92 protein-coding genes, 1 tRNA gene and 1 riboswitch are annotated in these 109,735 nt (G+C 60.4%); of the genes, 43 read left to right on the forward strand and 50 right to left on the reverse strand.

The window, feature by feature from the left end; translation table 11 throughout:
- Positions 1–434: 434 nt before the first annotated feature.
- A complete protein-coding gene (gene metH, locus A6A03_RS02250) occupies positions 435–4,022 on the reverse strand; it encodes a methionine synthase (protein ID WP_066783165.1) in 3,588 nt (1,195 codons plus the stop codon).
- 270 nt (positions 4,023–4,292) lie between these two features.
- Positions 4,293–4,952 (reverse strand): phosphate signaling complex protein PhoU, encoded by a 660-nt coding sequence (phoU, locus tag A6A03_RS02255; RefSeq protein ID WP_066783166.1) that lies wholly within the window; start codon positions 4,950–4,952, stop codon positions 4,293–4,295.
- Positions 4,953–5,340: 388 nt separating this feature from the next.
- On the opposite strand from phoU, the gene A6A03_RS02260 reads away from it, so the two are divergent.
- From A6A03_RS02260 to A6A03_RS02305, 10 genes are all read left to right on the forward strand, one after another.
- Positions 5,341–6,054: a cysteine hydrolase family protein gene (locus A6A03_RS02260; protein ID WP_066783167.1), complete on the forward strand. Its 714-nt coding sequence runs from the start codon at positions 5,341–5,343 to the stop codon at positions 6,052–6,054.
- Positions 6,055–6,131: 77 nt separating this feature from the next.
- Positions 6,132–7,631, forward strand: a complete 1,500-nt coding sequence (locus tag A6A03_RS02265; protein ID WP_066783168.1) for a GAF domain-containing protein — start codon at positions 6,132–6,134, stop codon at positions 7,629–7,631.
- A 34-nt stretch (positions 7,632–7,665) separates the two neighbouring features.
- The gene (locus A6A03_RS02270; RefSeq protein WP_066783170.1) at positions 7,666–8,937 is read left to right on the forward strand and encodes a M16 family metallopeptidase; all 1,272 of its coding nucleotides are present in this window, start codon (positions 7,666–7,668) and stop codon (positions 8,935–8,937) included.
- A gap of 9 nt (positions 8,938–8,946) precedes the next feature.
- Positions 8,947–9,978, forward strand: a complete 1,032-nt coding sequence (locus tag A6A03_RS02275; RefSeq protein WP_066783172.1) for an NAD(P)/FAD-dependent oxidoreductase — start codon at positions 8,947–8,949, stop codon at positions 9,976–9,978.
- Between the two features lie 523 nt (positions 9,979–10,501).
- Complete coding sequence (locus A6A03_RS02280; protein WP_066783174.1) at positions 10,502–11,569, forward strand: dipeptidase; 1,068 nt, start codon at positions 10,502–10,504, stop codon at positions 11,567–11,569.
- Positions 11,570–11,579: 10 nt separating this feature from the next.
- A complete protein-coding gene (locus tag A6A03_RS02285; protein WP_066783176.1) occupies positions 11,580–12,869 on the forward strand; it encodes an ArgE/DapE family deacylase in 1,290 nt (429 codons plus the stop codon).
- Positions 12,870–12,873: 4 nt separating this feature from the next.
- Positions 12,874–14,592 (forward strand): formate--tetrahydrofolate ligase, encoded by a 1,719-nt coding sequence (locus A6A03_RS02290; RefSeq protein ID WP_066783178.1) that lies wholly within the window; start codon positions 12,874–12,876, stop codon positions 14,590–14,592.
- 298 nt (positions 14,593–14,890) lie between these two features.
- Positions 14,891–15,400: a hypothetical protein gene (locus A6A03_RS02295; protein WP_066783180.1), complete on the forward strand. Its 510-nt coding sequence runs from the start codon at positions 14,891–14,893 to the stop codon at positions 15,398–15,400.
- A gap of 273 nt (positions 15,401–15,673) precedes the next feature.
- Positions 15,674–18,721, forward strand: a complete 3,048-nt coding sequence (locus tag A6A03_RS02300) for a S8 family serine peptidase (protein ID WP_066783182.1) — start codon at positions 15,674–15,676, stop codon at positions 18,719–18,721.
- Positions 18,722–18,795: 74 nt separating this feature from the next.
- Complete coding sequence (locus A6A03_RS02305; RefSeq protein WP_066783184.1) at positions 18,796–19,503, forward strand: hypothetical protein; 708 nt, start codon at positions 18,796–18,798, stop codon at positions 19,501–19,503.
- A gap of 250 nt (positions 19,504–19,753) precedes the next feature.
- Here A6A03_RS02305 and A6A03_RS02310 read toward each other — a convergent pair whose 3' ends face one another.
- From A6A03_RS02310 to dnaN, 3 genes are all read right to left on the reverse strand, one after another.
- Positions 19,754–21,790, reverse strand: coding sequence for a TolB family protein (locus A6A03_RS02310; protein ID WP_066783186.1), 2,037 nt, complete (start codon positions 21,788–21,790; stop codon positions 19,754–19,756).
- Positions 21,791–21,858: 68 nt separating this feature from the next.
- Positions 21,859–22,548, reverse strand: coding sequence for a LuxR C-terminal-related transcriptional regulator (locus A6A03_RS02315; protein ID WP_066783187.1), 690 nt, complete (start codon positions 22,546–22,548; stop codon positions 21,859–21,861).
- Positions 22,549–22,583: 35 nt separating this feature from the next.
- Complete coding sequence (gene dnaN, locus A6A03_RS02320; protein ID WP_066783188.1) at positions 22,584–23,720, reverse strand: DNA polymerase III subunit beta; 1,137 nt, start codon at positions 23,718–23,720, stop codon at positions 22,584–22,586.
- A gap of 256 nt (positions 23,721–23,976) precedes the next feature.
- Here dnaN and A6A03_RS02325 point away from each other — a divergent pair, with 256 nt between their 5' ends.
- The 3 genes from A6A03_RS02325 (at position 23,977) to A6A03_RS02335 (ending at position 26,867) form a co-directional block, all read left to right on the forward strand.
- Complete coding sequence (locus A6A03_RS02325) at positions 23,977–24,801, forward strand: 6-carboxytetrahydropterin synthase (protein WP_066783190.1); 825 nt, start codon at positions 23,977–23,979, stop codon at positions 24,799–24,801.
- Positions 24,802–24,875: 74 nt separating this feature from the next.
- A complete protein-coding gene (gene folE, locus A6A03_RS02330; RefSeq protein WP_066783192.1) occupies positions 24,876–25,559 on the forward strand; it encodes a GTP cyclohydrolase I FolE in 684 nt (227 codons plus the stop codon).
- 612 nt (positions 25,560–26,171) lie between these two features.
- Entirely contained in the window at positions 26,172–26,867 is a 696-nt protein-coding gene (locus A6A03_RS02335; RefSeq protein ID WP_066783194.1) for an SDR family NAD(P)-dependent oxidoreductase, read from the forward strand.
- A 90-nt stretch (positions 26,868–26,957) separates the two neighbouring features.
- Here the strand turns inward: A6A03_RS02335 and A6A03_RS02340 are convergent, their stop codons facing one another.
- From A6A03_RS02340 to A6A03_RS02420, 17 genes are all read right to left on the reverse strand, one after another.
- Positions 26,958–28,619, reverse strand: coding sequence for a CHAT domain-containing protein (locus A6A03_RS02340; RefSeq protein ID WP_066783196.1), 1,662 nt, complete (start codon positions 28,617–28,619; stop codon positions 26,958–26,960).
- Positions 28,620–28,642: 23 nt separating this feature from the next.
- Positions 28,643–29,002, reverse strand: a complete 360-nt coding sequence (locus A6A03_RS02345; RefSeq protein ID WP_066783198.1) for a hypothetical protein — start codon at positions 29,000–29,002, stop codon at positions 28,643–28,645.
- A complete protein-coding gene (locus A6A03_RS02350; RefSeq protein ID WP_066783199.1) occupies positions 28,999–29,310 on the reverse strand; it encodes an ArsR/SmtB family transcription factor in 312 nt (103 codons plus the stop codon). Before A6A03_RS02350 ends, A6A03_RS02345 begins: the two co-directional genes overlap by 4 nt.
- A gap of 272 nt (positions 29,311–29,582) precedes the next feature.
- Positions 29,583–30,599 carry a Gfo/Idh/MocA family protein gene (locus tag A6A03_RS02355; protein ID WP_066783200.1) on the reverse strand — a complete coding sequence of 339 codons (1,017 nt, stop codon included), beginning with the start codon at positions 30,597–30,599 and terminating at the stop codon, positions 29,583–29,585.
- Between the two features lie 363 nt (positions 30,600–30,962).
- Positions 30,963–32,114, reverse strand: a complete 1,152-nt coding sequence (moeB, locus tag A6A03_RS02360) for a molybdopterin-synthase adenylyltransferase MoeB (RefSeq protein ID WP_066783201.1) — start codon at positions 32,112–32,114, stop codon at positions 30,963–30,965.
- Complete coding sequence (locus A6A03_RS02365; RefSeq protein ID WP_066783202.1) at positions 32,111–32,395, reverse strand: MoaD/ThiS family protein; 285 nt, start codon at positions 32,393–32,395, stop codon at positions 32,111–32,113. The genes moeB and A6A03_RS02365 overlap by 4 nt, the downstream gene beginning before the upstream one ends.
- A 47-nt stretch (positions 32,396–32,442) precedes the next feature.
- Positions 32,443–32,919 carry a M67 family metallopeptidase gene (locus tag A6A03_RS02370; protein WP_066783203.1) on the reverse strand — a complete coding sequence of 159 codons (477 nt, stop codon included), beginning with the start codon at positions 32,917–32,919 and terminating at the stop codon, positions 32,443–32,445.
- A 466-nt stretch (positions 32,920–33,385) separates the two neighbouring features.
- Entirely contained in the window at positions 33,386–34,312 is a 927-nt protein-coding gene (locus A6A03_RS02375) for a PLP-dependent cysteine synthase family protein (RefSeq protein WP_066783204.1), read from the reverse strand.
- A gap of 136 nt (positions 34,313–34,448) precedes the next feature.
- The gene (locus tag A6A03_RS02380; RefSeq protein ID WP_245668773.1) at positions 34,449–34,835 is read right to left on the reverse strand and encodes an iron-sulfur cluster assembly scaffold protein; all 387 of its coding nucleotides are present in this window, start codon (positions 34,833–34,835) and stop codon (positions 34,449–34,451) included.
- A 117-nt stretch (positions 34,836–34,952) separates the two neighbouring features.
- Positions 34,953–35,804: a sulfurtransferase gene (locus tag A6A03_RS02385; RefSeq protein ID WP_066783208.1), complete on the reverse strand. Its 852-nt coding sequence runs from the start codon at positions 35,802–35,804 to the stop codon at positions 34,953–34,955.
- A 74-nt stretch (positions 35,805–35,878) separates the two neighbouring features.
- Complete coding sequence (locus A6A03_RS02390; RefSeq protein ID WP_066783210.1) at positions 35,879–36,193, reverse strand: non-heme iron oxygenase ferredoxin subunit; 315 nt, start codon at positions 36,191–36,193, stop codon at positions 35,879–35,881.
- A 268-nt stretch (positions 36,194–36,461) separates the two neighbouring features.
- Positions 36,462–37,877: a Fe-S cluster assembly protein SufB gene (gene sufB / locus A6A03_RS02395; RefSeq protein ID WP_066783211.1), complete on the reverse strand. Its 1,416-nt coding sequence runs from the start codon at positions 37,875–37,877 to the stop codon at positions 36,462–36,464.
- A 34-nt stretch (positions 37,878–37,911) separates the two neighbouring features.
- Positions 37,912–38,304, reverse strand: coding sequence for a Fe-S cluster assembly sulfur transfer protein SufU (gene sufU, locus A6A03_RS02400; RefSeq protein ID WP_066783212.1), 393 nt, complete (start codon positions 38,302–38,304; stop codon positions 37,912–37,914).
- A 19-nt stretch (positions 38,305–38,323) separates the two neighbouring features.
- A complete protein-coding gene (locus A6A03_RS02405; protein ID WP_066783214.1) occupies positions 38,324–39,562 on the reverse strand; it encodes a cysteine desulfurase in 1,239 nt (412 codons plus the stop codon).
- A gap of 212 nt (positions 39,563–39,774) precedes the next feature.
- On the reverse strand, positions 39,775–40,989 hold the full coding sequence (gene sufD / locus A6A03_RS02410; RefSeq protein ID WP_066783321.1) for a Fe-S cluster assembly protein SufD: 1,215 nt from the start codon (positions 40,987–40,989) through the stop codon (positions 39,775–39,777).
- An 11-nt stretch (positions 40,990–41,000) separates the two neighbouring features.
- Positions 41,001–41,780, reverse strand: coding sequence for a Fe-S cluster assembly ATPase SufC (gene sufC / locus A6A03_RS02415; RefSeq protein WP_066783216.1), 780 nt, complete (start codon positions 41,778–41,780; stop codon positions 41,001–41,003).
- A 30-nt stretch (positions 41,781–41,810) separates the two neighbouring features.
- Positions 41,811–42,488 carry a helix-turn-helix transcriptional regulator gene (locus A6A03_RS02420; RefSeq protein WP_066783218.1) on the reverse strand — a complete coding sequence of 226 codons (678 nt, stop codon included), beginning with the start codon at positions 42,486–42,488 and terminating at the stop codon, positions 41,811–41,813.
- Positions 42,489–42,747: 259 nt separating this feature from the next.
- On the opposite strand from A6A03_RS02420, the gene A6A03_RS02425 reads away from it, so the two are divergent.
- A complete protein-coding gene (locus tag A6A03_RS02425; protein WP_066783219.1) occupies positions 42,748–43,011 on the forward strand; it encodes a hypothetical protein in 264 nt (87 codons plus the stop codon).
- Positions 43,012–43,215: 204 nt separating this feature from the next.
- Here A6A03_RS02425 and A6A03_RS20790 read toward each other — a convergent pair whose 3' ends face one another.
- The 6 genes from A6A03_RS20790 to A6A03_RS02450 form a co-directional block, all read right to left on the reverse strand.
- Positions 43,216–43,476: a hypothetical protein gene (locus tag A6A03_RS20790; RefSeq protein WP_245668775.1), complete on the reverse strand. Its 261-nt coding sequence runs from the start codon at positions 43,474–43,476 to the stop codon at positions 43,216–43,218.
- Positions 43,473–44,426 (reverse strand): AAA family ATPase, encoded by a 954-nt coding sequence (locus A6A03_RS02430; RefSeq protein WP_245668777.1) that lies wholly within the window; start codon positions 44,424–44,426, stop codon positions 43,473–43,475. The genes A6A03_RS20790 and A6A03_RS02430 overlap by 4 nt, the downstream gene beginning before the upstream one ends.
- Before the next feature lie 197 nt (positions 44,427–44,623).
- A complete protein-coding gene (locus A6A03_RS02435; RefSeq protein WP_066783220.1) occupies positions 44,624–45,472 on the reverse strand; it encodes a B-box zinc finger protein in 849 nt (282 codons plus the stop codon).
- A complete protein-coding gene (locus A6A03_RS02440; protein ID WP_066783221.1) occupies positions 45,465–46,250 on the reverse strand; it encodes a class I SAM-dependent methyltransferase in 786 nt (261 codons plus the stop codon). The genes A6A03_RS02435 and A6A03_RS02440 overlap by 8 nt, the downstream gene beginning before the upstream one ends.
- 66 nt (positions 46,251–46,316) lie before the next feature.
- Positions 46,317–47,465 (reverse strand): glycosyltransferase family 4 protein, encoded by a 1,149-nt coding sequence (locus A6A03_RS02445; RefSeq protein WP_066783227.1) that lies wholly within the window; start codon positions 47,463–47,465, stop codon positions 46,317–46,319.
- Between the two features lie 58 nt (positions 47,466–47,523).
- Positions 47,524–47,598, reverse strand: a tRNA-Cys gene (locus A6A03_RS02450).
- Between the two features lie 781 nt (positions 47,599–48,379).
- Here A6A03_RS02450 and A6A03_RS02455 point away from each other — a divergent pair.
- Positions 48,380–49,168, forward strand: a complete 789-nt coding sequence (locus A6A03_RS02455; RefSeq protein WP_066783229.1) for an FkbM family methyltransferase — start codon at positions 48,380–48,382, stop codon at positions 49,166–49,168.
- Positions 49,169–49,244: 76 nt separating this feature from the next.
- On the opposite strand, the gene A6A03_RS02460 is transcribed toward A6A03_RS02455, so the two are convergent.
- The 4 genes from A6A03_RS02460 to A6A03_RS02475 form a co-directional block, all read right to left on the reverse strand.
- On the reverse strand, positions 49,245–49,733 hold the full coding sequence (locus A6A03_RS02460) for an aminoacyl-tRNA deacylase (RefSeq protein WP_066783230.1): 489 nt from the start codon (positions 49,731–49,733) through the stop codon (positions 49,245–49,247).
- 12 nt (positions 49,734–49,745) lie between these two features.
- On the reverse strand, positions 49,746–50,735 hold the full coding sequence (locus A6A03_RS02465) for a sensor histidine kinase (RefSeq protein WP_245668778.1): 990 nt from the start codon (positions 50,733–50,735) through the stop codon (positions 49,746–49,748).
- 195 nt (positions 50,736–50,930) lie between these two features.
- Complete coding sequence (metX, locus tag A6A03_RS02470; protein WP_066783232.1) at positions 50,931–52,067, reverse strand: homoserine O-acetyltransferase MetX; 1,137 nt, start codon at positions 52,065–52,067, stop codon at positions 50,931–50,933.
- An 81-nt stretch (positions 52,068–52,148) separates the two neighbouring features.
- Entirely contained in the window at positions 52,149–53,444 is a 1,296-nt protein-coding gene (locus A6A03_RS02475; RefSeq protein ID WP_066783233.1) for a homocysteine synthase, read from the reverse strand.
- 109 nt (positions 53,445–53,553) lie between these two features.
- Positions 53,554–53,665: riboswitch (SAM riboswitch) on the reverse strand.
- A 360-nt stretch (positions 53,666–54,025) separates the two neighbouring features.
- Here A6A03_RS02475 and A6A03_RS02480 point away from each other — a divergent pair.
- The 5 genes from A6A03_RS02480 (at position 54,026) to A6A03_RS20795 (ending at position 59,350) form a co-directional block, all read left to right on the forward strand.
- Positions 54,026–54,784, forward strand: coding sequence for an SRPBCC family protein (locus A6A03_RS02480; RefSeq protein WP_066783234.1), 759 nt, complete (start codon positions 54,026–54,028; stop codon positions 54,782–54,784).
- A 377-nt stretch (positions 54,785–55,161) separates the two neighbouring features.
- Positions 55,162–55,644 carry a (2Fe-2S)-binding protein gene (locus A6A03_RS02485; RefSeq protein WP_066783235.1) on the forward strand — a complete coding sequence of 161 codons (483 nt, stop codon included), beginning with the start codon at positions 55,162–55,164 and terminating at the stop codon, positions 55,642–55,644.
- A gap of 44 nt (positions 55,645–55,688) precedes the next feature.
- Entirely contained in the window at positions 55,689–58,052 is a 2,364-nt protein-coding gene (locus tag A6A03_RS02490) for a xanthine dehydrogenase family protein molybdopterin-binding subunit (RefSeq protein ID WP_066783237.1), read from the forward strand.
- Positions 58,053–58,117: 65 nt separating this feature from the next.
- Positions 58,118–58,978: an FAD binding domain-containing protein gene (locus A6A03_RS02495; protein ID WP_066783239.1), complete on the forward strand. Its 861-nt coding sequence runs from the start codon at positions 58,118–58,120 to the stop codon at positions 58,976–58,978.
- Positions 58,979–59,182: 204 nt separating this feature from the next.
- Entirely contained in the window at positions 59,183–59,350 is a 168-nt protein-coding gene (locus tag A6A03_RS20795) for a hypothetical protein (RefSeq protein WP_245668779.1), read from the forward strand.
- A gap of 213 nt (positions 59,351–59,563) precedes the next feature.
- Here the strand turns inward: A6A03_RS20795 and A6A03_RS02505 are convergent, their stop codons facing one another.
- From A6A03_RS02505 to A6A03_RS20800, 3 genes are all read right to left on the reverse strand, one after another.
- A complete protein-coding gene (locus A6A03_RS02505; RefSeq protein WP_066783241.1) occupies positions 59,564–60,589 on the reverse strand; it encodes a hypothetical protein in 1,026 nt (341 codons plus the stop codon).
- Positions 60,590–60,828: 239 nt separating this feature from the next.
- Positions 60,829–61,686, reverse strand: a complete 858-nt coding sequence (locus A6A03_RS02510; RefSeq protein WP_245668781.1) for a hypothetical protein — start codon at positions 61,684–61,686, stop codon at positions 60,829–60,831.
- A gap of 18 nt (positions 61,687–61,704) precedes the next feature.
- On the reverse strand, positions 61,705–61,857 hold the full coding sequence (locus A6A03_RS20800; RefSeq protein ID WP_245668783.1) for a hypothetical protein: 153 nt from the start codon (positions 61,855–61,857) through the stop codon (positions 61,705–61,707).
- Between the two features lie 431 nt (positions 61,858–62,288).
- On the opposite strand from A6A03_RS20800, the gene A6A03_RS02515 reads away from it, so the two are divergent.
- Entirely contained in the window at positions 62,289–62,876 is a 588-nt protein-coding gene (locus A6A03_RS02515) for a DoxX family membrane protein (protein ID WP_066783243.1), read from the forward strand.
- A 55-nt stretch (positions 62,877–62,931) separates the two neighbouring features.
- Here the strand turns inward: A6A03_RS02515 and metG are convergent, their stop codons facing one another.
- Complete coding sequence (gene metG, locus A6A03_RS02520; RefSeq protein WP_066783245.1) at positions 62,932–64,734, reverse strand: methionine--tRNA ligase; 1,803 nt, start codon at positions 64,732–64,734, stop codon at positions 62,932–62,934.
- A gap of 331 nt (positions 64,735–65,065) precedes the next feature.
- Here metG and A6A03_RS02525 point away from each other — a divergent pair, with 331 nt between their 5' ends.
- From A6A03_RS02525 to A6A03_RS02540, 4 genes are all read left to right on the forward strand, one after another.
- Positions 65,066–66,301: an SH3 domain-containing protein gene (locus A6A03_RS02525; protein ID WP_066783247.1), complete on the forward strand. Its 1,236-nt coding sequence runs from the start codon at positions 65,066–65,068 to the stop codon at positions 66,299–66,301.
- Entirely contained in the window at positions 66,298–67,152 is an 855-nt protein-coding gene (locus tag A6A03_RS02530; RefSeq protein WP_066783249.1) for a 3'-5' exonuclease, read from the forward strand. The genes A6A03_RS02525 and A6A03_RS02530 overlap by 4 nt, the downstream gene beginning before the upstream one ends.
- 331 nt (positions 67,153–67,483) lie before the next feature.
- Positions 67,484–68,629: an RNA polymerase sigma factor RpoD gene (gene rpoD / locus A6A03_RS02535; protein WP_066783251.1), complete on the forward strand. Its 1,146-nt coding sequence runs from the start codon at positions 67,484–67,486 to the stop codon at positions 68,627–68,629.
- A 90-nt stretch (positions 68,630–68,719) separates the two neighbouring features.
- Entirely contained in the window at positions 68,720–69,613 is an 894-nt protein-coding gene (locus A6A03_RS02540; RefSeq protein WP_066783256.1) for a DMT family transporter, read from the forward strand.
- A gap of 100 nt (positions 69,614–69,713) precedes the next feature.
- Here the strand turns inward: A6A03_RS02540 and A6A03_RS02545 are convergent, their stop codons facing one another.
- The 10 genes from A6A03_RS02545 to A6A03_RS02590 all read right to left on the reverse strand — a co-directional run bounded on the left by A6A03_RS02545 (position 69,714) and on the right by A6A03_RS02590 (position 82,116).
- Complete coding sequence (locus A6A03_RS02545) at positions 69,714–70,514, reverse strand: slipin family protein (protein WP_066783258.1); 801 nt, start codon at positions 70,512–70,514, stop codon at positions 69,714–69,716.
- Positions 70,515–70,582: 68 nt separating this feature from the next.
- Positions 70,583–71,977, reverse strand: coding sequence for an NfeD family protein (locus A6A03_RS02550; RefSeq protein ID WP_066783260.1), 1,395 nt, complete (start codon positions 71,975–71,977; stop codon positions 70,583–70,585).
- 100 nt (positions 71,978–72,077) lie between these two features.
- Positions 72,078–72,305, reverse strand: coding sequence for a DUF951 domain-containing protein (locus A6A03_RS02555; protein WP_245668785.1), 228 nt, complete (start codon positions 72,303–72,305; stop codon positions 72,078–72,080).
- Entirely contained in the window at positions 72,295–73,491 is a 1,197-nt protein-coding gene (mazG, locus tag A6A03_RS02560; RefSeq protein WP_066783263.1) for a nucleoside triphosphate pyrophosphohydrolase, read from the reverse strand. Before mazG ends, A6A03_RS02555 begins: the two co-directional genes overlap by 11 nt.
- The gene (locus A6A03_RS02565) at positions 73,488–74,396 is read right to left on the reverse strand and encodes a peptidylprolyl isomerase (protein ID WP_066783265.1); all 909 of its coding nucleotides are present in this window, start codon (positions 74,394–74,396) and stop codon (positions 73,488–73,490) included. Before A6A03_RS02565 ends, mazG begins: the two co-directional genes overlap by 4 nt.
- Positions 74,397–74,510: 114 nt before the next feature.
- Positions 74,511–76,334: a translation elongation factor 4 gene (gene lepA, locus A6A03_RS02570; protein ID WP_066783267.1), complete on the reverse strand. Its 1,824-nt coding sequence runs from the start codon at positions 76,332–76,334 to the stop codon at positions 74,511–74,513.
- 81 nt (positions 76,335–76,415) lie between these two features.
- On the reverse strand, positions 76,416–77,246 hold the full coding sequence (locus tag A6A03_RS02575) for an ABC transporter permease (RefSeq protein WP_066783269.1): 831 nt from the start codon (positions 77,244–77,246) through the stop codon (positions 76,416–76,418).
- On the reverse strand, positions 77,224–78,147 hold the full coding sequence (locus tag A6A03_RS02580; protein ID WP_066783271.1) for an ABC transporter ATP-binding protein: 924 nt from the start codon (positions 78,145–78,147) through the stop codon (positions 77,224–77,226). Before A6A03_RS02580 ends, A6A03_RS02575 begins: the two co-directional genes overlap by 23 nt.
- Positions 78,148–78,243: 96 nt before the next feature.
- On the reverse strand, positions 78,244–79,182 hold the full coding sequence (locus tag A6A03_RS02585) for a diguanylate cyclase (RefSeq protein WP_066783273.1): 939 nt from the start codon (positions 79,180–79,182) through the stop codon (positions 78,244–78,246).
- Positions 79,183–79,239: 57 nt separating this feature from the next.
- Complete coding sequence (locus tag A6A03_RS02590; RefSeq protein WP_066783275.1) at positions 79,240–82,116, reverse strand: PAS domain S-box protein; 2,877 nt, start codon at positions 82,114–82,116, stop codon at positions 79,240–79,242.
- 1,351 nt (positions 82,117–83,467) lie between these two features.
- Here A6A03_RS02590 and A6A03_RS02595 point away from each other — a divergent pair.
- Positions 83,468–87,196, forward strand: coding sequence for a right-handed parallel beta-helix repeat-containing protein (locus A6A03_RS02595; protein WP_066783277.1), 3,729 nt, complete (start codon positions 83,468–83,470; stop codon positions 87,194–87,196).
- A gap of 201 nt (positions 87,197–87,397) precedes the next feature.
- On the opposite strand, the gene A6A03_RS02600 is transcribed toward A6A03_RS02595, so the two are convergent.
- Positions 87,398–88,621, reverse strand: a complete 1,224-nt coding sequence (locus A6A03_RS02600; protein ID WP_066783279.1) for an MFS transporter — start codon at positions 88,619–88,621, stop codon at positions 87,398–87,400.
- Positions 88,622–88,826: 205 nt separating this feature from the next.
- On the opposite strand from A6A03_RS02600, the gene A6A03_RS02605 reads away from it, so the two are divergent.
- The 4 genes from A6A03_RS02605 (at position 88,827) to A6A03_RS02620 (ending at position 92,426) form a co-directional block, all read left to right on the forward strand.
- Complete coding sequence (locus A6A03_RS02605; RefSeq protein WP_066783281.1) at positions 88,827–90,410, forward strand: acyl-CoA carboxylase subunit beta; 1,584 nt, start codon at positions 88,827–88,829, stop codon at positions 90,408–90,410.
- A 20-nt stretch (positions 90,411–90,430) separates the two neighbouring features.
- Positions 90,431–90,787 carry an OadG family protein gene (locus tag A6A03_RS02610; RefSeq protein WP_066783283.1) on the forward strand — a complete coding sequence of 119 codons (357 nt, stop codon included), beginning with the start codon at positions 90,431–90,433 and terminating at the stop codon, positions 90,785–90,787.
- 65 nt (positions 90,788–90,852) lie between these two features.
- Positions 90,853–91,257 (forward strand): biotin/lipoyl-containing protein, encoded by a 405-nt coding sequence (locus tag A6A03_RS02615; protein WP_066783285.1) that lies wholly within the window; start codon positions 90,853–90,855, stop codon positions 91,255–91,257.
- Positions 91,257–92,426, forward strand: a complete 1,170-nt coding sequence (locus tag A6A03_RS02620) for a sodium ion-translocating decarboxylase subunit beta (protein WP_066783287.1) — start codon at positions 91,257–91,259, stop codon at positions 92,424–92,426. The genes A6A03_RS02615 and A6A03_RS02620 overlap by 1 nt, the downstream gene beginning before the upstream one ends.
- Here A6A03_RS02620 and A6A03_RS02625 read toward each other — a convergent pair.
- Positions 92,413–93,312 carry an oxidoreductase gene (locus tag A6A03_RS02625; protein WP_066783289.1) on the reverse strand — a complete coding sequence of 300 codons (900 nt, stop codon included), beginning with the start codon at positions 93,310–93,312 and terminating at the stop codon, positions 92,413–92,415. The two genes, A6A03_RS02620 and A6A03_RS02625, sit on opposite strands and share 14 nt — an antisense overlap.
- 155 nt (positions 93,313–93,467) lie before the next feature.
- On the opposite strand from A6A03_RS02625, the gene A6A03_RS02630 reads away from it, so the two are divergent.
- The 12 genes from A6A03_RS02630 (at position 93,468) to mreB (ending at position 105,578) form a co-directional block, all read left to right on the forward strand.
- Positions 93,468–94,598, forward strand: coding sequence for a L,D-transpeptidase (locus A6A03_RS02630; RefSeq protein ID WP_066783292.1), 1,131 nt, complete (start codon positions 93,468–93,470; stop codon positions 94,596–94,598).
- A gap of 204 nt (positions 94,599–94,802) precedes the next feature.
- Complete coding sequence (locus A6A03_RS02635; protein WP_066783294.1) at positions 94,803–95,936, forward strand: hypothetical protein; 1,134 nt, start codon at positions 94,803–94,805, stop codon at positions 95,934–95,936.
- 104 nt (positions 95,937–96,040) lie between these two features.
- Complete coding sequence (locus A6A03_RS02640) at positions 96,041–97,222, forward strand: response regulator (RefSeq protein WP_066783296.1); 1,182 nt, start codon at positions 96,041–96,043, stop codon at positions 97,220–97,222.
- 290 nt (positions 97,223–97,512) lie between these two features.
- Positions 97,513–98,442 (forward strand): F0F1 ATP synthase subunit A, encoded by a 930-nt coding sequence (gene atpB / locus A6A03_RS02645; protein ID WP_066783298.1) that lies wholly within the window; start codon positions 97,513–97,515, stop codon positions 98,440–98,442.
- 79 nt (positions 98,443–98,521) lie between these two features.
- The gene (gene atpE / locus A6A03_RS02650) at positions 98,522–98,752 is read left to right on the forward strand and encodes an ATP synthase F0 subunit C (RefSeq protein ID WP_012258898.1); all 231 of its coding nucleotides are present in this window, start codon (positions 98,522–98,524) and stop codon (positions 98,750–98,752) included.
- 30 nt (positions 98,753–98,782) lie between these two features.
- Positions 98,783–99,277: a F0F1 ATP synthase subunit B gene (locus A6A03_RS02655; RefSeq protein WP_066783300.1), complete on the forward strand. Its 495-nt coding sequence runs from the start codon at positions 98,783–98,785 to the stop codon at positions 99,275–99,277.
- 44 nt (positions 99,278–99,321) lie between these two features.
- A complete protein-coding gene (gene atpH / locus A6A03_RS02660; RefSeq protein WP_066783303.1) occupies positions 99,322–99,795 on the forward strand; it encodes an ATP synthase F1 subunit delta in 474 nt (157 codons plus the stop codon).
- A 57-nt stretch (positions 99,796–99,852) separates the two neighbouring features.
- On the forward strand, positions 99,853–101,421 hold the full coding sequence (gene atpA, locus A6A03_RS02665) for a F0F1 ATP synthase subunit alpha (protein WP_066783305.1): 1,569 nt from the start codon (positions 99,853–99,855) through the stop codon (positions 101,419–101,421).
- A gap of 63 nt (positions 101,422–101,484) precedes the next feature.
- The gene (locus tag A6A03_RS02670) at positions 101,485–102,357 is read left to right on the forward strand and encodes a F0F1 ATP synthase subunit gamma (RefSeq protein ID WP_066783307.1); all 873 of its coding nucleotides are present in this window, start codon (positions 101,485–101,487) and stop codon (positions 102,355–102,357) included.
- Between the two features lie 18 nt (positions 102,358–102,375).
- Positions 102,376–103,791 (forward strand): F0F1 ATP synthase subunit beta, encoded by a 1,416-nt coding sequence (atpD, locus tag A6A03_RS02675; protein WP_066783309.1) that lies wholly within the window; start codon positions 102,376–102,378, stop codon positions 103,789–103,791.
- A gap of 69 nt (positions 103,792–103,860) precedes the next feature.
- Positions 103,861–104,280: a F0F1 ATP synthase subunit epsilon gene (locus A6A03_RS02680; RefSeq protein ID WP_066783311.1), complete on the forward strand. Its 420-nt coding sequence runs from the start codon at positions 103,861–103,863 to the stop codon at positions 104,278–104,280.
- Positions 104,281–104,567: 287 nt separating this feature from the next.
- Positions 104,568–105,578, forward strand: coding sequence for a rod shape-determining protein (gene mreB, locus A6A03_RS02685; protein WP_066783313.1), 1,011 nt, complete (start codon positions 104,568–104,570; stop codon positions 105,576–105,578).
- A gap of 63 nt (positions 105,579–105,641) precedes the next feature.
- On the opposite strand, the gene A6A03_RS02690 is transcribed toward mreB, so the two are convergent.
- A complete protein-coding gene (locus tag A6A03_RS02690; protein WP_066783315.1) occupies positions 105,642–106,622 on the reverse strand; it encodes a DinB family protein in 981 nt (326 codons plus the stop codon).
- 55 nt (positions 106,623–106,677) lie between these two features.
- Positions 106,678–107,133 carry a VOC family protein gene (locus A6A03_RS02695; RefSeq protein WP_245668787.1) on the reverse strand — a complete coding sequence of 152 codons (456 nt, stop codon included), beginning with the start codon at positions 107,131–107,133 and terminating at the stop codon, positions 106,678–106,680.
- A gap of 69 nt (positions 107,134–107,202) precedes the next feature.
- Here A6A03_RS02695 and A6A03_RS02700 point away from each other — a divergent pair, with 69 nt between their 5' ends.
- Positions 107,203–109,395 carry an ATP-binding protein gene (locus A6A03_RS02700; protein WP_066783319.1) on the forward strand — a complete coding sequence of 731 codons (2,193 nt, stop codon included), beginning with the start codon at positions 107,203–107,205 and terminating at the stop codon, positions 109,393–109,395.
- Positions 109,396–109,735: the final 340 nt, after the last annotated feature.

The raw sequence follows: 109,735 nt of genomic DNA on the forward strand, positions 1-109,735 counted from the left end.
ACAATGGGGGAGCGGGGGCGCTTGCGGGATGTCATTGCGAGGGGGCGCAGCCCCCGCAGCAATCTCCTGCTCTAGCGTAGACCAATGGCTTACCAGCACCCCTCCCGTGCTCGTGTTGAGGGGCAGACAGAACATCGGTCGGGAACCCGGCCCTGAAGGGCCGGGCTAGGCTTACGAAGCCCGCTGCGCGGGCTGATGCCCCCACCCCTTGCCCCTCCCCCGCTGGGGGAGGGGTGATAGGGAGCGCAGCCCGGAGCTTTCCGGCATCGCACCGCGATCGACAGTTGTGATCAACTGCAGGTGCTGTCCGCCCCTCAACCCGTGCTCGCGGGGGAGGGTTGCGCCGCGCGTAGGCAGAGCACCGCTCTGCCCCTACGCGCGGCTCGCAATGACAATGGGGGAGCGGGGGCGCGTGGCCGTGCGCCCCGGCCGGCCTACGATTGGGCATCGGTTTCGGCGCGTTCGATGGCGCTGCCGATACTGAAATATTTCGCTTCGGGGTGATGCACCACGATCGCGGCGGTGCTCTGTTCGGGCACGAGTTGGAAGGCTTCGGTCAAAGTGACGCCGATCTCTTCGCCGGGCATGATGCGCCAGAGCTTGGCATGCTCGGCGAGATCGGGGCAGGCGGGGTAGCCCCACGAATACCGCTTGCCCCGCCGCTCATCGAGGCCCAACCCTTGCCGGATGAGGCGGTTGGTGTATTCGGCCAGCGCCTCGGCTAAGCTGACGCCGAGGCCGTGGATATAGTAGCTGCGGCTGTAGTCGCCGCGCCGCTGCAATTCATCAACCAGTTCGTCAACCGCATTGCCCATGGTGACGATCTGGAAGGCGGCGACATCGTATTCACCGCTCTCGACGCTGCGGAAGTAGTCGCTGATGCAGAGTCGCTCGCGGGCCGGCTGGCGCGGGAAGACAAAGCGGGTCAGTTCACGTGACCGGTTGGCCGGATCGTAGACGATCAACTCCAGACCATCGCTCTGCACCGGGAAGTAGCCGTAGATCACCTTCGGCTGCAACCAACCGTCGCGCTCAGCCTCGGCTAGCAATTCGCGCACCTTCTGATCGAACTCGGCCCGCAACTGCTCCCATTCGGCGCCTTTCGCATTCTTAGCCCCCCATTGCAGCCGGTAGAGGCTGTTGCGGTCGAGACACTCGACCACATCGCTCAGGCGGATGCGGCTGGTGGCCCGCCAGCCCCAGAAAGGCGGCACTGGCACCGGCACATCGGTGCGCACCGCCGAACGCACGCCGGCGGCGGTGGCCTGCGACGCCGCACCGAGTTCATCCAGCGCCACCCGCCCGGTTATGCGCCGGTGCAGCACATTCGCCGCCTCACGGATCGTCTGCTCGATGAACTGCTCGCGGATGGCCGGATCGCTCAGCCGATCCATCGTCTCTAGCCCCTCAAACGCATCTTTGCAGTAGAAGACGCCAGCAGGGTACGGTTCTTCCTCATCGACAAACGTGATGCGCTGGCCGTATTGGCGATTGATCGCCGCGCCGCCGACTAGCACCGGAATGTTGAGCCCGCGCCGGTGCAACTCTTGCACGCAGAGCGGCATCTGTTTGCTGGTGCTGACCAGCAGCGCCGAGAGACCGATCGCGTCGGCCTGCACTTCCAGCGCCTTTTCGATAATGGTGTTGATCGGCACCTGCTTGCCAAGGTCGTAGACGGTGTAGCCGTTGTTAGAGAGGATGGTATTGACCAGATTCTTGCCGATGTCATGCACATCGCCGTAAACTGTAGCCAGCACCACCTTCGCCTTGCTCGAACCTTCGATCCGGTCGAGGTAGTTTTCGAGCCGGGCAACCGCCTTCTTCATCGCTTCGGCGCTCTGCAACACGAAGGGCAAGATCAGTTGGCCGGCGCCAAACAGGTCGCCAACCTCTTTCATCGCCGGCAACAGCACGTTATTCAACACCTCAACCGCGGCCCGGCCCTGCGGCGACGCGCCCTGCTCATCGCGCACCGCCGCCGCTGGATCGCTAAGGCGTAAACCAAGCGCTTGCAGACGCTCATCAACCGCCTGATCGATATCGTCCTCGATCCCCTCTTTCTTGCGGTGCAGAATCTTCCAATGCAGCCGCTGATCGACCGTCATACCAGCAGTGGGATCTTCGCGCTCGTTGTCGCTACTGGCCGCGTGTTGCTCAAAGTAGGCGATAAAGCGGGCCAGCGCATCTTCGCGGCGGGCAAAGATCAGGTCTTCGCACAGCTCGCGCTGTTCGGGATCGATCTCGGCATACGGGGTCACATGGGCCGGGTTGATGATTGCGGTGTCGAGACCGGCAGCCACCGCGTGGTAGAGGAAGACCGAATTGAGCGCGGCGCGGGCATGGGGGGCTACGCCAAAGCTGAGATTGCTCACGCCAAGGGTGGTAAAGCAGCCGGGAATCCGTTGCTTGACAAGCCGGATGCCTTCGAGCGTCTCGATCGCCGACCGGCGCAACTCTTCTTGGCCGGTGGTGATTGGGAAGGTCAACACATCGAAGACGAGCGCTTCGGCGGGCAAGCCATACTCATCGCGCGCAATCTGGGCAATCCGCTCAGCGATGGCTGCCTTGCGCTCGGCGGTGTGCGCCATGCCCTCTTCGTCAATCGTCATGGCGATCACCGCCGCGCCGTAACGGGCCGCCAGCGGCAACACCTTGTCGATCTTCGCGCCGCGCCCGCCCTCAAGCGACACCGAATTAATCATCGCCCGGCCGGGATAGATCGCCAACGCCGCTTCGAGCACATCAACCTCGGTGGTGTCGATCACAAGCGGCAACTCGATATTGAGGGTCAGCTTCTTGATCAGGCGGGTCATTTGCTCTTTTTCATCGGTGCGCTCGGTCATCGCCACACAGACATCGAGCATATGCGCGCCGCTCTCGACCTGCTCGCGAGCCACCTCAAGCGCGCCGTCGTAATCGTCGCGCAGCAGCAGCCGCTTCACCTTCCGCGAACCGAGCGTATTCAACCGCTCGCCGATCATGGTGAGGGTAGCGTCTTGGCGCAGCGCCGCGGCGCGAATGCCCGAACTGACGCTGGGAATGTACTCCACCTGCCGCGGTTTAGGACGCGGTGAATCACCCAAGATCTGGCGCAAACGGGCAATATGAGAGGGGCGAGTGCCGCAACAGCCGCCAACAACCGCCACACCGTAATCGAGCACAAACTCACCCAGCGTCTCGGCAAACGGCTCCGGCTCCATTGGGTAAACAGTGCGGCCTTCCACCTCAAGCGGCAGACCGGCGTTGGGAATGCACGAAATCGGCTTCCGCGAATGGGCGGTCAGATACTCGATCGCCGCCCGCATATGTTCGGGGCCGGTGCCGCAATTGAGGCCGATCACATCCACCGGCATCGCTTCGAGCGTGGCGATCAGGGCCGGCACATCGGTGCCGAGCAACATCCTCCCGGAAAGATCGAGGAAGACCTGCGCCTGCACCGCAATATCAGGCCGGTTAAGATCGAGCTTAGCCCGCCGGATGCCATCGAGCGCAGCCTTGACTTCCAGAATATCAACGCTCGTCTCCACCAACAACAGGTCAACACCACCCTCAATCAAGCCAATCGCCTGCTCGCGAAAAATATCCGACAGCTCGGCAAAGGTGATGTTGCTCAGCTCAGGATCATCTGACGAGGGCAGCTTGCCGGTCGGCCCCATCGAACCAGCGACGTAGCGCGGACGGCCATCGCGCTCGGCGAAGCGATCGGCGACCCGGCGGGCCAGCGCGGCGGCGGCGCGGTTAATCTCAATTGTGCGATCACCCAATCCCCATTCGGCGAGGCGCGGACGAGTGCTCTGAAAGGTATTGGTCTCGATCACATCGCAACCGGCCTCAAGAAATGAGGTATGGATCGCTTCAATCACATCGGGACGGGTGATCACCAGATAATCGCGACAGCCGAAGGTCGCCTCGCCGCCGTAATCCTCGGCAGTCAGATCAAAGGTATCAATCGAGGTGCCCATCGCACCGTCGTAGATCAACACCCGTTCGGCTAGAGCTTGGAGATAAGTTGGTCGCGTCACATCCGCCTCGTCAGATCTTCCAGAAAGGGAACGCCGCAGCGCATTCCCGGCCAAAGCATCCCATAAACAAGCGCCGGCAGCTCTTGGCAACAGCGCCGGCGCTGAGTCGTTTCACAAGGTATACTATAGCATAATCGCCAAGCAGTGAGCGTGCCAAAATGCTCGCCAGCCGGAGAGATGGCGCGTACGGAATGGCGGCAGGAGCAGCATAAGGCTTATGCCGGTCAGGACACATGATGATGTGTCCTTGCCAGCCGCAGCGGATAGAGCCTAGTTCAGCGTCGTCTGGCTATTCGTCGCCAAATAGATCACCCGCTCGCCGATATTGGTGGCGCGATCGGCAGTGCGCTCAAGGGCATGCACCATATCTAGCAGATCGATCGCCGCTTCAAACCGGTCGGGGTCTTGGCGAGCATCGGCGATGATCAGCGCGCGCAGGGTATCTTCCAGCTCATCCACCCGTTCATCGTAAGCGGTCAACGAACGAGCCAACTCAGCATCTTGGCGCAAAAACGCTTCGAGGCTGGTATTGACCATCTGTAACGCTAGTTGGGCCATCTCGTGGATCTGAGGCGGCGGCGCGACAAACGCTGCGCGGCGCGACGCGCGCCGCACCCGCTTAGCAATGCTGTTGGCGTAATCTCCAATTCGCTCCAACTCGCCGGCAATCGCCGTCACCACGCTGGTCAAACGCAGATCAGACGCCACTACCGGCTGCTGGGTGGCCAATACGTGGATCACACTCTCTTCCAATGCCCGCCACGCCTCATCGATCTGCCGATCATCGTGAATGATCTGCGCCGCGGCAACAGTATCCCACGTTTCAAGGCAATGAATGGCGCGTAACAATTGCTGCTCGACCATGCTGAACATTCGCAGCAGATCTTCGCGCAAAGCGCTGATCTGGCGAATATACCGTTCGCGCACCATGGACTTATTCCTCCTCGCCTTAGCCGGATCGGCGTACCATCTTCGACTATACACCTGTACCGCGGCACTGGCAATAGACTTACGCTTAGGAAGCGACAATCTCATTATACTTGAAACCTCGATGGGATTGGTGAAGAATCTGCCGCGTTGCATCGTTATCACTCTATTATCAGACAACCCGTCAATCCAGCATCAGGATAGGGTATTCGATTTTTCTCACCCAAGCAACGCAACCATGGTACACACCATCCCGCAATCGCCAACCGGGCCGCGCTGATTGCTGCCACAACCTGCGATAACCCGCTCTGCCCAGCGGATGATCTCTTGACGGGCACACGCGGTTGTGATAAAATAGTGTCAGTTTTACACCAAAGAAAGGAGGCCGGTGATGCCCGCAATCCACGATTTGGCGACGCGCAGCGCGCCATTTCTGACCTATCTTGAGCAGTGGTACAACACGTTGCCAGAGGTTGATCTCGCGACGATCATTGGCGATGCGCCGGAACGGGTTGCGCTCTGTTCGATTGACATGATCAACGGCTTCTGCAAAGAGGGGCCGCTGGCCGGGCCGCGGGTCGGCGCACTGGTCGAGCCGGTGGTTACATTGTTCAACCGCGCCTATGAGCTAGGGGTGCGCGCCTTTGTATTGACCCAAGACACCCACGATCCGGCGACGCCGGAGTTTGCCGCCTACCCGCCGCACTGCATGGCCGGCACTGCCGAAAGCCAGACGATTCGCGAGCTGGCCGAGCTGCCATTTGCCGATCAGATTGTGGTGATCGAAAAGAATTCGCTCAGCTCGCACCTTGGCACCCGCTTTGGGGCATGGCTGGCCGAGCACCCGCAGATCGACACCTTTGTGCTGGTTGGCGATTGCACCGATCTGTGCGTCTACACCGCCGCGATGCACTTGCGGCTCGAAGCCAACGCCTTCAATCTCAAACGGCGGGTGATCGTCGCCGCCAATGCGGTTGACACCTTCGACACCCCGGTAACAGTAGCGCGCGAGCTGGGCATCTATGCCCACGACGGCGATTTGCACCACGTCTTGTTCTTGCACCACATGGCGCAAAACGGGGTGGAAGTGGCGAATATCCGCTGATCATTGTCCGGCGGCGTTTCCAGCTAGTATCGTGGTATACTAGACTCTTGATCGCCGCAATACTGCCGGGAATGACTATGCCGGACACCGAAGATCTTGCTGCTCTGACTGTTGCCGAACTGGTGGCGCATGTGCGCGAGTTGCGCAGCGCCAACGCTCAACTGCGCCGCCAGTTGCACCCTGCCGGCCCACCCTTAGCCGCCCACGCGCTGGCCGAGGAGCTGATCCGGCAAACATCGCTGTTGGCGCGGCTAGGGATCGAGTTTCGCGACGATCTCGAACCGCTGGCGCTGGCCCAGCAGGCGTTACAGTCGGTCACGATCAATCTGCCCGCCGACGAGGCGACGGTCGTACTGCTTGGCGCCGATCAGCAACCGGCCCATGCCCTGACGGCGGCGCTCGGCGCGCCACGGCTGTTGCCGCCTGACCGGGCCGCCGAACTGATCACGCAGGGCAGCGCCGGTTGGGCCTTGCGCCACGGCAGCAGTGTCGTCTTGCTCGATCTCGCCAACGATATCCGTCGCTTCCAGCTCCGCGAATTGCAGGCCGGCGGCAGTCTGATCGCCACGCCGATTCGGCAATCAACGGCCACGATCGGGGTGCTGATCATCTATCGGCTCGCTACCCATGCGTTTAGCAGCAGCGACCTGATCTTGATCGAGAGCGTGGCTGCCCAGCTCGGCGTCGCGATTGGCGCGGCCCGGCTCCATCAGCAACACCGCCTTCGCCAACAACATATTTTGGCCTTGCTCAACTTCGGCCAGACGTTTACAGCCAGCCACACCTTGGGCGACGTGGCGGCGCAGTGCCATACCATCGCGACCGAAACCTTTGCCGCCCGCTGGGGGTTGCTCTTTGTGCGCCCCTCGCCGCAAAGCCAACCGGCTTGGATCGCACCCGCCAACCTTGCCCTCGAAGCGCCGGTCGCCGCTGCTGGCGGCGCAGCCCAATTGACGGCTGATAGCCAGAGCGTGGTGACGATGGCCCTGACCGACGATCTGACCTGCATTGCTCTACCCCTCATCCACGACGGCGCGTCGATCGGCGGATTGGCGCTCGGTTATGCTGGCCCGCAAGCTACCCCATCCGGCCTTGATTGGAACCTGTTGGAATTGTTTGCCCGCCAGACCGCGACGGTCTGCGCCACGTTACAGCTCCTCGCCCGCTTGCGCGAACAGACGCAGCTCCTCGAAGAGCTGATCGCCGAACGCACAAATCAATTGCAACGCTCACGGGATTTGTTGCGGATCGTGTTTGATAGCCTCCCCGAAGGCGTTGCCTTGCTCGACGAGAGCGAACGGCTCGCCGCAGCTAACACCGTCTTCGCCAATCAGATTGTTGGCCGCCACCCCCGCGAATTAGTTGGCAAGACCTACGCCCATCTGCTGCGTATGATCGAACGGGCAGCTCCCACCTCGATCGAACTGCTGCCCGACCCGCGGGCCGGCCGGCAACGGCTGCGCATCCGGCAGATGTTGCCTGACGGCGCGCGCAGTTATGTGATTGAACGGATGGATATTCCAGCCTCGCACGGCCAGCCCGCCTCGCGGTTAGAGTTCTGGCGGCGCGAACCATAGTTGTTTTCGTTGTCTAGCACCTTAGAATCACACAATGCCATACTTGCACACAACCCGCAATGGAATTCGCATCCTGATCGAAGAGTTGCCGCATACCCATTCGGTGGCGATCGGTTGTTTCATTGATATTGGCGCTCGCTACGAGCCGGCGGAAGTGGCCGGCGCTGCCCATTTTATTGAGCACATGCTCTTTAAGGGCGCTGGCGCGTACCCAACGGCCCACGCCATTTCACTGGCAATTGAGGGAGTCGGCGGCTACCTCAACGCCTCAACCGGTTACGAGACCACCGCCTTTTACGCCAAAGTCGCCGCGATCCATTTTGATCGCGCCTTGCACGTGCTCAGCGAGATGGTGCAACGCCCGCTGTTTGACGCAACTGAACTGGAAAAAGAGCGGCGGGTGATTATCGAAGAGATCCGCGGGATTCAAGACAATCCCACCGAAGTCGTGCATGAGTTATTGCAGCAGACGATGTGGGGCGATCACCCGTTTGGGCGCGACATCGCCGGCAGCATTGCCACCGTGAGCGCCATATCGCGTACCGAGCTGCTGCGCTTTTTCCGCCAAGGCTACCATGCCGGCAATCTGGTGGTGTCGGTCGCTGGCAAGATCAACGCCGAGCAGGCGATCCCCGCAATCGAGCGCGCCTTTGCCGATCTGCCTGCCGGCCAGCGCCCCGCGGCGATTGCCGCGCCGGCGTTGCCGCACGAACAACGGCTGAGCCTCCTGCCGCGCGACATCGAGCAGGGCAATGTCTGTCTTGGCCTGCCCGGCGTCTCGTACCACGACCCCGACCGGCGAGCAGTGCAGGCGCTCGATGCCCTCCTCGGCGGCGGTATGTCGTCGCGCCTGTTCCAGACCATCCGCGAAGAGCACGGTCTCAGCTACAATATCGGCTCGTACCATAACGAGTTTGCCGATACCGGGATGTGGGTGATCTACGCTGGGGTGGAGCCGGAGGCCTTGCGCGACGCGGTGGCGATGACGCGCCAGATTGTGCGCGATTTGGCCGAATACGGCCCGACGGCGCAAGAGTTGGCGACGGTGAAAGAGCAACTGAAAGGCAGTCTGCTGCTCTCGTTGGAAGATACGTGGGCAGTAGCATCGCGCAACGCTGCTAGCTTGCTCCGCCACCAGACGGTGCAACCAGTTGAGCAGATCATCGCCGAGATCGATGCGCTCACCCTTGCCGATTTACAACGCGCTGCCCACCGCTTGTTGGGGGCGCAGCAACAGTGGCTGGCAGTGGTTGGCCCTTACAATGACGATGATCGGGCCGATTTGCAAGCCCTGCTCGAGGAATGAGGCCGGTTGATGAAAACAGTTGCCGTTGTTGGCGCTGGAATGGCTGGGTTGGCCGCCGCTTGCGCGCTGCAAGCCGCCGGTATCACGACGGTCGTGTTTGAGAAGAGCCGCGGGGTTGGCGGTCGCGCCGCAACACGTCGCATCGGCGACTGTTGTTTCGATCACGGCGCGCAGTATGTGAAAGCGCCTTCCACGGCTTTGCAAGACCTGATTGCCGCTACCGGCGACGCAGTGCAAATCCAGCGTCCGGTGTGGACGTTTACCGCCGCCAACCAGATCGGCCCCGGTGATCTGGCGTATGGAAATGAGCAGAAGTGGACGTGGCCCGCCGGCATCACGCGCTTGGCGAAGTATCTCGCCAACGGCCTCGATGTGCGGCTAGCGACCACCGTCGCGAGCGTGCATGCCGCCGGCGACCGCTACCGCCTCACTGCTGCTGACGAGAGCGATCTCGGTCACTTTGACGCTGTGCTGCTCACCGCCCCCGCCCCGCAGAGCGCCGCGATCCTCGCTGCCGGTGATCTGGCGCCGGCGAACACCGCTCTGATCGCGGCGCTCCATTCCGTCCAGTACCGCCGCTCGATCAGCATCACTGCCGCTTTTCCGCATCGCCCCGCCGTGCCGTGGTATGCGCTGGTCAATACCGATCGCCATCACCCGATCAGTTGGCTGGCGTGCGAACACGACAAGCCGGGCCGCGCCCCGGATGGGGTCGGTTTGTTGATTGCGCAGATGAGCAACGGTTGGGCCACCGCCCACTGGGAAGATTTGCAGAAAGGGACATTCGCGCCCGATGATCCGATACCGCCGCCGATCAATGAGGCGCTGGCAATGATTCGGGTGCTCGCTGGCGATCTTGGTGCGCCGCTGTGGGTCAATGTGCAACGCTGGCGCTACGCTTTGCCGGATACCGCCACGCCGTTGACAACAATGGATCGGATTGTTGTCGCAGGCGATATGGTAGCCGGGCAAGGGCGAGTGCATTTGGCAATCGAAGATGGCTGGCGCGCTGCGGATCAGATTCGAGGGTGGTTAGGGTAGCAGCCATCTGTCATTGCGAGGGGGCGAAGCCCCCGCAGCAATCTCCCGCTCAGGCGGGAACGAACGCTGCGCGGTTGCGCTTGCAAGGGCAGGAGACGCAGTGCTGCGGCGGGAACGCGCCTCATACAGCGGGTTTATCCCGTGCTCGCGGGGGATTGCTTCGCCGCCTCCCGGCGGCTCGCAATGACATCAGGAGAGCGGCAACAGCGCGCACGACCATCTGTCATTGCGAGGGAGCGGCGGCGTCCGGCCCCGCCGGAGCCGCCCGACCGAAGCAATCTCCCGCTCAAGCGGGAACGAACCCTGCGCGGTTGCGTTCGCAAGGACAGGAGATGGCGGTGCTGCCGGCAGCAGCGCGCTCCATACAGCGGGTTGGCCCCGTGCTCGCGGGAGATTGCTTCGCCGCGCGAGGGCAGCGCATCGCGCTGCCCCTCCCGGCGGCTCGCAATGACATGAGGAGCGTGTTGGACACCTGTTTCCACCCCCACAAACGGGGTGCAGAGGAACAATCAAGGAACACATTATGACAACCTCTACTTGGCCGCCAGTCTTCGACGGGCACAATGATGTGGTGCTCGACCTGTACCGGCCTGAACCGGGCAAGGAACGCGACTTCTTTACCGCCAGCCCGCACGGCCATCTCGATCTGCCTCGCGCTCGCGCCGGCGGGTTTGGCGGCGGGTTCTTTGCGATCTACGTACCGCCGCCGCCGGCTCCTAAACCGCTGGCCGAACCGCTGCCCGAACCGCCCTATCACCTGCCATTGCCGCCGGCGCTCGATCACGACTATGCTCTGCGCACAACCCTCGCCATGGCGGCGCGTTTGTTTCGCGTCGAAGCCGAATCGCAGGGCCAGTTGCGCGTCTGCCGCACCGCCGGCGAGATTGCCGATTGCCTAGCCAACAATGTCATTGCCGCCGTCTTCCACATTGAAGGCGCTGAGGCGATCGGCCCCGATCTCGCTGAGCTTGAGGTGCTCTACCAAGCTGGCCTGCGCTCGCTGGGCCCGGTCTGGAGCCGGCCCAACATCTTTGGCTACGGCGTCCCGTTCGCCTTTCCCGCTTCGCCCGATACTGGCCCCGGCCTGACCGAGGCCGGCAAGGCGTTGGTGAAAGCCTGCAACCGGTTGCGCATTCTGATCGATCTCTCGCACCTTAACGAAGCCGGTTTTTGGGATGTTGCCCGCCTGAGCGACGCGCCGCTGGTGGCAACCCACTCCAATGCCCATGCGATCTGTCCCAGCAGCCGCAATCTGACCGACCGGCAACTCGCGGCGATCCGTGAATCGGGTGGGATGGTCGGGCTGAACTTCGCTGTCACCTTCCTACGCCCCGACGGCAAGCGCGATGCCAATATGCCGCTGGCGGTGATGGTGCAGCATATCCAGTATTTGGTCGAACGATTAGGGATTGATCACGTCGGTTTCGGCTCTGACTTTGATGGCGCGCTGATGCCGGCGGCAATCGGCGATGTGCGCGGCCTGCCCCGGCTCTTACAGGCGCTGGCCGAGGCCGGATTTACACCAGCCGAACTGCGCAAGCTGGCCTACGAGAATTGGTTGCGCGTCTTGCGTTTGACGTGGGGAGGATAAACAAACGAGTATGCACGACCTCAATCCAACCGAGCAACGAGTGCTCGCTGCCATCGACGACGCTGGCTTGCTAGAGGCGCTGGCCGCGCTGGTCAGCATCCCTAGCCTTGACGGCACTGCCGCCGAAAATGAAGCACAGGAATACGTCGCTGTGCTGCTGGCTGAACAAGGGATGGCTGTCGATCGCTGGGAGATCGATCTGCCGCAGTTGTACGCACACCCCGCCTGTAGTTGGGAAGTGCCGCGCGAGCGGGCATTGGGGGTGGTGGGAACGCTTGGCGCTGACCGCGGCGGTCGCAGCCTGATCTTCAACGGGCACGTTGATGTGGTGCCAGCCGGTGACCGCCGCCACTGGCGCAGCGATCCGTGGCAAGCGACCATCCTTGATGGACGGGTGTATGGACGCGGCGCGCTGGATATGAAAGGCGGCTTGTGCTGCGCGATCTTTGCCGCGCGCGCGATCGCCGCTGCCGGGGTGCGCCTGCGCGGACGGTTGCTGATCCAGAGTGTGATTGGCGAAGAAGACGGCGGCTTGGGCACCTTGGCAGCTATTCTGCGCGGCCATACCGCCGATGCCGCGATCGTCGCCGAACCGACCGAACTCAAGGTCGCGCCGGCCCAAGCCGGCGCGCACAACTTCCGCCTGACCGTCTACGGCGCGGCGGCCCACGGCTGCGTGCGCGAAGAGGGCGTGAGCGCGATCGAGAAATTCGCTCCGCTCCACCAAGCCATCCTTGATCTCGAACACCGCCGCAACGAACGTCTACGCGCCGCTGACCCCAGCGGTCTGTTCACCCGCTACCGCACCCCCAACGCCATTTGCATCGGGATCGTGCGGGCCGGCGAGTGGGCCTCCTCTGAAGCCGAACAACTCGTAGCCGAAGGCCGCTACGGGATCGGGATCGGCGAAGACCCAGCCGCCGCGCGCGCCGAACTTGAGCAGGCGATCGCCGCTGCTGCTGCCCAAGACCCGTGGCTGCGCGATCACCCGCCAACCTTGGAATGGTGGGGCGGGAGGTTTGATCCGGCCAGCACCCCGCTCGACGCGCCGATTGTGCAGACCTTAGCCGGCTGCGATCAGACCGTGCGCGGCGCGCCGCCTACCTTTGAAGGCATGACCTACGGCGCCGATATGCGGCTGCTAGTAAACGTCGCCGGCATCCCCACCGTCTTGTACGGGCCGGGTGATGTGCGCGACGCGCACCGGCCCAACGAATCGGTCGCTCTTGCCGATCTGCAAGTTGCAACCCGCGTTTTTGCCCTCACTGCGCTCCGTTTTTGCGGTTACGACGAGGAATAATCGTATGAAAACCAGTCTCCAAATCGCTGCCGAAGCCCGGCTCGAACCGATCGGCGTCATTGCTGAACGGTTCGGTTTACCCGCGGAGTATCTCGAACCGTATGGCCGCTACCGCGGCAAGATTGATCTCGCCTTTCTCGATGACCACACCGATCGCCCGCGTGGCCGCTACATTCTGGTCAGCGCGATTACCCCGACCCCGCTCGGCGAAGGCAAAACGACCACCTCGATCGGGTTGGCAATGGCGCTCAACCGGATCGGCAAGCGGGCCGCCGTCACCCTGCGCCAATCATCGCTTGGGCCGGTATTCGGCATCAAAGGCGGCGGGGCCGGCGGCGGCTACAGCCAGATCGTGCCGCTGGCCGAAAGCATTTTGCACCTCAACGGCGACATTCACGCCGTCTCGCAAGCCCACAACCAACTAGCGGCGCTGGTCGACAACAGTTGGTACCACGGCAACCCGCTCGACATCGACCCCGACCGGATCGAGATCCGGCGAGTGGTTGATGTCAACGACCGCTTCTTGCGGCAGGTGACGATTGGGCTTGGCGGCAAGCAAAACGGCTTCCCGCGCCAGACCGGTTTCGACATCAGCGTCGCCAGCGAACTGATGGCAATACTGGCAATGGTAAACGGCGCAGGCGCGAAAGCGGCGCTGCGTGACCTGCGTGCGCGCATTGGCCGCATGGTGGTGGCTTTCCGCCGCGATGGCACGCCGGTCACGGCTGAAGATGTGCAAGGGGCGGGAGCGGCGACCGTGCTGATGCGCGAGGCGCTCAAGCCCAACCTGATGCAGACCATCGAAAACACCCCGGCCCTCATCCACGCCGGTCCCTTCGCCAACATCGCGCAAGGCAATTCATCGATCGTGGCCGATCTGGTCGCGCTGCGCTGCGCCGAGTATGTCGTCACCGAAGCCGGATTTGGCGCCGACATCGGGGCCGAAAAGTTCTTCCATCTCAAATGCCGGGCTAGCGGTCTCTGGCCGGATGCCGCCGTGGTCGTAGCTACCATCCGCGCCCTCAAGGCCCACAGCGGCAAGTACGAGATTGTGGCCGGCAAGCCATTGCCGGAAGCGTTGCTGCAAGAAAACCCTGACGACGTACTGGCCGGCGGGGCCAACTTGCGCCGCCAGATCGCCAACATCACCCAGTTTGGCGTACCGGTGATTGTGGCTCTCAATGCCTACCCCGAAGACACTCCAGCGGAGATCGAAGCGGTGGCCCAGATTGCGGCTGCCGCTGGCGCTGCCGGTATGGCGGTGAGCAATGTCTACGCCGAAGGCGGGGCCGGCGGCATCGAATTAGCCCGGCTGGTGGCGCAGGTTGCGGAACGGCCCGGCCCGCGTGAGCCGAAATTCCTCTATCCGCTGGACATGCCCTTGGCCGAGAAGATTGGCGTGATCGCCCGCCGCATCTACGGCGCCGCCGGCATCGAGCTGAGCGAGACCGCTGCCGCGCAACTAGATGCCTTTGCGGCTGCTGGGTTTGGCAACCTCCCCATTTGCATGGCCAAAACCCATCTCAGTCTCAGCCACGACTCCAAGCTGCGCGGCGCGCCGGAAGGCTTCATCTTCCCCATCCGCGAAGTGCGGATCAGCGCCGGGGCCGGGTTCATCTTGCCCATCGCCGGCACAACCGTGACCATGCCGGGATTGGGTGCGCATCCGGCGGCCCACCAGATCGATATTGACGAAGACGGGAACATCGTCGGGTTGTTTTAACGCCGCCTCCGTGCCCGTTACCAATACGTTGAGGGGCAGACAGAAATTTGGTTGAGGACCACTGTTGATCGCTGTGCGATGCCTCAGCGCTTAGATCTCCGCTCCCCTCTCCCGCGCCAGTGGGAGAGGGGCTGGGGGTGAGGGTGAAATAGCACATCTCAAAGCCATCAACACCTCTACGCTTATACGTTCTGTCCGCCCTTGAACACCAATGTGACGGGCACGGTATTACGCTGGTAACGCGCGCACGATACGATATAGGAAGCGTCGCAACCAACTTTCACCACCAACAGCGCCTATGATCATTTCACATCCGCGCCGTACCACCATCTCACGTCACGAACAATTCCAACTCGCCCAACAAGCGCTGCGCCGGCGCGACCGCGGCGCCGGTTTGCTAGCGCTCGGCGCTAGTCTTATCGTTGGCGCCATCGGAGCGTTGATCTGGTTGCAACCGCTCATCGCTCCCATTCCGGCCAGCATCGCGATCAACCTGATAGCGATTGGCATTGGCGTAGCTTGCCTCATTGCCGGCTGGCGCCGCTACAGCTTTCACCGCCAACTACGGGCCGCAACCGCCATCACCGATGCCCCAGTGATCGATTGCTGGATCGAAAACGCCTTTGAGGGCGAGCCGGGGGTGATCGCATGGGAGTTGATTGTTGCCAAACCAGACGGTAAAGAAGTACGATTGCGGCAAGCGCAATTGATCGATCCGTCATTGGTTGCGCAATGGCAACATGCCGCAACGGTACCGGTGCGCTATATGCCGGTAAACCCGGCGGTATCGGTCTTGGCAATCGAGTAGCGGCTACGCGCGGGGCCGGTGATCCCGAATATCCCACGTTACTCAGATCATAGGCGGCAGCGGAGCGCGAAGATGCTGGCGGCCCGAATATCCTGCACCACACGGTTCGCAGGCGGTAGCTGCGCTGTCACACGCCGCCATCGATCACGGTTGCAGTGCGAGCATCAGAGCCGGTACAATGACAAAACTGAAACACTGGCAGGATAATGAATATGCTATGATGTCCTTGCAACTGTTGCCGATCACGCTATATCACAACCATCATCACTGCCTATGAAGCGCCGATTGCTGCTGATCCTGCTGATCATCGCTAGCCTCGCCAGCTTGCTGGCGCTTGCACCCGCCGTACCAGTACGCGCCGACCCAGCCACTCTCAGCGCCACTCCCACCAGCCTTGCCGCCACGGTCGAACTCGGCAGCACCGTCACCCTTAACCTCACCATCACTAACACCGGCAGCAATCCGATAACGCCGATGATCTACGCTGGTCTCCCGCCTGCTGCGGCGCCAGCAGCCCGAATGGCGCCGCCATCGCTCCCGGTGCCGCTGCCGCAACAGGCCGAGCGGATCGATCCCGATTTGCAAGCCGAACTGGCGAGCGGCCCTACCCAATTTCTGGTCTTTTTCGCCGACCGGCCTGATCTCGGCGAGGCGTTATTGATTCGTGACTGGGAAGCGCGTGGCGAGTATGTCTACCGCACGTTGGTCGAGCATGCCGAACGCAGCCAGCATGCCGTGCGTGCGATGCTCGACGCCGCCGGAGTGAGGTATAAACCGCTCTGGATCGTCAATGCGTTGTTGGTGGAAGGCAATGCCGCGCTGGCCAATGCCCTCGCTACCCACGCCGACGTGGCGATGCTCACCGCCGACCACGAGTTGCAGATGAGTGAACCGGTGACAACCGCCACCGTCTCGTGCAACGCGACTGCGAACAACGTTTGCTGGAACATTGCCAAAGTCAACGCTGACCGGGTATGGCGCGAATTTGGCGTCACCGGGGCTGGTATTACGGTGGCGAATATCGATAGCGGCGTCGTCTATACCCACACTGCCTTAATCAACCAATACCGCGGCAACCTCGGCGGCGGCAGCTTTGATCACAACTACAACTGGTTCGATCCGGTCGGGAACAACCCAGAACCGGTTGATTCGGGTATTCATGGCACCCATGTCATGGGCACGATGGTGGCGACCCCCCCCGGCCAACCGGCAATGGGCATGGCACCGGGAGCGAAGTGGATCGCAGCACGGGCGTGCGATAGCAGTAATTGCAGTAATAGCAATATTATCGCCGCTGCCCAATGGATGCTGGCCCCTACCGATTCGAGCGGTAACAATCCTCGCCCAAGCATGCGGCCGCATATCCTCAACAACTCGTGGGCATTCGAAAGTGGCGGCAACCCGATCTATGCCGGCTACACGGCAGCTTGGCAGGCGGCAGGGATTTTTAGCGTCTTTGCGGCAGGGAACATCATTGGCAGTAATAACTACACCGGCTGCGGCTCAATTGCCTCACCCGGTGATTATCCTGATGTGACAGCGGTTGGCGCGACCGATCAAAACGATTTGATAACCTCTTTCAGCCGGATCGGCCCCACGACCGATAACCGGATCAAGCCCGATCTGGTGGCACCGGGTTCCGGGATCATCTCAACGAAGTATAGCAATGACTACCAATCGTTATCCGGCACCTCAATGGCCGCGCCGCACGTTGCCGGCGCAGTGGCGCTGCTCTGGTCGGCAAACCCGCAGTTGATCGGCGATTACGCAGCAACCTATGCTATCCTCACCGGCAATACGCTGCCGATCACCAGTGACTCGCGGTATATGGGGGCTGCCCATACCGCCTGCCGGCCAACGACCGTTCCCAACAACATCTACGGCTACGGCAGGCTTGATGCTTTTGCAGCGGTGGCCGCAGCGCGGGTGCAAGTGCCGTGGCTGGTCTTGCCTGCCGCAGCGCCGGCCAGCCTCGCTAGCAGCGGTACGCAAACGATCGCGATCACGCTCGACGCGCGCAAAGTAGCCGGGCCGGGCATCTACACGGCGCGGGTGTTGATCTACGCGAACAATCTGACCGATCCGCCGCTGGCGATCCCGGTGACGATGACCGTGCCGGCGCGGCCAACCCACGCTACCATTACCGGCACGGTGACCGATAGCGAAACTGGCCAGCCCTTAAGCAGCACGGTGACAGTGGCTGATGGCGTGACGCTCACGACCAACGCGGCAACCGGCGCTTACACCCTTGTCGTACCCGGCGGCGTGGCCCAAACGCTCTCGGCGGCTGCCAATAACTTCGCGCCCCAAAGCCAGAGCATCACGCCCGCCCCCGGCAGCACAGTCACGCTCAACTTCGCGCTTGACCCGCTGCGGCCTAGATTGACCGTTCTGCAAGACCCCGTTCCTGCCACCGTTGACTTTAACCAGACAGTAAACGTAGCCTTACCATTACGCAACGACGGGAACATTCCGCTCAGCTACACCCTCCGGATCGACAACGAACCGTACGGCGTCTGGCGGAGCGACGAGCCGGATGGCCCAACCGGCGGCTGGATCAACCCGCCGCCGAGTCGCGACGTGCTGAACCTGTACGACGACGAGAGCAGTGGTGCGCTTGATCTTGGCTTTGACTTCCCCTTTGGCAATAACTATTACCGCCATATTTATGTTGGCGCCAACGGGATCATCGCGTTTGCGCCATTTGTGTCAGCCACGAACTATTTTAGCCCCTCGTGCATGCCGCTGAATGAAACCGGCGCACCGGCACTGACACCACTCCATGTTGATTTCAATAGCAGCGCCGGCGGCGAGATCAGCTTCGCTCACACCAGTGCCGGCGCACTGATTACGTGGGACGATGTACCGCTGTACGGCGCCAGCCGCCGGTTGAGCGTGCAGGCGTTGTTACAACCCAATGGGCAAATTCGTTTCCACTATCGCGATGTGAGCAATCTGCTCGATGCTGATGCAGGGGTGATTGGTCTGCAACTCGACGGTGCTGTCCAAACGATCGGATGCTCGTCCGGCAGCCATCCGCCTCTTAACCTGAGCAATGGCCTTGTGATCGAGCTACGCCCGCAAATCAATCCGCAGGCTTGGCTCAGTGCGGCTAGCAGCGGGAGCACGACGGTCGCTGTTGGCGCCACCAGCAATGCGCAACTCACGGCGCGCTGGATCGGCCCGATCTACCAGACCCAGCAGGCGCGATTGCGGATTATCAGCAACGATCCGCGCAAGCCAGTCGCAACCGCCCGTGTCCAGCTCAACGAAGGCGTACCAGCGCCGTATCAAGTGATCATCGTGATGGTCTATCGCTAACATGCAACGTTTTGGCGGTGGCGTTCGTCTGTTCTGCTACCAACATGCTTTGGCAGAGAGGACAGTACATCTGTATGGAACGCCACCGCAACGATGTCTTTGCGCCGATTGACATTGATCATGTGATGGAGCGGGTTGCCGGCGGCAACGAAACCGATGTCTACCGCAGCGACGATCACCGCTTCGTCGTCAAACTCAAAGGCGAACTCGGCAGCCGTGACGCCGCAGCGATGCTGGCCGATGCCCACCGCATGCAACAGGCGGCCCGGCGATTTGCTGCCTGCCTTGGCCCGCGCCACACCATTCCAACCTATTTCGTGCTCAGCCGCGACAGCGAGGGGTTTGTGCATGCGTTGGCGATCCAGCCGTACCTCGCTAACGCGCGCGTCTTGGCCGGCGTTGACTGGAAGTCAATTGATGCGGCCCAGCGCCGCCAGATCGGGCGCGACCTCCGCCACATTATCGCCCGCGCAGTGGGTTGCCTGTTCCGCACCGGCCATCTGCCCGACCTGTATGGCCGGGTTAGCGCCAGTGACGCCGAACGCAAGCGCCGCAAACAGTTGCGCTATCTCCCCGAACGGATTTGGAGCTTTCTGGTCAAGCGCACCATTCTGCATTCGCAGAACCTGATGCTGACTGCCGAGCAGCCGCCGCGCCTCGTCCTGATCGATTATGACGAGGTGCGGCGGAGCACGCTCTACCGGGTGATCTATTTTTTGACGAGGCTGATCTTGTTTGGACGCGATCTGATCGTCATCTGGTGGCGATTGGAGCGCGGATAAGGCCGAGCAGCCCCGCCGGTTTCACCATCGCTGCTCGGCCAATGGTCAAACTGTAAGAGCAGATGTTGGTGGCTTTTGCGTCTTTTCGTGGCTAGTTCCAATAGCGGCGATTGGAACGCGGATAAGGCCGAGCAGCCCCGCCGGCTTCACTAACGCTGCTCGGCCAATGGTCACACCACGCTCTGGTCACGAGCCACAAGACCCGGTGTTTATGGCTTTTGCGTCTTTTCGCGGCTATTCCCAACCATCATCACCGCACTTCACGCACGCCTCGCGCCAGATCAAGCAGCGCCGCCCGCCCGCCATTGCCCAGATCCCAGACCCACAGCGTCGTGAGTGAACGCTGGTTCTGAGCCTGCGGGCCGCGCGGCCCAGCGCCGACTTGCTCAACCGCGGCATAGACCAGTTGCTGCTTGCGCACCGTCGCCGGGCCAATCCCACCCAAACTCTGGCCGGTCGCCAACAACTCGCTGCGTTGCAAGCCGCGCCAGCGGTAGAGCTGGTAATCTTGCAGCAGATCGCTTGGGCACAACGTGGTAAGGTAGAGCAAACGCCCTTCGCTATCCCAACCGAGCGGGCGCGTCCAGAAGGGCCCTTCGCGCACCGGCTGCGGTGGCAACGCTTCTGGAGTGGCCGTAGGAATAGCTGTAGCCGTCGGTGTTGCCGTAGGCGGCTGCGGCGTTACCGTACCGGTTGGCGTGGCCGTCGGGGTGGCAGTAGGAGTCGCAGTAGGCACGCGCGTTGGCGTGGCCGTGGGAGGCGGCAACATCACCCGCTGCTCACCGATCCGCTCGACCAACTGGCCGGCGCTATCGAGAACGAGCAGGTCAGCGCCGGGGTCATCGGCGCGCAGCGCCTCGACGGCAACATACTCGCCGGAAGGGCTGGCGATCAGCGCGCCAAACCCACGGTAGCGCACGACCAGCCGGGCATCGGTCAACAGATCGGCTCCCACATCGCGCACTTCACCACTCGGCAAGCGTAGAAAGAGCGAGCTACGGCCATCAGGCGCCTCGGCGCGATAGATCAAGCGATTGCCGCTCAACCACTGCGGCGCAAACCGGCTCCACTCATCGAGCGCCGTCTCAACCCGCACCGGCTCGCCGCCGGCAACCGGCGCCGTGTAAACCGTCCACTGGGTCGGGACAGCGCCAGTCTCATCCACTGCAAACGCCACTGTGGCCCCATCGGGGCTAAAGACCGGATCGGCGCAACTGACGCCAACTTGGGCCAGCGGACGGGCCTCGCCGCCGGCCAGCGGCAACAGCCAGAGGGTGGAGGGAACCGCCAGCGTCGCATCTGCCGGATCAAGCCCCGCCTCAGCGCGGCAGAAGGCCAGATAATCACCGCGCGGGCTTACCGCCAGATAGGTCTCGGTTTCAGTGGAATTGGTCAAGTTGACCGCGCCGGCCAGCCGGGGTTGCATCCCTTCGCCCGCGGATGCCGCACCCGGATCAAGCCGCCAAATATCGCCGTCAAAGAGGATATAGAGCGGCTCTAGCTCACGGGGAGGCGCTCCCTCTGGCACTCGCAGCGTATCGCTCGCGATGCCAAAGGTCGCCGAACGAGCCACTGCCACCGACAACCGGTTCGGCGCCAGCGTCACCCGGAACGGAACCGGTTCAGCCAGCGGCAACAGAATCGTCGCACCGGTATCGGCCTGTGGATCAACCAGCACCAACGCCTGCGAGAGGGTCCGCGTGCCGGTAAAGGTGATCGTCTGGGCCGTAGCCGAGGCTGCAAACCGGTCATCGCGAATCCAACCGGACAGATCGATCTGCAAGGCATACGGCGCATTGAGAGCCGCCGTCGCCGGCACAATCCGAGCATCGGCCAAGGCAAGACAACTCACCGCAGCCCCGATTGGCGGCGAATTGGGGCTCAACTCAAAGAGGAGATCAAGCTGTTCAAAGGCCGGATTCCCACTCGCCCGCACCTCTTGCAATGCTGCCGAGAACCGGCTGGCCGGCAAACCGGCCACTTGCGTACAGTAGCTAAACCCAGCCAGCGCCGGATTGGGGGTCGGCGTCGGCGGTAACGGTGTTGCCGTCGGTGTCGCCGTGGCGGTTGGCGTCGGCGACGGGCCAAAGGTTGGGGTAGCAGTTGGCGTAGCAGTCGCCGTCGCCGTAGCAGTCGCCGTCGCAGTAGGCGACGGCGTGCCGGCCACAATCGTCTCAATATTCGAGATCCGCTCCTCCTCGCCAACAGGAATCAGATCGCATCCAGCCAATAAAACGCCCAGCAACACCAGTAACAGGTACGGGCGGGCAAAACGGAAACGCCTCACAAACGTCTCCTGTGTTGTACCCGGCCAATCACCGGATACAACGCTGACACAGAACCCAGCATCGGGGCTTACGAGCCATTCGGCAGCACGACTTTGATCCAACCGCGCCGCATGGCATAGACGACCGCTTGCGTGCGATCATTGACAGCCAGTTTCCGCAGGATCGATGAAATATGGTTCTTGACCGTCTGATTGCTAATATCGAGCAGGGTAGCAATCTCGCGATTAGTGCGGCCAGCGGCGACCAGCTCAAGCACCTCAAGCTCGCGCGCCGACAGCGGCGAGAAGACGGTCTGCGTATCATCATCGCCAACCATCTGGCGAAACGCTTCCAGCACCGTCGCCGCCACTTCCGGCGAGGACAACACCAAATCATTAATCGGATATTCGCCGCGCCGCACTTGCCGCAGCGTCTCGAGCAGTTCGGCAAATTCAATGCTCGGCGGGATAAATGCCGAGACGCCGGCCCGAATCGCCTTCACCACGGACGAACCATCATTCACCGGCCCAAACAAGATCACGGCAATGTGAGGGTGACTCCGCTTGATCGCGCGCGCCACTTCCAGCCCATGGACACCGGGCAGATCGATATCCATCAACACGAGATCAGGGTCAACTTGATCGACCATCTGGATCGCCTGTTGGCCATTGCCGGCTTCGCCCACCACCTTAAAATCAGGCGTGGCCGACAGCGCAAGGCGCAAACCGTCGCGAAACATCGATACGGTATGCACAATGATCAGCGTTGTCACACTCACAGCCAACTCCTCGACCACTGAAGCGGACGCCACCGCTACCGCATACTCATGGGCATCACAATATGAATGTAGCCATCTTGCCCCACCGGCTTGAACACCGCCGGACTTTGCGAACTCTGCATCTCGAAGGCGATCTGGTTCGAGCCGACCGCCGCAATCGCATCGGCCAAAAACTTCACATTGAGCGCGATCACGCCGCCTTCACCGGTCACACTCCCATCAAGCTCACTGGTATTATCGCCCAATTCGGCAGAATTGGCACTCAGAATGACCCGGCCCGGCCCAAACTCACCGGCTGGTTCGATCTTCAGTTTCACCACGTTTTGACTAGCGCCGGCAAAGAATGACGCCAACTTCACCGCTTTAGCCAACTCATTGCTGTCAAGCACTGTGCGCGTCAAATACTGCTGCGGGATAATCCGCTCAAAATCAGGAAACCTTCCCTCTATTAAACGTGACACCACCTCAATATTTTCGGTATGGAAGAGCACATGGCTGCCACCCGGCATATAGACCATCGCTACCTCAGCTTCAATATCGCCAATAATGCGGGCCAATTCGGCGAGGGTGCGCGCCGGGATGAGACAATCAACCGCGTGAGCCACCGGCTCGGCCACGTGGATCGTGCGCATCGCTAAGCGGAAACCATCGGCAGCGACCAGCGTGATCTGTTGGTCGCGGGTGCGCACCAGTACGCCGGTCAAGATCGGGCGCGACTCATCAGAAGCAGCGGCAAACGCCACCTGCTCAATCGCCTCGCGCCAGACCTCCGCCGGCAAGCTCACCAGCGGCGCGCGCGCGCTCACTGCCGGCAGCGACGGAAACTCGTCCGCATCAACCCCTTTGATATTGCTTACAAAGCGCCCGCACTCGACACGCAGCGTTTGCGTCTTCACATCAAGCGTCAACGTCACTTTATCATTTGGCAGGCCGCCCACCACGTCCGCCAACAACTTCGCCGGCACCGCCACCGCGCCGTCTTGCACCACATGCGCGCCAATCCAGCGGTTAATGCCCACCTCGAGATTGGTGGCAGTCAATTTCAAACGGCCTTCATCGGTTGAAAGCAAAACGTTCGCCAGCACCGGCAAGGTCGAGCTTTTACCTGCAACGGCATGGCTCACCGCGGCCAGACCGCGCTTGAGATCATCCTGCATGCATGTGAGCTTCATCATCGCTCCTTAGAAGAGACAAGCACAACCGCGGCGCTCACGCGCCGCCCACATCCGGGTGTGGCGCATTATAGCATATCGCGTTCGCTTATGGCAGCGCAAGCCGCGATCGGCCACCGGTGCTGTGCAAAGGTTGTGCGTTTTCGCAACAAACACCTTGACTTTTTTCAGAGCCGTGGTACCGTTCTATAGGGAAGAGATTTTAGACCGCGATGGTTGACGTAGCGATGGTCAACAGTCAGAAGGGATTCTTCGTATGGTGATTGCGACACGCCGCTTTGAATTTTCGGCCGCTCACCGGTATTGGCGCGATGATTGGAGCGCCGCTGAGAATGAGCGGGTGTTTGGGCCGTATACTAGCCCGTATGGTCACGGGCACAACTATATCCTCGACGTCAGCATCACTGGCCAGCTCGACGAGCGCACCGGCATGGTGATGAATATGACCGAGCTGAAGGCGATTGTGAACGAGGTGCTGGAGGAGTTTGATCATAAGCATCTCAATTTCGATACGCCATATTTTCGCGATCAGGTGCCGACGACTGAAAACTTTGTCCGGGTGCTCTGGCGGCTGATTGCCGCTCGCCTGCCGGCCCATGCCCGGCTGGCGCATCTGCGCCTCTACGAACAGCCCGATTTGTGGGCCGACTATGATGGGGTGGGTGAGACGCAATTCTCGCGCTTGTACATGTTCGCCTCCGCTCACCGGCTCCACGCGCCGGCGCTCAACGACGCCGAGAACCGCGAGATTTACGGCAAGTGCAATAATCCCAACGGTCACGGCCATAACTATACGCTGGAAGTGACCGTACAAGGCGAGATTGACCCGGCCACCGGCATGCTGGTTGATATGGCATGGCTCGATCAGACGGTGCATTCGGTGATCGATCCGCTGCACCTGCACCATCTCGATAACGAGATCGCCGCCTTCGCCGACCGGCCATCAACCGCCGAGAACATTATTGTCTATCTCTGGAACGAGCTCGCGCCGCGCCTAGCAGGCCGGCTTGCGCTGCTGCGGCTGTGGGAAACGCGCAAGAATATCTTCAGCTACGCCGGCCCGGTCTCAGTTCCCGCCTGATCGTTCAATCGTCTCGTTTTCGCCTGCCAGCGCGATCGTCGCGCTGCCTACCTCTGTAACGGAGAATTAGTTTTATGTCAAGTAATGGCAATGGCTATCACCACATCCACGATCACGATATTGACGAAGAGCACTACGACAGCCTGATCATTCCGGGTCGCGGCAAGATCGAGGGGATGTCGTTCAATTCAGACCCGCACATCGAAGAGGCGGTGCGCACGATCCTCGGCGCCATCGGTGAAATTCCCGACCGCGAGGGTTTGCAGAAGACGCCGTCGCGGGTGGCGAAGATGTATGCCGAATTGACCGCCGGCTACCATATCGACCCGAAGGCGCTGATTAACGGTGCGGTCTTCAGCGTCGCCTACGATGAGATGGTGCTGGTGACGAATATCGATTACTACAGCCTGTGCGAGCACCACATGCTGCCGTTTTTCGGCCAAGTGCATGTCGCCTACATTCCAAACGGCAAAGTGGTGGGGCTGAGCAAGATTCCGCGTATTGTCGAGATGTTTGCCCGCCGCTTGCAAGTCCAAGAGCGGATGACGGTGCAGATCGCCGATTTCATCAACGAGACGCTTGAGCCGGCTGGCGTGGCCGTCGTGGCCGAGGGTGTCCACATGTGCGGGGTGATGCGCGGTGTGAAGAAGGCAAATGCCCGTATGGTCACTTCGGCGATGCGCGGTGCGTTCCGCGAAGACCCCAAGACGCGGGCCGAGTTTATGGCGCACATTGACCGCAACCGGCAAGAGCGATAATACAGGCGCGAAGGGGGAAAAGGCGCCGTAGAGCCGGACGGCTGTCCGGCTCCGCAAAGGGCGCAGAGGGTATAACAATTGTCTGGTTCTGCCTTACTCTTCCTTGCATCTGTGCGCGTGGAGCGTTCCAGCGCCTCCCCCTAGTGTTCAAGGGCGGACTGAACCTCTACGCTCCGGCACCCGGCCCTGAAGGGCCGGGCTAGGCTTACGAAGCCCGCTGCGCGGGCTGCTGGCCCTCACCCCCAGCCCCGCTCCCACTGGCGCGGGGGCACGGGTGGCCTGAACCGCTGCTCCCGAACCCGGCCCTGAAGGGCCGGGCTAGGCTTACGAAGCCCGCTGCGCGGGCTGCTGGCCCTCACCCCCAGCCCCGCTCCCACTGGCGCGGGAAAGGGGAAGGCAGCGTTCAGCGTTGAGGCATCGCACCGCGATCAAGGTTGTCTCCTCAAACGTGCTGTTCACCCCTGAACCGCCAGTGGGGGGAATTGGGAGGAGAACCGAACGAGCAGAACTCTTCGCTGACACGCTACCGTGATCGAAGTGTTGCGTTTTTGCGTTAGAATCTTGGTGTCTCTGCGGTTGAACATTGCGTCTGTGAGTGAGAAGAATAGTACTATGCGATCAATCCTGATTACCGGCGCGTCACGCGGGATCGGCGCCGCCACCGCGCTGGCGCTGGCCCAACCCAACACCCGGCTGACCCTCGCCGCGCGCAACCGCGCGGCGCTGGAGGCAGTGGCGGCGCAAGCTACCGCTGCCGGCGCAGCATGCGTCGTGGCGCCATGCGATGTCACCGATCCTGAGCAGGTCGCCGCCACCGTGGCCCTCGCTGCCGGCGGCGGACGGCTCGATGTGGTAGTGCATAGCGTCGGCGGCGCGTTGGTGGCGCCGCTTGAGGCGATGAGTCTCGCCGAATGGGAAGCACACCTCCGCGCGCAACTAACCAGTCTTTTTCTAGTGGCGCAGCAGGCCGTTGCGCACATGGATCGCGGCGGACTGCTGATCAACATTGCCTCGGTTGCGGCCCGCCAAGCCTTTCCCGGCTGGTCGGCCTATGTCGCCGCCAAGCACGGCGCGCTCGGCTTTGCCGCTGCCATCCGCGAAGAGCTGCGCCCGCGCGGCATCCGGGTCTGTTCGGTGTTGCCCGCTGCGACCGACACTGCGATCTGGGATGCTATTCCCGGCGAGTGGTCACGGGCGAATATGCTGCAACCAAGTGATGTGGCTGCGACCATTGCGGCCATCGTTGCCTTACCGCCCTACGTGACGGTTGAGGATGTGACGATCGGGCATGTGGCGGGGCGGTTGTAAGCGCAGTTGGTGTAGCTGTGAAGAAACGCACAGACGTCGTGGCGTCTGTGCGGCGATGCAAGCAGCGAACGCCCCAACCGGCACTAACACTTACGCCGCGCTCACAGTGGTCACATCGCGGCTCAGCGAGCGCAGCCGTCCGCGGATCTCAGCGAGGCCGTCGCTGAATTGGGCCGTCACTTCATGTTTGCGGCGGATGGCCCCAGCAACATCACCTGCCGCCACTAAGGCATTGATGGCGTCGAAGGCGTCATTGAGTTGATCGAAGACGATGCGCAGCGTGTCGATCAACCCGGCCCGTGTTGCGATATGTTGTTGCAGCAGCGCATTGAGCTGGGCATGATCAGACGGCGCGAGCGCCCCCGCCAGTTGGGTCAACGCCGTGCTCGCCACCTTGATCGTGCGGCGCAACAATGCCTCTTCGTCGGCCCACGTTTCGCGGTCGTAGAGGTCTTTGAAATCGTTGTAGACGGTATCAAATGCATCACTAAAGCGGGCCGGATCGTTGGGCAACCGGCGCAAGCGGCTGCCGTACTCGGCCAGCACGCTATAGCGAGCCTCCCATTCGCGTAACAGCGCTTCCAGTTCGTCGATCAACGCCGTACCCGCCGCTTGCCGCCGCGCGATTGCCAACATCTGGCCAGCAGCCTCCGGCAGCGCCATCCCGGCTTGCAACGTCTGGTCAAGCGGGAAGGCAATGGCCGTGCAATCGACGGTACGGCTCAACAGCGTCGCTGCACCCCAATCCCAGCGTTCACTGACCATCGCCCGCGCCTCATTGAGCGCGAGATCGGCTTGGCCGTGGGCAAACAACCGCTCGAAAAAACGCGCCATCAGGATGCGCGCCGTCGTCACTTGCAACCGTTCGCGCATGGCCAGCACCAGCGGCACGCCGGCCTCAACCAACGCCTGCGCCAGTGGGCCAAAGGAATCGAAGGCCGCGCGAGCGGCGCTCTCGCAAGCCGCCAGCACAATCAGGCGCGGCGGCGAAGCCAGCGCAGCGACAGATTGAACCAGTCGCGCCGTCGTCACCGGATCGACCTTGCCGTCATCGCCTTCGAGGTAGAGCACCGCACCCGCCGGCGTCACCCGTCCGTGGCAGAGCAGGTACGCTACATCGGCTTCGGCCCACGCTGCGGTGAGGGCAGCTAACGCCGGCGATTGTGCACCGCTGATGAACGCGGTTACGGCGCATTCGGCGCGCTCGAAGAGTGACTGAGCGGCAGTTACATCAGCCTGATCGATCGGATCAAGCCCAAATGCCGGCAGGTCTGGCGGTGAAGCAGCGCCAAACACGACCCGCAACGGACGGCGGTCAGATGGTTGCGGCCCGCCCCAGCGTTGCACGGGGATGAGGCGCGCAAACGGCGTATCACCCAGCAATGCCAGCGGTTGCCACTGAGCGCCAACCGGCCCATAGAGCCGTTCCCATGCTATCGCGGCCAATGCCGCCGGCGCCGGATCAAGATCGAGCCGCACGCGCAGCAATTGCCCGCTGGCGCGCACCACCGCCAATGCTTCACCGACAAATTGGGCCAACGTTGGATCGGCAAAGAGACTCTGGCCCAAGGCCAACCCATACGCATCAGGATCAGGAACCGCCAGCAACGCGGTTTGATCCAGCCGGGCCAACCCACTGACCCGTGGGCCATCAACGATCTCTAATTCGACGGCATATTCAGCCGGCGCTGCGCCGCCGCGCACCCGGATCAGCAATGTCTCTTGCGCGCCGCGCGCACCGGTTAATAGCACAATCTTGCTCCGCTTCTTTGAAATTAGTGGGCAATACTGCCGGCTGCCGCCTCTTGCAAGGCCGTTAAGGCATCAACACCGCCTTGCCGGTAGGCCAGCCAAGGCATCGCCGGTTTCGGCTGCGCTTGCACGTCAGCCAGCGCCTGCTGCCACTGGGCCAACTCGGCAGCCAGCGCCTGCTGCCACATCGCCGGATCGGCGCTGCGCAAACGGCGGCGCACCGCCATCAACGCCGCCAGCCGGCCCTCATCGTACTTCACGCCGCCGGTTACGCGCCCATCACGTTGCAACTGGCACCACGCCGCGCCACCGGTGCTCGCCATCACTGCCTGTTCGGCGGCAGCCAATTGTTGTTCAAGGATTGCCATCAGCGATGCGGTCATGACAATTGCTCCAGATAAGCACGCAACCACGCCAGAGTATCAGCATTGGCATAGTGGCAGACCGCCGCACCGTCATCGTAGGCGTCAATCAAGCCAGCCTCGCGCAGCACACGCAGATGTTGGGAAATCGTGGACTGGGCATGCGGGCCATCGTCGGGCATATGCAGCAGGATCTGGTTGCCGATGCAGCCGGGGTTACGCATCACGTAGCGGAGGATCTGCACGCGCGCGGGATGACTGAGCGCCTTGCACAGCAGCGCCAGTCGCCGGTCGTCTTGCTCGAGCGCATGTTGGTACGCCGTGGCCATCGTTGGCCTCCTTTCCGCGTGTGATTTACTGTACGACGGCGCAGGGGCGATTGTCAAGAGGGGAATAGGTTTCATCGCCTTACAGAAATCTGCCGCTGCCCGTCGCTGCAACCACGCGAGCGTGAACCAACGCGAGCCGCGACCGGAAAACAACATCTGGCCCCGCTTCCTATGTCGGGAGCGGGGCCGGGTGTAGAGGAACAATCACCGTTCCAGCAGAGGGTTAAAGCGTTCCATTGGCGCCGGATCGTTATGACAATCCAATACTAGCTTTACGCACCCCGGATCGCATCGAGCGCCTGCTGGATGGCCAACCCATCTGTAAACGTTGCTGCCGGAGTAATCGCTTCGCGCTGGCCGGCCAACGCCGCGTGCAAGGCATAACCGAGATAGACGGTGCCATGGGGAAATTCGCCGCTCAGCGCCGCCGGCAGCTCAACCGTATGCGGCGGGGTGACATCGTGGAACGTGTCATCGCTGCTGATGAACAGTTTCCCATCGCTGAAGCGCAGCGTACCAGCGCTGCCATAGACCGTCACCGAGAGCGGCTCATTCGTGCGCGCCACGACCGTCGCTGTCAAGGTTGCCGCTGCGCCATTCGCAAACCGCAGCGTCGCCGCGGTGTAGTCATCGCTCGTCACCGGGCGCAGCGCACCGGCAGCGTCAGGCCGCTGCGTAATAAAGGTCTGCACCACCCCTTGCGCCTGTGTCACTTCAGTGGCTAGGATAAAACGCAACAAATCAATCTGATGCGAGCCAATCGCCCCCAACACGCCACCGCCGGCAGCGCGATCGCTCCACCAATCCCACTGCCGCTGCGGATCGGCCCGACCGCTAGCGATGAACCGCACTTCAGCGGCGCGCACCTCGCCGATGTCACCGGCAGCGACGCGCGTTCGCGCTGCTTGCACTACCGGCAAGAAGCGCAGTTCGTGATCGATCAGGGCCAGTTGGGCGGGGTGAGCCTGCGCCGCCGCCAGCATCGCCGCCGCCTCGGCTGCGTTCAACGCGGTTGGCTTCTCGCAGAGCACGTGCTTGCCGGCGGCCAATGCCGCTTCCGCCATTTCACGGTGCAAATAGGGCGGCGTGACAATGCTCACCACCTGCACATCAGATCGTTCCAACACCTCACGCCAATGGGCAGTCGCAAACGGAACTTCCAACTCTTGCGCGATCCGCGCTGTCTTGGCCGGATTGCTGCCGGCTAGCGCGGTCACCGCTAACCCGGCGGCGCGAAACGCGGGCACTTGCACCCGCGCTCCCCAACCGGTGCCAATAATGCCGATCATAGTCTACTCCAATCCATAAAGGCACAGAGGATGCAGAGAACGCAAAGGATGGTCAAACGCAAAGGCGCAAAGCACGCAGAGGTCGCAAAGGGGTTGGGTAGGGTCGCATAAGCGTACTTTTACCCAACCCAAAAGATCTTTGCGCCCTTTGTGCCTTAGCGTTAACAATCTTGGCGCCCTTTGCAAACGCAAAGGCGCAAAGCACGCAGAGGTCGCAAAGGGGTTGGGTAGGGTCGCATAAGCGTGCTTTTACTCAACCCAAAGATCTTTGCGCCCTTTGTGCCTTAGCGTTAACAATCTTGGCGCCTTTGCCACCTTTGCGTCTTTGCGTTAAGAACCTTTGCGTCTTTGCTGCCTTTGCGGCTAATACTTCGGCACTGACGGATCGACCTCGTCGGCCCAGCGGAGAATGCCGCCAACCAGATTCTTCACCTTGCGGAACCCCACGCTCTTGAGCAACTCGACCGCGCGGCCACTGCGCGCGCCACTGCGGCAGTAGACAACCATCTCGCGCGCCGAGTCGAGTTCGTTGATCCGTTCGGGCAACTGATCAATCGGGATCAGCTTATCGGTGCCGGGGATCGAGGCAATCGCCACCTCATAGGGGTTACGGACATCGAGCAAGAAGGGGCGGTCGGGCCGCTCCAGCCATTCCGCCAGTTCGCGGGGCGTAATCTCAAATTGGTTCGACAACGTAGGCTCCTCTACAAGACCACAAAACTGCTCATAGTCGATCAGCTCAGTGATCGTTGGATGATCACCGCAGACCGGGCATGACGGGTTGCGGCGCAGCTTGAGCTCGCGGAAGCGCATCGCCAGCGCATCGTAGAGCAACAGCCGGCCAATCAACGGCTCGCCGATGCCTGTGAGCAATTTTATCACTTCTGTGGCTTGAATGGTACCGATCACGCCGGGCAGCACCCCTAACACGCCCCCCTCGGCGCAGCTCGGCACCAACCCCGGCGGCGGCGGTTCGGGGTAGAGGCAGCGGTAGCACGGCCCGCCATCCCGTGCCGAAAAGACCGTGGCTTGCCCTTCAAAGCGGAAGATGCTGCCGTAGACGTTCGGCTTGCCCAGTAGCACGCAGGCGTCGTTGGTCAGATAGCGCGTGGGGAAATTGTCGGTGCCGTCAACGATGACATCATACGGCTGCATCAGTTCCAGTGCGTTCTGCGAGGTGATCTGGGTTTCGTAGGTAGTGATTTCGATATAGGGATTAAGATCCTGCAACCGGCGCTTGGCCGACTCGGTTTTGGCGACGCCAACCGTACTGGTGCCATGGACGATCTGGCGCTGCAGGTTCGAGGCGTCAACCACATCAAAATCAACCAACCCAATATGGCCGACCCCCGCCGCCGCCAGATAGAGCGCCAGCGGCGAACCCAACCCGCCGGTGCCAATCAGCAGCACACTGCCCTGCTTGAGCCGGCGCTGCCCGGCCATACCGACTTCAGGCATAATCAAGTGACGCGAATACCGGGCAATCTCTTCGTTCGAGAGAGTCACCTCGCTCATGACCGTCCTCCACCGGCAATTGCCGGGATAATGCTGACCGTATCGCCGTCGCGCAAGGGGGTTGCTTCCCCATCGAGGTAGCGAATATCCTCATCACCGACATAGAGATTGACAAAGCTGCGCAGCCGGCCCTGATCGTCGAGCAGATGGCGGCCCAACGCTGGGTAGAGTTCAACCAACCCGCGAATCAGGTTGCCGACATCACTGGCCTCAAGGCTGACGCTCGCATTGCCGCCGGCATACTGGCGCAGCGCCGTTGGGATCGTTACCGTTACCGCCATAGCTAATTCTCCTTTATCTTCAACTCTGCCGAGTGCTGTGACATTGCTTACTCAACCGGTGCAATCTGCACGTCCTCTGCAATAAAGCGCACCCCTTCATTCACCAACAGCCACGAGGTCAGTTCAGCAGCCACACCATTGCGAATCGCCTGAATCACAAACGAAAAGCCTGAACCGCCAATTGCCTGCGCACCGATGCGATCTCGTTCTGACGGTATCGGATCGGCGTCTGGATGCGAGTGATAGCAGCCGATGATCTCGTAGCCAGCGGCGCGAGCGGCGCGTTCGGCGCGCAGATAATCGCGGGGGTCGAGATAGAACCGGTCGCGCCGCGAGGTAGGATCATCGGTTGGCGCTAGTTGCACTTGTCCGCTCCAGCGATTTTCGAGCGTCACCACCTGTAAGACTGTCTTCTGCTCGCCGTTGAGCGTTCCCACCAGCAAACCAACGCATTCGTCAGGATAGGTCGCTTCGGCATGGGCGACAATGGCCGCCACTGCCTTCGCCGGCAGTATCAGGGTCATAACCACCTTGCTCGTGTTGTAGCCTGTATCCGAATTCAGTTGCGTATATCTTTACGCCGCCCTCCTGTTGTCATTGCGAGCCGCGCGGAGGGGCAGCGCGGCGCTCTGCCCTTGTGCGGCGAAGCAATCCCCCGCGAGTACGTTGCGGAGCGGACAGAACGTTTGATCGAGTACAACTGTCGATCGCTGTGCGATGCCGTAAAGCCTCGTGCGGCCCTCCCCATCACCCCTCCCCCAGCGGGGGAGGGGCCGGGGGTGGGGGCATCAGCCCGCGCAGCGGGCTTTGTACCCCTAGCCCGGCCCTTTAGGGCCGGGTTCCAGACAGATGTGCTGTCCACCCTTGAACCCGCGAGCACGGTTCCATCCCGCGCAGGCATCCCTCCCGCCGAAGCGGGGGATTGCTTCGGGCGCTGCGCGCCCTCGCAATGACAATACGGCTGCGCCCCCTCGCAATGACAGTTGCACATCAAATCCCAGCTCCCTCCGCGAAACCCGGCTCTTCCCAGAACCGTTCGCTGAGATACCGATTGGCGCTATCGCACAAGATGGTCACCACCACACCCCGCCCCGCTTCACGGGCCACCCGCGCTGCTGCGACCACATTGGCCGCCGCCGAGATACCAACCAACAACCCGGCCCGCCGCGCCAGCCAGCGCGCCATCGCAAACGCATCTTCGCTCCGCACTTCGAGAATGGCATCGGCTTGTTCGGGCCGGTAGATCGCCGGCACAAACTTGGTCGAAGCCATGTGCTTCACACCTTCAAGGGCGTGGTACGGGCTGTCAGGCTGTACGGCAATCATCCGGATCGCCGGATTGTATTCGCGCAAACGGCGGCTCGTGCCCATAAAGGTGCCGCTCGTGCCTAATGCGGCCACAAAATGGGTGATGCGGCCATCGGTCTGTTGCCAAATCTCAGGCCCGGTCGTCTCGTAATGGGCTTGTGGGTTAGCCGGATTGCTGTATTGGTCAGGGTAGAAGTAACGATCGGGATGCTCGGCTACCAACGATCGAATCGCCGCAATCGCCGCATCCATGCCCTCCGCCGCATCGGTGAGGATCAGCTCGGCGCCGAGCGCGCGCAGAATCCGCCGCCGCTCAAGGCTGGCGTTGGCCGGCATCGCGAGCGTCACCCCATACCCCAACGCGGCGCCAATCGTGGCATACGCAATGCCGGTATTGCCGCTCGTTGCGTCGGCAATCCGCATCCCCGGACGCAACAAGCCGCGCCGCTCGCCATCCCGGATCATCCAGAGCGCGGGCCGATCTTTTACCGAACCGCCGAGGTTGTACCATTCCGCTTTGCCGTACAATTCGACTCCCGCCGGCAGATCGAGCGCGCGGTGCAACGGCAGCAACGGTGTATGGCCGATCAGATCAAGGAGTTCTGTCATAAGGTTGGCTCGCTCTCGCCTTCGCCGTTGGGACAAGATTCTGTGTACACAATTCCGTCCGGCATTGGCCAGCGCCGCGCTCGTTGCGATATGCGGCAGTGTTACTGCCGCATGCCATCACGGGCCATCATTGCTTTCACCTATCCGCCGGACGGTCAACCAGCCGGGCCGCCGCCTTGAGCGCACTGAACACCAACGTTGCACAACGAGGCCGCGCTTGCATAATCTCAGCGCCGACAATGTTCACCGCTGCCGCTTCATCGAGTGCCAGCAAATCGGCGAGGGTCGCCCCTTGCAATTGTTCGATCACGATCGAGGCTGTCCCCATGCTGACACTGCACCCTTGACCGGTAAATTGCAGCGCCTCAAGGTGACGATCCGGCGTAGCGCGCAGATAGACGGTGAGCGTATCACTGCACTCAGGCACGCCAATAGTGTACGTTACCGCATCGGCCAGCTCGCCGTAGTGGCGGGGCCGCCGGTAGTGGTCGAGCAAGCGATCAATGATGTCTAAGTGAGTCATAGGCGTCAACGAATGCCTAGATAGTGGGAACGAATAAACGACTGGCCAGAACATTATAAAAGTATTTGTCCCGCACTATATCCATGCGTTTATTCGTTCCCCCGCTCGTTGACGACGCTACGTATTCTTCTCGATCGGCAGACCGACGCTATTGCCCCACTCCGTCCAGCTCCCGTCGTAGTTGCGCACCTGCGGGTAGCCAAGCAGGTAGGTCAAGACAAACCACGTATGGCTGCTGCGCTCGCCGATGCGGCAGTAGGCGATCACCTCTTTGTCGGGGGTAATCCCTTGTGAGGCGTACAGCGCACGCAGCTCTTCAGGGCTCTTGAAGGTGCTGTCTTCGTTTACCGCCTTGGCCCACGGAATGTTGACCGCCGTCGGGATGTGGCCGCCGCGCAGCGTACCCTCTTGCGGGTAGTCAGGCATGTGGGTGCGCTCGCCGGTATACTCCTGCGGACTACGCACATCGACCAGCGCCCCCTTGCGCTGGCGGACAAACTCCAGCACCTGATCGCGGAAGGCGCGGATGCGGGAGTCATCACGCGGCGGGGCAACGTAGTTGCCGGGTGGATACGACGGCACCTCGCGGGTGAGGGGGCGGCCTTCGGCGATCCACTTTGCCCGCCCGCCGTTCATAATCCGCACGTCGCGGTGGCCGAACAGCTTGAAGACCCAGAACGCATACGTTGCCCACCAGTTATGCTTGTCGCCATAGAGCACGACGGTGGTGTCGTTACTAATGCCTTTGGCGCGCATCAGCGCCGCAAACCGCTCGGAGTCAAGATAGTCGCGCACTACCGGATCGTTCAGGTCTTGCACCCAGTCAATCTTGACCGCGCCGGGAATATGGCCGGTCTCGTACAACAGCAAGTCCTCATCGCTTTCCACGATGCGGACGGTAGGATCGTGCAGGTGATCGGCAACCCACTGGGTTTCGACCAGCGCTTCAGGATGGGCATAACCGCTCATAGCAACCTCCGCTTAGCCGGCAGCAGCTTCTTGATACTGCCATTGTAGCGCGTTTCTTCCCATTAGTCAAGTTCTTACGCTGAAAACTCAACAAATATCCGGCCATCGCGTACTTCACTGCGATAGGTCGCCACCGGCGTAAACGCCGGCAGCGTGCGCGGCTTGCCGGTGCGCAAATCGAACAGCGAACCGTGCATTGGGCACTCGACGCACAACTCGTCGAGATCAACATCGCCTTCGCTCAGCGAAGCTTCATCGTGCGAACAGCGGTCATCAATCGCGTAGACTTCACCTTCCGCCACCCGAAAAACCGCAATCCGGCGGCCCGCAATCGTAAACGCGCGCCCGCCACCCACCGGCACCTCGTTGACATCGCACACATCAATCATGGCTTGCTCCTCTATGTATGGACAGCGCGCTGCACTGCCCCTGCTTCCCCACTGGTACGGGCAGAGCGGCGCGCTGCCCCTGCTTCCCCACTGGTACGGGCAGAGCGGCGCGCTGCCCCTGCTTCTCCGCTGGTACGAGCAGAGCGGGTGCTCTGCCCCTTCTTCTCCGCTAGTACGGGCAGAGCGGCGCGCTGCCCCTACTTTGCCCAATAACAGAGCGCCCCCAATCCATGGGAGCGCTCGTCTCTCTCACCCCTACGCCACGCTCTTAGCCGACCGACCCTTCCATCTCAAGCTGGATCAGGCGGTTCAACTCGACCGCATACTCCATCGGCAGCTCGCGGGTGAACGGCTCCATGAAACCGAGCACGATCATCGAGAGCGCGTCCGACTCGGAAATGCCACGGCTCATCAGGTAGAAGAGCTGCTCGGCGCCGATGCGGCCAACGGTCGCCTCGTGGGCCAGCGTGCAGCGATCCTCTTCGATCTCGATGTACGGGATCGTGTCCGATGCCGACTTCTCGTCGAGGATCAGCGCGTCGCAGTTAACGTTGATCTTGGCGCCATACGCCCCCGGCGCAACTTTGGCCAGACCGCGGTAGGTAGTCTTGCCGCCGTCTTTGCTCACCGACTTGTTGGTGATGCGCGAAGTCGTTTCCGGCGCGAGATGCACCATCTTGGCGCCGGCGTCTTGGTGCTGGCCGCGACCGGCATACGCCACCGAGAGCACCTCGCCGCGCGCCTTGCGGCCCATCAGGTAGACCGACGGGTACTTCATGGTCAGCTTCGAGCCGATATTGCCGTCCACCCACTCCATGCTGGCCTCTTCGTAAGCCACTGCCCGCTTGGTGACGAGATTGAAGATATTGTTGGCCCAGTTCTGGATGGTGGTATAGCGGAACTTGCCGCCCTTCTTGACGATCACCTCGACCACCGCCGAGTGGAGCGAGTTGGTGCTGTAGATCGGCGCGGTACACCCTTCGATGTAGTGCGCTTCGGCCCCTTCGTCAATGATGATCAGCGTGCGCTCGAACTGGCCCATGCGCTCGGCATTGATGCGGAAGTAGGCTTGCAGCGGAATATCGACCTTGACCCCCTTCGGCACATAGACGAACGAGCCACCCGACCAGACCGCAGTGTTGAGCGCGGCATACTTGTTGTCAGCCGCCGGCACAATGGTGCCGAAGTACTCCTTGAAGAACTCAGGGTACTCTTTCAGCGCGGTGTCGGTATCGAGGAAGATCACGCCTTGCTTGGCCCACTCTTCGCGCAGCGAGTGGTAGACGACTTCCGACTCATACTGCGCGCCGACGCCGGCGAGAAACTTGCGCTCGGCTTCGGGAATGCCTAGCCGCTCGAAGGTATTCTTGATCTCCGGCGGCACCGCATCCCAGTCGGTCTGCGGACGCTCGTTGGCGCGCACGAAGTAGTGAATGTCATCGTAATTCAGCTCGGCCAATTCCGGGTTGGCCCACGTGCCCACCAGCGGCGTCGGCTTCTTGTTAAAAATCTCGAGCGCGCGCAGCCGCCGCTTCAACATCCACTCCGGCTCGCCCTTCATGCCGGAAAGTTCGCGCACAATGCGCTCGTTCAAGCCTTTGGGCGCTTTATAGACATAGCGCTCTTCCTGCCGGAAGCCATAGCGCGAGTAGTCAAACTGCAAATTGACTGCCTCAGAAACCACAGTCGCTCTCCTTTGCTAGTATGATCGACGCCACTTATATCTCTTCATCCTCCTGACCCACCCCATATAGGCCGGCTTTGAGCGCCTTGAGCGAAAGCAGCGCGCACTTGAGCCGGGTCGGATTGTGAGCCAGCGGTATCCCGATGATGTCGAGCAAATCATCCTTACTAAACTGCTTGGCCTCGGCGACCGGCTTCCCCTTGATCGCCTCGGTGAGCAGTGAGGCGCTAGCTTGGCTGATCGCGCAGCCGCGCCCGGTGAATCGCACATCAGTGATCACATCGTCAGCGATGGCCAACTCGAGCCGGATCTGATCGCCGCAGAGCGGATTGCGCTCTTCCCGCACGACCGTTGGCGCCGGCAAATGGCCATAGTTGCGCGGATGACGGGCATGTTCGAGGATCTGTTCGCGATAGATGTCATCCATAGCCATAGCTCGCTGTCGTTCAGGCAAAGATCTGGCGCGCCTTCCGCAGCGCCGCCGCGAGCCGGTCGATCTCTTCGGGCAAGTTGTAGAGATAGAAACTCGCTCGTGTCGTCGCCGGCACCCCCAACACCCGGTGCAACGGCTGAGTGCAGTGATGGCCGGCCCGCACCGCCACCCCCTCTTGGTCGAGAATGGCTGCCACATCGTGCGGATGCACCCCTTCGAGCGAGAAACTCACCGCGCCACCCCGATCCGGCCCTGCCGGCGGCCCATAGACGGTCAAACCCGGCACCTCAGCCAACCGCTCGAGCGCATACGCGGTCAACTCCTGCTCGTGGTGATGGATCGCCGCCAAGCCTACCTCGCGCAGGTAATCAGCCGCTTCGCCGAGCGCAATCGCTTCGCCGATTGCCGGCGTACCCGCCTCAAAGCGGGCCGGCACCGCGGCAAAGGTGCTGTGATCCAGCTCCACCAGATCGATCATCGAGCCGCCGCCGAGGAAGGGAGGCATCGCGTTGAGCAGCTCGCGCCGGCCCCACAACACGCCGACGCCGGTCGGGCCACACATTTTATGCCCGCTGAAGGCGAGAAAATCGATCCCCAGCGCCTGCACATCGACTGGCATATGCGGCACGCTCTGGGCCGCATCGAGCAACACCCGCGCACCAACCGCCCGCGCCCGCGCCACAATCGGCTCAACCGGATTGATGGTGCCAAAGACGTTCGATTGATGGGTAAAAGCAACCAGCTTCACCCGCTCGTCGAGCAGGCGATCGAGATCATCCAACACCAAGCGGCCTTGGCCATCAAACGGCAGATAGACCAACTCGGCGCCGGTGCGCTGGGCCAGCAACTGCCACGGCACGATATTGGAATGGTGCTCCATCATCGTCAGCAGGATGCGATCGCCGGCCCGAATATTGGCGCTGCCCCACGAGTAGGCCACCAGATTAATCGCCTCGGTGGTATTGCGCACAAAGATCACTTCACGCTGGCTCGGCGCGTTGATCAGGCGGGCCAACTTGCCGCGCGCGCGCTCGTAAGCAAAGGTCGCATCTTCGCTCAGACGATAGACACCGCGGTGAACGTTGGCATTGTAGCGCCGGTAATAATCTTCCAGCGCCTCAATCACGCGCCGCGGCTTTTGTGACGAGGCGGCGCTATCGAGAAACGCCAGCGGCTTGCCATGCACCTCTTGATGGAGGATCGGAAAATCGCGCCGCAGCGTAATCACATCAAACTGTGACAGTGTCGCCATAGCTCCACCTTATCTGCACGCCGGCCCGCGACCGGACGCCAGACCCACCGGCGAGGCACTTCCCTCGCCCATCGCACGGCGAACTACCTAACAACGAACCCAGTGTAACGGGCTTGTGCCGCAGCCTGCGTACGGCTTGAGCCCACAAGTCAGCAGAGCGGCGCTCTGTTGGGGGTGCGGCAGTGAGCCTGCCGCACGCCACCCGATTGCAATCAAATCTTGGCCGCAATCTCAGCCGTCAACTCTGCCCGCAGCTCTTCCAGCGGCACCGTTTCCAAGGCCGGCTCGAAGAAGCCCATCACGATCATCCGCTGCGCTTCGGCACGCGGAATGCCGCGGGTCTGCATATAGAAGAGCTGCTCTTGATCGATGTCGCCGCTGGTCGAAGCATGCCCGCCCTTCAGCACATCGTTCGTGCTAATCATCAGGCCGGGGATGCTATCGTTGCGCGCCTTGGGGCTAAGGTGCAACGCATGCTCTTCCAGCCGGGTGCTGGTCGCCGCCGACTCGTGCTCGATCTTGATCATGCCGTCGAACACGCTATAGGCGGTATCGTTGACCACTGTCTTAAACTGCATGAAGCTCTCGCAGTTGTGGCCAACGTGGCGCATCCACGGCGCAATCACCAGATGCTGCGTATCGGCGGCAAAGGTCGCTCCCAGCCAATTGAGGCGCGAACCATTGCCAACCAGCGTGGTTTCGGCCTCGATATGCTGCACCTGCCCGCCCAGTTGGATCGACGTCCACTCAATATTTGCATCGCGGGCAAGGATGGCACGCTGGCCGGCCAGATGGTAGACCCCGCTGCCCCAATGCTGGATGCTGACAAAGCGGACACTGGCGCCATCACCAACGAAGAGTTCGGTGATCGGGCCGGCAAACGAGCCAGCACGCAGATCAGGTGAGGTAAACTCCTCGATCAAGGTCACACTAGCGTGCGGCTCGACGATCACCAGCGTGCGCGGGAAGATCGCCGTACCGTCGGTAGCGAGCGTATAGATCAAGCGCAGCGGCACCTCAATCGCCACGCCCTTAGGCACATACAGCAATGCGCCATCTTGCCAGAGCGCCGCCCGCAGCGCGCTAAATTTATGCTTCAACGGCTCAACCGCCGTATCCATATACTTCTGGATCAACGCCTCGTGGGTGTGCAGCGCCGCCGCCAGTGTCGTAAAGACGACGCCTTGCGCCGCCAAGGCCGGATCCCACTGGATCGCAGTAGCATGCGCACCGTCAGACGGAGCAATCGTGGTCGGATCGAGCTTGCTCAGATCGGTGCGCCGCCACTCCGGCGGGTTCATCTGGGCAAACGCAGTCCACGCCTCGCGCCGCCGCTCGGTAAGCCATGCCGGTTCGCCGGCTGACTGCGAACGAGCCACGACCATCTCGGCGCTGATCTCATTCAGGGTTGGCAATGTCGTTGTCATGCGCATCTCCCTTAAGCCGCACCGGTCAGCTCCTCGCGGAGCCAGTCGTAACCCTTCTCCTCCAGCTCAAGCGCCAATTCGGGGCCGCCTTCGCGCACGATGCGGCCATCCATCATCACCGACACGACATCGGGCTTGATGTAGTTCAGCAGGCGCTGGTAGTGCGTAATCACCAACACGCCCATCTCGGGGCCGGCCAAGCGATTGACGCCATTGGCCACAATCCGCAACGCATCAATATCAAGCCCCGAGTCGGTCTCATCGAGCACCGCCATCGACGGCTTGAGCAACATCATCTGCAAAATCTCCAGCCGCTTCTTCTCGCCGCCGCTGAAGCCATCGTTGAGGTACCGGCGGATAAAGCTCTCGTCCATATCCAGCACATTGAGGCCTTCGCGCAGCAGCTTACGGAACTCGGCGGCCGGAATCGCCGTCTCCTTCGGATCCTTACCCTCTTCGGCGCGATGGGCATTGATTGCTGCCCGCAAGAAATTCGCCACTGTCACCCCCGGCACCGCCACCGGATACTGGAAGGCAAGGAAAACACCGAGCCGGCTGCGCTCATCCGGCTCCAGCTCAAGCAGATTGTGGCCCTTGTACCAAATCTCGCCGCCGGTCACTTCATACGACGGATGGCCGGCAATGATATACGACAAAGTGCTCTTGCCGCTGCCGTTCGGGCCCATAATTGCATGAATGGTGCCTTGCCGCACCGTCAGATTGACGCCGCGCAGAATCTCTTTGTCACCGATCCGCGCATAGAGATCTTTGATGATCAGATCGTTGCTCATGTGCTCCTCATCAAACAAAGCAGAACAACCCTAAACCTTCGCATCAGAGTCAGCAACCGATGGCGCTACCGTGAGCGGAATATCGTTTGGACGCAAAACGAAACGGCAATTATGCGCCCCCGCCCGGATGGTATCTTCGAGCACGAGCTTTTCGCCGAGCACGTACTCGATCATGCGCCGCTCCATCGAGCAAACTTCCGGATGATCGGCTGCGACATCGTAGAACGGGCAGGCGAACAGGCGCAACACGTCACCTTCGGGATCAATCTCAGCCGGCACGCCGCGCTGTTCTAGCAACGCACGCAACTCGTTGAGGCGCGCCGCCACATCGCTGCCGGCCATCCGGTCGGCATACTCGCTCGCCAGCCGCTGGCTGACCCGGTCGAGCAACTGCTCAACCTTCCCCTCACCTTCCAGCTCGATCAGCTCGCGCAACAAGCTGCTGATCAGCCGGTCGTACTGCTTGGGGAACGACTTTTGCGCCTTCTCAGACAGGGAATAGACTAACCGCGGACGGCCCGGCCCATTGCGCTCGCTCGTCACCTCGACCATGTCTTCGGCTTGCAGATGCACGAGGTGATCGCGCACCGCCGTCGTGCTGACGCCGAGCAGATCGGCCAGCTCTTTGACGGTAGCCCGCGCATGGCGCTGCAAGTAGCGCAAAATGATGCCGGCTGGACTATCGGACGGATAGCGTGAGATTTCCATAGTCGCACTACTCCGAACTACTACGGTGTAGTCTACCAGCATTTCAAGCTATTGTCAATAAAAAAGCCAAAAACTTCTTTTATTCCAGCCGTACCGCCTTCGCCGCACCGTGGTGCTCTTGCAAGAGGTGTAATTTTGTAATTGACATTACGTGAAATCGGTACTACACTGCTCATGTGCCCGGCAGACCGGGGCACAGCGGCAGCGACGGGGGCCGGCGCCACGGCCACCCGCCGCGTAACACCAAAAGGAGCATCGTATGCGTTGGGAGTACAAAGTCGTGTTTGTCGAGGCGTGGCAGCGCGTCTCGGTCGAGGGACAAGAGAGCTATCCCGAAGCGGGTGAGCGCAATACCGGCTTTGCCCGTCGCTTTCTCAACGGGTTAGGCGCTGATGGGTGGGAAGTGTGTGGGGTGCAAGCGGTGATGCCGGGCCGCAGCTATCTCTTGCTCAAGCGCCCCTTAGCTGATGGCGCCGAACCCGATCTCTCGGTGTCGCGCCGGCCCAACCCAAACGTGCCGTAAGCAGCCGCCACGAGGCAAAGGCGCAGAGGGGGCAAAGACGCAGAGAAATCTTAACGCAAAGGCGCTAAGACGCGAAGGTTATGGCTGCCAGCACACTCAAACATCCGCCCAAAAACCCTCTGCGTTGTAAGAGCCGGACAGCCGTCCGGCTCTACAGCGTCTCTGCGCCTTTGCGTTTACCAGCCTTTGCGTTCTTTGCGCCTGCTACCTGCCATCACGCGGATCGCGGCGCGGCGTGGCCCGCGGGCCGCGGGTGGTAAAGATCCCGCCTTCAGCGGCGTTACTCCGCTCGTGGGTCAGGCTAATGCTCGGCGGTTGCGGCCCATCGCTCTGGCCGACCGCCAACCGTTGCAACTCGTGCTGGCGCAACTCCTCGGCCCGCTCGATCAATTCCGGCGCTTCGTCGTAGTAGAATTGCAACGCTTGGCCGTGCTGATCGACCCCGGTATAGCGCAATTCAATCATACTGCCGGGGGAATGCCACCCGACGCCAGCAAATCGGCCAGCGGCGCTTCGATATCTTTCAGAATGCGCTGGCGCAATGGCCGCGCGCCAAACCGCGAGTCAAACCCTTTGGTGAGCAGATACTCTTTGGCGGCTGGCGTGACGCGCAACTGCACCGCATACCGCACATACTGCTGATTGCACTCGGCAATCATGCGATCAAACACTTGGCTGAGCGTTTCCGCCGAGAGCGGACGGAAGGCGATGATTTCATCAAGCCGGTTGATCCACTCTGGCTGAAATACCTTCTGCAAGGCTTCAAACCCGATCTGGTAGATCTCGCGCCCAGTCGCTTCCACGTCTTTATGCGGCGTGCGGAACCCAATCGTGCGCCGATCGAGAAAATCGACCATCTCTTTCGCACCAACATTGGTGGTGAAAATCACGATACTGTTCTGAAAGCTCACCCGCCGGCCGCCATTGAGCAAGAGGATCTCGCCGTCTTCCATCACCTGCAAGAGCAGGTTCCACAGTTCGGGTTGGCCCTTCTCAATTTCATCAAACAGTACAACGCTATTCTCTTGCTCGATAATATCGGGGTTCAGCAGCGGCTTTTGGTCACGCCCGACATAGCTCGGCGGCGCACCCACCAAGGCGCTCACTTCGTGGCCTTGGCTAAACAGCGAACAGTCGATTTTGAGAAAGGCGCTGCCATCGGGCCGGAGCAGCTCGGCCAACGCGCGGGCGGTGGCCGTCTTGCCAACGCCGGTAGGGCCGAGGAAGAGGAGGGTCGCGCGCGGACGGCGCGTATTGCCGGCAGAAAAGCCAAACCGCGACCGGTTGAGCACCCGGATCACACTCTCGATCGCCCGCTCTTGGCCAAAGATCTGTTCGCGCAACCGGCGCTCGACCACATCGAGCGGGTTTTTGTCACCGCGCACCGCTAACTTCATCTGACCTTCGTTCGCCATAACGCCTCCCCTGCCAGCCACTGGCAACTACCATGCCATTGCCTCAGCGCCGGGTGAAGCGCCACGATGCTGCGTCATGATGCGGAAATGTGCGCCTTGCCACCCGCCCCTCGTTCATTGTACATCCAGTATAGGATGTTTCAGCCTTTATTGTACCACTGCCAGATAGCCTGTCCACGTGGTTAAGAAAACTGTCATCAGCGTAACCACGCCAACGCGGTGGTCACGACGATAATCGAGTAAAACAGCAGCGCCAATGGAAAGCCGCCGATCAAGATGACAAAGCCGATGTAGGGCAACGAGCCGCACGCATACGCGACGCTCACCACGATCATGAGCATCCGCCCGCGCTTGCGCCCGGTGGCCCAGTCTACCAACCGCGACAGGGCATTGCCGGTCATCGGCCCAAGCAGGAAGGCGACAATGAACCCAAAGAAGCCGGCCCAACCGATCACCACGCCGGCCACTAAGGTCACAATGAGCGCATACACCAGTGCAACCACGCCGGCCACCAACAACTGCGCTGGCCCGACTTGATAATTGACAGGCGTGCGCTCGCGCGCGCATTCGGGGCAGATCTGGCCAACCGGCGTCGCCCGCGCACATTCAGGGCAGATCGGGCGACCGCAACTAATGCAGCGCAACCCGGTTTCGCGCTGCGGATGGCGGTAGCAGACCAAGGTCTCGGTAGCCGGCTCAACCGGCGCCGGTGGCGCTTCCACCGCCACTGCCGGCTCTTCGCGCTCGCGCACCTGCACCCCTGTCGGCGCGAGCAGCTCACCGGCGGCCAACCGCGCCTCAACCTGCGCCAGCGTCGCGCGCGCTTCGCTGTTATCAGGTTCGACTGCTAAGGCGCGCAGCAGATATTCGCGCTTATCGCGGTAGGGCCGCACCGCCGCCGCCATGCCGAGCAGCGCATCAACGTGATGTGGATCTATTTCCAGCGCCTCGCGAAACCGCAAGCGCGCCGTCACCGTATCGCCGGCAATCAACGCTGCTCTGCCGGCAGCAGTTAATTCGGCGGCTGTGATCGTTGACTCAGTCATATCGCCTCCGCAAGACGAAAAAGTAGCAGGCCCCATCATCAGGCGCCGGCGCTTCATAGATCCGCCGCAAGATCGGCTCCCAAAGCAGATTCGGGGTGAAAGGCGGCGCCAACAGCCAGCGCCCGGTCAAGGCCCGGGTAATGAGGCTCGGCGCACCGTAATAATGGCTAATATCAAACAACTTGAGCGCCGCATCGCTGATGTACGGCCGGCACACCTCAACTGTAAAGCCAGCTTGCCCAAAACGCGCCGACCACTCGGCCCGGCTGAGCGTGTTGTAGTGATAGGCAATGCGATTAAACCACGCTCCATACCAATTGCCGTTCAAGCCTAACCGGTTCAGCAGCCACGTACCGAGCAACTCGCGAGGAAAGCGATCACCCACGACCGAGGCCACAAATAGCCCTCCCGGTTGCACCACCCGCGCTATTTCGCGCAATGTCTGATCGAGAGGCACAACGTGCTCAAGCACGCAGTTTGAAATCGCAGACGCAAAAGTTGCATCGCCAAATGGCAATGCTGCGCCGTCAGCAACACACAAACCGGCATAGACCTGACGTTGCGCCGCTTCACGGGTATCGCTCACGCGCGGATCAATCCCTACAATTTGCTTGCCGGGTAAGGCAATTTGGACAAAGGTACCGTCACCTGAACCAATGTCGATAATCGGTTCGGGCAGATCAGGCGCTAGCTCAGCAAAGAGGCGCGCTTCAACCGAACGAATCATCGCTCGATGAATGGGGAGCGTCATCAAATGTGGCCGTAAGTAATCAGGCATAACTGTATCGTCATCAACCTCATCGTGCTATGATCTCGCTGCACGTATGTATTGTACCGCGTTCATTCAACCGGCGACTCCCAATTCACGGAACAAACGCTCATACTCATCAATGGTACGTTCAGTGCTAAACAACGCCGTGATCGCTTCCCGCGGGCGCACGTACCGTTCGCGCTGGGCAATAATCTCAAGGATTGCTTCAGCCAAGGCCGCTGAATCACCGATTGGCACCACTTTTCCCATACCGGTCATAAGCGGCGGTTGGCGCACCCCCGGCAAATTGCTGGCCACCGTTGGCGTGCCACACAACATCGCTTCAACCTGCACCAGTCCGAATGTCTCGGTCGAATTGAGCGACGGCACCACCAAGACATCAAGGTTCGGGAAGAAGGCAGCCATCTCGCGCGGGTTCAACGTGCCAAGAAACGTCCAATGATCACGAAATCGCTCGAACAGGGGTGCTAATCGGCGCGCATACGCTTCTTCACCCAAGACCTGCTCGTGCTGGCCGGCAAAGAGCACCTGTGCGGTTGGGTGAACGGCAAGGATGCGGGGTAATGCGTCCAGCAACACTTCTACCCCTTTCTCAGCCGCCAATCGGGCCGCCATCCCAATCACCGGCCGTTGCACATTCCAGCGCCGCCGGAAGGCAGTAATCTCTGCTTCAGGCACCTCAGCCACCTCGACTGGCGGCGGAATGATCGTCACCTTATTTCGCCAACGCCGGAGATAGGGCGAGTGATCGGCAAAATCCTGCGTGTAAGCGACAATCCGCGTCGCTAAAGCTGCCGCAGCTTGATTTGCCGCGTGAACGACGTAATTCGCCACTTGGTTCAGCATCCCCGGCGGCAGCTTCAGATCGCTATGGTAGGTCAACACGACCGGTTGTTTGAGCACCTTGCCGCGCAGCGCTAGCCCCGGGGCATCAAATTGCGGCAAATGCAGACTCATTACGTCGTGCTCGAGCGCAAGGCGGGTGGCTAGCCAACCAAAGGTCGGCATAATCACCCCTTTGCTGATGCGGGCCAGTACCGGCGCTCGCACGACGCGCACCCCATCGATCACCTCATGCTTGGGCAAACTCGGATCGTACTGCGAGGTCAATACGGTCACGTGATGGCCACGCCGGGCCAAGCCGCGCGCCAATCGTTCAACATAGATGGTAAGGCCGCTGGTGTAGGGACGATAGTAGGTCAGTGCGCAGAGAATTCGCATATCGCTGACATTGAAATAAAGAACGAGAGGCGTTCAACCTCTCGTCATTAGGTACCTCTGGAGGCGACGGCGGGAATCGAACCCGCGAATGGCGGTTTTGCAGACCGCTGCATTACCACTTTGCTACGTCGCCATCGCCCTTTATTCTAGCACACCCTAGCCTATGACGCAAATCGGTGGGGATAGTGGTCACTTGCGCCACCAGTACTATTCATTCAGCACCTCCTGCGTAAGAATAGCCTTTTGTGGATCAAAGCGCACCGTAACAGACATGAGATCTCTTTTATAAGAAGAATATTATCTATTATTATTATATATTACTTAACAAGACTAATTTAATTATGTTAAATAAAACTCTTTATTAAACACACTATTATTCTTGTTATTTATTATCATTCTAGCGGAGTTTTTGCAATACAAAACCATCAGTATTCACTGAGGCAACTATTACTACTGCCAGCGCATGCCGGCCCGGTGAAGGATGGACTGGGCAAAATGGCGCACAACGACCCGAGATAGCTGCCACCGTTCAGCAAGCGCTGCATCAGGCTGGGATCGCGGCCACCGTTCAGGCATACAGTTTTGGCGAGGAAGATCCGTGCAGCAGGTTTAGACTCAATGATTTGATCTGAATATGAATATTATGGATCTACAATAGCCTCATTTCGGATTTTTCGAGGCTACTCTTGTTGGGCCGAACGCTTTCTGGTACAATTCACCACCGGTTGCAATGCCGCATACGTGTTGTGATCATCTAGCATACTTGCGCTATTCGTTTAGCCACTTACCGTCCAATCCTGCTTACGGCACGGATCATGTTGCAAATGCTTATTGGAAGAACATTATCGATCCTGCGCTTGCCCTCAATTCGGCTACTGCCTGCCGGTAGCGAGCTGAGATAGTTAGGTTGCTGCATGCTTCGTCGTATCTCGTATTATCTCCCTTCACTGCTAACGCTCTGGCGACAGATTGAGAATTGGTATCTGTTACCACTGCTTGCGTTGCGCAAGCATCGCCTACGGATTCGGTTACGCACCGGCTACACCTTTTGGGTGCGCAGTTTGATGGATGTGTGGATCGTTAAGGAAACTGTGCTTGATCGCGATTATGAGACTTATGGGAGACCGATACAAGATGGTTGGACGGTGATTGATATCGGCGCAGGCATTGGTGAGTTCTCCATTGTGACCGCCAAGGAGCACCCAAACTGTCATGTATACGCCATCGAGCCGTTTCCAGAATCGTTTGCTCTCTTGCAAGAAAATCTGCGCTTAAATGCAATTGGTAATGTTACTGCGCTCCAAACCGCTATCGGCGTCCAATCAGGCCAGATGTTGCTAGCAACGATCGGTGAGGCGGTGCAACACTCGGCAACTAAGCAGGCAACTGTTATTGGATCGAATACATTAGCCGTACCAGCGCTTTCGCTAGAGGATATTTTTCAGAGGTACGGCATCGAACGGTGCAACTTTCTGAAGATGGATTGTGAAGGTTGTGAGTTTGAGGTGCTGCTGAACGCAAATCCTGTCACATTAGCTCAGATCGATCATCTTTGTCTTGAGTATCATAATGGCTGCACCGCCTATGCCCATACCGGCTTAGTGCAGCATTTACAGCGCCACGGCTTCGCGGTAAAACTGGCGGCGAACCCCGTCCATGATGATTTAGGGTTCCTCTATGCGTACCGTCCGGCAGCTTGCTAGGCGCGCTGTTTCCAAACCGGATTGGCGACCCTATGGGTTGGGCATGGTATGAGATGCGCCGCACTGCCGCGCAGTGCTAGAGCGACGACGATACCGGCGCAGCAATTGCTCCTATTATGGCCCCTACCACCCGCACCAAATCAGATGGCGCGATACCGATCATTACCCCGCGTTGGCCGGCATTGACATAGATGATCGGATGCATCAGCGCCGATTCATCAAGATATGACGGCCACCGCTTCGCCGTCAGCGCCAGCGCGCCGATGCCGCCGACCCGCAACCCGGTCAGGCGTTCGGCTTCGGCATGCGGCGCCATATCAAACCGCTTGACGCCGGCCACCACTGCAAGGCGTTTGAGATCAAGCTGGCAATCAGCCGGCACCATCGCCAAGGCTGGCCGCGCACCGGCGCCAAGCACGACTAGCGTCTTGAAGACCTGCGCCGCTGGGACGCCAATCGCCGCCGCGACCGCTACTGCATCCGGCGCTGCTGGATCGTTCTCGTGGACGGTATACGTGATGCGCTGGCGATCGAGCAGGCGCATCGAGTTCAGTTTATCTGCCATAGCGATGTTCGATCACTGTTCATTAACCGCTATCGCTAACGGTGCGCGCGCAGCGACTAGCGGGATGGTCACCAAAAACGTTGCCCCTTTACCGGGTTGGCTCGTTGCCGCAATCGTACCACCCATCACCATACATAACCGCTGGGCAATCGCTAAGCTAATCCCAGCGCCGCTATGGCGTTGGGTTAACGCTTCATCAAAGCGGACGAACGGTTCAAACAGGACATCGAGCTGCTCACGGCTCATCCCAATGCCGGTATCGCTCACACTGAGGCTCAACACGGCCGGCCCTTCCCCGGCATCACGGATCGCCACCGCCAACCTAATCTCGCCTTGGCGGGTAAACTTCACCGCATTTTGCAAGAGGTGCAACAAAATCTGGCGCACCTTCGCCCGATCGACTTCGATGATCGTCGCCGGATCAACCGCCAGATCGATCGATAGCCGGTTGCTGTGCATATTTGCTAACGGTGCAATCGCCGTCTGCACTTCGTCGATCAGCAGCCCCAACGGCCAGCGTTCCCGGCTCACCACCACCTCGCCAGCCTCCAGCCGGGCTAGATCGAGCACATCGTTAATCAGGCTCAGCAACTGTCCGGCTGCTTCTCTGATACGCTGGAGACGAGTAATAGCCTGCTCCGGACTCAGCGCACCTTCCTGTGCGTCTTCGTGCAATAGTTCGCTGTAGCCGATAATCGTATTGAGCGGTGTGCGCAACTCGTGGCTCATATTCGCCAAGAATGCACTTTTGGCCCGCATCGCCACCGTCGCCGCAGCGCGCGCTTCAATCAATTCACGCTCAAGGTCGACAAGATGGCGTTGCAGTTCTTCCCGCTGTGCGCGCTCATGCCAGCTATACCATGCGAGCGCTACGCTTATCCCGCCCAACCCAGCCAACGCCGCCAACCACCAGCCGCTGCCAAATGCCAAGGCGATCGCCGCTGAGGCAAACACTACGCCTAATAACAACAAAGCGACTCGATGCCAAGGTGCCAATGGCAACCATAACCATTGCTTGAGCCACAATACGGCGTGCTTCAATGAACCCTCACCCACTGGTGCAAAAAGGCATCTATATATAGAGCACTGCTATCTTACCGCAAACCAGTGTCGAGGTAAACAGTTTCGTGCAACCGGCGCATTGGCTGTGCTGCCCTTACTGAATGCTTCAAGACGGGCTTGTTATGTGTTCCTCCTCTATTCAGCCGCCAACCGATCAAGGAAATCGCGGATCAATACGCTCTGCATGTCAAGGTCAGTCAGAAAGGCGTCGTGACCGGCATCGGTCGTAATCAGGTGGGTGGTAAACGAACGGCCCGCCGCGTGGGCCGCCGCCGCCATCTGATAGGTCTCGCTCGGCGGGTAGAGCCAGTCGCTGCTGTAGGCCAAGCCGAGAAACCGCGCCCGCGCTTGATCAAAGGCTGCTTCCAGCGAACCGTAACGCGCCGCCAGATCCCAGCTATCCATCGCCCGGGTGATGACAAGGTACGAATTGGCATCAAACCGGTCATTGAAGCGGGCCGCTTGGTGTTCAAGGTAGTGTTCAATCGCAAACCGCGGCCCCAAATCGAGCGTACCGGGATCGCCGCGCCGGCCAAACCGCTGCTCTAGCTTCTCTTCGCACAGATAGGTGATGTGGCCGAGCATGCGCGCCACTGCCAACCCGTCGCGCGGTGGTTCGCCATCGTAGTAGTCGCCGCCTTGCCAGCGTGGATCGGCCATAATCGCGCGCCGGCCAATGTAGTTCCACGCCACCGTTTGCGGGCTTGAGCGGGCGCTGGTGGCGAGCAAGATCGCGCCGCGCACCCGCTGCGGCTGCTCAACCGCCCATGCTAAGGCCTGAAACCCGCCCATCGAGCCGCCGGCCACTGCGAGCAAGGTTTCGATCCCCAACGCATCGATCAAGCGTTGTTGGGCACGCACCATATCTTCGATCGTGATGATCGGAAAACGCGATCCATACGGCTTGCCATCCACCGGATGCGGGCTCGAGGGGCCGGTCGAGCCGCGACAGCCGCCGATCACGTTCGAGCAGATCACAAAGTAGCGGTTGGTATCAAACGCGCGCCCCGGCCCGATCATGCCATCCCACCAACCCGGTTTGCGGTCGGTGGGACTGTGATAGCCAGCCGCGTGCGCATCGCCCGAAAGGGCGTGCAAGATCAGGATCGCATTCGAGCGATCGGGCGCCAATTCGCCATACGTTTCGTAAGCCAGCGTCAACGGGCCGAGCGTCGCACCGCTCGCCAACGTCAGCGGTGTGGTCCAATGCATCCGCTGGGTGCGCACATAGCCAACCCCCTCTGGGGTTGGCGCATGAACAAATGCTTCCATCTACATCTTCTCCTGACTGCAAGGAAGCCGGGCAGCGGGCAAGAGCGGCGACGCCATTGTCGCCGCCCCACCCGCTGAGTATTATGACGGCGTCCCGGCCAGCGCTTGATCGAGATCGGCCAAAATGTCGTCGATCGTCTCAAGGCCAATCGAGAGCCGCACATAATCATCGGTCACGCCAGTTAGCCGCTGCTCTTCCGGCGTCAACTGGCTGTGGGTCGTCGTGGCTGGATGGATGGCGAGGCTCTTAGCGTCGCCAATGTTCGCCAGATGCGAGAAGAGGCGCAGCCGCTCGATGAAGGTGCGGCCTGCCACCCGCCCGCCTTTCAAGCCGAAGCCGACGATCCCGCTCTGGCCGCGCGGCAGATACTTCTGGGCCAGCGCGTAGCTTGGATGGCTGGGCAGACCGGGATAGTTCACCCATGCCACCTTCGGATGTTCGCTGAGGTAGCGTGCCACCGCCAGCGCATTCTTGCTGTGCCGCTCCATCCGTAACGGCAGCGTTTCCAACCCCTGCAAGAAGAGGAAACTGTTGAAGGGGCTAAGCGCCGCGCCAATATCGCGCAACCCTTGCACCCGCGCCTTGAGGATGTAAGCTAGATTGCCAAAGGCCTGCGTGTACACTAAGCCGTGATAGCTCGGATCGGGGTTGGTAAATTCGGGGAAGCGCCCGCTCGCCGCCCAATCAAACTTGCCGCTATCAACGATGATCCCACCGATGGCGGTGCCGTGCCCGCCGATATACTTCGTCGCCGAGTGAATCACAATGTCGGCGCCATGCTTGATCGGCTGCCACAGGTACGGCGTCACCGTCGTCGCATCCACGATCACCGGCACGCCGCGCTCGTGGGCAATCGCCGCGATCCGCTCGAGATCGAGTACATCGAGCCGCGGATTGCCGACCAATTCGAGGAAGAAGGCTTTGGTGCGGTCGTCAATCGCCGCCGCGAAGCCATCGTAGTCACGGGCATCGACAAAGCGCGTGGTAATGCCGAGCTTCGGCAAGGTATGGCGGAAGAGGTTGTACGTGCCGCCGTACAGATCTGACGAGGCGACGATGTTGTCGCCACTGCCGGCCAGATTGAGAATCGCCAGCGTTTCGGCAGCTTGCCCTGACGCCAACGCCAACGCACCCACCCCGCCTTCGAGTGCGGCCATGCGCTGCTCGAACACATCGGTGGTCGGATTCATGATCCGGGTATAGATGTTGCCAAACTCTTGCAGGTTAAAGAGGCGCGCCGCGTGATCGGTATCTTTGAACTGGTACGACGTGGTGGCATAGATCGGCACGGCCCGCGATCCGGTCGCCGGATCAGGGGTTTGGCCGGCATGCAGGGCGAGCGTCTCGAAACCGGTGAAGCGCGGAGCATCGGACATGAACAACCTCCTCAAGCATTCATCAAAGCGAGCCAAATTGCAGGCAACAAAAACGCCCTCAACGTGCGATGAGGGCGTGAAATCATTGCGGCAAGCCGCGCTGCCACGTCGCTCATCTTCCAGAACACTTCTGCCGGAATTAGCACCGTTCGCACGCGGCGACGCATGCGAGGGTTGCTGCGGTTTCAACGGGCCGGTCCCTCCACCGCTCTGGATGAGTGCGTGTATGTTGTTGAGGTGCGCGTTGGTGTCGCCTACACCAGTACGTTGTTGGTAATATAAACTATGCGACGTGTCTTTGTCAAGTATCTCGGCAAGGAATTTTGCCCCGTTTTCGTTCCCAGCCCATGCCATACCGCAGCCAACTCGACCTGCACATTGCCTTGACAAAGACTGTGCTATTGAGTACGATAGATATGGAACCCATAACGAAACGCACATAAGACCATCTCGAGTATACTACCAGTGTGGAGCATGCTCTCCCGGTTCTGCGGGGAGAGTATGGGACACACAAGGTATACTCGTCTTCCTACAGAGGTTGCCCGGCTCAATACCTCCGAACCGGGCAGCAAGGAGTCAGTGTGAAGATCGCCGGCAATTACACCTTTGCGGCTAGCCGTGATGAGGTGTGGGCTGCGTTGAATGATCCGGAAGTCTTAGCCCGCACCATTCCCGGTTGCCAGCGTCTTGAGCAAGTTGGCGAAAACGAATACGAGAGCACGCTGAAAATTGGCCTCCAAGCGGTGCGTGGCGTGTATAGCGGACGGGTGAAGATCGACAATATTCAGGCGCCTGAGTCGTATGAGATTCACGTCGATGGCAAGGGGAGCAATGGCTTTCTGAAGGGTTCGGGCAGCATTACCCTGCGCGAAGAAAACGGCCAGACGATCCTCGATTACGGGGGCGAGGCGCATGTAGGCGGTACTATTGCCAGTGTTGGCCAGCGCCTGCTCGATGGCGCCGCCAAAACACTGATTGCGCAGAGTCTGAAGGCGCTCGCGGCCCAGATCGAAGCGCGGCGCGCCGGCAGTGTCGAAGCTACGCCTGCCCCAGCCGCCGCACCCGAACCGGTCGCCGTGCCCTCGCCTGCCCCAGCCGCCGCACCTGCACCCGAACCGGTCGCCGCGCCCTCGCCTGCCCCAGCCGCCGCACCTGCACCCGAACCGGCTGAGGCGCCCGCTTTCCGGCGTACCATCCACGTGCCTGCTGGTGAAGGACTGAGCGAGGTTGATGTCGCCCTCGGCGTGGTCGAGGATTTTCTGAAGGAGCGTCCATGGGTGCCGTGGGTGATTGTCGCTTTCTTGCTCGGCTATTTGCTCGGCCAGCGCCGGTCTGGCTAGAGGCCTGAACGCCGGCCTGCCCACTGTGCGCCGGGCAGAGAGCAGAGCCTGCGTTCCGCGGGAATAGACGAGGAGGGGGACAAAAGAGCAATGTACAACCCTAGAGGGACGGACAGAACATTTGGCTGAGTGTAACCATTGATCGCTGTGCGCTGCCTGAAAGCTTGGTGGTACGCTTCCCTCTCCCGCGTTAGTGGGAGAGGGGCTGGGGTGAGGGCTGTCAGCCCGCGCAGCGGGCTTTGTACCCCTAGCCCAGATCAGATGTTCTGTCCGCCTCTAAACTGCCAAACCGGGGTGTTTGGGAGGGTCTTAGCCGATTACCAGCGTTCCGTCCCGATTTGTATAGTTCGCTTCGCAGTCAACGAGGAGGTTGGAGAGTGACAACGATTACGGTCACGGTCAACGGCGTTCGCTACACCAGCGAGGTTGAGCCGCGCTTGCTGCTGGTTCATTACCTGCGCGAGCATCTCAATCTGACTGGCACCCATATTGGGTGCGACACGAGCCAGTGCGGCGCCTGCGTCGTTCACATCAATGGGGTCAGTGTCAAGTCTTGCACCACGCTGGCCGTTCAATGTGATGGCGCCGAGATTACGACGATCGAAGGGCTGGCGCATAATGGCCAGCTCCATCCGCTGCAAGAAGGTTTCTGGGAGAAGCACGGTCTTCAGTGCGGCTTTTGCACCCCCGGCATGATCATGGCCGCCGCTGATCTGCTTAAGCGCAACCCTAATCCCACTGATGAAGAGATCCGCCACGGCCTTGAAGGCAACCTCTGCCGCTGCACCGGCTACGAGAACATTGTCCGCGCAGTGCGCTACGCTGCCGAGAAGATGGCGGCGACGCAGGCTGCTGACTAATTCGACCGGCAACTGTTCACAACGAACCTAGTGAGGAGTCGAGGATGACCGCTACCGAGCTGAAGGAGCGACTGGTTGGGCGGGCGCTGAAGCGCCGGGAAGACCCGAAGCTAATTACTGGTCACGGCAATTATCTCGATGATATTAAGCTGCCCGGTATGCTGCACATCGCGCTGGTGCGCAGCCCCCATGCCCACGCCAAGATCGTTTCGATCGATGCGAGCAAGGCGCTGGCAATGCCCGGCGTGGTCGCCGTCTTTACCGGCAAGGATATGCTCGATATCAATCCGATGCCGGCGGCGTGGCAAGCGGCTGGGGTGAAGAATTATCCGGTGCCGCCGCGTGCGCTGGCCGTCGATAAGGTGGCGCTGGTGGGTGACCCGGTGGCGATGGTGGTGGCTGAAGATCGCTATACCGCTCGCGATGCGGCTGATGCGGTCGAAGTAGAGTACGAACCACTGCCGGCAGTGGTCGATGCCCGCAAGGCGGTCGAACCCGGCGCACCCCAGATTCACGAGGCGGCGCCGAACAATATCGTGTTTGAGTGGGAGTGCGGCAATAAGGCGGCAGCCGATGCGGCCATCGCTAGCGCCGAGGTGGTGGTGAAAGAGGAGATTATTAACCAGCGCCTGATCCCCACCCCGATGGAGACCCGCGGCTCGATTGCCCGCTACGATGCCCTCACTGGCGAGTGGACGGTCTGGATGACCTCGCAGGCGCCGCACGTCCATCGCTTGCTGCTGACTGCGTTCGTCTTCGGCGTGCCCGAAACCAAGCTGCGCTGCATTGCCCCGAATGTCGGCGGCGGTTTTGGCCAGAAGATCTTCTGCTACAACGATATGGCCTTCACCATGTGGGCCGCGCGCAAGCTGGGCCGCCCGGTGAAGTTTGTCGAAGACCGCTCCGAGAATTATAAGTATTCGACTCACGGGCGCGACCATATCACCGAGGCCGAACTGGCCGGCACTCGCGACGGTAAGATTACCGGTCTGCGCGTGAAGACGTGGGCGAATATCGGCGCCTATTTCTCGACCGTGGCCGCCGGCATCCCGACGACCCTCTACGGGCGCATTATCACCGGCGTCTACAAGATTCCGGCAGCGTATGTCCACGTCACCGGCGCGTATACCAACACCGCGATGGTTGATGCCTACCGCGGCGCTGGCCGGCCCGAAGCCAGCTACCTGATCGAGCGCATGGTCGATCGGTTCGCCGCTGAGATCGGGATGGATCCGGCAGAGGTGCGGCGCAAGAATTTCATCCAACCCGAAGACTTCCCCTACGATAACGGGTTGGGGCTGCTGCCCTACGATAGCGGCAACTACGAGCCGGCCTTGAATAAGGCGCTCGAAATCGCTGGCTACGCCGAGTTCCGCAAGCAGCAAGCCGAACTGCGCCAGCAGGGTCGCTACCTCGGCATCGGCATCTCGTCGTATGTTGAGATTTGCGGCATCGCGCCAAGCGCGTGGATGGGCGGCCAAGGTTGGGGCGCCGGTCTTTGGGAAAGCGCCAACGTCCGCGTCCATCTCACCGGCAAGGTGGTAGTGACCACCGGTTCGTTGCCGCACGGGCAAGGGCTCGAGACGACCTTTGCCCAGATCGTGGCCGACGAGCTGGGGGTGCCCTACGAGGATGTCGAAGTACAGTGGGGCGACACCCAAGGCACGCCGTTCGGCTACGGCACCTACGGTTCGCGCTCGCTGGCCGTCGGCGGGGTGGCGATCAAGCGCAGCGTCGATAAGATTAAAGAGAAGGCGCGCAAGCTGGCCGCTCACCTGCTGGAGGCCAACGAGGCCGACATCGTGTTCGAGAATGGCCGCGCCTATGTCAAAGGTTCACCCGACAAGGGCAAGACGATTGGCGAGTTAGCCGCCGCTGCCGCCGTCGCGTATAACCTGCCCCCCGGCATGGAACCGTTCCTCGACGAGACCAGCTACTACGATCCACCGAACTGCACCTTCCCCTTCGGCACCCACGTCTGTATCGTCGAGGTCGATCCTGAAACCGGCCACGTCAAACTGTTGCGCTATATCGCCGTTGATGACTGCGGCAACCAGATCAACCCGCTGATCGTCGAGGGCCAGATCCACGGCGGCATTGCGCAGGGTCTGGCGCAGGCGCTCTACGAAGGCGCGGTCTATGACGAAGACGGCCAGTTGCTGACCGGCACCCTCATGGACTATGCGGTGCCGACGGCGGCGATGGTGCCGCACATCGAGACCGACTATACCGTTACGCCGTCGCCGGTGAATCCGCTCGGCGTGAAGGGGGCCGGCGAGGCGGGCACGATTGCCTCGGCGCAGTGCGTGATGAACGCGATCATCGATGCGCTGGCGCCGTTCGGCGTCAAGCATCTGCAGATGCCGGCGACGCCGGAGCGGATTTGGAAGGCGATTCACGGGAAGTAAACGAGTGGAGCGCAGGCGCGGGACAGATTTGGCCTGCGCCTGCTGTGACGCATAAGGGAGCAACTATGATTCCAGCCCCATTTGATTATTACGCGCCAACCAGCCTCGCCGAGGCGCTGACGCTGTTGCAGCAGCACGGCGACGATGCCAAGATTCTGGCCGGCGGCCACTCGCTGTTGCCGGCGATGAAGCTGCGACTCGCTGCGCCGAGTGTGTTGATCGACATCAACCGGGTGGCGGAACTACGCGGGATTAAGGTGAACGGGACGGTGGAGATCGGCGCGATGACGACGTGGAGCGCGATCGAGCACCACGCGGCGTTGGCCAAGGCCTGCCCGGCGATGGCCGATGCGGTCGGCCTGATTGGTGACATTCAGGTGCGCAACCGCGGCACGATCGGCGGTTCGCTGGCCCACGCCGACCCTGCCGCCGATATGCCGGCAGTGGTGCTCGCCGTCGATGCCCAGATTCACGTCGAAGGCCCCAACGGCCCGCGCGCGATTGCTGCCGCCGATTTCTTCACCGACATGCTGAGCACGGCTCTCGAACCGGGTGAGATTATTACCGCGATCACGTTCACGAGCCACGGCCCCGGCGAAGGCTCGGCCTACGCCAAGTTTCCCCATCCAGCTAGCCGCTATGCTATCGTTGGCGCAGCCGCGTATGTCAAAATGGAGAACGGACAGGTGACGGCGTGCCGGGTAGCAATCACCGGCGCCGGCCCCAAAGCTGAACGCCAGACCGCGGTCGAGCAGGCGCTGATCGGCACTGACGGCAGCGCCGATGCGGTAGCCGCCGCCGCGGCCCATGCCGGCGAAGGCATGGAGATGCTCGGCGACATCCACGCCAGCGAAGAGTACCGGCGAGCAATGTGCAAGGTCTATGCCAAACGCGCTTTGCTCAAGGCGATCGAGCGGGCTCGGTAGGTGATATCTAGCAGAAATTGAGGAGCGCAGCAGGCAAGGGCGGGTTTGCAACCCGCCCTTGCGATTCATAGCTTCTGCCGGCGTATTACAATCATCGTACCCGCTGCAATGTAAGGATGGAGCCGGTGATGAGCGTCGAATTCAGCGGTATCGAGCGGCATTGAGACGAACTCAACGAACGCTTGGCACGCTTGACTCCACGCTGTGAACGGCCACGTTCAGATGTTGACCGCGATCCGTATCTGCGTGACATTGCTGAGCGTCATCTCGAAGTGGCTGCACGATGAAGCGCGTAAACCGCGTGATGATCGTGATGCCATTCTGAGGATGGGTGAGCTTGGTGTACTTCCCCCAGATTTTGCCATCCAATGAGCGCTGATTGCCAGCTTTCGCAACATGTTAATCCACGAATATTTATGAATTGATTGGGACAAAGTTGATCAAAATCTCAATGATGTACATCAATTCGTTGCGTATATTCGCGCATGGTTACAGCAACGCAACGCAGTTGAGTAAACACCCCCCGCGCACCGGCACAACGCGCGGGGGGTGTTGTTTCAAAGAATTATCGGCTGCGCAATGGCATTATACCTTCTTGAAGAAGACAATCGCCTTGTTGCCGGATTGCACCCCTTCGAGGGTTAGCGCATAGAGACCCTTCGCTAGCGCAGGGTCGACGAGGAAGGTAACCAAAAATGTACCATCCGCATCGGCAGTATCGCCGCCAATGATTTGCACCCCTACCACCTCGCCAGTCGCCACAAAAGTGAAGTAGGCGCCAATCCGCTCACCGGGGTTAAAGCCATACCCCAGCACTGCGACAACTACCGTATCACTACCCTGAATACAGGCCGGTTCAATGAAAGCGTTCACCGGCGCCGGAATATCGGCGCAGGGATCGGCTGGCGCCGGCGGCGGGGTAGGTTGCGGCGTGGGTTGCGGCGCCGGTTGTGGCGCAAACGCCTCACGACCGAGCAAGCCCAACAGCACCACATCCGGCCCAAGGTTGGTATGCAGCTCGAAGCGCGCCCGCTCAAACCACTGCGTCAACACCGTATCCCCTGACGAGTTGGTTTCGACTCGCGCTTCAGTCAACGGTAAGCCGAATAATGCCAAGCTTTCGGCTTCGCTAAAGCCGCGCCGGCCATCAAAATCCAACCCATGTGACTGCCAATAGCGCAAGAAGGCATCGCACACCAGATGTTGGGTCTGGGCAAAGTAGCGGCAACCGGCCTGTTGGGTTGTGGAGGCTTTCGGCTCGTTCTGCCACGGCGTGCCGCGTCGCTGCAACAAATCATCGCCCAACCGTCCAAGCAGCACGTCATAGGGACGCGCATTCTCTGGGTGCAGCTCGAAGCGGTTGCGCTCGAAGATTTGCACTAGCCGCACCTTGCCTTCCACCTCCTGCTGAAACGCAGGCGTGATCGGGAAGCCAAACACCGGCAAACCACCGTTCTGCTGCCAGTATTCGGCAAACCGGCCTTCGATACAATCCGGCACCTCATTAAAACAGATCCGATTCTGCGCCTGCGCGGGTGCTGCCGGCATCAGCGCTACCAGCGATGCCGCCACAACCAGCATTGTAAACAGGTGCAACCAGCGTGAGATCATGCGAAGCCTCCACAATGTCTTCAGACAACAGAGATATAGCCGGCGAGAATACAATATCAAAATTGCACACCAAAATCAAGACGGAAATCAACCTTATCAAGAGCTTTGAAATTATTAATTAAAACATTATATTCTAATTTATCTATATTCAAAAAAACACATAAATTCATTTATCAATCAAAACTCCCGCGCACCGGTCACACCGCGCGGGAGTTTGCCAGACGGATACGTGAACCTAATCAGCGACCGTCTTCAATAACTTTGAAGAACAAGACGGCTTTATGGCCAGACTGCAAGCCTTCGATGGTGAAAGCGTAGAGACCCGGCGCCAAACCTTCTGGATAGTAGTTCATAACGACAAAACCCGGAAATCCCTCGTCTTCGTTGTTGGCCCGTAACTCCCCGCCGGAGAACTCTAAACTGATGTTCTCACCAGTATCAGTCAATGTCAGCGTGATAGCAACCGGTTCGCCGTAACGAAAACCAGACGCCAAGAGAAAGACAAACCACCCGCTCAGCTCTGATGCGGCTAAGCAGTTTGGCTCCACGTAGCCATTAACCGGATCCGGAATATCGGCACAGCGCGGATCGTTCGGCTGATCAATCGGCGGCTCGAACGCCTCACGTCCGAGCAAGCCCAACAGCACCACATCCGGCCCAAGGTTGGTATGCAGCTCGAAGCGCGCCCGCTCGAACCATTGCGTCAGCACCGTATCCCCTGACGAGTTGGTCTCAACCCGCGCTTCGGTCAACGGCAAACCGAACAGCGCCAAGCTCTCGGCCTCGCTAAAGCCGCGCTTGCCGTCAAACTCCAAGCCGTGCGACTGCCAATAGCGCAAGAAGGCATCGCACACGAGATGTTCGGTCTGGGCAAAATAGCGGCAGCCGGCCTGCTGCGTCGTTGGCGCTTTCGGCTCCTCCTGCCACGGCGTGCCGCGCCATTGCAACAGCTCATCACTCAGCCGGCCCAACAGCACATCATAGGGACGCGCGTTCTCTGGGTGCAGCTCGAAGCGGTTGCGCTCAAAGATTTGCACTAGCCGCACCTTGCCTTCCACCTCTTGCTCAAAGGCAGGAGTAATCGGAAAGCCAAACACCGGCAAGCCGCCGTTCTGCTACCAAAACTCAGCAAACCGGCCCTCGATGCAATCCGGCACTTCATTGAAACAGATTCGATCCTGTACCTGCGCAGGTGCTGCCGGCATCAACGTTGCCAACAACGTTGCCATCATCGCCATTGCGAACAGGCGCCCCCAACGCGACTTCATGCCAAGCCTCCAGTAGGGTTGCAACTCAAGCGAGAACCAGTGACCGGCAGGTTGTATTATACCCTATTTAATTTAAAACAAAACACTGTTTTGATAACAAAATTTATCTAATATTATATAAATATTTAGTCAGTATCTTTATATGCTTACAAAATTGAAGACAATATTATGTAATATTGTTGTATGAGCTTGTTTACCATAACCTTACTGTCTCTTCCTCATGCCTGTCGCCGCAGCACAACCTTCTCGCCACGCGCACTTCATCAGTGTACTCACGCTTTCCATTTCAGTGCCGAGCGAGCTTATAGCCATCGCGTTCCCAGCAACTTTTCCTTAACCTACGATTATCATTTGTTTAGTCAAAAGTTGCCGTTTTTTGCTACAATGAACACAAGAAATCGTTCACAAGCAAGATGGCAAGGAGGCCAGCAATGCTACCGAAAACCCCCGTCAACGAGCGCGGCGAAGTCCAATTCCCTGATCCGCCCTTCGTGCAAGCCCTCTTCAGCAGCACCAAGTTCGCGTGGTTGTTTCTGATTATCCGGCTGTTTCTCGGCTATTCGTGGCTGACATCGGGGTGGGGGAAATTTAACAACCCGGCATGGATGGAGAACGGTACGGCGCTGTTAGGGTTCTGGAAGAATGCAGTGGTGATTCCTGAAACCGGACGCCCGCCGATCACCTACGATTGGTATCGCTCGTTCATTCAATTCTTGATCGACACCGAATCGCATACGTGGTTCGCCAAGCTCGTCGTCTACGGCGAGATTCTAGTCGGCATCGGCTTGATTGTCGGCGGTTTGGTCGGCTTCTCGGCCTTCTTTGGGGCGCTGATGAACTTCAACTTTATGCTGGCCGGCACTGCTAGCACCAACCCGGTGATGTTCACCCTCGCTATCATTCTGATGCTGGGATGGAAGGTAGCCGGTTACTACGGGCTTGATTACTACCTGTTGCCGTTGCTCGGCACGCCGTGGGGTCGCAACAAACCGGCCCGACCGGCATCAGCGGCGGCGTGACAGAACGGCGACGCAGGGAGGGGCCTTGCCGTGCAAGGCCCCTTTCCTCGTGCCATCACTTCGCCCGGCTCTGCATGCGCGCCAGTTCCTCTTCGACCACCGCTTCATCCAGCTTCTTGAAGAGCGGCTGCGGCTGGCGCAAGGCCTGCCCCACCGGCAAGGCCGACGGTTCCCACCGCCCGACCCACTGGTCGTAGTCGCCGGTAAGCACGCGGTGGGTGCGGCCATCGGCTTCGGTCACCTCTTGGAAGCGGAGCGGCCCAGCGATATAGCCGTCATAGCCCAAGTACTCGTGCAGGCGCTGGCTTGAGAAGGGCAAGAAGGGGGTAAAGATGATCTTGAGCGTATCAACACAGCGCAACGCGACGTACCAGATCGTGGCCGCGCGCTCGCGATCGTTCTTGATCACCTTCCACGGCTCTTGCTCGCTCAGGTAGATATTGACTTGGGCCGCCAGCCGCATCGCTTCGCTCAATGCAGCTTTGAACCGCGCCCCCGCCAGCAATTCGCCCACCGTCGCGATCCCGCCGGTCACTTCGGCCAAGACCTGCTCATCAGCCGCCGTGAGCGGGCCGGGTTGCGGTACGCTGCCAAAGTTTTTGTAGACGTTGCTCAGGGTGCGGTTGACCAGATTGCCCCACGTCGCCACCAATTCATCGTTGTTGCGCCGCACAAACTCGGCCCACGTGAAGTCGGTATCTTGATTTTCCGGCCCGGCGATGGTCAGGAAGTAGCGCAACGCATCGGCGTCGTAGCGGCTGAGAAAATCGTTGACGTAGATCACAATCCCGCGCGAACTCGAAAACTTCTTGCCCTCCATGGTCAGAAATTCGCTCGACACGACGTTGTAGGGCAGTTGCAGCGGGATGCCATCGTACTTCCCACCCGGATTGGCGCCGTATTGGCCGCCCGCGCCGTAGCCGAGCAGCATCGCTGGCCAGATCACGGTGTGAAAGACGATGTTGTCTTTGCCCATGAAGTAGAAATGGCGCGAATCAGGGTTTTGCCACCACTCCCGCCACGCATCCGGCTCACCGCGGTTGATTGCCCACTCGATACTGGCCGAGAGATACCCGATCACAGCGTCGAACCAGACGTAAATCTTTTTGTCGTCGCGGTTGGCGTATTCGGGCAGCGGGATCGGCACGCCCCACTCAAGATCGCGGGTGATCGCGCGCGGCTTGAGGTCTTTGAGGAAGTTGAGCGAGCAGTTGCGCACGTTGGGCCGCCAGTGGCCTTGCTGGTCAATCCACGTGCGCAACTGCTCGGCAAAGGCCGGCAGGTCGAGGAAGAAGTGCTCGGTCGGCTTAAACACCGGCGGCTGGCCATCAACCTTCGAGCGCGGGTTGATCAAGTCGGTCGGATCAAGCTGGCTGCCGCAGTTATCGCACTGATCGCCGCGCGCTTCATCGTACCCGCAGAGCGGGCACGTCCCCTCGATGTAGCGATCGGGCAACGTGCGCCCGGTCGTCGCCGAGAAGGCGCCCAAGGTCTCTTGGCGAATGATGTAGCCGCGTTCGTACAGGGTGCGGAAGATATCTTGCGTTACCGCATAGTGGTTGGCCGTAGTGGTGCGGGTAAAGGTATCGTAGCTCAGCCCCAGATGGTACAAGTCATCGCCGATAATCTTGTTGTAGCGATCGGCGATCGCTTGCGGCGTTGTGCCCTCTTTATCGGCCACCAGCGTGATCGGCGTGCCATGCTCATCGGTGCCCGAAATCATCAATACGTGATTGCCCCGCAACCGGTGATACCGGGCAAAAATATCGGCTGGCACGCCAAAACCGGCCACGTGGCCGATATGGCGCGGCCCATTGGCATACGGCCACGCTACCGCAACTAAAATATGCTCAGGCATAATCGCACCTCAAAATAAGCCTCAAACTGAACAGTTTTCTGGCGAAACAACCTGCAATCGAGCAGAACCAACCACCCACAAGGAACACAACTGAGATTCTCAGAGGAGAAATGGCGGTTAGCCCGCCATAAAACCACGGGCAGTGAGGCGTAGACCGGGCCAGTGGATCGGTCGAAAAGCGCAGCGAACCGGATTGCTTGCCAAACTGCGATTCATGCGAACTCCGCGCGCGTCAAGCGTAGCAAGATGTAGTATAACACAGCCGATAGTTGCAGATAGCGCCAGATTCGCATATTATAAGCATCTGAAGCCGTTGTGACTGAGGTTGCTCATGCAAACAACACTCAATCAGATATCACCACCCTTAGCGATTGGTCTCATCGTTCTCGGCCTCGTTATCATTCTGCTGGTAGTGGTGATCATTCGCCGGCGGCGCGCTGCCAATCAGGCGCCACCGATTCCTGAGATTCCGCCGGCAACCACCATTGACTATACCGCTGTACCGCTCGAAGAGCCGCAGAGTTGGCAAGATCGGCTGCGCAATCTTTCGCTGGCGGCAAAGATTCTCTTTGTGCTTATTCCCATCTTGCTGTGTTTAGGGATTGGCGTGCTCGTATTGAGCCTCAACAATGATCGCACTGCTGGGCCGCCGCCGACCCCCACCCCTTCGCCGGTGCCGATCACGCTCACGATCGAAGATGCCACCGTCGTGCGGGCCGAGCCGCCGACGATTAATATCCGGGTACGCAGCACCGGCCTCGCCGATGAGACCGAGTTGCAGGTCGAATTGCGCGCCGACGGCCAACCGTTGCGCTGGATTGATCCGGCCCAGACGATCCGCATCCGGCGTGATCGCGGCGATCTCCGGGCAGCGAAGCTGGCTGATGGCGACCCCACACCAGCCGGCCCCCGTTACACGGTGGTTGTCAGCGCTGCTGACGGCAGCGTCAGCGCCGAGGCCGAGCTGGTGATTCCAGAACGGTTTGCAGCGGCCTTTTACGGTGAAGTCGCCGCAGCGCCAACGGTTACTCCGACGGCTACGCCGGCCCCGGTTGGCCAAATCACCCCGACCCCGCCGCCAACACCCACCGCCACCCCGACCCCGGCGTTACCGAGCGGCCAGCCGGTGGCGGTTACGAACGGCGGCAATGTGCGCAAGCTGCCCTTCCCCGGCATCAATAATGTCATTGGCGGGATCAATGCCGGCGAACAAGTGCAAATCCTTGCCCGCACCCCCAACGCCGAGTGGTACTACGTTCGCACCGTCCGCGATGAGATTGGCTGGGTCAGCCGCACCTTAATCGCAGTTACCGATCTGATCGCCGCCGAAACGCCGGTGGCGAACGTGGTGACGGCCTTTGTCAGCGGCCCTGTCTACTTGGCCGCCGATCCCGCCAGCGCCCAAATCGATCGGGTCGAACGGAACGAAGTCGTTGAGCTGCTCGCACGCACCGCCGACGGCTCGTGGTACCGGGTGCTGAACGTTCGCGACAAAGAGGGTTGGGTGCAGGCAAATCTGCTCGGTATCCCTGATGATGTCGCCAAGCAAGTGCCGGTCACACAATGAGCACGCTTGATCTCCACCAACCGCTGTCTGAGCTACCGTTGCTCTTTTTCGATGTCGAAACGACTGGACTCGACATCCGCGACGGCCATCGGGTCTGCGAACTTGCGATGCTGCGCCGCGAAGGTGGCGCCGAAACCGGCAGGATCGAAACCTTGCTCAACCCAGAGCGCGATCTCGATCCGCAAGCGGCGCAGATCAATGGTCTGCGCACCGAAGATTTGCTCATTGCACCGCGGTTTGCCGATATTGCCGGCCACGTGGTGCAGCTCAGCCGGAATGCGGTGCGCGTGGCGCATAACCTGCCGTTCGACGAAACCTTTCTCAATATGGAACTGGCGCGGGCCGGCCATCCACCACTTACCGGCCCGGCGCTTGACACGCTTGAGCTAGCGCGCCGGCTCGGTATTCGCCGTGGTTCGCTCAGCCTTGGCGCGCTGGCCAATGCCTTTGGCTTGCCAACGCCAACCCACCGGGCAATGGACGATGTGTTGGCACTGAACGCCCTCTTCGATCAGCTTGTCGCCAAGATGGCCGCTTATGGCGTCACCACCCTTGGCGACGCGCTCCGCTTTGCCCGCGGCCTCCTCCCCGGCCAGCCCGAACCGGAAGCGCCGCCGCCATTGGCCGAAGCAATCGCTAGCGGCGGCACCTTGCGCATCATCTACACCTCAAACAGCAGTCCCCAACCAACCGAACGGCGCATTCGACCACTAGAATTGGTGGTTGAGCCAAGCGGCCTCAGCATCCGCGCCTTCTGCTACCTGCGCCACGATATTCGCAATTTTTTGCTTGCCAAAATTAGCGCCTATTTGCCCGATTCTCCTGCCGAATCAGACCAAAGAAGGGGTTGACTTTGGCGCGCAAAAAGTGCTATAGTACCTCTAGTTACGTCTAATGGGGTGCCACGTCTGCGTCCCTCCATCGCAATGACAGCTTGGGGTTTGAGGGCATTCTCTCAACCCCATCTCTTTGCCAAAGCATAACGGAGAGCGCGACGTGTAAGGCCCGGCGTTTCAGACAGGTCGCTGAGGCCTTTCAGTTTTCCTATGGCTAGTCGAGCCAGACAGTTGCAGCAGCCCGCCGTCGCCATGACGGCCTAGTGATGGTGTCATACCGGCCTGACGCCATCAACCGAGCACTGGTTGAACGATGTTGAGCAAAGCTACACCGGAGTCAGAGGCGATGATCGAGCAACTGCTCGCCGCAGCACGGGTGCGCGGGTATATCACCCACGCCGACATTCTTGCCACCTTTCCTCACCCTGAGCACGACATTGCCGAGATTGATCAGCTCTATGCAATGCTGCAAGCCGAGGGGATCAAAGTCGTCGAGTCAACTGATGAGCTTGAAGGGCCGACTGATTTTGAACCAGATGCAGAGCATGAATTAATTGCCGAATTGCCCGATCTGGGTGATATTGCATTTGATGATCCGGTGCGGATGTATTTGCAAGAGATTGGGCAAGTGCCGCTCCTGACCGCCGAGCAAGAGGTTGAATTAGCTAAAGCGATGGAGGCCGGCGCTGCGGCTCGCCAACGGCTCGATCGCGAAGAGTATGCTTCTGCCCGCGAACGTTTTGAATTGGAACGCGCCGTTCAGCAAGGGCAAGATGCGCGCCATCACCTGATTCAGGCCAATTTGCGGCTTGTTGTGAGTATTGCCAAGAAATACACCTCGTATGGCCTGACGATGATGGATCTGGTGCAAGAGGGCAATATCGGCCTCATGCGGGCAGTTGAGAAGTTTGATTACAAGAAGGGCCACAAGTTCAGCACCTACGCGACGTGGTGGATCCGGCAGGCGATTACCCGTGCTATCGCCGATCAGAGCCGCACCATCCGCTTGCCGGTGCATATGGGAGAGGCCATCAGCCAAGTCAAGCGCACCTCGCATCGCCTCCAGCAGACGATGCAGCGTGAGCCGACCCCGGAAGAGATTGCCGATGCGATGGGCATTTCGGCAGGTAAGGTGCGCCGCACGCTCGAAGCCAGCATGCACCCGCTCTCGCTGGAGATGCCGGTCGGCCAAGAGGGCGAAGGCCGTATGGGTGATTTTATCGAAGACGATCGCATCTCGACACCGGCTGAAGCGGCAGCGGCCTCATTGCTGCGCGAACAGCTTGAAGAGGTGCTGATGAAGCTGCCTGAGCGCGAGCGCAAGATTATCCAGTTGCGCTACGGTCTCAAGGATGGCCGCTACCGCACCCTCGAAGAGGTGGGGATCGAGTTTGGCATCACCCGCGAGCGCATCCGCCAAATCGAGGCGGTGGCGTTGCGCAAGCTCCGCCACCCGCACCTCGGCAAGAAATTGCGCGGCTATCTCGATTAAGCAGGTCTGCGTCTGGTATAGCCGCCCCCGTGAGCTTCACGGGGGCGGTTGATTTGTGTTTCGCTGTGCTGACGAAAGAACATTACTGCTATGCATCGCCTTGATGAAGCACAACGCCCCTTTGATGTGGCGATGGTAGTCATCGCTGCGCTGACGTGGGGAACGATCGGGGTGGCCGTAGGCTGGCTCTACCGCGTTGCTGACACCAACTCGCTCTCGATTGGCTTCTTGCGGCTGCTGCTCTCGGCGCCGGTGTTGCTTATCACTGCCCGTCTGCTCGCCGGCCCGCAAGCGTTTCGCATCCAACCCCGCCATCGCTGGACGCTGGCCCTGATCGGGGGTGCGTTTGCCGGGTATCAGGTCGCCTACTTCGCCGCCATTCCCTATCTCGGCGTAGCGGCGGCAGTCTTGATCAACATCTGTAGCGCGCCGATCTTTACCGCCTTGTTAGCGCGCGCCTTTCTCGGCGAGCGGCTGCGACCGAGCACGTGGCTAGCGGTTGGCGGCGCTGTGCTCGGCGCAGGGTTGCTGGTCGGCGGCGCGCCACAGGTGCAGTCAACCGCTGATTTGCTGATCGGCGCGGCGCTGGCGCTAACCGCCGGCTTCTCGTACAGTCTGGTCGTGCTCGGCGCACGCCTGATCGCTGCCAATTACCATCCAGTGGTGCCGGTGGCATTATCGTTTGCGCTTGGCGCGCTCTTGCTCTTGCCCGCCGCTCTCACCACCGGCTTGGTGATCGATTATCCGCCATTGGGCTGGTTGGTGTTGATCTATCTCAGCATTGTGCCGACGGCCTTGGCCTACGCGCTCTATGTGCGCGGGATGCGCAGCGTGCGCGCCACCACAGCGGCCACGATCACGCTGCTCGAACCGCTCGGTTCGGCGCTCTTGGCTATTCTCCTGCTCGGCGAACGATTCACCGCCACCGGCATGGTAGGCGCTGCCTTGCTGATTGCCAGCATCGTGGTCATTGCCCGGCGGTAGGGACGATGCGTCCATCGTCCCTACCACTCCTGAATGGCAGACCTCATCATGAGCAGGAAAACGGCTTGGTGTCGCCGAGAACGGCGCGCGCCGCCTTTTCTTAATCCGCCGAATGGCGCACGTCATTATTGACCGGATTGCTAGGCGTTACAAACGCCTTGAGCGTATCAATCGGCAAGGGGAAGATAATCGTGCTGTTCTTCTCGGTGGCGATTTCGGTCAAGGTTTGCAGATAGCGTAATTGCAACGTCACCGGCTCGCTAGCCAGCACCTTTGCGGCTTCGGCCAGCGTGCGCGACGCTTGCAACTCACCATCGGCGTGGATGAGCTTGGCCCGCTTTTCACGCTCGGCTTCGGCTTGGCGGGCCATCGCCCGCTGCATGTTCTGCGGCAGCTCCACATCTTTCACTTCCACGATCGTCACCTTGATCCCCCACGGCTCGGTCTGTTCATCGATAATCTGTTGCAGCTTCTGATTAATCTTCTCGCGCTGCGCTAACAGCTCATCGAGTTCGACTTGGCCAACCACGCTCCGCAGCGTCGTCTGCGCGATCTGCATCGTGGCCCGGATATAATCCATCACCTTGGTGACGGCCCAGTTGGGGTTGATCACTTGGAAGTAGAGCACCGCGTTGACCTTGATCGTCACGTTATCGAGCGTGATCACCTCTTGCACCGGCACATCCATCGTGATGACACGCATATCAACCCGCACCATGCGCTCGAAGATCGGGATCACGAAGAAGATGCCCGGCCCGCGCGGCCCCATCAACCGGCCTAACCGGAAGATCACACCCCGCTCGTATTCCGGCACAATCTTGATCGCCGAGAGCAAGATCATCAACGCGATAAACGCCAACACCGCCAGACAGGCCAAGAGGAAAAATGTGACACCACTCATGCCCTAACCCCTTTCCGTAAGAAATCTCTGGAGCGACGCACGTCCATGCTCCGCACGGTTGCGCGCCGTTACGACGACGGCAACGACAATTCAGACGGTTCCAGCCGCCGGACGGTCAGCCGCAGCGCATAAATCCCGGTCACCCGCACAAACTCACCCTCTTCGGCAGTGCCGTTTTCGCACACTGCCCGCCAGAGCGCACCCTCTACAAATACCATTCCTTCTGGATCGAGCCGCTTACGCACCTCGGCCAGCCGCCCAATCAACCCTTCTTGGCCGGTGGTCACTGGCCGGTTACGCGAGCGTAACGCCAGCCACACCCCAGTGACCGCAAAGATCGCAATCAGCACTGCCACCACAATGATCACCCACAACGCCACCGCAACTCCGGGCGCCTGCGTTGCATCGAACAGCGTTAATGCGCTGGCGATCATAACTCCCACCCCAATCACAGTCAGGGTTCCATGCGATGGAACGAAGAGATCGGCTGCGACTAACCCAAAGGCGATCAGGATTCCAATCACGCTCAGCCATTGCACTGGCAGCGCAATCATCCCAATAATGGCGCCAACCAGCAGCAACACGCCCAAGCCGGCCAGAATGCCGACCGTCGGGCTGAGAAACTCGGCGTAGAAGGCCAAACCGGCCATAATCAGCAGGATAAAGACGATAGTTGGGTTGGCCAAGACTAACAACGCCGCTTCAAGCAGATTCACCTCAACCACCAAGGGGCGGCTGCCAAGGGTTGCGAGGACGACTTGCGAGCCATCGGCCAGCGTCACTGCGCGACCTTCCAGTCGTTGCAGTAATTCGGTGCGATCACGGGCCACGAAATCAATGAACGGCGGATTCGCCTCAATCGCCTGCGCAGCGGTCGCAATAAAACCGCTCCGCAGCGCCGTTTCAGCCCAATCGACATTCCGGTTGCGGGCCGCGCCCCACGCTTCAAATTGTTGCAATTGTTCACCCAGCAGCAAATCCTGCGTCGCCTCACCAACACCCATCGTTGGCACAAATAACGGCGCGGCAATCCCAAACCGGCTATCCGGCGCCATCACCGCCACATGCGCCGCCGGCAACAGCCACGCGCCAGCCGCGCCAGCGTCATGTCCAGCAGGACTGATATAGACAACCACCGGCACCCGCGCTGCGGCAATATCGTTCGCCAACGCGCGCGCCTCTTGCAACACCGCGCCGCGCGGGGTCAACTGAATGATCAACGCCTGTGCCTGCGCCGCTTCCGCTTCACGGAGAGCGCGGCGAATATAGCCAGCGGCATAACTGCTCAACACGCCATCGTACTCAACCAGATAGACAGGCCGCACTGACTGGGCCGTGGCGCCGGAAACCAGCCACAGCCATATCATGCCAAACAGCAACGCCCGGCTTACCAGCGTTGTGATGCGTATAAGGAACGATGGCTTGCGGTAGCGCACTTGGAAGAGCAGATCGAAGGTTCGCATAGTGTATATCGATGCAATATAATGGCGACACTGCCATCATACCGCGATTAGCGAGGTTGTCAACGAACACACCCATCGAGGAACAAACAACCCTATTCGTTTATTCGTTCCCCCATTCGCTGTCCCCTCGCACAATAAATCGTTTGATCCGGCGTTCGAGCTCGGCCCGCGGCAACATCACCCGCCGGCCACACGTTTCGCAGTGCAAGCCAATATCGGCGCCAAGCCGCACAATCCGCCATGTATCGCCGCCACAGGCATGCGGCTTGCGTAACTGCACCACATCGTTCAGATAGAGCGGAATCGGCGGCGACATGTTACTGTCCATCACAGCGCGCTTTGGCTGCCGCCCACCATGCCATCATTTCGGCGAGCGTGCAATCGCGCAGCGCCCGCCCGCTCTCGGCAGCCATCTGCTCGACCACGAGGAAACGTCGCTTGTAGCGCGCATTGGCTTCCCGCAAGGCAGTTTCGGCGTCAATATGCAGCCAGTGGGCCAGCGTGGCGATGGCAAACAACAGATCACCGGTTTCGGCCATCTGGGCAGTTGGGTCGCTGGCCTCCCGCAGCTCGGCTACCTCTTCGGCGACTTTCGCCCACACTTGATCGATCGTTTCCCACGTAAACCCGGCCCGAATCGCTTTCCGCGCCAATGCTTGGGCAGCGGCCAAGGCCGGCAAAGCTGCCGGCACGCCATCGAGCGCGCTCGCCCGCGTCTTGCCCTTGGCCGCCAGCTCTTGGGCCTTGAGCGAATCCCAGTTCCGCAACACCTGCCCGGCATCGGCGACATCGGTTGTGCCGAACACGTGGGGATGGCGGAAGACGAGCTTATCGGCAATGTGCTGTACTACCTCTTCGAGCGAAAAGTGGCCGGCTTGGCGCGCCATCTCGCTATGCACGGCGACTTGCAACAAGACATCGCCCAACTCTTCGCGCAGCAAGGCCATGTCACCGGCATCGAGCGCCTCCAGCGCCTCGTAAACCTCTTCGAGCAAAGCGTTGCGCAAGGACTGATGGGTTTGGCGCACATCCCACGGGCAACCGTCGGGGCCAAGCAAGCGTGTGATCACCCAGCGTAGGCGATCAAGGCCGCGCCGGTCATCCTCGATCGCCAGCGCCGGCACGATCAGGGCCAGTGCCGGCGCCGGCGGCAAGACCGTTGTCGCCAACTCAGCCAATGCCAACGGCACGATGCACTCATCTGGCTCCAGCACCAGTGTCAGCGGATGGTGCGGCGGATAGCGTTCCAGCAACAGTGACGCCAGCGCTGGCAGATCAAACGCGGCAGCCTCACCCCACAGCAAGGCCGGCGCATGCGGAGCGAGCGGGTAGGGCACCCGCGGCGGGTGATACGAACCCAAGCCCTGTTGTTCGACCCACGGCGCTACCTTGGTCGCCGCCGGCGCCACCGGCGGCTGCAGCAGCCGCGCAACGGCCCACACCTGCATTGCCGCCGGGTCGATCAACCCCCGCGCCAGCGCCGCGTTCAGCAAGGCGGTCAACGTGGCGCTCATGGCGTCTCAGGGAACGGGATCGGCAGCGCGTTAGGGTCGAAACCGGCGGCAATCTGCAACTCGCCGCTCTGCTCGGCCTGCCGGCGCAACGCTTCGTACCACGGCACAAAGGTCTCTTGGTAGAACTGGCCGGCATTCTGGCGCGTGCGCAGTTGTTCAAACGAGTCGAACGGGCGTTGCAATTCGCGTTCGAGCACCTCGACGACATGAAAACCGAAGTCGGTTTGAACAATCTGCGGGGTATTCAACGGCATCGTAAAGATCGCTTCTTCAAACTGCGGCACAAAATCGCCACGGGTCGCCCACCCCAAATCGCCGCCGTTGGCCGCCGAACCGTTATCGCGCGAGCGGGTCGCCGCGAGCGTGGCAAAATCGGCGCCGGCCTGCAACTCGGCCAAAATCGCCTGCGCCGTCGCTTCATCACTCACTAAAATATGGCGGGCGCGGGCCATATCAGCGCGAGTATTGCGCGCAATCACTTCAAAGACGATCTGCTCGCGCGCCAGCGTACTGCGCAGCTCACTCGCCTCAACCGGATCGGCATCAGCCGGCAACCGGCTAAACACCGCCTCATCAAGCGCCGCCGGATCAACACCCATGCCATGCTGGCGGGCATAATTCAGCAGCAACTCGTTTTGGATCATCTGTTCAAAAATCTGCCGGCGCAGATCGTTCTCAACTACAATCTGCTCAATCTGCTCGCGGGTCTGGCCGGCAGCCAGCGCATTGGCGACACCATCGCCAATTGCCCGCTTGATCTCGGTATTCACATCGGCCACGGTATAGACCTGCGTACCTAGCCGAAACGCAACCGGCGAACCGGTATCTTCCCACTGGCGGCCATTCGCTACGCTCTGGCAACCCGCCAGCAGCAAGAGAGCAAACAACCAGATCAGACGGCGCATTATCGTGTTCTCCGCATCTCAAACCGGTACGGGCACAGCGGCGCTGTGCCTTACCGCTTCCATCTTAGGCTATCCCAGTACGGGCACAGCGGCGCTGTGCCCCTTCGTTTCGCCCTACCGCTCCCGCTCGTTCCCCGACTCATTCAGCGACAAGATCGCCATAAACGCCTCTTGCGGAATCTCGACGCTGCCGACCATCTTCATGCGCTTCTTGCCCTCTTTCTGCTTTTCGAGCAGCTTGCGCTTGCGGGTCACGTCACCGCCATAACACTTCGCCAAGACATCTTTGCGCATGGCGCGGATGGTCTCGCGGGCAATGATTTTCGAGCCGATTGCGGCTTGAATCGGCACTTCAAACATCTGGCGCGGGATCAATTGGCGCAGCCGTTCCACCAGATCGCGCCCGCGCTGATAGGCAAAATCGCGATGCACGATCAGCGACAACGCATCAACCGGCTGGCCGTTGACCAAAATATCGAGCTTGACCAGATCGGCCTCTTGGTAGCCGGCCAGATGGTAGTCGAGCGAAGCGTAGCCTTGCGTGCGGCTCTTGAGTTGATCGTAGAAATCGATCACAATTTCGGCCAACGGCATGCGGTACTTCAAGAGCACCCGCGTCGGGTCGAGATAATCCATACTGAGAAAGACGCCGCGGCGGGTCGTGACCAGATCCATAATCGTGCCGATGTAGCGCACCGGCGCAATCACGCTAATCTCGACCACCGGCTCTTCGATCGCCTCGATCCGCGACAGATCGGGCATCTCGGAGGGGTTGGCGACCGTGACAATCTCGCCGTCAGACAGCAAGACCTGATACTCCACCGAGGGCGCGGTAATCAGCAGATCGAGCTTATACTCGCGTTCGAGTCGCTCGCGGACAATCTCCATGTGGAGCAGGCCGAGGAAGCCGCAGCGAAAGCCAAAGCCGAGCGCCGCCGAGCTTTCGGGTTGGAACGAGAGCGCGGCATCGTTGAGTTTGAGCCGTTCGAGCGCCTCGCGCAACTCAGGGTAGGCGTTTGAGTCGATCGGGTAGAGACCGGCAAACACCATCGGCTTGGCCGGACGATAACCGGGGAGCGGTTCGCTGGCCGGATTCTCGGCCAGCGTGATCGTATCGCCAACCTGACAATCGGCCACGCTCTTGAGGCCGGTCGCGATATAGCCGACCTCGCCGGCGACCAACTCGTTCAACGGCGTCATGGCCGGGCGGAAGATACCGAGTTCAAGCGTTTCGGCTTGGGCGCCGGTACCCATAAAGCGCACCCGGTCACGGCTGGTAAAGACGCCATCAACCACCCGCACATAGGCGATCACGCCTTTGTACGGATCGTAGTGCGAGTCGAAGATCAGGGCGCGGGCCGGTTGCTGGCGCTGGCCGCGCGGCGGCGGGATGCGCTTGACAATCGCTTCGAGAATCTCCGGCACGCCGATGCCCTCTTTGGCCGAGGCAAGGATGGCCTCTTCGGCAGGGATGCCGATCACCGACTCGATCTCTTGCGCGACCTCTTCGGGGTGTGCGCCGGGCAGATCGATCTTGTTGACGACCGGAATGATCACCAGATCGTTTTCCAGCGCCAGATAGGTATTGGCAAGGGTTTGGGCCTCGATGCCTTGCGAGGCGTCAACGACCAGCAGTGCGCCTTCACAGGCGGCCAGCGACCGGTTGACCTCGTAGCTAAAATCGACATGGCCGGGGGTATCGATCAAGTTCAATTGGTAAAGCTGGCCATCGGCGGCACGGTATTCCATGCGCACCGGCTTCAGCTTGATCGTAATCCCCTTTTCGCGCTCAAGATCGAGCGAGTCGAGCAACTGCTCGCGCTGCTCACGTTCGGTAATCGTGCGCGTCAGCTCAAGCAGGCGGTCGCTCAACGTCGTCTTGCCATGATCGACGTGGGCAATAATGCTGAAATTACGGATGTGGAGTTGATCTGACATGTATGCTTCAACCGGCGGCGAAACCGCATATAGTCCAGTACGTCTGCTAGGAAGTATACCATAGCCGCGGTCACGCCGGCGTCATGAGCGGCTCGCCCATCGCACCCACGGCCAAGCCCCCACCGTCACATCACGCCGGTCGAAGCTAATGACGGCAAGGCCATACCAGACCAACGCTGCCACCGTCAAGATGGCGAGATCACCAACCGCCGGCCCATCATTGAGTGTCTCCGGCGTGACGGGGCGATAGTGGAACGGCGAGAATGGGCGTAGCCATTCCAGATCGGGTGACATTCCAACCAGATTGTAGCCAAGGAAGCTCACGATGAGGAGCACGGTGGCAATCGCGAGCGCGATCCGGCGCGACGGCGTGACCGTGCCGAGCCACAAGCTCAAGGTCTGAAACAGCCACACCAGCGGCCAGTGCGCAATCGTGGCCCGGAAGAGATCGCCGGCATCGAGCGACGTGGTGAGCTGATCACGAATGGCGAGAAAGATCCCCGCCGCGGCCAACCCAGCGACCACCAATACAACGAAACCGATCGCCGCCAATTCGAGCGTCTTCGCCGTCACCAATTGCCAGCGCGCCAACGGCAACGCCAATTGCAACTCAAGCGTGCCGGCATCCTCCTCGCCGGCCAGTATGCCGGTTCCGGTCACAATCGCCAAAACCGCCAGCAAGACGCTAAAGAAGTAAAAGATCGTCGAGCCGATATAGCCTTCAAACGTAGCGATGGTCAGATTGCCGAACGCGCGATAGAGTTCAATCGCCTGCAAATCGAGGTTGCGCATTTCAGCCGGCAGCGCCGGGTAGAAGGCGAGATAGACGCCAAAGAAGATGACCAACCCCGCTCCCCAGCCGATAATGAGACCGCGCCGGGCGCGCAATTCATGCCAACACAGGCTGAGCATGGTTCCCCCCTTGGGCGCCATAGTAGGCCAAAAACACCTCTTCGAGCGTGAGCGGCATCGTCTCGAGCTCGATCGCTCCCAAATCACCGGCAATCCGCAGCACGTGCGCCAAGTTCTCGCGCACTTCCAACGTCACCTCACTTTCGCCGTGGGCCAGCTCAGTCACACCGGGCAAGGCAAAGGCCGCCGGCGGGATCGGCTGGGCAAAACGCAAGCGCAAGCGATGCACCTGCTGGCGCTGCAACAACGCATCAACCCGCTCAACCGCCGCCAGCCTGCCGGCGCGAATGATGCCGACCCGGTCACACACTGCCTGCACTTCAGGTAAGATATGCGACGAAAAGAAGACGGTGCGCCCCTCGGCGCGGGCCGCGCGCACCAATTCGAGCACCATCTGCTGGACGAGCGGATCGAGGCCGCCGGTCGGCTCATCGAGAATGAGCAATTGCGGGCGAAACATAAAGGCGGCGATCAGGCCCACCTTCTGCTTGTTGCCCCGCGAATAGGTGCGCATTGGCCGGTCGAGATCGAGATCAAGCTGGTCACACAGCCGGGCAAGATAGGCGGCTTCGACAACGCGGCCACGGGCGGCATCGAGCATCGCGAGATACTGGCGCGCCGTCAGACTGGCCGGCAAACTCAGCTCGCCGGGCAGATACCCGACCTGCCGGCGAATCTGCGGCCCCTCGCGCCGGCAATCCCGGCCAAAGATCAACGCCTGCCCGCGGGTAGGCCGGATAATATCCAGCAACACCCGCAGCGTTGTCGTCTTGCCGGCGCCATTGGGGCCAAGAAAGCCGAACACCTCGCCGGGTTCAACGGTCAGATTGAGGTCTTCAACCCCGCGCCGCTGGCCGTAGTAGACGGTCAGGTCACGCAATTCGATCACCGGGATCGCCATGCCAAGCTCCTTGTCGCTCCGACGCCAACCGGCGTCTTGCGCGCCGCACGCCCATCGTTCGCCAAACGTCTTTGCCACCCGGAGTTAATGACCGCTTCACACCCCCACCACACAATTGCGCCCCTGCCGCTTGGCCGCGTAGAGGGCTTGATCAGCCCGATCGATCAAGCGTTCAATCACCGTATCAGCGGGTTGCCGGCCAGCCACACCGGCACTGATCGTCACCGCCACCTCGCCTTGTTCAGTACTCACGCGCAGATCAGCGATCGCCGCGCGCAACCGCTCAGCCAGCATCAACCCCGCCAGCGTATCGGTATTTGGCAAGAGCAAGATAAACTCTTCGCCGCCAAACCGGCCAATGCAATCGGCTGCCCGGATCTGGCGCGCGGCGGTTTGGGCCACCGCGCGTAAGACCTGATCGCCGATCAGATGGCCATAGCGATCATTCACTTGCTTGAAGTGGTCAACATCGAACATACAAATAGCCAGCGCCTGATCGTAACGAGTGGCAATGGCAAACTCGTGGGTGGCCAATTCGTAGAAGTGGCTACGATTGTACACACCGGTCAACCAATCGATCCGGGCCAATTCAGCTTCACGGGCCAAGGCCCGCTGCAGCTCGCGGTTAGCCATCTCGAGCGCCGTGCGCGCTTGGGCCAGCGCCAGATGCGTGCGCACCCGCGCCAATACTTCAGCAGGTTGGAACGGCTTGGTTACATAATCCACCCCGCCGCATTCAAACGCACGCACCTTGCCATCAATATCATCGAGCGCACTGACGAAAATGATTGGGATTGAGCTCGTTTCCGGATCAGCCTTCAGCTCGCGGCAGACGGTATACCCATCCTTATCCGGCATCCGAATGTCGAGCAGGATCAGATCGGGCCGGATGGCGCGAGCAGCAGCTAACGCCATAGCTCCTTGGGTGACCGGACGCACGTCGTACGACTGGCCATCGAGCAACTGGGTCAGCAACAACAAATTAGCCGGGATATCGTCAACAATCAGGATAGTTGGCACACGATTATTGGACATATTGATGTAATTCGATATGATTGAATTTCTGACGGTCGCGTTGCGCAGATACTGGCATTATGATACCACACGGCTTGGCGGCTGCACATCCGCCAATGTTTCAGCCCAAACCATAATCGCCTGATAATCAAACGTCTCAATCCACTGGTGCAATTGGCGCGCATCATCAGGGCGATCAGACTCAATCTGAGCGGCCAAGGCTTGCAAGCGCCGAAAGTTTGCTTCCCGAGCCGCTTGCAGCAACGCTTGGCGCCACTCGGCATGGTAGCCCTGTTCATCAATAGCTGCAACTGGCATTGTGAAGGCTGCTGGCTCGGCGTATTCAAACTGCACCTGCAGATGTTGCTCGATCAACCGCACCACATCGCTCTCGCGAAATGGCTTGACGATGAAATCATCGCAACCAGCTTCCAGCACACTGGATGGCGCATCGCCGAACACATGGGCCGACATTGCCACAATAAAGGGCCGGAGCAACCCCGGCGTTTGCATACATGTATCGCGAATCTGGCGCGCTACGGCGAGACCATCGACACGCGGCATACGCACATCAAGCCAGATCATATGCGGTTGCCAGACGCGCCACACATCTAATGCTGCTTGGCCATCGGCCACCGATTGCACGACAAAACCTAACCGGTGCAACAGCGTGACCAACAGCAAGGCGCTAGCCGGCTGATCATCCGCCACCAACATCCGGTAGATAGGCTGGCCGGCCCGGAGCCGTACCGCCTGCAGCGCTGGCGTTTTTTCCGGCAATGCTACGATCGTCGCACTTGGCGTCTGCAACGGTAGCGCCAGTGTGAAACGCGCACCGCACCCAACACCCTCGCTGTAGACGGTGAGATCACCACCCATCAAACGTGCTACCTCATAGCTGATGCTCAAGCCTAAACCTGCGCCAGTGGCATCCGGTGCTGCTTGTTGGCCCTGAAAGAATGGCCGGAAGAGATGCGGTTGGTCAAAGGGCGAGATGCCAACACCTGTATCTTCGACCACAAATAGCAACCGTGAAGATTGGGCAAGCTCGACACGCAACTGCACCATGCCATGATGCGTGAATTTTATTGCATTACTCAACAAATTGATCAAAATCTGGCGCACTTTCGCTTCATCACTCACAATCACTGGCGGAATCTCAGGAGCGCATGTTACAGTGAAACGCAATTGCTTAGCTTCGGCCCACGGGCGAAACAAGGTTTGCAGATCGGCGATCAATTGGCGGACATCGAGCGGCGCTGCGGTATAGGTGTAACGCCCCGCTTCAATCTTGGCCAGATCGAGCACATCATTGATTAATTTCAGCAGATGTTCGCCGCTGCGATTGATAATGTCGAGATATTCGCGCTGGGTAGCGGTCAGATTACTGTCACGGCCTAACAACTGGGCAAAACCTAAGACCGCATGCAACGGGGTGCGCAACTCGTGGCTAACATTGGCCAAAAACGCGCTCTTAGCCCGATTGGCCGCCTCGGCCTGCTGGCGGGCAAGGCGCAGTTCGATTTCGGCTTGCTTGCGTACAGTAATATCACGCGCCACGCCGAGCACCACGAGCCGGCCCTCTTCATCACGCACAAATGAGGAGACAATCTCGGCATGCACAATATGACCATCGCGATGCAGGAGATCGATCTCCGCCGTCCACGGCGGCGCCGCTATAAGATCATCACCATCCCACTCGTGCAACATATAGTTCAATGACGCTTGGACATATCGGGCCGAATCGGGTGTCAAGAAGTCGGTAAATGAGAGCGCTAACGCCTCGGTCGCCGAGTAGCCGATCAGCTTGCTCACCGATGGGCTAAAGAAGGTGAACCGGGCCGTTTGCGTATCAAGCAACCAGATCACATCGGTAGCGTTTTCGGCAATCAGGCGGTAGCGCGCATCGCTGCGCCGCAAGGCTTCCTCTATCTGTTTACGTCCGGTGATGTCGTGGATGATGCTGATCGCATGCGGTACCCCGCGAATCATCACGGTCTGCGAAGAGAGCAGGCATGTGCGCAGCTCGCCATCGCGCCGGCGGAATTGAAATTCCACTCCAACGCAATACCCATCACGCCGCATCAACTCTATCCAACGCCGCCGATCCTCCAGCGAACGCCAGATATTGAGCGTTAGCCCGTCTTTGCCCAAGACCTCTTCGGCCGAGTATCCGCTGATCGTCGTAAAGCTGCGATTAACTTTCACAAACACGCCATCAGTCAAGCGCGACAGCAAGACGGCATCCGGTTGCGCGACAAAGATTTGTTCCAATTGCTGCAACGCATCGCGTTGCTCGATAACTAGCTCGCGATTGACCAACAAGATCAGGCCAAACGTCCAGAGCGTCGTTGTTGCGATTGAGATGAGGTAGGTGGCGGTTTGCCATGGTGGCGAGACAACCAGCCAATTCTCCTCGGTAGCCGAGGCGATGCCGCGCAGAGCAAAAAACACCCCGTTGGCAAAGAACACGATCGCCAGAAACAGGATCAGCGAGTGGAAATCGGGACGCGATTCGCGCAAGAAACGCAAGCCAATCAATAGGGAACAGATCGCCACCACCACCGAAAAGAGGATGCGGCGCAACGGCGGCATATCGCCAGTTGACGCTAACAACAGATTGGCAATCAGAATCAGCAGCCAAATCAGCAGCCAAATCAGCAGCAAGCGGCGCAAATGGCCGCGATCGCCGAAAAACCGCTCTACACCGTGGTAGAGCAAGAGCATACCGCCGCCAACCAGCGCATTACTCACCGCATGCACCACAAGCGGCACGTCAGCAACATCGCGCAAGGTGGTGATGAGCAAGCCAAACGCTAACACCCCCATGCCCGCTGCCCACCACACGAGCCCGGCCCGCCCGCGATTAGCCAGCGCCAAGCCGATCAAGGCGGTGCATTGCAAGACATTGGCAAGGTTGAGGGCAATGGATAAGGTTAACAGATCGACCGTCATGCAATGCTCCGGTAGCGCCTGCTCAGATTGATACAGATATTGTAGCGTGAATGAACAGTATTTGCCTGCACTGGGCTGATGGAATTCGCTAAGCATGGAGGACAACCGGTGACTAACGATGCTCTTGCTCGCTTCGATCAGAGCGAGCCTTTTCTCTTACGTGTTACCCTCAGGCCCTCACCCCCCGGCCCTCGCTCCCACCTGACGGCGAGAGCGAGGGAGCCGCTCGATGGCGAGTAAGGCATTGCCGGAGCGGAACGCAGCAGCACCCCGCTCCTGCGCCAGTGGGAGCGGCACTACATACCCCTCCCCCGCTGGGGGAGGGGTAAGGGGGTAGGGGCATCAGCCCGCGCAGCGGGCTTCGTAACCCTAGCCCGGCCCTTCAGGGCCGGGCGCCGGACAGATGTTCTGTCCGCCCTTGAACCCAGCGGGGGAGGGGCAAGGAGTGGGGGCATCAGCCCGCGCAGCGGGCTTCGTAACCCTAGCCCGGCCCTTCAGGGCCGGGCGCCGGACAGATGTTCTGTCCGCCCTTAAACCCCCAGCGGGGGAGGGGCAAGGGGGAATGGCAATATGTCATTGCGCGGGCGCTGCGCGCCCGCAGCCATCTTCTGCTGAGATGCAAACCAATGGCGTGGAGGCATTCCCTCTCGCTGAAGGAGGGGATTGCTTCGCCGCCGTTGGCGGCTCGCAATGACAAGTGCGAACGCCTCTGCCCTACCACCCCTTTGCCTCCCCTGCGTGCTTCACGCCAGTGCGTTAAGCCTCGCTGCGCTTGTACTCGCTTGCCGGCTTGGCGTTGACCGCCGCCTCCCCCGGTTCCCGCTCTCGCCAGCGGCGCCGAAGCTATGCCCGCCCCGGCTCAACCCGCCTGTAACCATGGGTTGAGTCACGAAATGCGTGATTTGTGAATGATAGATCAGAATTATTGTATGCTCTATATAAACAAGCATGCATAATTTGCTTTAATTTTCACATTTTACATTTTATTAACCATCAAAAAACTTTGTTATCAAACATTCAATATGGGTTAATAGATGTTTTAATCATCAATATCAATCCTTGTGGCAAAATAGAGCCAACATTTAACTCGCTCATTAACACCGCCTATCATATCCCTCTTTCACGAGACCACGCTTTGCTAGCCCCTGAGGCAATCATTGTCACTCTCGATTCCGCACCTAGCCACAACACCCGCACACCGTCCGCCAATGCGTTCCCGGCGCATCCACTCACGCTTCGCTACCCATTCCGCATAGGAGGAACGTATCACGACCAACCGCATTGTCTCACTCTTCCCCAAGGCGTCAAGCAGTGTCCCCTCTCCGCTTTCATGACGACAAGGAGCACCGCAATGTTTACCCCCTCTCTGCAACGGCTTTGGCGCGGGATCATCTGTTTATGGCTCGTGATCGGTATGTCAGGCGGGATTGCAACGGCGCAACCGGCGCCGGACGATCAAGCAGGCAGCGACGCGCCGCGGGTATTGGTCGATACCCCGCCGGCAACGCTCGCTAATATCTACAACATTACCACCGACACCACGTGGACATTAGCGAACAGTCCGTATTATGTCGCCTCACTGAGCATTTATAATGGCGCGACCCTCACCATTCAGCCGGGAGTGCGGGTGGTGTTTTACCAAAATGGCGGTGTCAGCGTTTGGGAAGGCACCTTACGCGCAATCGGCACCGCTACCCAACCTATCACCTTTACCGGTAGCATCGCTGAAGCCGGCTGGTGGAGCGAATTGTACGTGAACGGCACTGGCACGGCCGTGATCGAGCATGCCGTGGTTGAGTACGGCGGCGGTTACGGCAGTGTCTATGCCTATGGCGCCGCCAACCTGACTCTGCGCAATGTGACTATTCGCCAATCATCTGGTGAAGGACTGCGCCTCTTCAACCGGACTGGTCCGACGGTACTTGAACAAGTAACCTTCGCGAACAATCGCTGGGGTCTTGCAGTTTACAATGTGGGCAACTCAAACCCAATCGGTTCGATCACGCTGACCGGTTGCGCGTTTCAGGACAACACCGAATACGGCATCTATCAAGACACCATCGATATTCCGCTCACCTACACCGGCAATACCTTCACCCGCAACGGGTTGGCCGATATTGGCATCAACGGCGGCAATTTGAGCCGTAACCTTACGCTGGGGCCAACCGGCGCCAAGGTGCGCATCTTAAATTACTTTACAGTGTTAGCCGGCGCAACCTTGACCATGTTGCCGGGAACACGCTTGGAGTTTGCCAACTATCAGAATATGTTTGTTGAAGGCGCGCTGAACGCCACCGGCACGGCGACGCAGCCAATTGTATTCACCGGCGTCAATAAAGAGGCCGCGGCGTGGAACGGCATTCATGTACAACAAACTGGTTCGGCAACGATCGAGTACGCCACTATCGAATATGCGGGTGATTTTTACAATGCCGGTCTGAGCAAATCGGGCAGCGGCAATCTGACCTTGCGCAATTCAACCATCAGCGCCTACCGGTTTGGCCTCTACATCACCAACAGCACTGGCCGGCACGAGATTACCCGTAATCTCTTTACTGGCAATCGGGTCGGCGTGATGGTGCAAAACCAACCAAGTACGATTGTGTTGGCCAACAACCTGATCGAAAACAATAGCGAATACGGTGTACTCAATCAAAACTCTTCGACGGTGCTGGCCCGCTATAACTGGTGGGGGCATGCCAGCGGCCCGCGCCATACCACCATCAATCCCAGCGGTCAAGGCAATCGGGTCAGCGATGGCGTACTTTTCTACCCGTGGAACGATACCCGCACGGTCGAGCAGCCGATTCCCACTCCTACCTACGTAACGCTCAACACCACCGGCCCAACGAATGTTGGTTCTGGTGACCATGTTGACTACCGGGTGACGTACGAAAATGGCACGAACCTGACCGTGCAAAACGCGGTGTTGCTGGTGCGCCTGCCGTATCTCGCCACGTATGTCCAGAGCAGCGCCGGCGGCATCTATTGGCCGGAACGCCAACAAGTCTTTTGGAAGCTCGGCGATCTCGCCCCCGGCGCGCAAGGCGAACACTGGGTGCGCGTGCAGTACGACTGGGGCATCCCCAATATGCAAGCCGACAATACGGCGACATTTCTGGTCGGCGCCAATTATCTCAACGACAAGCTCGATCCGGCCCCTTATCTCTCATACGTGCCGAGGGTAGTCACGGCGCAGCAAGCGCTCACCCGCAGCCAATGGGATAGCGTTGTCACTAGCGTTAGCCAGCTCAACAGCCTGTTCACCGCCGCCGTCGCCGGCGGTTTCCGCTGGATACGAGCCGATCGGGTCACGCTCAACAATGGCAACACCTATACCCAAGCCATCTTGCTTGATGTTACCCGCCGGCGCATCCAGTTACTCTCCTACGACGGCAGCAAGGCGGTCGCCAGCACCTTCGCCCCCGGTCGCTTTACCTCCACCGATGGCGCCGGCGGGTATGAATGGAATCGCGCTACCGATCAACAATGGATGTGGGGAAGTTGGGATAGCGTAAACCATGCGCCCCAACCGGGAACTTTGATCAATCCGTGCGGCCTTGGTTGCTGCGCGAATAATTGCCTCACCCAAGCGATTGTCAAGAATCTGATTGGGAAGGTGTCAACAATCATCGAGGCAGGTTTCACGGTGGCTAGTTGCTATAAAGCTTACGAAACGGGCACCTTGGATGATGCCGGAAGCTGCGCCGCAGACATTCTTAGTAAGATTAAGAAGGTAGAGGATATCTACCCTATCCTTGGCGAAACGGCAGACGTCGTCGAGTGCGCTAGTAAATGCGCCGGCGGTTCAACTGAGTACGATTGCGAGAAGGATCAGATCACCTGCGACGCTGCATGGTATAACATTTACTATTGGCTCGATGTGCCAAGCTATACGGTATGGCGCTGCTACAATGGCTGTTACAGCAACCTGCCGCAATTCGTTACCTGCGCGTTCGACCAGTGCTGCATTCCCGGCGTCGGTTGCGGCAATGTCGCCAACGGCGGACACTGCCGGCCAGAATTGATCGGCCAAGCCCACGACCCGAACGAGATTCGCGGCCCCGCCGGCGATGTTGTGCCCGGCCAGTGGATGAGCTACACGATCGACTATGAGAATATGGGCAGCGGGAATGCGTATGGCGTCTTTGTCAGCGCACAACTCGCGCCAGTCTTCGATCCGGCGACGCTGCAACTTGGCAGTAATGCGGTCTTTTACCCTGACCAGCGGCTGATTGTCTGGGAGATCGGCAATCTGGCGCCGAACGGCCAAACCGGTTCGACCGGTTCGGTCACGATGACGGTGCGGCTGCGCAGCGATCTGACCACCGGGACAGTGGTGGCCCAGCAGGCGACGGTCTATTTCCCCAGCGCGCGCGAAGAGACTCCCACCAACACATGGATCAATATCGTGAATCCTTTGGTCGCTGTGCCGCAAGCCGTGACCACTAACTACCAAACGGCGCGCACGATCACGCTCAGCGGTTTCGGCGCGAGCGGATTGATCTACGAGATCGTCGATCAGCCGGTTCACGGCACGCTCACTGGCACCCCGCCGAACCTCACCTACACGCCGGCAGCCAATGTGAGCGGCGTCGATGCCTTTACCTTCCGGGTGCGCAGCGGCAGCGTAGCGAGCCGCGTCGCCCAAGTGACGATTACGATCAACGCTAGCGGCGACACTACCCGGCCCACCTTCCTCTGGAGCAGCCCGGCCAACAATGCAAGCGGATTGGTTGCCGGCACGACGCCGGTCTACACCGATACCATCGGCCCAGTCTTTGCGCCGGCCATTATGCTTGGCGCATCAGAAGCGCTCGATGCGACGACAGTGACGACCGGCACGGTGAAGCTCTTGCGTGCCAACGGCGCCGAAGTGCCGATCAGCATTTCGTATACGCTATCCAGCTACCAGATCACCATCAGGCCGCGTCTCACCCTGAGCAATGGCACCTACCGCGTGACAGTCACGACTGGGGTGAAGGATGTAGCCGGCAATGCGCTGGCAGCGCCGTATACTACCAGCTTTACCATCGGCGTTCCACCCCGACAGGTCTTTGTGCCGCTGATCCAACGGTAGGCTTGCTGAAACGGGGGGCACACCTGCGTTGTGCCCCCATTACCGCACCAGTCGTAAGAGAGTGGCTTCACCGCAAGATCGTCAATGGCAGCGGAACCGGTTGCGCAGCCACGACTTCACCGTTGCGCACCTGAAATTGGGCGATCGGAATGCTATTTGCACTTAAGCTTATTCCCTATTCCCCACTCCCTATTTCTCTACTCACCCCCGCCCGCCGGCCAAGCGCGCCGCCGCCGGCGAGCGCCGGAGCGTCGCCATCGCCCAGATGCCAATCGCCGGCCCAAGCGCCAGCCCGGCAAAGGCCCACCGCCAGCCAACCCAAGCCACCAGCGGCGGCACCAGCCAGATCGTGATCAGGGTGAGCAGAAAGCCCAAGCTGGTTTGCAAGGTCAACGCGGTGCCGGTGCGTCCGGGGGGTGAGAGTTCGCTTACCGCTGCCGAGAATTGGGCTGAATCGGCGACGACGGTCAAGCCCCAGAGCAAGGCCAAACCGGTGACCAGCCACGGATTGCCGCCGAACGCTAGTCCGATCACCAGTGCGCAACCGCCGCTGATGGCCATCGCCGCGATCGTAATCGTAGTGCGCCCCAGCCGGTCGGCGAGTGCGCCAGCTACGACGCTGCCGAGGCCGCCCATCGCAATTGCGGCAAAGGCAGCCACGCCAGCCCAATGCGCCGCTACGCCACTGGCCTCGAAGCTGGCCAACAGAAAGAGCGGCAACCATGCCCACGCCGCGTACAATTCCCACATGTGGCCGAGATAACCGAGATTAGCTAACAACACTGGCCGCTCGCGCGCCACGTCAACCACCTGCCCCCAGCTAAAGCGCGGCGCAGCCGCCCGCAGCGGCCCTTCTCGCACCGCCGCCGCCACCATCACGCCCCCCAGCGCCGCCAACCCGGCAGCCAGCAACAGCGTGCGCCGCCAATCGCCAATCCCGCCCAACACATTGAGCAAGTGCGGTGAAGCTGAACCGATCGTCAGCGCGCCAACCAATACCCCAATCGCCAACCCTCGCCCGCGCTGCGTCCACGTCGCCATAATCTTCATCCCGACCGGATACACCCCCGCCAGCGCCATGCCGGTCAGAAATCGCAACGGCAACGCTACCCCCGGCCCCTCGGCAAACAGCGCGATCAATGCCGTGCAGAGGGCCGCTAGCGTCGCCGCTCCGGCAAAGAACCAGTGGGTAGGCCAGCGATCGGCTAACCCCAGCGCCGCTGAGCCAAACGCGCCCACGGCAAAGCCCAGTTGCACCGACATGGTCAACCACGCCCGCACCGTATCGTCTAACCCCCATTCGGCGGTCAATGCCGGCACCACCGCTGAAGCGGAGAACCACGTGCCTTTCGCCAGCAACACCGCTAGCGCCAGCCAAAGGATGACCAGCCACGGACGGGCCGGTTGCGCGGGGATGGTTGTCATGCGTTTACTCCGTCAACCAAACGACAATACACGGTTGCCAAAGAATGACCCTATTTTACTGCACGCAACTATTGCGCGTGCTATACTAACATCTGTAAATACCCAAAGCGATCTATCAATCGATCCACCCCTTGCCTAAGACGCCGCTCTGCGCATGATCATGCCGTGAGCGAGCGTGGCCATTCGTTCACATGGAGGAACGACCATGACTCAGCGCGATACGGAATCATCCGCTGCCGCTCCATTAACCCTCCGCTCCCGGATCGAGGCGCTCCGCCAGCAGCGCCACCGGCTCGAACAGGGCGGCGGCCCCGACCGGATCGCTCGCCAGCATCAAGCCGGCAAATTGACCGCCCGCGAACGATTGCACCTGCTGATCGATCACGATACTTTTCAGGAACTCTACCTCTTTGCGCGCCATCGCTGCACTGCCTTCGGCATGGCCGATAAAGAAATGCCCGGCGAGGGGGTCATTACCGGCTGCGGCAGCGTTGATGGCCGGCAAGTGTTTGTGGCGGCGCAAGATTTCACCGTTGCCGGCGGCTCAGTCGGCGAGATGCACGCCGATAAGATTTGCCAAACGATGGATCTCGCCCTCAAGTGCGGTTCGCCATTCATCACCATCAACGATAGCGGCGGCGCGCGCATTCAAGAGGGCATTGACGCGCTGAGCGGCTATGGGCGCATCTTTTACCGGAATGTGCTGCTTTCCGGCGTCGTGCCGCAAATTGCCATCATTGCCGGCCCCTGCGCCGGCGGTGCTGCCTATTCGCCGGCGCTGATGGATTTTATCATTATGGTGCGCGGCAGCGAGATGTTTATCACCGGCCCGGAAGTGCTCAAACAAGTGACCGGCGAGCATGTGACCGGGGAAGAGTTGGGCGGGCCGGAAGCGCAGGTGCGTAGCGGCGTCGCCCACTTTATCGCCGAGCATGATCACGAGGCGATCGCGATTTGCAAGCGGTTGCTCAGCTTCTTGCCCGCGAATAACCTCGAAGACCCGCCGGAGCGTGGCGATGGCGAATTGCGCTGGTTCACCGATCCTGTGCTCGATACTATCATCCCCGATGACCCACGTGAACCGTACGATGTTATTCCGATCATTAAGCGACTGGTTGACGACGGCGATTTTCTCGAAATTCAGCGCGGCTTCGCCGATAATGCTGTGATCGGCTTTGCCCGCATCGATGGCAACACGGTCGGGATTGTCGCCAACCAGCCGATGGTCATGGCCGGCGTGCTCGACATTGACGCCTCTGATAAGATCGCGCGCTTTGTCCGCTTCTGCAACGCCTTTAACATTCCCATCATCACCTTCGTTGATGTGCCCGGCTTCTTGCCCGGCGTCGCCCAAGAGCGCGGCGGGATCATCCGCCACGGCGCCAAGATGCTGTTCGCCTATTCGGCTACCACTTCCCCCAAGATTACGGTGATTCTGCGCAAAGCCTACGGCGGCGCCTATCTGGCGATGTGCGGCAAAGACCTCGGCGCTGATCGCGTCGCGGCATGGCCAAGCAGCGAGATTGCGGTGATGGGGCCGGAAGGCGCAGTCAATATTATCTTCCGCGAACAGATTAAGCAGGCCGAAGACCCAGCCGCCGCTCGCGCCGAGTTTTTGCGCCTCTATCGGGCCGAATTCGCTTCACCCTACGTTGGCGCGGCTCGCAACTTGATCGATAGCATTATTGCGCCGAGCGAAACCCGGCGCTACCTCAGCCTCGCACTGGCCTCGCTGCGCACCAAGCGCGAGTTCCGCCCGCAGAAGAAGCACGGGTTGGTGCCGCTATGAGTGAATGAAAAGGAGGGTGCATGATTGACCCGACTGCCGATCCGCTGCTGATTGGTTTGCAAATCACGATCACCGGCGTCACGATCGTCTTCATCGTGTTGGCTATCGTCGCCATCACCCTAAGCGCGCTTAGTGCCAGCCAGCGCCTCTTCCGGCCCAAGCCGGTTGAGCCAGCAACACCGGCCACCCCACCACAGCCGCCGGCGACCGCCGATCAGCTCGATCCCCAACTGATTGCCGTGCTGACGGCAGCCGCTGTAGCGACGTTGCAACAACCGGTGCGAGTGCTGCGGGTGCGCTACTATCGCCAACCGTCAGGTATGTGGACACGCTTGGGCCGGGTGAGCGTGATGGCTTCGCGCCAATTGCGCCGGTAACAGTGCGTTGCCCTATCACCGCCCGTTCACTGCCTGCTCGCCGATACAAATAAACCGGAGTCGCTATGAAACGCTTGCGCATTACCGTCAACGGTATCAGCTACGAAGTCGAAGTTGAGGTCTTGGCCGATGATGATGAGGCGACCCTCACCGCGCCAACCAGCATCAATGCGTTGCCTCCGGCTCGAGCAGCCACGCCGCCGGCGCAAACCGCCGCCGCCCCCGCCGCCCCGCCCCCCAACACCCATCCCAGCGGGCCGGGAGTCTTGGCCTCGCCCATTGCCGGCATCGTGGCCGAAATCAAGGTGAACATCGGCGATCACGTGAAGGAAAATGATCCGTTAGTCGTGATCGAAGCGATGAAGATGAACTCGAACGTCAGTTCCCCGGTCGCCGGTACGATTCGCGCGATCAATGTCAAGGTCGGCGATTCGGTGCGGCAAGGCCAACCATTACTGGAGTTTGCCTGATGGAATGGCTGATCGGCTTCTTTGAAGCGAGCGGGTTGGCCCATCTGTCATGGGGCAATCTGCTGATGATTGTGGTCGGCTGTGTGTTCGTGTACCTTGCGATTGCCCGCGGCTTCGAGCCGTTGCTGCTGGTGCCGATTGGGTTTGGCATCATCCTCGGCAACATGCCGTTCGAGCCGGGGATGGGGCAAGGCGTCTACGATCAGGGCAGCGTGCTCAACTATATCTACTTTGGCGTCATTGCCGGCGTCTTCCCGCCCCTGATCTTCCTCGGCATCGGCGCGATGACCGACTTTTCCGCCTTAATTGCCCAACCGCGCCTGATCTTGCTCGGCGCCGCCGCCCAAATCGGCATCTTTTTCACCCTGATGATGGCGGTGTTCCTCGGTTCGCGGTTGCCGTTCCTCGATCTCGCCAGCGCCGATGATCCGCTGCGGTTGTTGCGGGCAGCGGCGGCGATCGGGATTATCGGCGGGGCCGATGGCCCGACGGCCATCTTTATCGCCACCCGGCTTGCGCCTGATCTGCTTGGCGCGATTGCGGTGTCGGCCTATTCCTACATGGCGCTGGTGCCGGTGATCCAGCCGCCGATTATGCGCTTGCTGACCACCCGCGAAGAGCGCCTGATCCGGATGCCGCCCCCCGCTGAAGTCAGCCGCGCGCAACGGATCCTCTTTCCGATTATCGGGTTGATCGTTTGCGTGCTGATTGTGCCTGACACCCTCCCGCTGCTTGGCATGCTCTTCTTCGGCAATCTGCTCAAAGAGAGCGGTGTTACCGAGCGGCTGGCCAAAACCGCGCGCAGCGCCCTGATCGACAGTGTGACGATTATGCTCGGTTTGACGGTTGGCGCCAGCACCCAAGCCAGCAACTTTCTCACCCCGCGCTCGGTTGCGATCTTTGCCCTTGGCGCCTGCGCCTTCGCCATTTCCACCGCTGGCGGGGTGCTCTTCGCCAAATTCTACAATCTCTTCACGAAAAATAAGATCAACCCGCTGATTGGAGCTGCTGGCGTGTCAGCGGTGCCGATGTCGGCCCGCGTCGCTCATGGGGTGGCGCAAGCGGAAGATAAGCAGAACTTCTTGATTTGGCAGGCGATGTGCCCCAATGTGGCCGGCGTGATTGGCTCTGCCGTCGCTGCTGGCGTGCTGTTGGTCATTCTACGCTGACCGGGAAGAGGATCCGGCGCGCCATCAGAGGCCATTCCGGCATCACCCGCAACGCAGTGCAGAGCATCACCAGATCGATGCTCCCATCTTGAATGACCGCATCAGCCAGCAACGGATCGCTGAGCTGGCCGGAACCGATCACGACCGCCTCGCTGGCGATGCGGCGAATACCGGTGATCAACGGGATCGTCCATCCCGGAAACCGGGCCACATCGGGGGTGTAACGAGTGACCGTCACATCGAGAAGCTGCGCGCCAGCAGCTACTGCCCGCCGCGCAATCAGGCGCGCGTCTTGCTGGCTCAACCCGCCGGGGATCAGTTCAGCCGCCGGCATGCGCAGCCCAACCCACAGCCGCCGGCCAAAGCGCTGGCGTATCTGCTCGATAATAGCGAGCACCGGTTGGATCCGGTCGCCAGCAGCGCCGCCATTGCTCAACGGATGGCGCGGCGAGACCAGTTGCGCCAGCGCGCCATCGTCGGCAATCGAGAGGAAGACCCCATCAGCGCCGGCGGCAAGCGCGCGCCACGCCGCTTGGAGGTACAGCTCAACCAAACTCGCTGCCGGTATGCCAACCGCCGGCGCTTCCAGTAAAAAGGCGATCCGGCTGCCAAAGGCATGCGCCGCCGCCGAAAGCCGGCGCAAACCGGGCAAGAAGCCATCGTGCCAGATGCCGAGGTGCGCTGCCGCCTCACCCGGATCACAAATCAGCAGCGGCTCGGTGATGATAAACCCAACTCCCGCCCGCGCTCGCCGCTCGTAATAACTCACGAGCGCAGCATGGCAGAACCCATCACGTCCGGCTAGCCCACTCGGCGCCGGCGCCATCACGATTCGATTTGCCAGTCGCCGGCCAGCCACTTGTAGCGGTGTAAAGAGATCTGCCATACTACGCTCGCATTGCAACCTTACTTACCGTAGTATAGCCAGAGAGTTCACTCTTCCGCAAGACGCTGCGCAAAGCGGAATCTTGCCGGCGTTTGTTATAATGACGGTAATTATTCGCCCATGCACCAAGTCGCCGCCTAGTGCTTGAGACTCGTATGTCGCCCATTACTCATTTGCCATCCGCTCGCCTGCGGGTTGTCCTCTTGCTGCTAGGCAGCGTGCTCTGGTTGTTCGGTATGTGGCTCTACTGGAACACCACGGCAGCGGCTCGCCCTATTGCCCAGCTCGACCGGTTGCCGATCGTGCGTACCGTCTACTTCCCAACCACCGGCCATCACCTCTCCAATCGGGTTGGCTTCCTCGATTTCTGGCGCGCCAACGGCCAACTGCACACCTTTGGCATGCCGATCAGCGAAGAATTGGTGATCGATGGCCGGATTGTGCAATATTTCGAGCGCGCTCGCTTTGAATACCATCCCGAATATGCCGGCACACCGCTGCAAGTTCAGCTTGGTCTGATCGGGCAAGAATGGCTTGCCCGCCAATCGATCGCTTTGCCGCCAGCAGCCGCTGGCGCGGCTGGCGCGTTCTTTCCTGAAACCGGGTACACCCTGAGCGGCGAGTTTCTTGAGTTTTGGGAACGGCGCGGCGGTTTGCCGATCTTTGGCTTCCCCATCAGCGCCGAACACACCAGCGATGGCAGCGTCATCCAATATTTCGAGCGCGCCCGCTTGCGCTACCGGCCTGATGCCCTCTCGCCCTTTCTCCGCCAGCAACAAGGTATATATGGCTTCGATCTCGATGCGCTGCACGAAGTCGAGATCGACGACATAGGCCGCCAATTGGCCGACCTGCTCGGCATCAATACCGCCCCCGTTGCGCGCTTGCCCGGCGCGGTTGACTGGAGTCCGGCGCTGTGGTCGCGCCGGATCGAAGTCGATCTGGCCCGCCAGCAACTCTTCGCCTATGAAGACCAGTTGCTCGTGTTTACGGCGCCAGTCGCAACCGGACGCGACGGATTTAACACGCCGCGCGGCGCTTTCGCGATCTATTACCGCTTGCCCGAACAGACAATGACCGGTTGTCTCGGCGGCGAGTGCTGGTATGTCCCGAACATTCCATGGGTGCAATACGTGGTCGGCGGCGTCGCTCTGCACGGCACCTATTGGCACAATGCCCACGGCACGGGGGTGCGCATGTCGCATGGCTGCATCAATTTGCGGATTGATGACGCCCAATGGTTGTATGAATGGGCCGATCTCGGCGTGCCGGTACAGATTTATTGAGCAATGAAAGCCACCCCACGGCGAATCCGCTCCGGCAGCGCACCCTTTATCGCTGCGTCTGTGGCAGTAACCAGATTCCGCCCGTCGCATCCTCGCTGGTACATCCGCATCGCAATGAGGCACAGCTCACCGCAAGCCAACGGTCGCGAGCTGTTCCGTGTTATAATGGCGCAATAAATACCGTCACGCACAGGCCCATCCACTATGCTGTACGTACCCGATGGCGTTCCGCCAATTATCAAGAGCACGCTGGCCCGCGTCGAACGCACCCTGCCGCAACCCGGCGAGATATTGGTCAGGCAAGGCGGGCGCGTCGAGCCTGATGATGTGATTGCGCGCGGGGTAAGCGCCAGCGCGCCGCACATGATCAATCTGGCGCGCGCCCTCAACCTGCCGCCGGCGCAAGCGATGCGAGCGGTTGTAGCACCGATTGGCCAACCGATCAATGCCGGCGCCGTGCTGGCCCGGCGCGGTGGTCTGTTTGGCCGCCGTGTGCTAAGCCCCGTCAACGGGACGTTACACGCCGTGGATCCGGCCACGGGCTATGCGTTTATTGTGCCTGAACCGCGCCAGATAACGCTCACCGCCGGCATCCGCGGCATTGTGATGGAGGTTATCGACAACCGGCGGATTGTGATCGAAACGCCGGCTGCGCAACTATACGGCGCTGGCGGATTTGGCAACGATTGCAACGGCGTCACCCGCTTGCTCACACTCGATCCGGGCGAACCGATCACTGAGCAGATGATCGATGCCCAAAGCATGTTTGCCATCATCATCGGCGGCAGCGGGATCAGTGCGGCTGCGCTCAGGAAAGCGGTTGAGCATCAGGTGCGCGGGGTTATCATCGGCAGCATCGCCGAACGCGAACTACGCGCGTTCTTTCAGTGGGCCAAGCGGGTGCCATGGCCTATCGGCGTTCGCAATTGGCAATGGTCAGGCAATATTGCTGCACCGCTGACCATCGTGCTCACGGAAGGCATCGGCAATGCCCCCATGGCCGCGCCGCTGTTTGACTTGCTCGCCAATAACGACCGTCGCGAAGTCTTTATCGAGAGCAACACCAGCCTACGCCAACCCCATCGCCGCCCGCGGGTGATCATCCCCCTATCGCGCAGCAGTGCAACATCGCTTGAACCGCCGCGCCCGCCACTGCGCATCGGCGCGCTCGTGCGCCTGCTAGATCACGATCATCTCGGCCAAACCGGCTCCGTGCGCAGTTTGCCGGCTTTACCCCAACGCTTGCCGTCGGGCGTGCGCACTGCGGCAGCCGAAGTGGTGCTGAACAGTGGTGAAGCGATTTGGTTGCCGCGCAGTTGCGTTGAAGTGATAGCCTGACTACGTACTTACCCGAAATTTCTACTTCAAGTCGTAGCTATTTCGGGTATACTTATGGGCAGTAGTAGATGGTTACACGTTGAGCGATACCGCGAGAGAATTCAATGACCTATCGTATTGTCGTGGTCGCCCGCGCTAATCCTATCTTGCGAAACTTACCCGCAGCGATGGCCGGCGATGCAACGGTACAAATCTTCGACTCAGCCAACGATGCGCTCTGGGCCATTAGCACTGAGCCGCCCGATCTGGTGCTGAGCGAACTCGAACTCGACGAGATGAGCGGTCTTGATCTCGCCGAGATTGTACCGAATTTTGACCCGCAGACACGGGTCGTCTTGTGGGGCGCTGGCCTGAGCAATGCTGACCGCGAGCGGGCCAAGGCCGCCGGCGTGAGCACGGTGCTGAGCGGCGAGGTGAGTCTAGATGCAGTGCGCGCAGCCGTAAGCAGCGCGCTCGATACGCCGCGCGCTGCGCCGGCGCCGCCGGCGCCGCCAGCGCCGGCAACAACGCGCGCCGTTGCCGAGACACCGCGCAGCGAACCACCCAAACCTGTCACGAAGGAAGAACCGCCAGCGCCGCCGCCGGCCGAACCTCCGCCGCAGCGCCCCTTTACTCCGGCGCGGGTGGTGTTGCCATCACGGGCGGAACGCGAAGCGGCTGAACGCGCGGCCCGCGAGGCGGCTGAGCGGGAAGCGGCTGAACGGGAAGCAGCCGAGCGCGCGGCCCGCGAGGCGGCTGCCCGGGAAGCGCCGCCACACAAAGGCGGCTTGGCCGCCCGTTCACGCGCGGCTGCCGAGCGCCGGGCGAGCACACCGGCCGCCCCAGCGGCTACCCCCGCAGCGGCTGAGCCGCCACTCGCTTGGCGCAGCGATGGCCGGAACCTAATCGTCACCGAGCAAAACATTGCGGCGATCCGCAGCGTCATGAGCCAATTAGGCCAAGATCTCGGCACGCAGAGCATTATGCTCACTGATCGGGCCGGGATGATCCTCGTCGAGACCGGCGACAAAGGCAACCTGCCGCTGATGATCGTCTTGCCGCTGCTCTCCACCGGGTTCTCAACGACCGGTGAAGTGGCGCGCCAATTGCGTGAGGAAGATGCGACCAGCGTCTACATCCACGAAGGTGTCAACATTGACCTCTACTGCTTCGATGTGGCGCAGCGGTTTTTGCTGGTCTTGGTCTTCAACAAGCGGGTGGCTAGCTCGAAGATCGGCGCCGTGTGGGTGAATGCCAAACGCGCCATTCGCGAATTGCGTGATGTGTTGGCGCGGTCGTCGTCGTAGGGGCAGGTAGGGGCATAGCGTTGCTATGCCCCTACCCCCCTACGATGACGACCGCACTGCGTCTCTGCCCCCTTCCTCGCCGTTTGCCCGTACCGCATAGCTATGGTATACTCGCGACGGCTTCGCAAAACCGTGACAATCTCTACACAGGTTGTTTGCGAAATTTTGCGAGGTGCGTTATACTGTTTGTGAAAGACGGAACAAAAAAGTGGTCGTTCGCGCTCCGGGCTGCAGCGCGCACAGAGCAGGGCGCTGAGCAATGCCCGACGTTGTCGAGCAGGAGGTAGGCGTTGTCAACGCGGACTCGAAACATTCTGATCATTGTAGGGGCGCTCATCATTTCGATTGCTAGCCGCTTTTTCCTCTACACCGGCCCACCCCATGTCGAAGTCGCAGCCGAAGTGATCTTTGACGGCATTCCCGGTTTTCCCATTACCAACTCGTTCGTTGTCACCATCATCATTGACATTTTTGTGATTGCGCTCGCGTTCGTTGCCACCCGCAACTTGCAGATGGTGCCGCGCGGAGTGCAGAATGTGATGGAGTTTATCCTCGAAACGCTGTACAATCTCTTCCGCAACATTAACGCGAAGTATGTTGCAACTGCGTTCCCATTGGTAGCGACGATCTTCCTCTTCGTGCTGTTTGGCAACTGGTTCGGCTTGTTGCCGGGGGTGGGCTCGATTGGCGTCTGCCACGAGAAGAAAGAGAAGCATGGCGTTGTAGTAGACGAGCGGTTGGCAATCGCTGGCCCGGCGAGTGTGCTGGCAGCCGAGAGCGAAGAAGTGCATGACACCTGCGCCGCGCAGGGCAAGAAGCTGGTGCCGCTCTTCCGCGCGCCGGCGGCTGACCTCAACTTCACCTTTGCCATTGCAGTCATCTCGTTCGTCTTCATCGAGTACTGGGGCTTCCGCGCCCTTGGGCCGGGTTATTTGAAGAAGTTCTTCAATACGAACGGCATTATGTCGTTCGTCGGCATCATCGAGTTTATCTCCGAGCTGGTGAAGCCCTTCGCGCTGGCCTTCCGTCTTTTCGGCAATATCTTTGCCGGCGAAGTGCTGCTGGTGGTGATGGCTTTCCTCGTGCCGCTGTTGCTGCCGCTTCCCTTCTACGGCTTCGAGGTGTTCGTCGGGTTTATCCAAGCGTTGATCTTCGCGCTGCTGACCTACGCCTTCCTCAACATTGCCGTGACCGGCCACGACGAGGAGCATGCACATTGATCGGGTTCGCGCGGATCTTCCGCGATCGTTTGGGTGTAAGGTATCGTTGCAGAGTCTGCTTTAAGGAGGCATCTCAATCATGGAGGGTCTGAATCTCGTCGCAACCGCGCTCGCCGTTGGTCTGGGCGCTATTGGGCCGGGTGTTGGCATTGGCATCATCGTGTCGGGTGCGGTGCAGGCGATTGGCCGCAATCCTGAAATCGAGAACCGGGTCGTCACCTACATGTTCATCGGTATCGCCTTTACCGAAGCACTCGCTATCTTCGGTCTGGTGATTGCGTTCTTGATCGGTTTCGGCGTGTTGCAGTAGAGCATTGCGCGTTTACGGGAGGTTTGCAGGGTGGAAGCATTAGGTATTAACCTGACCCTATTTCTCGCGCAACTGATCAACTTTCTGTTGCTGATCTTCATTCTGCGCGCGCTGCTGTACCGGCCGGTAATGAACCTGCTGAATGAGCGCACCAAGCGGATCGAAGAGAGCGTCCGCGACGCTGAGAAGGTGCGCGAGCAGTTGGCCAACGCCAAGCGCGATTACGAGGCTGAGCTGGCGAAGGCGCGGCAAGAGGCGGCCAAGATCGTGGCGCAGGCGCAAGAGCGGGCCAAGCAGCAGGAGGCTGAGATCATTGCGCAGGCGCGCCGCGAGGCCGAGCGCCTGAAGGAAGAGGCCCGTGCGCAGGCCGAGCAAGAGCGCGCGCGGATGATGAGCGAAGCCAAGACTCAGATCGCTGATCTGGTCACCTTGACGGCGAGCCGCGTGCTCGGCGCCGAATTGCAGGCCCGCGGCCACGATGCGTTGATTGCCGAGTCACTGAAGGCGCTTGATCGCCGCAACTAACGTCGCAGACTGGCGCCGCTAGTCTGCCAGAGGAAACAGAGCGTATGGCAACGACCATTGATGCACGGGAGCTGGCCAGCCCGCTTGTGGAAGCGCTGCTCACCACCGCCGCCGAGCAGATTCGGGCCGCGGCGCCGCGGATCGCTGGCCTTGGGCCGAGCGATGCTGCGGCGGCCCTGCCGGCCGATCTGCTGCCCCAAGTGCGCAATTTCTTGCTCGCAATGGCCAAAGAGGGGCTGACTGGCGAGTTGGGCGCTGTGGCGGCCGCCTTGCAGAGCTATCTCGAGGCCGGCAGCCGCGTCATCGACGCGAGTGTGACCAGCGCGATCGAGCTGAGCAGTGAGCAGAAAGAGCGCATTGCGAGCGAGTTGCGCCAGCGCTACGGTGACGTCCACGTGACGTATTATGTTGATCCGACGCTGATTGGCGGGTTGATTATCCGGGTTGGCGATCAGGTGCTTGATAATAGCCTGCGCGCCCGCCTCAGCGCCATTCAGCGCGCATTGCAGGCAAGTTAAAGTAGCACTCAGCTCGCTGGCCCGGTGTCGCCGGCCGCCAGCGCGACGGAGTAAAGCATGACGACGATTACTGAAGAATTGATCGCCCGGCTGAAGCAGGGGATCACCAGCGGCGTCGACCTTCAGCCGCGTCAGGTCAATGTCGGAACGGTGATTGCCGTCGGTGACGGCGTCGCGCGGCTGTCCGGCCTTGATCAGGTCGTCGCCTCTGAGATTGTTGAGTTCCCGCCCAAGGCCGGCCGGAATGAATCGATTTATGGCATTGCCCTGAACCTCGAACAAGATAGCGTCGCCGCGATTATTCTCGGCGATGACGAGACGATCGAGGAAGGGGATATGGTGACCTCGACCGGGCGCGTGATTTCCGTCCCGGTTGGGCAGGGGCTGCTGGGCCGCGTCGTGAACCCGCTCGGCCAGCCGATCGATGGCAAGGGGCCGATCTTGTATGACAAGACGCGCCCGATTGAGCGCATCGCCCCCGGTGTGATCACCCGCAAGTCGGTTGATACGCCGGTGCAAACCGGTATTATCGCGATTGACGCCCTGATCCCGATCGGGCGCGGCCAGCGCGAGTTGATCATCGGCGACCGCCAGACCGGCAAGACGGCCGTCGCAATTGATACCATCCTCAACCAGAAGGGCCAAGGAATGGTATGTATCTATGTTGCGATCGGCCAGCGCCGCGCGCAGGTGGCGCAGGTGGTCGGCACCCTTGAAAAGTATGGCGCGATGGAGTACACCATCGTCGTGTCGGCGACCGCCTCGGAAAGCGCCGCTCTCCAGTATATTGCGCCCTACGCCGGCTGCGCGATGGGTGAAGAGATTATGGAGAATGGCGTGATGCTCAATGGGCAATTGGTGCGCGATGCCCTGATCGTCTATGACGACCTGAGCAAGCACGCCGTCGCCTACCGGCAGGTGTCGCTCTTGCTGCGCCGCCCGCCGGGCCGCGAAGCGTACCCCGGTGATGTGTTCTACCTGCACTCGCGCTTGCTCGAGCGCGCTGCCCGCCTCAGCGATGAATACGGCGGCGGTTCGCTGACCGCGCTGCCGGTGATCGAGACGCAGGCCAACGACGTGTCGGCTTACATCCCGACCAACGTGATTTCGATTACCGACGGCCAGATCTATCTGGAGTCTGACCTGTTTAATGCCGGTCAGCGCCCGGCGCTCAACGTCGGTATTTCGGTGTCGCGCGTGGGTGGCGCGGCGCAGACGCGGGCCATGCGCGCAGTGGCCGGCAAGCTGAAGGGCGAGTTGGCCCAGTTCCGCGATCTGGCCGCCTTTGCCCAGTTTGCCAGCGACCTCGATGCGACCACCAAGGCGCAGATCGAGCGTGGCCAGCGCCTGCAAGAGCTGCTGAAGCAGCCGCAGTACCAGCCGCTGGCCGTCGAGGATCAGGTCGCCGTGCTCTATGCGGCCACCAACAACTACCTCGACGATGTGCCGGTGGCGATGATTACCAAGTGGCGCGACGATTTTCTGGCCTTCCTGCGCACCGCCCATCCAGAGGTGCGGAAGCTGATCTACGACAATCGCCTTGATCGCAAGTTCCCCACGCCGGAAGTCAAGTCGGCGCTGGAATCGGCGATTAAGGAGTTTAAGGCAACCAGCAATTATAGCTAGCAGGCTCCACCGGCGGGCGGGCGCAGGCCCGCTCGCCGGTCGCATGACTGCAAAGGGTTCGATATGCCGAGTAGTCGCGAGATTAAGCGCCGCATCCGGTCAGTGAAGAACGTCGCCCAAATTACGCGGGCGATGGAAATGGTATCGGCCTCGAAGATGCGGCGCGCCCAACGGAATGTGTTAGCTACTCGCCCGTATGCCGACCGCATGCGGGAGGTGATGGCCAATTTGACGGCGCGGGTGGTAGGCGCAGCGCGCCGCGGTACGCTGCTCGAAAAGCGCGAAACGATTAAGAGTGTGGCGTTGTTGGTGGTGACGCCTGATCGCGGTCTCTGCGGCAGCCTTGTCGCCAACGTCTTGCGCCGCGCCGGGCGCTTTATCACCGAGCAGCGCGCTATGGGCCGCACGGTCGATATTTACACCTTTGGCCGTAAAGGGCGCGATTTCTTCCTGCGCACGGGTTTTGCACCCGCCGGCGAAGCCACGCGCCTCGGCGATGCGCCCAAGCTTGAGGCGATCCTCGGTGTGGCGATCAACGCCATTAGCGGTTTCCAAGCGGGTAAATACGACGAACTCTATATCATTTATAGCGAGTTCATTAATACGCTGGTGCAGCGACCGGCGATTAAGCAGTTATTGCCGGTAGAAAGCCCCGATATCTCAACGACCACCAACGTCGATTATACGTACGAGCCGGGTGAAGAAGAGGTATTGAATAGCATTCTGCCGCGGTATGTCGAGACCCAGATCTATCAGGCGGTGCTTGAGAGCATCGCTAGCGAGCATAGCGCGCGGATGGTGGCGATGCGCAACGCTACCAATAACGCGAAGGATCTGGTGCGCGACCTGACACTTTCATTCAACAAGGCGCGGCAAGCCGCTATTACGAAAGAGGTCAGCGAGATCGCTTCGGGCGCCGCTGCCCTCGCCAGTTAATGCTAAGAGGAGGAGCCGATGCCGGCAAAGGGGGTTATTCAAGAGATTATCGGCGTCGTCATCCGGGCCAAATTCCCGGAGGATCAGGTGCCGGAGATCTATAACGCAATTGAGATTCCGCTGGAAGACGGCGGCCGCCTCGTCTGCGAGGTGCAGCAGCAGCTCGGTAATGGCGTGGTGAAGGCGGTCGCGATGGGTTCGACCGATGGCCTGCGGCGCGGGCTCGAGATTATCGATACCGGTCGCCCGATTGCAGTGCCGGTTGGCCCGGCGACGTTGGGCCGCGTGTTTAACGTGTTGGGCGACCCGATCGATGGGATGGCGCCGATTGGCCCTGAGGTGGAGCGCCGCCCGATCCACCGCGACCCGCCCAGCTTTGAGGAGCAGAACACCCAAGCCCAGATTTTCGAGACTGGGATTAAGGTGATCGATCTGATTGCACCGTTTACCCGCGGTGGTAAGACCGCTATCTTCGGCGGCGCCGGCGTGGGCAAGACGGTGGTGATTCAGGAGCTGATTGCCAATATCGCCAAAGAGCAGTCGGGCTTCTCGGTCTTCGCCGGGGTGGGTGAGCGCTCGCGTGAGGGGAATGACCTCATTCACGAAATGCGCGAGGCCCGCATCGACGAGAACACCACCGTGTTTGACAAGACGGTGATGGTCTTCGGCCAGATGAACGAGCCGCCGGGAGCGCGTCTGCGCGTCGGCTTGACCGCGCTGACGATGGCCGAGTACTTCCGCGATGAGGGGCGTGACATTCTGCTCTTTATCGACAACATCTTCCGCTTCGTGCAGGCCGGTTCTGAGGTGTCGTCACTGCTTGGCCGTATGCCGTCGCAGGTAGGGTATCAGCCGACGCTCGGCACCGAGATGGGTGAACTGCAAGAGCGGATTACCTCGACCAAGCGCGGTTCGATTACGTCGATGCAGGCGGTGTACGTGCCGGCAGACGACTACACCGACCCGGCGCCGGCGACCGTGTTTAGCCACCTCGACGCGACGATCTCGCTCGAACGCAGCATTGCCGAGCGCGCGATCTTCCCGGCGGTCGATCCGCTGGCATCAACCTCGCGCATTCTCGACCCGAACATCGTCGGCGAGGAGCACTACCGGGTGGCGCAAGAGGTGAAGCGCGTGTTGCAGCGCTACAAAGACCTCAAGGACATTATCGCCATTCTCGGTATGGAAGAGTTGAGCGACGAGGATAAGCTGACCGTGCAGCGCGCGCGCAAGATTGAGCTGTTCTTCTCGCAGCCGTTCACGGTGGCGCAACAGTTCACCGGCCGGCCCGGCAAGTATGTGCCGGTGAAGAAGACGGTCGAGAGCTTTGCCCGTCTGCTCAAAGGCGAAGGCGATCACATTCCTGAGTCGTTCTTCTATATGCAGGGCGATTTCGACGACGTGCTGGCCGCGTATCAGGCTAGCCAGAAGTAAGACCGGGCCGGCGGCGCGGGTCAGCCGTTGCTGCCGGCGTTGGTCTATGGCAGGCAGAAGGAGCAGTCCATGCCCATCCATTTAGAGATTGTCACCGCCGAGCGGGTCATCCTGTCGGATGACGTTGACATGATCAGCGCACCGACCAAAGACGGCCGGGTTGGTATTCTGCCGCGCCACGCTCCGCTGATGACGATCCTCGAACCGGGTGAGCTCGATATCATCAAGAATGGCGAGCGCACGCCGTTTGCCGTGTCGGGCGGGTTTATGGAGGTGTTGCCGCACCGGGTGACCATTCTCGCCGATACGGTCGAGCGGGCTGATGAGATCGACGAAGCGCGGGCCGAGCAGGCGCGGGCCGAAGCCGAAGCGCGCCGGCGCGAGGCGCAGAGCGAGCGCGATATGGCGCTGGCCGAGGCCAAACTGCGCAAAGAGATGGTGCGCCTGCGGGTGGCCCAACTCAACAAGATCAAACGGCGCCAATCGTAATCAGCTACCGGTGTGCAGCGCGGAACGCAAAGACGGTAAACGCACAGGGACACAGCAGTGCTGTGTCCCTATTGTCAATTGCCAGTATCCCTCATCATTTGTTATAATACGCCGCGATTATGCTGAGGCGGTTTTGCAGCCAATGGGAACCGACCATGCTGCACTCAGCGAAGATGACTGCGGGTGCTGAGCACCCGCCTAGTGGCATACTAAACTCTGACCCAGCACGACTACTGTGAAATGGCATCACACGCTGCCGTTTCCGGCATTCATCAGCAGGAACATCTATGGCCCGCAAAATCGGGATTGATCTTGGCACAGCCAATGTCTTAGTGTATGTCAAAGGCAAAGGCATCGTCCTTTCCGAACCATCGGCGGTGGCGCTGAGCACCCGCGACGGGCGCGTGCGCGCCGTCGGCGCCGAAGCGATGGCCATGTTAGGCCGTGAACCAGAGAGCATCGAGGTGGTGCGCCCGATTCGCAACGGCGTGATCGCCGATTATGTGGTGACGGAAGAGATGCTCCGCCACTTTATTGGGCGCGCGGCTGGGCGATTTCGCTTCTCGCGGCCTGAAGTGATGATCTGTATTCCCGCCGGCGTCACTAGCGTCGAGATGCGGGCCGTGCGCTACGCGGCCCTTGAGGCGGGGGCCGGCAAGGCTTACCTGATCCGCGAGCCGTTAGCCGCCGCGATTGGGGCCAATATCCCGATTGCGCAACCATCGGGCAACCTCGTGATCGATATCGGCGGCGGCACGACTGAAGTGGCCGTAATCTCGCTCAACGACATTGTGGTGAGCACCTCGGTGCGGGTCGGCGGCAACCGGTTCGACGAAGCGATTGCCTCGTACATCAAGCGGAAATACAATGTGCTCATCGGCGAACGCACCGCTGAAGCGGTGAAGATCGAGATCGGCTCGGCGTTGCCGCTCGATAAGCCGCTGGTGACGCAGGTGCGCGGGCGTGATCAAGTGACTGGGTTGCCGCGCACAATCCAAGTTGACAGCAACGAGATTACCGAGGCGATCCAAGAGCCGCTGGAGGCGATTGTCAATGCGGTGCGCGCGGTGCTGGTCGAAACGCCGCCGGAACTCAGCTCGGACATTATCGATAAGGGCATGGTGATGACCGGCGGCGGTTCAATGCTGCGCCGGATCAATGATCTGTTGACTGAGGTGACGGGCGTGCCCTGCTACGTGGCTGACCAGCCGGCATCGTGCGTGGCGATCGGCACCGGCTTGGCGTTGGAAAATCTTGATGTGCTGTACGACAGCCTGAGCGGGTTGGATCTGACGTAATCGGGTTAGACCTGACGTGATGAGAGACGGCGTGCGGCTCCAAAAGCCGCACGCCGTGCGGCGTTACGGGTGTAATATTTCTTGCGCAATATCGATGACGCGGTTATGCCCGTACAACATGTTATGGCGCATTTGCGCTAATTCGATCAGGTGTCCCTGCTCGTGCGCAACAACCCAATTCCCCTGATGCAAAAGCGGCACCGGCCCGTAGATTTCGTGATGACCGATCCGCTGCCACGCCGCTTGGGTGAGGCCGCGCAGCAAGCCTAACGTCTGCTGGCGGCTGGTGGTATATTGCTCGATCAACTCGTCGATTGGCATCGTGCGGTATTTCACCGCGCTCCGCAGCGTCGGCGGATGGGCTGACGACAGCTTGGGCTGGTTGGTTTCCAAGATCATCCAAGCGCGCTCGCGGAAGACAATATCCATGTCGGTGAGATGGCCGATCAGATCCTTGAAGGCCGGGAAACCGTTGACTGGCATAGCCAATTGTTCTTCGCTGAGACCGGCCACCAGCGCTTGCACCGTTTTCAAGCCTTGCTCCAGCCGGCGCACGATCGCGTGCGGCCCCAGCGTGCCCATACCATCAACAATCCGGAAGTCAAGGAAGCCCTCGCGCACAGTGCCGCATTCAGGGCAGAATGCCGGCGGATCGCCTTCCATCAGCCGGCCACACGTACTGCACACAAAGAGGTCACCTAGCTCGGTATAGGTGAGATCACGGCCATCGGCCAGCGCACGTGCGGCCCGCTCGAGGAGTTCGCGCTGAAAGGCACTGGTGCCAGTCACTGGCCCAGTCGCCGCAGCTTCTGGTTCGAGGCCGGCCAGCGCGCGATTGATATTAGTCAGCGTCTGCGCCACTTCACCCAATCGACGCATCGCCTGTTCGGCGCGCACCCGTTTGACCGCCGCCGATGCTTCGAGCAGACGGGCAATGTTGAAGAAGCGCTCACGCCGCGCCTGTTTGGCCCACACCGCATAGGCCGTCTGGCCCACACTCATGCTCACCAACAGGCGGCGATCATCTGCGTCGTTGGTTGTCATACGTCTACTCCGATCGTCTCAAGATACATATACCATTACGGGACCAGATGCCCGCTTACGCATGGTGCGAACGATGCTGCACCAGCTCAACCAACACCCCTTGGCCGCCTGCCTTCGGATGGACAAAGGCCACGAGCGTATCGTGGATGCCGGGACGCGGCTCGCGGTCGATCAGTGGAATGCCCCGCGCTTGGAGGGTGGCCAGCGCAGCAGTGATATCATCGACGCGATAGGCAATATGGTGCATCCCCGGCCCTTTCTCGCGCAAGAAGCGGGCAAAACTGGCTTGATCGCTGGTCGGCGCAATCAACTCGATCAACACATCGCCAAACCGGGCCACTCCAATCGCAGCATGGCGCTCAGGCAGCTCGATCCGTTCCCATTCCGTAATATCGAAGGCGGTGCGGTAAAAATCGATCGCCGCATCGAGATCAGCCACCACAAGGCCAATATGATCGACCGCAGTAAACATTGCATGCTCCTTCACTTCCACCGGTAGACCGATGGACATAGCATATCATAGCACAAGCGTAGTACAAGATAATTGACAGCCACTCGGGGTTGACTACAATGAACAACAATGACACACGAAACAGATGATCCGACAACGAGTATGCTGATCGTGGTCGCGGCTGCCTCTCGCATCTTGCAGGAAGAGCAGCCGCTGGTGCAGCGTATTCACCGTCTCTTTGGCTTGTTGCGCCTCGCCACCCGTTACCGTGACGGACGGTTGACGTGTTGGCTGCAATCGGCACGGCCGGGGGCAACCCGCCAGCAAATCTACTCGCCCGAGTCTTGGGCCTACCCGTGGGACAACAGCCTAACGCGGTCAGTGGCGCTCGGCGGCAAGACCGTTACCAAGACAATTGCGCTGGGCAACAGTCGCCAAACTGAGAGTTTACCGGTGATTTCGGCAGGGTATCTGGGGGCGCCAATCTTTTGGGGAGGACGGCTCTGGGGCATTCTCGAACTGCGCAGCGACGATCAGCGCCGGCTAGACGGACGGATCGGCGAAGTGATCGAATCGCTCAAGCCGCAACTAGCAGCGGCTATTGCGCAAGAAGGGGCACGATTGCCACGCCTGCCCACGCCGCGCGTTGCCGGCGAGACGCCGCTCGGCCTGACGCTTGCTCCCTCGCTGCGCCAGAAGATCATCGCCCTCAACGAACAGCTTGACCGCACGCTCGACTTGCACGAGTTGTTGGGGATCATTTTACGGCGGGCATTAGAAGGCAGCGGTGCCGAAGCCGGTGCGATCACGCTGGTCGATTCTGAACGGCATGAACTTGTGCTGCATCTCTACGAAGGGTATGAAGCCGAACGCACTGGCGCAGCACTGCCGGCGATGCCGCGCCAGCGTTGGAGCTGGGACATTGGGCTGGCTGGGCAGGCGGTCAAAACGCAGCGCCCGCTCTTGGTGCGCGATGCCGGGCGCGAGCCGGGTCTGCCGCCCGGCATGCCGTTCCTAGCCGAGCTGGCCGCACCCATTATTGCAGATGATCAGGTGTTGGCGGTCTTGATCCTGCACAGCCGGCGGGCCAATACCTTCAACGAAGAGGTGCTCGCGTTCATTGATGCGCTCCGCGAGCGGGCAGGGAGACCGCTGGCCCGCGCTGCGGCGTATCAAGTGGCGTATGAAACGTCATACCATCTCGGTCAAGTGTTTAGCAGCTTGCCCATCGGATTGGCGCTGATCGACCTGAACGGTCGCGTCATTCGCGCCAACCCCGCGTGGTATCACGTCTGGCGCTTGCCGGAGCAATCGCAACGGCCTTCATTTTTCGTCGGGATTGATTTGGTTGAGCATTTGCTGGCCCGGCTGGACAATCCGTTTCGCTTAAGCGAGTTCTGCGATCTTGGCCAGCGCGCGCCCGATCAAGTCTTTGAGACGAGTCTGCAACTCCGCCAGCCCTACCAAGCGTTGCACGTGCTTTCGGTGCCGACCCGTGACAGCCAGCAGCAATTGACGGGCCGGTTGTGGGTGGTAAGTGATCGCACCCGCGAACGCGAGTCAGACCGGCTGAAGGATGAGTTTATCGGGATTGTGTCGCATGAGTTGCGCACGCCGCTGACATCGATCCTTGGCTACACCGAGATTTTATTGAACCGGCAAGATCTCGATGAAACCAGCCAGCGCGAGTTTTTGACCACTGTCTCGAACGAAGCCGAGCGGCTGCACAAGTTGGTGAAGGATCTGCTCGATGTGTCGCGGCTAGAGGCTGGCGTGGTGAAGCTAAACCGGTGGGCGGTTCGGCTGGGCAACATTATTGAGGAGTTGACCCTTCAGCTTCACACCCAACTCGTGCAGCACAAGCTCCTGATCGATATGCGCCCCCCGTTGCCGCCGGTATTCGCCGACCGCGACAAGGTGAAGCAAATTATCTTCAACTTGCTGAGCAATGCCATCAAGTACAGTCCGGAAGGCACTGAAATTCAATTGACGGTGCGTTACGCGGAAGCAAGTGATTTGCCGGCTAACCATCCACCCGGCCAGTGGATGTTGATTGTGGTGCGCGATCAGGGGATTGGGATTGCACCGGAAGATCAGGCAAGGCTGTTTGAACGGTTTCAGCGGGTGGATAACAGCAATACGCGCCAGAAGAGCGGTGTCGGGCTAGGATTGTACATTACGCGCCTGCTGGTCGAGTTGCACGGAGGCCGGATTTGGGTGCAGAGCACGGTAGGCAAGGGGAGCAGCTTCTCGTTTACCTTGCCAATTTGGTCGGCGCCACGCGGCGAGCTGGCCGGCGATGAGGGGGGAGATAGGGAGTAGGGAATGAGGGAAAGCAGTGCGGGCTCATAGCCCCACCCCTTCCCCGCTGGGGGAGGTTGGCCCTCATCCCCGGCCCCTCCCCCGCTGGGGGGGATGGAAGTTTACCGCTGAGGGCGATGAGTACGCAGAGGGTGAAGGGGGAATCGGGAATTGAGAGGAGGAAGGATGCTCCCTCCTCCCCATTTCTCAACCTACCTCTGCGTCCGTTGCTTTGAGTGCCCCCGGCCCTGAAGGGCCGGGCTTGGGTTACGAAGCCCGCTGCGCGGGCTGATGGCCCTCACCCCACGGCCCCGCTCTCGCTGGGGGAGGTTGGCCCCCCCCCCCCCCCCCCCCCCCCCCC

It is taken from the genome of Chloroflexus islandicus (assembly GCF_001650695.1).
Taxonomy (GTDB): Bacteria; Chloroflexota; Chloroflexia; order Chloroflexales; family Chloroflexaceae; genus Chloroflexus; species Chloroflexus islandicus.

Bases quoted from the DNA above. Each gene is read 5' to 3' on its own strand.
- A6A03_RS02260 (WP_066783167.1), top strand. From the start codon at position 5,341: ATGCCCGCAATCCACGATTTGGCGACGCGCAGCGCGCCATTTCTGACC.
- A6A03_RS02420 (WP_066783218.1), bottom strand. From the start codon at position 42,488: ATGGAAATCTCACGCTATCCGTCCGATAGTCCAGCCGGCATCATTTTG.
- A6A03_RS02555 (WP_245668785.1), bottom strand. From the start codon at position 72,305: ATGGACAGTAACATGTCGCCGCCGATTCCGCTCTATCTGAACGATGTG.
- A6A03_RS02440 (WP_066783221.1), bottom strand. From the start codon at position 46,250: ATGCCTGATTACTTACGGCCACATTTGATGACGCTCCCCATTCATCGA.
- atpD (WP_066783309.1), top strand. From the start codon at position 102,376: ATGCCGGCAAAGGGGGTTATTCAAGAGATTATCGGCGTCGTCATCCGG.
- A6A03_RS02590 (WP_066783275.1), bottom strand. From the start codon at position 82,116: ATGACGGTCGATCTGTTAACCTTATCCATTGCCCTCAACCTTGCCAAT.
- A6A03_RS02390 (WP_066783210.1), bottom strand. From the start codon at position 36,193: ATGATTGATGTGTGCGATGTCAACGAGGTGCCGGTGGGTGGCGGGCGC.
- A6A03_RS02545 (WP_066783258.1), bottom strand. From the start codon at position 70,514: ATGAGTGGTGTCACATTTTTCCTCTTGGCCTGTCTGGCGGTGTTGGCG.
- mreB (WP_066783313.1), top strand. From the start codon at position 104,568: ATGGCCCGCAAAATCGGGATTGATCTTGGCACAGCCAATGTCTTAGTG.
- metG (WP_066783245.1), bottom strand. From the start codon at position 64,734: ATGCCTGAGCATATTTTAGTTGCGGTAGCGTGGCCGTATGCCAATGGG.
- A6A03_RS02490 (WP_066783237.1), top strand. From the start codon at position 55,689: ATGACCGCTACCGAGCTGAAGGAGCGACTGGTTGGGCGGGCGCTGAAG.
- A6A03_RS02365 (WP_066783202.1), bottom strand. From the start codon at position 32,395: ATGGCGGTAACGGTAACGATCCCAACGGCGCTGCGCCAGTATGCCGGC.
- A6A03_RS02610 (WP_066783283.1), top strand. From the start codon at position 90,431: ATGATTGACCCGACTGCCGATCCGCTGCTGATTGGTTTGCAAATCACG.
- A6A03_RS02625 (WP_066783289.1), bottom strand. From the start codon at position 93,312: ATGGCAGATCTCTTTACACCGCTACAAGTGGCTGGCCGGCGACTGGCA.
- A6A03_RS02495 (WP_066783239.1), top strand. From the start codon at position 58,118: ATGATTCCAGCCCCATTTGATTATTACGCGCCAACCAGCCTCGCCGAG.
- atpE (WP_012258898.1), top strand. From the start codon at position 98,522: ATGGAGGGTCTGAATCTCGTCGCAACCGCGCTCGCCGTTGGTCTGGGC.
- A6A03_RS02565 (WP_066783265.1), bottom strand. From the start codon at position 74,396: ATGCGCCGTCTGATCTGGTTGTTTGCTCTCTTGCTGCTGGCGGGTTGC.
- A6A03_RS02350 (WP_066783199.1), bottom strand. From the start codon at position 29,310: ATGGCCACGGCGTACCAACATGCGCTCGAGCAAGACGACCGGCGACTG.
- sufC (WP_066783216.1), bottom strand. From the start codon at position 41,780: ATGAGCAACGATCTGATCATCAAAGATCTCTATGCGCGGATCGGTGAC.
- A6A03_RS02300 (WP_066783182.1), top strand. From the start codon at position 15,674: ATGAAGCGCCGATTGCTGCTGATCCTGCTGATCATCGCTAGCCTCGCC.
- A6A03_RS02435 (WP_066783220.1), bottom strand. From the start codon at position 45,472: ATGACTGAGTCAACGATCACAGCCGCCGAATTAACTGCTGCCGGCAGA.
- A6A03_RS02335 (WP_066783194.1), top strand. From the start codon at position 26,172: ATGCGATCAATCCTGATTACCGGCGCGTCACGCGGGATCGGCGCCGCC.
- A6A03_RS02540 (WP_066783256.1), top strand. From the start codon at position 68,720: ATGCATCGCCTTGATGAAGCACAACGCCCCTTTGATGTGGCGATGGTA.
- folE (WP_066783192.1), top strand. From the start codon at position 24,876: ATGTCAAGTAATGGCAATGGCTATCACCACATCCACGATCACGATATT.
- A6A03_RS20800 (WP_245668783.1), bottom strand. From the start codon at position 61,857: ATGAAGTCGCGTTGGGGGCGCCTGTTCGCAATGGCGATGATGGCAACG.
- A6A03_RS02695 (WP_245668787.1), bottom strand. From the start codon at position 107,133: ATGTCCATCGGTCTACCGGTGGAAGTGAAGGAGCATGCAATGTTTACT.
- A6A03_RS02430 (WP_245668777.1), bottom strand. From the start codon at position 44,426: ATGGCGAACGAAGGTCAGATGAAGTTAGCGGTGCGCGGTGACAAAAAC.
- A6A03_RS02325 (WP_066783190.1), top strand. From the start codon at position 23,977: ATGGTGATTGCGACACGCCGCTTTGAATTTTCGGCCGCTCACCGGTAT.
- A6A03_RS02375 (WP_066783204.1), bottom strand. From the start codon at position 34,312: ATGACAGAACTCCTTGATCTGATCGGCCATACACCGTTGCTGCCGTTG.
- A6A03_RS02445 (WP_066783227.1), bottom strand. From the start codon at position 47,465: ATGCGAATTCTCTGCGCACTGACCTACTATCGTCCCTACACCAGCGGC.
- A6A03_RS02370 (WP_066783203.1), bottom strand. From the start codon at position 32,919: ATGACCCTGATACTGCCGGCGAAGGCAGTGGCGGCCATTGTCGCCCAT.
- A6A03_RS02380 (WP_245668773.1), bottom strand. From the start codon at position 34,835: ATGACTCACTTAGACATCATTGATCGCTTGCTCGACCACTACCGGCGG.
- A6A03_RS02525 (WP_066783247.1), top strand. From the start codon at position 65,066: ATGCAAACAACACTCAATCAGATATCACCACCCTTAGCGATTGGTCTC.
- A6A03_RS02270 (WP_066783170.1), top strand. From the start codon at position 7,666: ATGCCATACTTGCACACAACCCGCAATGGAATTCGCATCCTGATCGAA.
- A6A03_RS02640 (WP_066783296.1), top strand. From the start codon at position 96,041: ATGACCTATCGTATTGTCGTGGTCGCCCGCGCTAATCCTATCTTGCGA.
- moeB (WP_066783201.1), bottom strand. From the start codon at position 32,114: ATGAGCGAGGTGACTCTCTCGAACGAAGAGATTGCCCGGTATTCGCGT.
- A6A03_RS02580 (WP_066783271.1), bottom strand. From the start codon at position 78,147: ATGGCGATCCCGGTGATCGAATTGCGTGACCTGACCGTCTACTACGGC.
- A6A03_RS02405 (WP_066783214.1), bottom strand. From the start codon at position 39,562: ATGGCGACACTGTCACAGTTTGATGTGATTACGCTGCGGCGCGATTTT.
- A6A03_RS02505 (WP_066783241.1), bottom strand. From the start codon at position 60,589: ATGATCTCACGCTGGTTGCACCTGTTTACAATGCTGGTTGTGGCGGCA.
- A6A03_RS02600 (WP_066783279.1), bottom strand. From the start codon at position 88,621: ATGACAACCATCCCCGCGCAACCGGCCCGTCCGTGGCTGGTCATCCTT.
- A6A03_RS02475 (WP_066783233.1), bottom strand. From the start codon at position 53,444: ATGTCCGATGCTCCGCGCTTCACCGGTTTCGAGACGCTCGCCCTGCAT.
- A6A03_RS02635 (WP_066783294.1), top strand. From the start codon at position 94,803: ATGCTGTACGTACCCGATGGCGTTCCGCCAATTATCAAGAGCACGCTG.
- A6A03_RS02515 (WP_066783243.1), top strand. From the start codon at position 62,289: ATGCTACCGAAAACCCCCGTCAACGAGCGCGGCGAAGTCCAATTCCCT.
- A6A03_RS02345 (WP_066783198.1), bottom strand. From the start codon at position 29,002: ATGACCGCATCGCTGATGGCAATCCTTGAACAACAATTGGCTGCCGCC.
- A6A03_RS02630 (WP_066783292.1), top strand. From the start codon at position 93,468: ATGTCGCCCATTACTCATTTGCCATCCGCTCGCCTGCGGGTTGTCCTC.
- dnaN (WP_066783188.1), bottom strand. From the start codon at position 23,720: ATGAAGCTCACATGCATGCAGGATGATCTCAAGCGCGGTCTGGCCGCG.
- A6A03_RS02280 (WP_066783174.1), top strand. From the start codon at position 10,502: ATGACAACCTCTACTTGGCCGCCAGTCTTCGACGGGCACAATGATGTG.
- A6A03_RS02305 (WP_066783184.1), top strand. From the start codon at position 18,796: ATGGAACGCCACCGCAACGATGTCTTTGCGCCGATTGACATTGATCAT.
- A6A03_RS02690 (WP_066783315.1), bottom strand. From the start codon at position 106,622: ATGACAACCAACGACGCAGATGATCGCCGCCTGTTGGTGAGCATGAGT.
- A6A03_RS02275 (WP_066783172.1), top strand. From the start codon at position 8,947: ATGAAAACAGTTGCCGTTGTTGGCGCTGGAATGGCTGGGTTGGCCGCC.
- A6A03_RS02575 (WP_066783269.1), bottom strand. From the start codon at position 77,246: ATGCTCAGCCTGTGTTGGCATGAATTGCGCGCCCGGCGCGGTCTCATT.
- atpH (WP_066783303.1), top strand. From the start codon at position 99,322: ATGGCAACGACCATTGATGCACGGGAGCTGGCCAGCCCGCTTGTGGAA.
- A6A03_RS02455 (WP_066783229.1), top strand. From the start codon at position 48,380: ATGCTTCGTCGTATCTCGTATTATCTCCCTTCACTGCTAACGCTCTGG.
- lepA (WP_066783267.1), bottom strand. From the start codon at position 76,334: ATGTCAGATCAACTCCACATCCGTAATTTCAGCATTATTGCCCACGTC.
- A6A03_RS02355 (WP_066783200.1), bottom strand. From the start codon at position 30,599: ATGATCGGCATTATTGGCACCGGTTGGGGAGCGCGGGTGCAAGTGCCC.
- A6A03_RS02295 (WP_066783180.1), top strand. From the start codon at position 14,891: ATGATCATTTCACATCCGCGCCGTACCACCATCTCACGTCACGAACAA.
- A6A03_RS02700 (WP_066783319.1), top strand. From the start codon at position 107,203: ATGACACACGAAACAGATGATCCGACAACGAGTATGCTGATCGTGGTC.
- rpoD (WP_066783251.1), top strand. From the start codon at position 67,484: ATGATCGAGCAACTGCTCGCCGCAGCACGGGTGCGCGGGTATATCACC.
- A6A03_RS02425 (WP_066783219.1), top strand. From the start codon at position 42,748: ATGCGTTGGGAGTACAAAGTCGTGTTTGTCGAGGCGTGGCAGCGCGTC.
- mazG (WP_066783263.1), bottom strand. From the start codon at position 73,491: ATGAGCGCCACGTTGACCGCCTTGCTGAACGCGGCGCTGGCGCGGGGG.
- sufD (WP_066783321.1), bottom strand. From the start codon at position 40,989: ATGACAACGACATTGCCAACCCTGAATGAGATCAGCGCCGAGATGGTC.
- A6A03_RS02460 (WP_066783230.1), bottom strand. From the start codon at position 49,733: ATGGCAGATAAACTGAACTCGATGCGCCTGCTCGATCGCCAGCGCATC.
- phoU (WP_066783166.1), bottom strand. From the start codon at position 4,952: ATGGTGCGCGAACGGTATATTCGCCAGATCAGCGCTTTGCGCGAAGAT.
- metX (WP_066783232.1), bottom strand. From the start codon at position 52,067: ATGGAAGCATTTGTTCATGCGCCAACCCCAGAGGGGGTTGGCTATGTG.
- A6A03_RS02670 (WP_066783307.1), top strand. From the start codon at position 101,485: ATGCCGAGTAGTCGCGAGATTAAGCGCCGCATCCGGTCAGTGAAGAAC.
- A6A03_RS02680 (WP_066783311.1), top strand. From the start codon at position 103,861: ATGCCCATCCATTTAGAGATTGTCACCGCCGAGCGGGTCATCCTGTCG.
- A6A03_RS02265 (WP_066783168.1), top strand. From the start codon at position 6,132: ATGCCGGACACCGAAGATCTTGCTGCTCTGACTGTTGCCGAACTGGTG.
- A6A03_RS02285 (WP_066783176.1), top strand. From the start codon at position 11,580: ATGCACGACCTCAATCCAACCGAGCAACGAGTGCTCGCTGCCATCGAC.
- A6A03_RS02615 (WP_066783285.1), top strand. From the start codon at position 90,853: ATGAAACGCTTGCGCATTACCGTCAACGGTATCAGCTACGAAGTCGAA.
- atpA (WP_066783305.1), top strand. From the start codon at position 99,853: ATGACGACGATTACTGAAGAATTGATCGCCCGGCTGAAGCAGGGGATC.
- A6A03_RS02530 (WP_066783249.1), top strand. From the start codon at position 66,298: ATGAGCACGCTTGATCTCCACCAACCGCTGTCTGAGCTACCGTTGCTC.
- sufU (WP_066783212.1), bottom strand. From the start codon at position 38,304: ATGGATGACATCTATCGCGAACAGATCCTCGAACATGCCCGTCATCCG.
- A6A03_RS02290 (WP_066783178.1), top strand. From the start codon at position 12,874: ATGAAAACCAGTCTCCAAATCGCTGCCGAAGCCCGGCTCGAACCGATC.
- A6A03_RS02620 (WP_066783287.1), top strand. From the start codon at position 91,257: ATGGAATGGCTGATCGGCTTCTTTGAAGCGAGCGGGTTGGCCCATCTG.
- A6A03_RS02605 (WP_066783281.1), top strand. From the start codon at position 88,827: ATGACTCAGCGCGATACGGAATCATCCGCTGCCGCTCCATTAACCCTC.
- A6A03_RS02385 (WP_066783208.1), bottom strand. From the start codon at position 35,804: ATGAGCGGTTATGCCCATCCTGAAGCGCTGGTCGAAACCCAGTGGGTT.
- A6A03_RS20790 (WP_245668775.1), bottom strand. From the start codon at position 43,476: ATGATTGAATTGCGCTATACCGGGGTCGATCAGCACGGCCAAGCGTTG.
- A6A03_RS02595 (WP_066783277.1), top strand. From the start codon at position 83,468: ATGTTTACCCCCTCTCTGCAACGGCTTTGGCGCGGGATCATCTGTTTA.
- A6A03_RS02550 (WP_066783260.1), bottom strand. From the start codon at position 71,977: ATGCGAACCTTCGATCTGCTCTTCCAAGTGCGCTACCGCAAGCCATCG.
- A6A03_RS02585 (WP_066783273.1), bottom strand. From the start codon at position 79,182: ATGTCCAATAATCGTGTGCCAACTATCCTGATTGTTGACGATATCCCG.